General features: G+C 70.6%; 94 protein-coding genes (1 of these 94 running past the window's edge). 45 read left to right on the top strand and 49 right to left on the bottom strand.

What is annotated here, in order from left to right:
• The first annotated feature begins 226 nt into the window (after window positions 1–226).
• From OG413_RS04705 to OG413_RS04640, 14 genes are all read left to right on the top strand, one after another.
• On the top strand, window positions 227–1,093 hold the full coding sequence (locus OG413_RS04705) for a hypothetical protein (RefSeq protein ID WP_266803154.1): 867 nt from the start codon (window positions 227–229) through the stop codon (window positions 1,091–1,093).
• Window positions 1,094–1,562: 469 nt separating this feature from the next.
• Window positions 1,563–2,270 (top strand): Flp pilus assembly protein CpaB, encoded by a 708-nt coding sequence (cpaB, locus tag OG413_RS04700; protein ID WP_266803153.1) that lies wholly within the window; start codon window positions 1,563–1,565, stop codon window positions 2,268–2,270.
• A gap of 7 nt (window positions 2,271–2,277) precedes the next feature.
• Window positions 2,278–3,567, top strand: coding sequence for an AAA family ATPase (locus OG413_RS04695; protein WP_266803152.1), 1,290 nt, complete (start codon window positions 2,278–2,280; stop codon window positions 3,565–3,567).
• A gap of 3 nt (window positions 3,568–3,570) precedes the next feature.
• Window positions 3,571–4,113: a TadE family protein gene (locus OG413_RS04690; protein ID WP_323137808.1), complete on the top strand. Its 543-nt coding sequence runs from the start codon at window positions 3,571–3,573 to the stop codon at window positions 4,111–4,113.
• 3 nt (window positions 4,114–4,116) lie between these two features.
• Window positions 4,117–4,539, top strand: coding sequence for a TadE/TadG family type IV pilus assembly protein (locus tag OG413_RS04685; protein ID WP_266803151.1), 423 nt, complete (start codon window positions 4,117–4,119; stop codon window positions 4,537–4,539).
• A gap of 106 nt (window positions 4,540–4,645) precedes the next feature.
• A complete protein-coding gene (locus OG413_RS04680) occupies window positions 4,646–5,983 on the top strand; it encodes a CpaF family protein (protein ID WP_266803150.1) in 1,338 nt (445 codons plus the stop codon).
• A 10-nt stretch (window positions 5,984–5,993) separates the two neighbouring features.
• Window positions 5,994–6,938 carry a type II secretion system F family protein gene (locus OG413_RS04675; protein WP_266803149.1) on the top strand — a complete coding sequence of 315 codons (945 nt, stop codon included), beginning with the start codon at window positions 5,994–5,996 and terminating at the stop codon, window positions 6,936–6,938.
• A gap of 22 nt (window positions 6,939–6,960) precedes the next feature.
• Window positions 6,961–7,848 carry a DUF5936 domain-containing protein gene (locus tag OG413_RS04670; protein WP_266803148.1) on the top strand — a complete coding sequence of 296 codons (888 nt, stop codon included), beginning with the start codon at window positions 6,961–6,963 and terminating at the stop codon, window positions 7,846–7,848.
• A gap of 49 nt (window positions 7,849–7,897) precedes the next feature.
• Window positions 7,898–9,226, top strand: a complete 1,329-nt coding sequence (locus OG413_RS04665) for a sensor histidine kinase (protein WP_266803147.1) — start codon at window positions 7,898–7,900, stop codon at window positions 9,224–9,226.
• Between the two features lie 21 nt (window positions 9,227–9,247).
• Window positions 9,248–10,312 carry a response regulator transcription factor gene (locus tag OG413_RS04660; RefSeq protein WP_266803146.1) on the top strand — a complete coding sequence of 355 codons (1,065 nt, stop codon included), beginning with the start codon at window positions 9,248–9,250 and terminating at the stop codon, window positions 10,310–10,312.
• A gap of 200 nt (window positions 10,313–10,512) precedes the next feature.
• Window positions 10,513–10,743 (top strand): Flp family type IVb pilin, encoded by a 231-nt coding sequence (locus OG413_RS04655; RefSeq protein ID WP_266803145.1) that lies wholly within the window; start codon window positions 10,513–10,515, stop codon window positions 10,741–10,743.
• Window positions 10,740–11,351, top strand: coding sequence for a pilus assembly protein TadG-related protein (locus OG413_RS04650; RefSeq protein ID WP_266803144.1), 612 nt, complete (start codon window positions 10,740–10,742; stop codon window positions 11,349–11,351). The genes OG413_RS04655 and OG413_RS04650 overlap by 4 nt, the downstream gene beginning before the upstream one ends.
• Window positions 11,352–11,380: 29 nt before the next feature.
• Complete coding sequence (locus tag OG413_RS04645) at window positions 11,381–11,995, top strand: hypothetical protein (protein WP_266803143.1); 615 nt, start codon at window positions 11,381–11,383, stop codon at window positions 11,993–11,995.
• Window positions 11,996–12,003: 8 nt separating this feature from the next.
• The gene (locus OG413_RS04640) at window positions 12,004–12,651 is read left to right on the top strand and encodes an OmpA family protein (RefSeq protein ID WP_266809882.1); all 648 of its coding nucleotides are present in this window, start codon (window positions 12,004–12,006) and stop codon (window positions 12,649–12,651) included.
• A gap of 192 nt (window positions 12,652–12,843) precedes the next feature.
• Here the strand turns inward: OG413_RS04640 and OG413_RS04635 are convergent, their stop codons facing one another.
• From OG413_RS04635 to OG413_RS04625, 3 genes are read right to left on the bottom strand one after another with little or no spacing between them, the layout of a single operon-like run.
• The gene (locus OG413_RS04635; RefSeq protein WP_266803142.1) at window positions 12,844–13,287 is read right to left on the bottom strand and encodes a DUF3592 domain-containing protein; all 444 of its coding nucleotides are present in this window, start codon (window positions 13,285–13,287) and stop codon (window positions 12,844–12,846) included.
• A 20-nt stretch (window positions 13,288–13,307) separates the two neighbouring features.
• Window positions 13,308–13,919, bottom strand: a complete 612-nt coding sequence (locus tag OG413_RS04630) for a hypothetical protein (protein ID WP_266803141.1) — start codon at window positions 13,917–13,919, stop codon at window positions 13,308–13,310.
• Between the two features lie 56 nt (window positions 13,920–13,975).
• On the bottom strand, window positions 13,976–15,994 hold the full coding sequence (locus tag OG413_RS04625) for a hypothetical protein (protein WP_266803140.1): 2,019 nt from the start codon (window positions 15,992–15,994) through the stop codon (window positions 13,976–13,978).
• Between the two features lie 426 nt (window positions 15,995–16,420).
• On the opposite strand from OG413_RS04625, the gene OG413_RS04620 reads away from it, so the two are divergent.
• Window positions 16,421–17,014: a hypothetical protein gene (locus OG413_RS04620; protein WP_266803139.1), complete on the top strand. Its 594-nt coding sequence runs from the start codon at window positions 16,421–16,423 to the stop codon at window positions 17,012–17,014.
• 198 nt (window positions 17,015–17,212) lie between these two features.
• Window positions 17,213–17,608, top strand: coding sequence for a hypothetical protein (locus tag OG413_RS04615; RefSeq protein ID WP_266803138.1), 396 nt, complete (start codon window positions 17,213–17,215; stop codon window positions 17,606–17,608).
• Between the two features lie 112 nt (window positions 17,609–17,720).
• Here the strand turns inward: OG413_RS04615 and OG413_RS04610 are convergent, their stop codons facing one another.
• Window positions 17,721–18,098, bottom strand: a complete 378-nt coding sequence (locus tag OG413_RS04610) for a DUF192 domain-containing protein (protein WP_266803137.1) — start codon at window positions 18,096–18,098, stop codon at window positions 17,721–17,723.
• Window positions 18,099–18,202: 104 nt separating this feature from the next.
• On the opposite strand from OG413_RS04610, the gene OG413_RS04605 reads away from it, so the two are divergent.
• From OG413_RS04605 to OG413_RS04595, 3 genes are all read left to right on the top strand, one after another.
• Window positions 18,203–19,117: an A24 family peptidase gene (locus OG413_RS04605; RefSeq protein WP_266803136.1), complete on the top strand. Its 915-nt coding sequence runs from the start codon at window positions 18,203–18,205 to the stop codon at window positions 19,115–19,117.
• 129 nt (window positions 19,118–19,246) lie between these two features.
• A complete protein-coding gene (locus OG413_RS04600) occupies window positions 19,247–20,050 on the top strand; it encodes a class I SAM-dependent methyltransferase (RefSeq protein WP_266803135.1) in 804 nt (267 codons plus the stop codon).
• Window positions 20,051–20,235: 185 nt separating this feature from the next.
• Window positions 20,236–20,679: a hypothetical protein gene (locus OG413_RS04595; RefSeq protein ID WP_266803134.1), complete on the top strand. Its 444-nt coding sequence runs from the start codon at window positions 20,236–20,238 to the stop codon at window positions 20,677–20,679.
• A gap of 53 nt (window positions 20,680–20,732) precedes the next feature.
• Here the strand turns inward: OG413_RS04595 and OG413_RS04590 are convergent, their stop codons facing one another.
• The gene (locus OG413_RS04590; RefSeq protein WP_266803133.1) at window positions 20,733–21,908 is read right to left on the bottom strand and encodes a winged helix DNA-binding domain-containing protein; all 1,176 of its coding nucleotides are present in this window, start codon (window positions 21,906–21,908) and stop codon (window positions 20,733–20,735) included.
• A gap of 301 nt (window positions 21,909–22,209) precedes the next feature.
• Complete coding sequence (gene mgrA / locus OG413_RS04585) at window positions 22,210–23,247, bottom strand: L-glyceraldehyde 3-phosphate reductase (protein WP_266803132.1); 1,038 nt, start codon at window positions 23,245–23,247, stop codon at window positions 22,210–22,212.
• 222 nt (window positions 23,248–23,469) lie between these two features.
• Between mgrA and OG413_RS04580 the strand changes: the two genes are divergently transcribed.
• From OG413_RS04580 to OG413_RS04565, 4 genes are all read left to right on the top strand, one after another.
• Complete coding sequence (locus OG413_RS04580) at window positions 23,470–24,231, top strand: isoprenyl transferase (protein WP_073718114.1); 762 nt, start codon at window positions 23,470–23,472, stop codon at window positions 24,229–24,231.
• Between the two features lie 432 nt (window positions 24,232–24,663).
• Window positions 24,664–25,986, top strand: coding sequence for a PhoH family protein (locus tag OG413_RS04575; RefSeq protein WP_266803131.1), 1,323 nt, complete (start codon window positions 24,664–24,666; stop codon window positions 25,984–25,986).
• Window positions 25,987–26,375: 389 nt separating this feature from the next.
• Window positions 26,376–27,080: a lytic transglycosylase domain-containing protein gene (locus OG413_RS04570; RefSeq protein WP_266803130.1), complete on the top strand. Its 705-nt coding sequence runs from the start codon at window positions 26,376–26,378 to the stop codon at window positions 27,078–27,080.
• 139 nt (window positions 27,081–27,219) lie between these two features.
• On the top strand, window positions 27,220–28,635 hold the full coding sequence (locus OG413_RS04565) for an AI-2E family transporter (RefSeq protein ID WP_266803129.1): 1,416 nt from the start codon (window positions 27,220–27,222) through the stop codon (window positions 28,633–28,635).
• A gap of 65 nt (window positions 28,636–28,700) precedes the next feature.
• On the opposite strand, the gene OG413_RS04560 is transcribed toward OG413_RS04565, so the two are convergent.
• Entirely contained in the window at window positions 28,701–29,234 is a 534-nt protein-coding gene (locus OG413_RS04560; protein WP_266803128.1) for an alkyl hydroperoxide reductase, read from the bottom strand.
• A 12-nt stretch (window positions 29,235–29,246) separates the two neighbouring features.
• Complete coding sequence (locus OG413_RS04555) at window positions 29,247–29,801, bottom strand: peroxiredoxin (protein ID WP_073718109.1); 555 nt, start codon at window positions 29,799–29,801, stop codon at window positions 29,247–29,249.
• Between the two features lie 132 nt (window positions 29,802–29,933).
• On the opposite strand from OG413_RS04555, the gene OG413_RS04550 reads away from it, so the two are divergent.
• Window positions 29,934–30,899, top strand: a complete 966-nt coding sequence (locus OG413_RS04550) for a hydrogen peroxide-inducible genes activator (RefSeq protein WP_266803127.1) — start codon at window positions 29,934–29,936, stop codon at window positions 30,897–30,899.
• 92 nt (window positions 30,900–30,991) lie between these two features.
• Here the strand turns inward: OG413_RS04550 and OG413_RS04545 are convergent, their stop codons facing one another.
• From OG413_RS04545 to OG413_RS04525, 5 genes are all read right to left on the bottom strand, one after another.
• On the bottom strand, window positions 30,992–33,400 hold the full coding sequence (locus OG413_RS04545; RefSeq protein WP_266803126.1) for an ABC transporter permease: 2,409 nt from the start codon (window positions 33,398–33,400) through the stop codon (window positions 30,992–30,994).
• Window positions 33,397–34,083, bottom strand: a complete 687-nt coding sequence (locus OG413_RS04540) for an ABC transporter ATP-binding protein (protein ID WP_266803125.1) — start codon at window positions 34,081–34,083, stop codon at window positions 33,397–33,399. The genes OG413_RS04545 and OG413_RS04540 overlap by 4 nt, the downstream gene beginning before the upstream one ends.
• Window positions 34,080–34,604, bottom strand: coding sequence for a PadR family transcriptional regulator (locus tag OG413_RS04535; RefSeq protein WP_266803124.1), 525 nt, complete (start codon window positions 34,602–34,604; stop codon window positions 34,080–34,082). The genes OG413_RS04540 and OG413_RS04535 overlap by 4 nt, the downstream gene beginning before the upstream one ends.
• A gap of 112 nt (window positions 34,605–34,716) precedes the next feature.
• Entirely contained in the window at window positions 34,717–35,043 is a 327-nt protein-coding gene (locus tag OG413_RS04530; RefSeq protein WP_266803123.1) for a hypothetical protein, read from the bottom strand.
• Window positions 35,040–36,020, bottom strand: a complete 981-nt coding sequence (locus OG413_RS04525; RefSeq protein ID WP_266803122.1) for an SPFH domain-containing protein — start codon at window positions 36,018–36,020, stop codon at window positions 35,040–35,042. The genes OG413_RS04530 and OG413_RS04525 overlap by 4 nt, the downstream gene beginning before the upstream one ends.
• Before the next feature lie 223 nt (window positions 36,021–36,243).
• Here OG413_RS04525 and OG413_RS04520 point away from each other — a divergent pair, with 223 nt between their 5' ends.
• Complete coding sequence (locus OG413_RS04520) at window positions 36,244–38,481, top strand: transglycosylase domain-containing protein (protein WP_266803121.1); 2,238 nt, start codon at window positions 36,244–36,246, stop codon at window positions 38,479–38,481.
• A 110-nt stretch (window positions 38,482–38,591) separates the two neighbouring features.
• Here OG413_RS04520 and OG413_RS04515 read toward each other — a convergent pair whose 3' ends face one another.
• The 4 genes from OG413_RS04515 to OG413_RS04500 form a co-directional block, all read right to left on the bottom strand.
• Window positions 38,592–40,055: a catalase gene (locus tag OG413_RS04515; RefSeq protein WP_266803120.1), complete on the bottom strand. Its 1,464-nt coding sequence runs from the start codon at window positions 40,053–40,055 to the stop codon at window positions 38,592–38,594.
• Between the two features lie 148 nt (window positions 40,056–40,203).
• Window positions 40,204–42,132, bottom strand: a complete 1,929-nt coding sequence (locus OG413_RS04510) for an ATP-binding SpoIIE family protein phosphatase (RefSeq protein WP_266803119.1) — start codon at window positions 42,130–42,132, stop codon at window positions 40,204–40,206.
• 370 nt (window positions 42,133–42,502) lie between these two features.
• Window positions 42,503–43,189, bottom strand: a complete 687-nt coding sequence (locus OG413_RS04505; RefSeq protein ID WP_266803118.1) for a DUF402 domain-containing protein — start codon at window positions 43,187–43,189, stop codon at window positions 42,503–42,505.
• 276 nt (window positions 43,190–43,465) lie between these two features.
• Window positions 43,466–44,869: an aspartate ammonia-lyase gene (locus OG413_RS04500; protein ID WP_266803117.1), complete on the bottom strand. Its 1,404-nt coding sequence runs from the start codon at window positions 44,867–44,869 to the stop codon at window positions 43,466–43,468.
• 106 nt (window positions 44,870–44,975) lie between these two features.
• Here OG413_RS04500 and OG413_RS04495 point away from each other — a divergent pair, with 106 nt between their 5' ends.
• Window positions 44,976–46,511 carry a ricin-type beta-trefoil lectin domain protein gene (locus tag OG413_RS04495; RefSeq protein ID WP_266803116.1) on the top strand — a complete coding sequence of 512 codons (1,536 nt, stop codon included), beginning with the start codon at window positions 44,976–44,978 and terminating at the stop codon, window positions 46,509–46,511.
• A gap of 103 nt (window positions 46,512–46,614) precedes the next feature.
• Here the strand turns inward: OG413_RS04495 and OG413_RS04490 are convergent, their stop codons facing one another.
• From OG413_RS04490 to OG413_RS04470, 5 genes are all read right to left on the bottom strand, one after another.
• Entirely contained in the window at window positions 46,615–47,334 is a 720-nt protein-coding gene (locus OG413_RS04490) for a thioesterase II family protein (protein ID WP_266803115.1), read from the bottom strand.
• 160 nt (window positions 47,335–47,494) lie between these two features.
• Window positions 47,495–48,793, bottom strand: coding sequence for a M18 family aminopeptidase (locus OG413_RS04485; protein WP_266803114.1), 1,299 nt, complete (start codon window positions 48,791–48,793; stop codon window positions 47,495–47,497).
• Window positions 48,790–54,720: a MupA/Atu3671 family FMN-dependent luciferase-like monooxygenase gene (locus tag OG413_RS04480; RefSeq protein ID WP_266803113.1), complete on the bottom strand. Its 5,931-nt coding sequence runs from the start codon at window positions 54,718–54,720 to the stop codon at window positions 48,790–48,792. Before OG413_RS04480 ends, OG413_RS04485 begins: the two co-directional genes overlap by 4 nt.
• On the bottom strand, window positions 54,717–58,106 hold the full coding sequence (locus OG413_RS04475; RefSeq protein ID WP_266803112.1) for a type I polyketide synthase: 3,390 nt from the start codon (window positions 58,104–58,106) through the stop codon (window positions 54,717–54,719). The genes OG413_RS04480 and OG413_RS04475 overlap by 4 nt, the downstream gene beginning before the upstream one ends.
• Window positions 58,024–59,559: an MFS transporter gene (locus tag OG413_RS04470; RefSeq protein WP_266803111.1), complete on the bottom strand. Its 1,536-nt coding sequence runs from the start codon at window positions 59,557–59,559 to the stop codon at window positions 58,024–58,026. The genes OG413_RS04475 and OG413_RS04470 overlap by 83 nt, the downstream gene beginning before the upstream one ends.
• Before the next feature lie 70 nt (window positions 59,560–59,629).
• On the opposite strand from OG413_RS04470, the gene OG413_RS04465 reads away from it, so the two are divergent.
• Window positions 59,630–60,631 carry a LuxR C-terminal-related transcriptional regulator gene (locus tag OG413_RS04465; protein WP_323137807.1) on the top strand — a complete coding sequence of 334 codons (1,002 nt, stop codon included), beginning with the start codon at window positions 59,630–59,632 and terminating at the stop codon, window positions 60,629–60,631.
• Window positions 60,632–60,789: 158 nt separating this feature from the next.
• Here OG413_RS04465 and OG413_RS04460 read toward each other — a convergent pair whose 3' ends face one another.
• Complete coding sequence (locus tag OG413_RS04460) at window positions 60,790–62,457, bottom strand: fumarate hydratase (protein ID WP_266803109.1); 1,668 nt, start codon at window positions 62,455–62,457, stop codon at window positions 60,790–60,792.
• Between the two features lie 238 nt (window positions 62,458–62,695).
• Between OG413_RS04460 and OG413_RS04455 the strand changes: the two genes are divergently transcribed.
• Together OG413_RS04455 and OG413_RS04450 are read left to right on the top strand one after the other, a co-directional pair.
• Complete coding sequence (locus tag OG413_RS04455) at window positions 62,696–63,370, top strand: DUF1707 domain-containing protein (RefSeq protein WP_266803108.1); 675 nt, start codon at window positions 62,696–62,698, stop codon at window positions 63,368–63,370.
• A 159-nt stretch (window positions 63,371–63,529) separates the two neighbouring features.
• The gene (locus OG413_RS04450; RefSeq protein WP_266803107.1) at window positions 63,530–63,901 is read left to right on the top strand and encodes a WhiB family transcriptional regulator; all 372 of its coding nucleotides are present in this window, start codon (window positions 63,530–63,532) and stop codon (window positions 63,899–63,901) included.
• 103 nt (window positions 63,902–64,004) lie between these two features.
• Here the strand turns inward: OG413_RS04450 and glpX are convergent, their stop codons facing one another.
• Entirely contained in the window at window positions 64,005–65,036 is a 1,032-nt protein-coding gene (gene glpX / locus OG413_RS04445) for a class II fructose-bisphosphatase (protein WP_266803106.1), read from the bottom strand.
• Window positions 65,037–65,180: 144 nt separating this feature from the next.
• Here glpX and OG413_RS04440 point away from each other — a divergent pair, with 144 nt between their 5' ends.
• A complete protein-coding gene (locus OG413_RS04440) occupies window positions 65,181–65,702 on the top strand; it encodes a DUF4245 domain-containing protein (RefSeq protein WP_266803105.1) in 522 nt (173 codons plus the stop codon).
• 211 nt (window positions 65,703–65,913) lie between these two features.
• Here OG413_RS04440 and OG413_RS04435 read toward each other — a convergent pair whose 3' ends face one another.
• From OG413_RS04435 to OG413_RS04420, 4 genes are all read right to left on the bottom strand, one after another.
• Entirely contained in the window at window positions 65,914–66,504 is a 591-nt protein-coding gene (locus OG413_RS04435) for a malonic semialdehyde reductase (protein WP_266803104.1), read from the bottom strand.
• A 180-nt stretch (window positions 66,505–66,684) separates the two neighbouring features.
• Window positions 66,685–66,939, bottom strand: a complete 255-nt coding sequence (locus tag OG413_RS04430) for an exodeoxyribonuclease VII small subunit (protein ID WP_266803103.1) — start codon at window positions 66,937–66,939, stop codon at window positions 66,685–66,687.
• Between the two features lie 123 nt (window positions 66,940–67,062).
• On the bottom strand, window positions 67,063–68,274 hold the full coding sequence (xseA, locus tag OG413_RS04425; protein WP_266803102.1) for an exodeoxyribonuclease VII large subunit: 1,212 nt from the start codon (window positions 68,272–68,274) through the stop codon (window positions 67,063–67,065).
• A gap of 164 nt (window positions 68,275–68,438) precedes the next feature.
• On the bottom strand, window positions 68,439–69,839 hold the full coding sequence (locus OG413_RS04420) for an APC family permease (RefSeq protein ID WP_266803101.1): 1,401 nt from the start codon (window positions 69,837–69,839) through the stop codon (window positions 68,439–68,441).
• An 87-nt stretch (window positions 69,840–69,926) separates the two neighbouring features.
• Between OG413_RS04420 and OG413_RS04415 the strand changes: the two genes are divergently transcribed.
• Entirely contained in the window at window positions 69,927–70,916 is a 990-nt protein-coding gene (locus tag OG413_RS04415) for a 4-hydroxy-3-methylbut-2-enyl diphosphate reductase (RefSeq protein ID WP_266803100.1), read from the top strand.
• Window positions 70,917–70,955: 39 nt separating this feature from the next.
• Complete coding sequence (ppgK, locus tag OG413_RS04410) at window positions 70,956–71,693, top strand: polyphosphate--glucose phosphotransferase (RefSeq protein WP_266803099.1); 738 nt, start codon at window positions 70,956–70,958, stop codon at window positions 71,691–71,693.
• A 22-nt stretch (window positions 71,694–71,715) separates the two neighbouring features.
• Here the strand turns inward: ppgK and OG413_RS04405 are convergent, their stop codons facing one another.
• Window positions 71,716–72,366: a DUF6542 domain-containing protein gene (locus tag OG413_RS04405; RefSeq protein ID WP_266803098.1), complete on the bottom strand. Its 651-nt coding sequence runs from the start codon at window positions 72,364–72,366 to the stop codon at window positions 71,716–71,718.
• 288 nt (window positions 72,367–72,654) lie between these two features.
• Between OG413_RS04405 and ychF the strand changes: the two genes are divergently transcribed.
• On the top strand, window positions 72,655–73,743 hold the full coding sequence (gene ychF / locus OG413_RS04400) for a redox-regulated ATPase YchF (RefSeq protein ID WP_266803097.1): 1,089 nt from the start codon (window positions 72,655–72,657) through the stop codon (window positions 73,741–73,743).
• A 132-nt stretch (window positions 73,744–73,875) separates the two neighbouring features.
• On the opposite strand, the gene OG413_RS04395 is transcribed toward ychF, so the two are convergent.
• From OG413_RS04395 to OG413_RS04370, 6 genes are all read right to left on the bottom strand, one after another.
• A complete protein-coding gene (locus tag OG413_RS04395) occupies window positions 73,876–74,139 on the bottom strand; it encodes a type II toxin-antitoxin system RelE/ParE family toxin (RefSeq protein ID WP_266803096.1) in 264 nt (87 codons plus the stop codon).
• Window positions 74,132–74,398 carry a type II toxin-antitoxin system Phd/YefM family antitoxin gene (locus OG413_RS04390; protein WP_266803095.1) on the bottom strand — a complete coding sequence of 89 codons (267 nt, stop codon included), beginning with the start codon at window positions 74,396–74,398 and terminating at the stop codon, window positions 74,132–74,134. Before OG413_RS04390 ends, OG413_RS04395 begins: the two co-directional genes overlap by 8 nt.
• Window positions 74,399–74,487: 89 nt before the next feature.
• Window positions 74,488–77,055, bottom strand: coding sequence for a class IV lanthionine synthetase LanL (gene lanL, locus OG413_RS04385; RefSeq protein WP_266803094.1), 2,568 nt, complete (start codon window positions 77,053–77,055; stop codon window positions 74,488–74,490).
• 2 nt (window positions 77,056–77,057) lie between these two features.
• A complete protein-coding gene (locus tag OG413_RS04380; protein ID WP_266803093.1) occupies window positions 77,058–77,240 on the bottom strand; it encodes an SflA family class IV lanthipeptide in 183 nt (60 codons plus the stop codon).
• A 375-nt stretch (window positions 77,241–77,615) separates the two neighbouring features.
• Complete coding sequence (locus tag OG413_RS04375; protein WP_266803092.1) at window positions 77,616–80,279, bottom strand: discoidin domain-containing protein; 2,664 nt, start codon at window positions 80,277–80,279, stop codon at window positions 77,616–77,618.
• Window positions 80,280–80,553: 274 nt separating this feature from the next.
• A complete protein-coding gene (locus OG413_RS04370; protein ID WP_266803091.1) occupies window positions 80,554–81,681 on the bottom strand; it encodes a threonine synthase in 1,128 nt (375 codons plus the stop codon).
• Window positions 81,682–81,918: 237 nt separating this feature from the next.
• Between OG413_RS04370 and OG413_RS04365 the strand changes: the two genes are divergently transcribed.
• Window positions 81,919–83,502, top strand: coding sequence for a S8 family peptidase (locus OG413_RS04365; protein WP_266803090.1), 1,584 nt, complete (start codon window positions 81,919–81,921; stop codon window positions 83,500–83,502).
• 120 nt (window positions 83,503–83,622) lie between these two features.
• Here OG413_RS04365 and OG413_RS04360 read toward each other — a convergent pair whose 3' ends face one another.
• A complete protein-coding gene (locus OG413_RS04360) occupies window positions 83,623–85,011 on the bottom strand; it encodes a glycoside hydrolase family 18 protein (RefSeq protein WP_266803089.1) in 1,389 nt (462 codons plus the stop codon).
• 323 nt (window positions 85,012–85,334) lie between these two features.
• Between OG413_RS04360 and OG413_RS04355 the strand changes: the two genes are divergently transcribed.
• The 6 genes from OG413_RS04355 to OG413_RS04330 all read left to right on the top strand — a co-directional run bounded on the left by OG413_RS04355 (window position 85,335) and on the right by OG413_RS04330 (window position 92,406).
• Window positions 85,335–86,087 carry a GntR family transcriptional regulator gene (locus tag OG413_RS04355; protein ID WP_266803088.1) on the top strand — a complete coding sequence of 251 codons (753 nt, stop codon included), beginning with the start codon at window positions 85,335–85,337 and terminating at the stop codon, window positions 86,085–86,087.
• Window positions 86,088–86,336: 249 nt separating this feature from the next.
• The gene (locus OG413_RS04350) at window positions 86,337–88,073 is read left to right on the top strand and encodes a cytosine permease (RefSeq protein WP_266803087.1); all 1,737 of its coding nucleotides are present in this window, start codon (window positions 86,337–86,339) and stop codon (window positions 88,071–88,073) included.
• 184 nt (window positions 88,074–88,257) lie between these two features.
• On the top strand, window positions 88,258–88,458 hold the full coding sequence (locus OG413_RS04345; RefSeq protein ID WP_266803086.1) for an SPOR domain-containing protein: 201 nt from the start codon (window positions 88,258–88,260) through the stop codon (window positions 88,456–88,458).
• 95 nt (window positions 88,459–88,553) lie between these two features.
• A complete protein-coding gene (locus tag OG413_RS04340) occupies window positions 88,554–88,952 on the top strand; it encodes a (deoxy)nucleoside triphosphate pyrophosphohydrolase (protein ID WP_266803085.1) in 399 nt (132 codons plus the stop codon).
• A gap of 205 nt (window positions 88,953–89,157) precedes the next feature.
• Window positions 89,158–89,658 carry an ATP-binding protein gene (locus OG413_RS04335; RefSeq protein WP_266803084.1) on the top strand — a complete coding sequence of 167 codons (501 nt, stop codon included), beginning with the start codon at window positions 89,158–89,160 and terminating at the stop codon, window positions 89,656–89,658.
• A gap of 192 nt (window positions 89,659–89,850) precedes the next feature.
• Window positions 89,851–92,406, top strand: coding sequence for a SpoIIE family protein phosphatase (locus OG413_RS04330; protein WP_266809880.1), 2,556 nt, complete (start codon window positions 89,851–89,853; stop codon window positions 92,404–92,406).
• A 55-nt stretch (window positions 92,407–92,461) separates the two neighbouring features.
• Here OG413_RS04330 and OG413_RS04325 read toward each other — a convergent pair whose 3' ends face one another.
• From OG413_RS04325 to OG413_RS04295, 7 genes are all read right to left on the bottom strand, one after another.
• Window positions 92,462–93,175: a PspA/IM30 family protein gene (locus tag OG413_RS04325; protein ID WP_266803083.1), complete on the bottom strand. Its 714-nt coding sequence runs from the start codon at window positions 93,173–93,175 to the stop codon at window positions 92,462–92,464.
• A 105-nt stretch (window positions 93,176–93,280) separates the two neighbouring features.
• Window positions 93,281–95,395, bottom strand: coding sequence for a TPM domain-containing protein (locus OG413_RS04320; RefSeq protein WP_266809878.1), 2,115 nt, complete (start codon window positions 95,393–95,395; stop codon window positions 93,281–93,283).
• A 181-nt stretch (window positions 95,396–95,576) separates the two neighbouring features.
• Window positions 95,577–97,097 (bottom strand): glucoamylase family protein, encoded by a 1,521-nt coding sequence (locus tag OG413_RS04315; protein ID WP_266803082.1) that lies wholly within the window; start codon window positions 97,095–97,097, stop codon window positions 95,577–95,579.
• Between the two features lie 412 nt (window positions 97,098–97,509).
• Complete coding sequence (locus tag OG413_RS04310; RefSeq protein ID WP_266803081.1) at window positions 97,510–98,712, bottom strand: glycoside hydrolase family 1 protein; 1,203 nt, start codon at window positions 98,710–98,712, stop codon at window positions 97,510–97,512.
• Between the two features lie 107 nt (window positions 98,713–98,819).
• On the bottom strand, window positions 98,820–99,740 hold the full coding sequence (locus OG413_RS04305; protein WP_266803080.1) for a carbohydrate ABC transporter permease: 921 nt from the start codon (window positions 99,738–99,740) through the stop codon (window positions 98,820–98,822).
• A complete protein-coding gene (locus OG413_RS04300) occupies window positions 99,737–100,729 on the bottom strand; it encodes a carbohydrate ABC transporter permease (RefSeq protein WP_266803079.1) in 993 nt (330 codons plus the stop codon). The genes OG413_RS04305 and OG413_RS04300 overlap by 4 nt, the downstream gene beginning before the upstream one ends.
• A 5-nt stretch (window positions 100,730–100,734) precedes the next feature.
• On the bottom strand, window positions 100,735–101,979 hold the full coding sequence (locus OG413_RS04295; RefSeq protein WP_266803078.1) for a sugar ABC transporter substrate-binding protein: 1,245 nt from the start codon (window positions 101,977–101,979) through the stop codon (window positions 100,735–100,737).
• Window positions 101,980–102,215: 236 nt separating this feature from the next.
• On the opposite strand from OG413_RS04295, the gene OG413_RS04290 reads away from it, so the two are divergent.
• On the top strand, window positions 102,216–103,223 hold the full coding sequence (locus OG413_RS04290) for an acetylxylan esterase (protein ID WP_266803077.1): 1,008 nt from the start codon (window positions 102,216–102,218) through the stop codon (window positions 103,221–103,223).
• A gap of 110 nt (window positions 103,224–103,333) precedes the next feature.
• Here the strand turns inward: OG413_RS04290 and OG413_RS04285 are convergent, their stop codons facing one another.
• A complete protein-coding gene (locus tag OG413_RS04285; RefSeq protein ID WP_266803076.1) occupies window positions 103,334–104,428 on the bottom strand; it encodes a LacI family DNA-binding transcriptional regulator in 1,095 nt (364 codons plus the stop codon).
• Window positions 104,429–104,661: 233 nt separating this feature from the next.
• Here OG413_RS04285 and OG413_RS04280 point away from each other — a divergent pair, with 233 nt between their 5' ends.
• Together OG413_RS04280 and OG413_RS04275 are read left to right on the top strand one after the other, a co-directional pair.
• On the top strand, window positions 104,662–105,153 hold the full coding sequence (locus OG413_RS04280; RefSeq protein ID WP_266803075.1) for a MarR family winged helix-turn-helix transcriptional regulator: 492 nt from the start codon (window positions 104,662–104,664) through the stop codon (window positions 105,151–105,153).
• 109 nt (window positions 105,154–105,262) lie between these two features.
• On the top strand, window positions 105,263–105,814 hold the full coding sequence (locus OG413_RS04275; RefSeq protein ID WP_266803074.1) for an isochorismatase family protein: 552 nt from the start codon (window positions 105,263–105,265) through the stop codon (window positions 105,812–105,814).
• Between the two features lie 122 nt (window positions 105,815–105,936).
• Here OG413_RS04275 and OG413_RS04270 read toward each other — a convergent pair whose 3' ends face one another.
• From OG413_RS04270 to OG413_RS04250, 5 genes are all read right to left on the bottom strand, one after another.
• Window positions 105,937–106,731 carry an SDR family NAD(P)-dependent oxidoreductase gene (locus OG413_RS04270; protein WP_266803073.1) on the bottom strand — a complete coding sequence of 265 codons (795 nt, stop codon included), beginning with the start codon at window positions 106,729–106,731 and terminating at the stop codon, window positions 105,937–105,939.
• Window positions 106,732–106,823: 92 nt separating this feature from the next.
• Complete coding sequence (locus OG413_RS04265; RefSeq protein ID WP_266803072.1) at window positions 106,824–107,600, bottom strand: succinate dehydrogenase/fumarate reductase iron-sulfur subunit; 777 nt, start codon at window positions 107,598–107,600, stop codon at window positions 106,824–106,826.
• Complete coding sequence (locus tag OG413_RS04260; protein WP_266803071.1) at window positions 107,597–109,597, bottom strand: fumarate reductase/succinate dehydrogenase flavoprotein subunit; 2,001 nt, start codon at window positions 109,595–109,597, stop codon at window positions 107,597–107,599. Before OG413_RS04260 ends, OG413_RS04265 begins: the two co-directional genes overlap by 4 nt.
• Before the next feature lie 79 nt (window positions 109,598–109,676).
• A complete protein-coding gene (locus OG413_RS04255) occupies window positions 109,677–110,435 on the bottom strand; it encodes a hypothetical protein (RefSeq protein WP_266809876.1) in 759 nt (252 codons plus the stop codon).
• Between the two features lie 162 nt (window positions 110,436–110,597).
• Entirely contained in the window at window positions 110,598–110,834 is a 237-nt protein-coding gene (locus tag OG413_RS04250) for a hypothetical protein (RefSeq protein ID WP_266803070.1), read from the bottom strand.
• Window positions 110,835–111,121: 287 nt separating this feature from the next.
• On the opposite strand from OG413_RS04250, the gene OG413_RS04245 reads away from it, so the two are divergent.
• Both OG413_RS04245 and typA read left to right on the top strand, forming a co-directional pair.
• Entirely contained in the window at window positions 111,122–113,626 is a 2,505-nt protein-coding gene (locus OG413_RS04245; RefSeq protein WP_266803069.1) for an ABC transporter family substrate-binding protein, read from the top strand.
• Window positions 113,627–113,973: 347 nt separating this feature from the next.
• Window positions 113,974–115,343: the 5' portion of a translational GTPase TypA gene (gene typA, locus OG413_RS04240; RefSeq protein ID WP_266803068.1), read on the top strand. The gene runs 505 nt beyond the window's last position; the window shows 1,370 of its 1,875 coding nt (coding positions 1–1,370); it begins with the start codon at window positions 113,974–113,976; the stop codon falls past the right edge of the window.

Genomic DNA, 115,343 nt, shown 5'->3' with positions numbered 1-115,343 from the left:
TCCGCAGTGGTACAGGAGTTAACCAGTCTCGATTTCGTCCTATTTAGTACCCGGGCGTCGGTCGGGCGGTGTTCGCATGTTGTCGTATCGGTCTCCGATAAGTGTTCTCTGCCTGGTAAGACGTGGCTAAAGTGCTGGAGCAGGAGCACCGGGCAGGAGCGATTGCGGCCGACGTGACCACGACGGCCGGAGCTGAACGGGGAAGAGCGTGCCGACCGCAATAGCAGTGACAAGCGCAGATCTGGTGCTGCCGCCCACCGATCAGCAGACACCGACCGCGGCCCTGCTCCAGGCCCCCGAGGCCCAGACCATGGAGCTCGCGATCGGCGACACGCATCTGCTGCTCGAACAGCACGGGTATGTCATCGTGTTGTATCCGTCCAGCATCCAACCCGCCCATGAGCGACGGCTGCACGGCATCCGTTCGATCCTGGAGAGCGACCGGATCGCGCTGGTCAAGGTGGACCTGCCGCCGCTCGGAGTCGCCGTACTGGTACGCCAGTTGCGCCAGCTGTCCGTGAGCGACCTCAGCCCGGGGGTGGTCGCCTCCGCCGCCCGGCTGCTGTCGCACTACATCTACTCGGGTGCGCTGCTGCACTCGGTGGCCAAACTGGACCGGTTCCCCGTCAGCCTGAAGAGTCACGCGAAGTCCTGGGTGCCCGGTTCGCAGTTCGCCGTGCTCGCCGGGCCCGAGTCGCAGCTCATCAAGGTCGGGCCGCAGGCGGAACCTCTGGCCGGACCGGAATTCGGTACGCATCTTTTGGTGGCCAAGGGGCAGTCGCAGTCGGACTGGGTCCAGGAGACCCTGGCGCCCGCCTGGAAGGTCCAGGCCATTCATGAAGCGAGCCTTCCCAGTGAATCCTCCCGCTGGTGGGGTACGGGAAAGCTGGTGGAGTTCGCGGCTTACCTCCCGGACATCTCCGTCCTGTATCAACTGATCTCCTCCGTACGGAGGGAAAAGTGTCACTGGTGCGAAATGGAACTCATCGGCGATCGTTGTGGCTTCTGTTCCTCCCCGCTCGCCGCCTCGGAGAACCGGGCACACTCCACCGGTGTCCCGCACCACGAGGTGGGCGTACCGGCCGTGTCATAGTCCCGCCCGCTGTCCCGCACCACTGAGCTTCGCCCGCACCGCCTGAACTATCCGTACTGACCGCACGATTGAGCACCACTCATACGAATGAGCACCGCCGAGCACGACCCGTATGACTGAGCACCACTGAGCATCACCCGTACGACTGAGCACTACCGATCACCACCCCGTACTGCCGAGCCTCCTCCGGCTCACCTGCTCCACCGAGCCTCCTCCGGCTCACCCAGCTCCACCCGCACCAGTGAGCACTGACCGGCTCACACCGCCCCTTCCCCCGCTCCCGCACCACCCGTCCCCCCGCATCACCGTCATCTTCGCGAGCCCCGCACTTCGCACGCCGAATCACCGCACTACGCGCGTTGTGCTCCCGCTTCACCGCACTTCGCGTCCGTACTCGTCCTTCCGCTTTCCGCGCATCCCTCTCTGTCCGCTGCCCCACGCATCCGATTCGAACGAGGTTGTCCGGCCCATGAACTCCCGCCAGCGCCGCGGCGTGATACTCCTGCTCCTGTCGGTCCTGTGTGCCTTCGGTGCTTTCGCCGGTGTGCTCTCGGTGATCAGCGACGTCAACTCGAAGGTCGGCCCCGAGGTGACCGCCTATCAGCTGAAATCCGACGTGGCCCCCTATACGGCCCTGAACGACGGTCAGTTCGAGAAGATCAAGATGCCCAAGCGCTGGCTCTCGGAGAACGCCGTGACCAACCTGCGGGAAGTCGAATCGAAGATCGCCGTCACCCAGCTCCGCAAGGGCTCGCTGCTCCAGTCGGACATGATGGCCCGCAAGCCCGAACTCCGGTCCGGTGAGCAGGAGATCGCCATCATGATCGACGCCGCGACCGGCGTCGCCGGCAAGATCACACCGGGCGCCACCGTCAACATCTACGCCACGTTCGCCGGTGAGGACCAGGACGACGTCTCCCAGTCCAAGGTGATCGTCTCCAACGCCAAGGTGCTGGACGTGGGCAAGCTGACCGCTCTGGAGCCCCGCGGGGACCAGCGGAGCACCCAGAGCACCGAGGCCGTGCCGATCACCTTCGCCCTGAACACGCTGGACACCCAGCGTGTGGCGTACGCCGAGTCCTTCGCGGAGCACGTGCGGCTCGCCCTCGTCGCGCCCGGCAGCGACGGCACCATCCGCCCGGGGGACCGCACCTACACGCTCGAAAAGGACAAGTGAGGATGGGATGACCACCAGAATCCTCCCGGCCGTCGGTGACCTCGACGCGGCCAGATCGGTCACCACACTGCTCAGCCAGCTGCCCGACGCGGAACCGGCCGCGCCGGTCGCCGACTCGACCCAGCTGATCGACACCCTGGCCAGGCTCGCGGGCGAATCCCTCGACGAGCTGCCCGAGGTCGTGCTGGTCCATGAGCGGATCGGCCCGGTACCGGCCCTGGAGCTCATCCGGGAAGTGTCGATGCGGTTCCCGTCCGTCGGGGTCGTCCTGATCACCGCGGATGCCAACCCCGGCCTGTTCGCCGACGCCATGGACTCCGGCGCCCGCGGGCTCGTCACGCTGCCGCTGAGCTACGAGGAGCTGGCCAACCGGGTCCAGGCCGCGTCCCAGTGGTCGGCCGGCGTACGACGCCACCTCACCGCGAGCAATGACGTGTTCACCGGGCCCGGGGGCATGGTCCTGACCGTCACCGGAGCCAAGGGCGGCGTGGGCGCCACCGTCACGGCGATCCAACTCGCCCTGGCGGCACAGGCGTCCGGCAACACGGTCGCCCTGGTCGACATGGACCTCCAGACCGGCGATGTCGCCTCGTACCTCGATGTGCAGTTCCGGCGCTCGCTCGTCGACCTGGCGCTCATCACGGAGATCTCGCCGCGCGTCCTGGCCGACGCGGTGTTCTCCCACTCGACGGGCCTGGCCCTGCTGCTGGCACCCGGCGAGGGCGAACGGGGCGAGGAGGTCAGCGACCGGTCCGCCCGCCAGATCGTCAGCGCGCTGCGCACCCGGTACGAGATCGTGGTCATCGACTGCGGCGGCCAGATGAACGGGGCCAACGCGGCGGCCATCGAGATGGCGGACGTGGCCCTGCTGGTGACGACCCCGGACGTCATCGCGGTGCGCGGCGCCAAGCGCATCGTACGGATGTGGGAACGGCTCCAGATCCGCAAGGCGGAGGAGACGATCACCCTCGTCAACCGCTTCACCCGCAACACCGAGATCCAGCCGCCCCTGATCCAGAAGATCACCGGAACCCAGGTGGCGAACGCGGCGGTGCCCGCGAACTTCAAGGAACTCCAGGCATCGGTGGACGCCGGTCGCCTGCACGAACTGGATGCCAAGAGCACCGTCAAGCAAGCACTCTGGGGACTCGCCGGAGAACTGGGCATCGTCAAGGTCAGCGCGAGCAAGAAGAAGAGCGGCGTCGCATTCAAAAACGACCGTGGCTCGATCGGACGGCCGCGCCGACGGCGCGACGGGGACGACCAGGGCCACGGGAAGACCGAGGGGACACGTTGACCGATGACTACCAACCGGGCACCGGACACCGAGATACGGGGGAGGCGTGACGCCCACAGCTCCCGGGACGGGCTTACGCGCTCCCCGGAGGGGCTCACTCGCTCACGGATCGGCCTGAGGCGCACGGCCGCCCACCGCTTCCGCGTACGCGGCCGTTTCGTACGGGGCCGTTTCCTGCGCGGCCGTGACCGTGACCGCGGGCAGACCGCGATCGAGTTCCTGGGGATGACGCCTTTCATCATCCTGATCATGCTCGTGCTCTGGGAGTGCGCGCTGATCGGTTACACCTGGAGCCTCGCGGGGAACGCGGCGGACGTGGCCGCGCGCAAGGGCAGCGGCGCGGAGTACGGGCAGAGCAGAGCGTGCAAGGCGGGTGCGAAGAAGGACCTGCCGGATGCCTGGGAGGACGGCGTCAAGATCACCTGCAAGTCCACCCGCGAGCTGTACAGGGCCGACGTCAAGCTCAAGGTCCCTGTCCTGGTCCCGGGTCTGTTCGACCTGGACGTGAAGATCACGGGCCGTGCCGGCTCGCCGCTGGAGGGCTGAGTGATGACCGTAACCGCACGCGTGAAGCACTCCGGTGGCAGGAACACCGACGGCCGTCGTTCCGCCCCCCGCCGTACCGACCGGGGCCAGGTCGCCATCGAGTACCTGGGCTTCCTCCCGCTCCTCCTCCTGGTCGCCCTCCTCGCCATCCAGGTCGGACTCGCCGCGTACACGACCGCTCAGGCCGGCACGGCGGCCCGTGCGGCGGCCAGGACGGCGTCCAAGGACTTCCCCACGGGCAACGCCCACACGGCGGCCAGGGACGCGATGAGCAAGTGGCTCGCGGAGGACGGTTTCTCGTACGACGAGAGCGAAGGCACCGGCGATGTGACGGTCACCATCAAGATCGAGGTCCCCAACGTGGTTCCGGGGATGAAGGGCAAGTGGGGCAAGGCCGAACGGAGTTCCACCATGCCCCGCGGCTAGCGCCCGCGAGCCGGGCCGCCCGCCCGCTCGCCCCCGAGGGAACGACCGCCTGCGGGACCGACCACCCGCAGGTTCGACCGGACAGTGAGACCGAGGAGTTACGCACATGAGCCTGCGGGCACGCATGACCGCCCCGGAGGAGCAAGGCGGGGCACGGGAGGACGGCCACATGGTGGCCACCTACCGGGCCAAGCTGCTGGAGGAGATCGACCTCGCGGAGATGTCCTCGCTGGCCGCCGCCGAGCGGCGGGCCCGCCTGGAGCGCGTCCTCGGGCACATCATCAGCCGCGAGGGTCCGGTCCTTTCGACCATGGAGCGCTCGCAGCTGATCCGCCGCGTGGTCGACGAGGCCCTCGGACTCGGCATCCTGGAACCGCTCCTCGAAGACGCCTCCATCACCGAGATCATGGTGAACGGGCCGGACCAGATCTTCGTGGAGCGCAGCGGCAAGGTCGAACAGCTCCCGATGCGCTTCGGCTCGCACGAGCAGCTGATGCAGACCATCGAGCGCATCGTGTCGACCGTCAACCGCCGGGTGGACGAGTCGAACCCCATGGTCGACGCGCGACTGCCCAGCGGTGAGCGTGTCAACGTGATCATCCCGCCGCTGTCCCTGACCGGCGCGACGCTCACCATCCGGCGGTTCCCGAGGTCCTTCACCCTCCAGGAGATGATCGGCTTCGGCTCGCTGGACGAGCAGATGCTGGTCCTGCTCGCCGGTCTCGTACAGGCCAAGCTCAACATCATCGTCTCCGGCGCCACCGGCACCGGAAAGACGACGCTGCTCAACGCGCTGTCCGGGCTGATTCCCAACAGCGAGCGCATCGTCACGATCGAGGACTCCGCCGAGCTCCAGCTCCAGCAGAGCCATGTGATCCGGCTGGAGTCCCGACCGGCGAACGTGGAGGGCAAGGGCCAGATCACCATCCGCGACCTGGTGCGCAACTCCCTGCGTATGCGCCCCGACCGCATCGTCGTCGGTGAGGTCCGAGGCGGCGAATCGCTTGACATGCTCCAGGCAATGTCTACCGGTCATGACGGATCGCTCGCCACCGTCCACGCCAACAACGCCGAGGACGCGCTGATGCGTCTGCAGACCCTGGCCTCCATGTCGGAGATCAAGATCCCGTTCGAGGCGCTGCACGACCAGATCAACAGCGCCGTCGACGTCATCGTCCAGCTGACCCGGCACGCCGACGGAACGCGAAAGGTCACCGAGATCGCGGCCCTGGACTCGCACGGCCGGGACCCGTACCGCATCGTCACCGTGGCCAAGTTCAACGCCCGGCCGATGGATGCCGACGGGCGGATCCTCGGGGATTTCCAGTACCTCCCCCTGCCCCGACGGATCGCCGACCGCCTCTACATGGCCAGCCAGCCCATCCCCCAGGCGTTCGGGGTCGCCGCATCCTCCGAACAGCTCGCCACCCGAGAGGCCAACTAGGTACCGAGCCATGGACAATGTGAACCTCCCCCTGATCACGATCGGCGTCACCCTGCTGTGCGGCGTGCTCGGCGTCATGGGCCTGCACGCCTACTCCGGCGGCAAGGCCGACCGCGACGCGCTCGTCGACCGGCTCTCCCACGTCGGCCATCTCCCCGAGACGGGCCGTCGTCGCCGGTTCCGCACCCTCGACCGCAGGCTGCGCAAAACCGCTCTGGGCCAGAAGCTGGAACTGAAACTCGGCGCGACCGGCATGGAGCTCACGCCGGGCGAGTTCTTCGTGTACGCGCTCCTGGCGATGGCCGGGCTGTGGATGATCGCCTCCTCGATGCTCGCCGCGTTCTTCGGCCCGGTGGCCGCCCTGATCGGCCTGTGGGGCACCAACGCCTTCCTGAACTGGCAGCGGGTCAAGCGCACCGAACGCTTCATCAACCAGCTCCCCGAGCTGTCCCGCATCCTCGCCAACGCCACCCAGGCGGGCCTGGCCCTGCGGACGGCGCTGTCCATGGCCGCCGACGAGCTGGAGAACCCGGCCGGTGAGGAACTGGCCCGCGTCGCCCGCCGCCTCGCCGTCGGTGAACCCCTGGAGGACGCGCTCAGCGAGGTGACCGACCGGCTGCCCTCACGCGAACTCGTCGTCCTGGTGACCACGCTGGTCCTGTCCAACCGGGCCGGCGGTACGGTCGTCAGCTCCCTGCGCAACCTCACCGAGACCCTGGAGGAACGCAAGGAGACCCGGCGCGAGGTCAAGACCCAGCTGTCCCAGGTCACCGTCACCGCCTACGCCGTACCCGGCTTCGGGATCGGCGCCATGCTGCTGATGAACGCCGTGATGCCCGGCGCCCTCGACCGGATGACCGGAGCCCTCATCGGCCAGATCGCCGTCGTCATCTCCATCGTCCTGTACGCGATCGGATTCATCGTGATCCGCCGTCTGTCCCGCATCGACGTCTGACGGCCTGGGAGAAGAAGCAGACATGGACTTGTTGCTCGCGATCGTCGTCGGACTCGCGGTGTACGGAGCCATCCACGGCATCCGGATGTACCGGGCCGACGCCAAACTGCCCGGCGACCTCGCCATCGCCCTGGAATCCGGCGCCACCCGCACCAGCGCGGTGGGCTCCGGCATCGACCGGCTCGGCATCCGCTGGGCGCCCACGGTGCTGCGGATGATGGGGCCCAAGGCCGTCACGAAGAAGCGCCGTCAGATCGACCTGGCCGGTAACCCCGGCGGCCTCACCATCGACCGGTACGCCGCCCGGCGTGCCGTCTACGGGGTTCTCGGTGCCCTCGGCGCGTTCTCGATGCTCCTGCGGGGACAGTTCTTCCTCGCGATCATCATGATCGCCTTCGGGCTCTTCTGGGTGGAGGCGGGCATCTGGTCCGCCATCCGGGTCCGCCGCGAACACATCGAGCGCACCCTTCCCGACTTCCTCGACGTCCTGGCCGTCGTCGTCTCGGCCGGTCTCGGCTTCCGCCAGGCGCTCGCTCGCGTCGCCGAGAAGTACGAAGGCCCCTGGGCCGACGAACTCCGCATCACCCTGCGCCAGATGGACATGGGTGTCAGCCGTCGCCAGGCATTCGACGAACTGCGCAGGCGCAACGACTCGGAACAGGTCGCGATGTTCGTCACCACGCTCCAGCAGGGCGAGGAGCTCGGTGCCCCGATCGTCGAGACGCTGATCCAGATCGCCAATGACATGCGCCGCACCGACGCCCAGAACGCCCGCCGCAAGGCGGCGAAAGCGGTGCCGAAGGCGACCTTCGCCGTCACCTCCTTCCTCCTGCCCGGCACGCTCCTCCTGCTGACCGTCGGCTTCGTCTACGGCGCCAACGTCGACTTCGGCGCGCTGACGGGCGGCTGACGATGACCGACGACGGCGAGCACGGGGACAGACGGGAGGTGGCAGGCCCATGACGTTTCAGCTCAGTGGCATCCCGCACGGACTCACCGCGGACATGTCCACGGCCACCACCGACCCACAGGCGCGCCCCGCGCTCGCCATCCAGGTCAACGCCCTTCAGGCGATGTGCCGTCAGGTCTTCGGTTTCCGGCTGGCGATGATCGCCATAGCCACCCCGTTCGCCATCAGCCACACCGCGCGCGGCCTCGCCACCTGGTTCATCGGGGCGGCGATCCTCATCACGTTCATGGGCAGCTACCTCCTGTTCCGCGACTGGGAACGCTTCGGCCCGCGCCTCCTGCGCCACCCCTGGCTGCTCGGGATCGACGTGTTCTTCGGCGCACTCCTGCTGATCACCGCCACCCCCGAGTCCACGCTCGCCTACGTCACCGTCTGCACCCCGCTCCTCGCCGGCCTCGTCTACGGCTGGCGGGGAGCAGCGGTCTTCGCCGCCGTCCAGGTCGTCATCGTCTTCGGCGTCTACAACACCGTCCCGAAGCTCGAAGGCGGCGACGCGACCAACCTCCTGCTTCCCGGCTTCTGTGTGATCGCCGGTGCGGTCGGCGTCACCCTGCGCAATCTGCTGCTGCGCTTCGGCACGGCCAGCCAGGCCCTCACCGAGACCCGCGCCCGCCTCGCCGTGAACGAGGCCGTCGAGGGCGAACGCACCCGGCTGGCTCGCGAGATGCACGACTCCGTCGCCAAGACCCTGCACGGTCTCGCCCTGGCCGCCGACGGCCTCGCCGGATCCGCCGACCGGATGGACCCGGTCACCATCAGGCGGCAGGCCGAACTCGTCGCCCGCGCCGCCCGCCGGGCCGCGGCCGAGTCCCGCGAACTGCTCACCGACCTCCGCCGCGAGTCCGGCCTGGACGGCGGCGTGGACGTCGTCGGCGAACTCCGCGCCCGTGCCTCTGACTTCAGCGACCGCCACGGCCTCGCCGCGACCTTCCGCCGGATCCAGGAGCACATCCCCGTACCGCCCGTACCGCAGGCGGTCGCCCGGCAGCTGCTCACGGTCGCCTCCGAAGCGATGGAGAACGCCCATCGCCACGCGGGCCCCACCTACCTGATCGTCCTCGCGGGTGTGAAGGGCGACGTCCTGCGCGTCAGCGTCTACGACGACGGACGCGGCCTGCCCGCGGGCACCACCCTCGACTCCCTCCGCCGGGCCGGACACTTCGGCCTCGTCGGCATGGTCGAACGCGCCGCTTCCATCGGCGCCCGTATACGGATCGGCAAGGGAGAGGCTTCCCGGGGCACCGAGGTGCGCCTGGAAATACCCCTCGCCGCTCTTGGCACCACCGATACCGTCCCTCCATCCACCCCCCACCCGTAGCTCCTGAGAGGAGGTCGCAGAATGCCGGACGACGTCCCCCGCGCGTCGAGTCAGAACTGGGTGGCGCGGAACCACGCCTCCCCGTACGCCTCGCCGCACATCGCACCGCGCACCACGGAACACAGCTCCCCGGGGTTCCCCGTTCCCCAGCAGACCGCGGCACCCGAGGTCCTGCCTGCCCCCTTCCCGACCACACCCGGCCCCCAGGCCCCCACCCAGCTCAGGGTGGTGGTGGCGGACGACAACCCCGTGGTCCGGGCCGGCCTGGGCGTACTGCTCTCCGGCCGCGCCGACATCGAGGTCGTCGCAGAGGCGGCGGACGGCCGCCAGGCCTACGACCTGGCCCTGCGGCACCGCCCGGACGTCGTCCTGCTGGACGTCCGGATGCCCGGGGTCGACGGCATCTCGGCCCTGCCGCACCTGGTACGGATCGCGCCCGTGATGATGCTGACCTACAGCCGTGAGAGCGAGATCGTCCACGAGGCCCTGCGCCTGGGCGCCGGCGGCTACCTGGTGCACGGCGAGTTCACGGCGGACCAGCTGGTCCAGGCGGTACGCGACACGAAGCACGGCCGGGCCAACTTCACGGCCACCGCCGCGAACGCCCTGCTCGCCCATATGCGCAACGGCGTGGACCCCGGGCGCGGAACGCTCCCGGAGGGCCTGGGCACCGCCCTGACGGCGGGGGTGCCGTACCCGCCCCCCGGCTACGAGGCGCAGCCCGGCTTCACACCGTCGCCACCACTCACCGCGGCGCCACGACAGGTCCGACAACAGGAGGGTCTTTCGCAACTGCAACCTGTTGTGGGACAGTCTTCCATGGCCAGGGGGCCCGGCGCGGCTCCCAACAGGCAAGACCACGGGCTGAGTTCGAGGGAGGTGGAGGTCATGGAGCTGATTGCGTCCGGAATGAGCAACCAGCAGATCGCCGCCACCTGCTTCATCAGCGAGAAGACCGTGAAGAACCACATCAACCGTATCTTCACGAAGCTTCACAGCGGCAGCCGCAGCGAGGCGATCGCCCGCTGGCTGGGCACGGCACCCGCGACGGGCACCGGCCCGCGAGGGGCGGGCGGCCATGGCTGAGCGAGGCGGCAACGCGGGGACCCAGAGCGTGCTTTGGGCCCGGGAATGGGCCCTGGGACCCTCTGGTGAGCGGGGCGCCCCCCTCTATGTTTCTCATGTCGCGAGCGGCACCGGCCAGGAGGAAGCCGGAGTCGTTCGCGACATGCCAGAAACGTGCGAGTCGGCCGGCAATCGGTCGGCCGAATCAGGAGGGGAACACCATGTCGGACATCACCCTGAAGACCGCCATCCGCGTCAACGGCTGGGCCAACACCGCCGTCAGCAGCATCCAGAAGCGCTACGCGGCGAAGGACCGGGGCCAGACGGCATTCGAGTACCTGGGCATCATCCTGGTGGTCGTGGCGATCATCGGGGCGATCGCGGCTTCGGGAATCGGCGGGAAGATCTCGTCGCGGATCGACGGGCTGGTCACTTCCATCACCTCGAAGTGATCGGACACCACCGGTCGGACCGAGGGCAGGCCTTCCCCATCTACATTGTGATGGTGGCGGGCCTGCTTTTCCTCGTGTTCGCCTTCTTCGCTGTCGGCAAGGCGTCGGCCTTGCGCAACGGATCCCAGGGCGCGGCGGACTCCGCCGCGCTCGCCGCGGCTCAAGCCGCTCGTGCGGATTTCGAGACGGGGTTCATGGCCTCGCTGCCCGAGAAGATGCTCGACACATTCCTGGCGGCTCCCTTCGTCGTGCCGTGCGGCGCGGCCCAGAGCTTCGCATCGGACAATGACGCGGACGTTGTGAAGTGCGGACCGCCCGAAATCGTCCCCAGGTTCGACAGAATCACCGTTGAGGTCGAGGGCCGCAAAGCGGTGGACTCGTCGGTCATCCCGGGTACGAAGCGCACCTTCGCCAAGGCCGAGGCCACGGCCGTCATCGAGTTCCGCTGTGACTGGCAGTCCTTCGACTTCAACGACGACGGTTCCCAGGATCTGTACGTCTTCTCGTGCGGCAAGGCCGGGGTGGTCAAGATCGAGCCGTTTGGTGTCAACGCGCCCTGGTCCGAGATCAGCAAGGTTCTCTTTGACGTGCGGTTGGTCGACAAGTGACAGCGAACGACGAGTAGAGGAATCGGACCATGAGTATTCGGCATACCACGACGGCCAGAAGGATGATGGCCGCTGTCGCGATGACGGCGACCATCACCCTTGCTCTCACCGGTTGCGGTGAGGACGGCGGTGGGCAGGCGCAGGGCGAAGGCTCTTCGGCGCCCTCCACACCGGCCACTCCCTCCGCGGAGGGCAAGGGGGAGCAGCAGGAGGACACCGCTGCCGGGGAAAACGTGGACCCGAATGCCAAGTTGGCCGAAGTACGAGGGGAAGGCGGGCTCAAACTCGTCGTCCAGCAGGTCAAGCGTGATGCCGGCGGCTTCGTCACCGTACAGGCGGAGATCAGGAACGGCGGCGACGGGACCCGCAACAGCGCAAGCTGGGGCGGGCAGGAGAGTTCGGTCGTCGCGAAGAACCCGAACTCGGTGGCCGGCGCCACCTTGGTCGACAAGGTCGGCAAGAAGCGCTACTACGTTCTCCGGGACACGGACGCGCGGTGCCTGTGCACCACGGCGATCGCCCCGTTGTCACCGGGCGAGTCGGCTCCGATCTTCATGCAGTTCCCGGCTCCCCCGGAGACGACGACCGAGGTGGACTTCTCCCTGCCCACCTTCGCCACCGCGTCGCTGAAGATTTCTGGGTGAGCGCCGACATGACGACCATGCGACGGCCCGCGTCAGGGCGTCACACCGGGCGCGTCCTGGTGGTGGGCCTGCTCCTGGCCGGCACCACGGTGTTCGGTGCCTCGGCCGCGTACAGCGACGACGGTCCCAGTGTGCCGCCGGGGACGGAGGCGACCTCCCAGGCTCCGGTGCAGCTCGACGCCAACGATCCCGACCTCAAGATGCCGGAGGGCGGGACGCTGGCGCCCGGCAAGGTTCTCGACATCGTGCAGGTGGTCGAGGACATGGGCGGCGAGGAGCGTCGCGAGGACAGCAACGCCAACATCAAGTTCGCGCTCCAGGCCGAAGTCCTCTTCGGCAAGGACAGCGCGAAGCTGAGTCCGGCGGCCAACTCGCGTATCGCCGCCATCGCGGCGGAGATCAAGAAGCAGAACGCGACCAAGGTCCGCGTCTTCGGCTTCACCGACAACCTCGGCTCCTCGGCCCACGGCGACGTGCTCTCCAAGCAGCGCGCCGACGCGGTGCACGGGGTCCTCTCGAAGGAGCTCGGGGCCACGATCTCGTTCGAGATCCGTGGATACGGCGAGCAGTACCCGATCGCCAGCAACAGCGACGAAGAGGGCAGGAAGAAGAACCGGCGCGTGGAGGTCTCCTTCCCGCGCGGCAGCGCTTCCTGACACCCACCGCAACGCGCGACGTGCGCGGGGCCCGGCACCGCGACCACTGGAATCCCAGGGTCGCGGTGCCGGGCCCTCGCCGTTTCGGCCGTCCCTTCGGCTCCGTCGCCGTACATGTACCGCGCCCCCGCGGCCATACCCGTACCGGCCGACTCCGCCCCGTACCCGAGGTGCCGGTGCGTGCCGTCAGGTTCATCCGCCCATCGCCGCGAACCCCAGCAGCAGGCCCGCCGCGAACAGGGAGAGTACGAGTGCGAACAGTGCCGGCTTCAGCAGTGGCCACCAGGCTCCCGGGCCCGCCACCGTGGCGCGGCGCGCCGGGTCCGACGGGTCGTAGCGGACCCGGACCGGTGCCCCGGCGCCGAAGCCGGACAGGGTGGGGGAGGCGTCGGTGAACTCGACCTCGCGGCCCTGCGGGGTACGGAAGGCGAACACGTACTCCGTCGCGTAACCGCGCTCCGTGTCCGGGCCGCGGTCGACCGTGCGGCGTCGCGCGCAGCGGCCCTCGGCGAGGACGCCGTGCCGGATCAGGCGGAGCACCCGGGCCGTCCGCAGGGCCGAGCGGGCCGCGAACGCGGCCAGGAACAGGCCGAACAGGAGCAGGTAGGTGGCCGTGCCGCCGGGCAGGAAGTCCATGGAGGGGGAGCCCGGCGGCGCTACTTGACGGTGATGGACTTGACGAACGCGTCCAGGTCTCCGGCGGTCAACTGGTCCTTCACCGCGTTGATCCGGATGGCGAACGGCACACCCTTGGAGTCGACGCCCGCGACCACGACGCCCGTCATCGGGGTCCCGACCGTCGGGGTGTCCTCCTTGCCGTCAGCGGTGAACTCGTAGTCGATCCTGCGGGCCTCACGGGCGCTCTCCGCGCCGACGAGCCGCACGTCCTCGGTCGCCTTGCGGGTGGATCCCAGGCCCAGGCCGGCGCCCGCCGCGGCCGCCGCCTCGCCCGCGGTGCTGACGCCGGTGGCGAAGTCCAGCTGGACCGAGACCATGCCGGTGCGCACCCCGGACTCGTGCTTGAGCGCGACGGCGGCGTTGCTCTTGCTGCGCCGGTCCGCGGGCTGCTCGGCGTACCCCTTGTTCTTGGGGTAGCCGACGGAGAGCGCCTTGGTGTCCAGCGTGCCCCAGCCGTCCGGGACCGAAGCGGCGTCGTCGCCGCCGCAGCCCGTGAGCAGGGTGGTCAGGGCGATGACGGCCGCGGCGGCCGCTGTCGCCGCGCCGAACGGGCGGGACCTCTTCGGCGTGGACGTGTTCGTGGCCGTCATCGGTGGTGTCATCGGGTGTGCCATCGCCTCTTCGTCGTGCGGTCGGTTCGCCGTGCTCACTTCGCGCAGTAGCTGTACGGAAGATACGTGCGATTGTCGCCCTGCGGGGCTCCGAGGAACCGCGCGTCCGTCAGCGTCTCCCTCTTGTGCTCGTCGGAGAGGGAGAAGCCGAGGCTCATCCCGAGGGAGACCTCGAAACCGAACTCCTGGGCGTCCGTCTCGCCGAGGTAGCGCATCGTGCTGGACAGGCCGTCGTCGAACATCATCTGCTCGAAGGGGTCGCTTCCCTCGGGCCGCTTGTCCATGGCGTGGTCGCCGAACATGTACTCGAACGGGGCGGTGTTGTTGCCCGAGCCGTCCAGCCACTGCTCGGCGATGGCCCGCTTGTCCTCGGTGGCCTTGTCGGTGTCCTTGCCGAAGATGATCGAGTTCGTCCGGACATCGATGCCGGAGTCACCGGAGGAGTCGGAGGCGCTGCCCTTGCCGCCGCGCTTGTCCTCGCCCTTCTGGCCGTTGTCGCCGCCGACCTCGACCTTGCCGGACGTGGAGCCCTTGTCCACCGTCTGGGTCATGTCGATCCGGACGATCTTCCCGGTCTTCTGGTCGCGGGTGACGGTGATGGCGCCGGTGTGGTTCTCCTTGCCGCCCAGCGTGCCCTTCAGCGGCCCGGCGTTTCCGCTGACCTTGCCTTCGAGTTCGAGCCTGGCGGTGTACGTGGACGACTCGTTGCCGTTCACGTCGTCCTTGGTGATGGTCACGTCGGGGGAGAACTTGGCCTTGCCGCCCAGCTTGGCGCCGAGCTCGGTCTCGTCGCCCGACTTGATGGAGAGGCCGCCGTCCGCGTACGCGTTGAGTCCGACGGTCGAGTAGGAGATCTTCTTGTCGCCGATCTTCTTCTCGATGTCTTCCTTCTTCTCGGCCCACTTCATGCCGGAGTACCAGCCGCCGCCGTACCCACCGCTGTGCTTGGTGGCGGTCTCCCACATCTTCATTTCCTCGATGTCGTCCCGCATCTTCTGAGCCTCTTCCTCGCTCTTGAAGATCCAGGTGTCACCATTGGTGATCTTGATCCCGCCGCCGATGTCGACGTCCGCCTTGCCGAGGCTGCCGAGCTTGACGCCCGGGGTGCTGGCGGTGACACCCGCCGAGGCCGCGTCGGTGAACGTCATGGAGACCAGCTTGTCGTTCTCGTCGACCTTGCCGTCCCCGTTCACATCGGAGTTGGCCCGCGACACCTTCTGCTGGAAGCCGTACTCCTCGCCCCACTCGAACCAGCCGATCTTGACCTTGCCACCGGCCGTGTCCGAGATGCTGGAGACCTGGCACATCTTGGGCTCGTAGTCGGCGTCGGTCTTCGGCTTCGCCTCGGGCTCCCCGCCGCCCGTGGAGCAGGAGCCGCCGCCACCGGCGAGCGAGCTGATCGCGCACCGGATGCGTTCGCCGATCCTCCCGCCGACCCCGGCCATCGCCATCGCGCCGATCAGTGTGACGACGAGGACGACCACCCCGAGGTACTCCACGGCGGTGGCCCCGCCGTCCCGCCAGTTGTACGAGTACTGCGGCGCGGGAGGGGGCTGGGTGGCGCGCTCCTCCAGCAGCCGGTCGACGGCCACTCCCGCCGCCGCGCCCGTGGCCAGTGAGACGACCGGCATCAGGACACCCTCGACGTCCACGACGTCCCACGAGACGGCGAAGCCGTACACGAGGCCGGCCAGGGGGACCGCCAGGGCGCCGAGGAGATGGACGATCCGGTTCTCGCGGTGCTCGTCGGGGAGGATGCGGGCCGCGGCCAGGACCGTCAGCAGGGTGACGACGAGGCTGGGTACGTGCATGAGGGCGAGGCGCCAGCCGAACGATTCCAGGCGTGCTTCGCTGCCCAGCAACTCCACCAGCACCCGGCTGGTCATGAACCCGGCGGCGATGTAGACCAGCGCGCCCGTGGCCCAGCTCCGCGTCAACGCGAAGAACCAGCCGCTCCGTTCACGCTGATACAGGGTGCCGGACCCGTCCGGACCGCGGTGTCCCGCCGATATGTGGCCCGCGCTCCTGTCCCCCCAGCCGCCGCCACCACTCACGGTTCAACCTCTCTCCGGCACACGTGTGTTGCCTGTTGACCGTGAGCGTACGGCCGGAAATTGGCGGTGGCGCGGGCCCCCGGTCCCAAAGCCGGGCCCAACTCCCCTGCCATGAAGGGTGCGTACCGGGCGGCGGGGCACGCCGGTTTGGCATGACGAGGGCGAAGGTTCCGATTTGGGCCGCTGATGGGCCCGTGGGCCCACGCCGGAACCGTCGCGGCTCAATACGCTCGTACCTGCCGGTTGTCGCCGACCACGACACCGCCGCTGTCCAGCTCTGTGTCCGGATGTCCGCACGACCACGTCCGGGCAGTACCCATAGACAAATCGATCTCCGGTGGTGCTTTTCCCACCAGGCATCGACCCCTACTGTCGAATTTGCGCACGCGAATATTCATGTTCACGCTGTGATGGGGTGAGGCGTCGATGAGTGCCGGCTTCTTCTACTCGTACCACCTGGGCTGGACCCGGCTGGACGCCCAGGCGCTTCTGGGCGACCTCGAAGCGGAAGGGCTGCGCCTGGCCCATCCGGCGACCGGGCGCACCGTCCTGGTCAGCCAGGACACCGTGTCGGCCGGGGCCCGTTCCCCCGTCACCCGGGAGCAGCTGCTGTCCATTGCCGGACTGCAAAGGCTCGATGAGATCGGGTTCCGGCTCTGGGTGGGCGGCTCCACGGACGTTCTCGTACGCATCCGCCGTGCCAGGAGCGGGGCCGTGGTCGTCGAGTTCGGCCTGGGCGAACTGCCGCCGGTCGAGCAGGACAGGGTCGTGAGCGCCATACGGCGGACCATCGGGCGGGCATCCGTCCTGTGCATCGGCTTCGTTGTCGACCGGCGGGGCGCGACGGCCGCCACCGACTGGGACGGCGTCGTCATCGACGGCGCGGCGTATCTCGACGAGTGGCCCGACGTCGTCGCCGTACGCGAGGAAATCGCCGCCGGACACCCGCAGTTGGCGGTCCTGGACTCGGTGGGGCACTCCCCGTGGCGGGTGTTCGGGAACGCGGTGCTCAGCGTCTGACGCGGAGCGGTACCCCCGCTCCCGGAGTCCGGAGTCCGGAGCCCGGAGCCCGGAGCCGGAGCCTGAGCCCGGTGGGTCCTGGGGCCCAAGACGCCCGCGACCTGGGCGGTTAGCGTCACCTTGGTAACGGATCAGGGTCCGGCCCGGCGCTCCCCCATGGTGCCGGGCTGGACAGCTACCAGAAGGTGACGGCACCACGTGCAGACGGCGGAGCAGCTCACGCTGACCGACGAGGAGTCCCAGCTCCTCCAGCAGGGTTTGATCGAATGGGCCGGGCCGGCGCGCTGCACGGAGGAATTCGCCGTCGCCATGGGCTTCGCCGGCGCGGAGGACCTGTACCACCGGGGCATCCGGATCCGCGGCGCGCTGGCCGCGCGGCAGGCCCTGGAGCCGATGGACTGGGCGCGTGCGCTGCTGGCCACCGAACTCGCCTTCGCCAGTGAGGTGGTCGGCTCCGGTTACGGGTGGGCCACGACGACCGGCTGGCCCGACGACATCACCGTGCGCGTCCTGCGTTCCACCCAGCTGAAGCTGATCCGCACCGTCGGCCCGCTGGTCGGCCGCGGGCTCGGCACCCGCCACGCGCGTATCTGACCCAACTCCTTGCGCGAGGCGTTGGCCGTTGACGGCGGCGGCCCTGTCGCGCGGCGACCGCCGCCCCTCGTCACGCCGTGCCCCCTGTGGCTGCCACGATGCGGGTGAGCGGCTACGCGTCGCTCCCGGCCGTGACGCGGACCTCGACCCGTGCGCCCGGCCGCAGCCCCCAGCGCTCCATCGCCCCGGCCTCCGACTCCAGCACGTGCCGGGCGCGCGGGCGCGGCAGCCCGAGCCGGCCGGGCTTCATCGTGCGGACCGCCAGCACGTTGAACTTCCGGTCCAGGTAAGCCACATCGATGGTGAACCGCATCCGGAAGGTGTGCACACTCCCGCACGGCGTGAGCATCAGTGCCCCGTCGATCCCGTCCCGCCCGAGCAGCCCCCGGGTACGGGCCCGGTAGGAGGCCGCTATCCGCAGCGGAACCTCACGCTCCCCGGTGTCCGCGCCGACCGTGAGCACTGCGTCGCCATCGCGCCATTTCCTCATGGGCACCGACCGTAGCCCCCGGCGCCGGATCGTGGGTCCCGAACGGCCACCAGTGGGCCCCAGGGCCCAATCCCCTTGTCGTACCGCCCGATTAAGGTCCTGGTGTGGACGCAACGCTGATCGCCGTCGCCGCCCTGTGGGGCGCCGCCACCGGGCTGCTGATCCCGCGTGCCGCGTACCGGTTCTCCGTCGAGCCGGAGGAACCCTGGCGCGACACCTGCCCCTCCGCGCACCCGCTCACCGGGCCCGCCCGCGGCTGGCTCGGCTCGACGCGGTGCACGGCCTGCGCCGTGGCGGTCGCCCCGGTCTCCCGGCCGTTGGCACCGGGCGACCATGACGGCGACGGTGACGGGGGCCGCGAAGGTGACGGGGGCCGCGAAGGTGACGGAGGCCGCGACGGTGACGGGGGCCGCGACGGTGACCGGAGTCGTGATGGGGCGGCGGAGGCGACCGGCTCCCCGGTTCCGGACACCGGCCGTTACGCCCCCGGCGTCCTCGCCCCTGTCGTCACCGCACTCGCCTGCGCCGCGCTGGCGACCGGCACCGGACTCAGGCCCGAACTCGCGGTCTGGCTGCTGCTCGCCCCGGTCGCCGTGCTCCTCGCCGTCGTCGACCGCCGCGTCCACCGGCTGCCCGACCCGCTGACCCTGCCCCTGGCCGCCGCGGCGGCCCTGCTCCTGGGAACCGTTTCCCTGCTCCCCGAACACGCCGGATCCTGGACCTCCGCGCTGCTCGGCGGCCTCGCCCTCGGCGGCTTCTACTTCCTGCTCTTCCTGATCAACCCCAACGGCATGGGCTTCGGCGACGTGAAGCTCGCCCTCGCCCTCGGCGTCGCACTGGGCTGGTACGGCTGGGCGGTGCTGTTCGTCGGGGGCTTCGCCGGGTTCCTGTTCGGGGCGGCGTACGGGCTCGGGCTCGTGATCCTGCGCCGCGCCGGACGCAGGACAGGCATCCCGTTCGGCCCGTTCATGATCGCGGGCGCGCTCGTCGGTCTGCTGCTGGGCGCCCTGGCCGCCTGAGCGCCTGCCCGGACCACGTCCGCCGCCGCCCGCACCACCCGCCGCGCCCGCAGCCGCCCGGCCCGCACCTGCCGCGCCCGGCACGGAATGCGGTCGCGTACCCCCGCGCACACCTGCCACGATGCGCACATGCCCGATCAATCCACCCCCTCCACCCCTTCCTCCGCAGCCTCCGACGCGCGGTTCGACGCCCTCGTCGCCGAGGCCGACGCCGTCTCCGTGGACGGCTGGGACTTCTCCTGGCTCGACGGCCGGGCCACCGAGCAGCGCCCCTCCTGGGGATACGCCCGCGCCATGGCGGACCGGCTGGCCCGCGCGGAGGCCGCACTCGACATCCAGACCGGCGGCGGCGAGGTCCTGGCCGCCGCGCCGAAGCTCCCGCGGCTGACCGTGGCCACCGAGTCCTGGCCCCCGAACGTCGCCAGGGCCACCGCCCTGCTGCACCCGCGCGGTGCCGTCGTCGTCGTGGACGAGGACGAGCCGCCGCTGCCGTTCGGGGACGCGGCCTTCGACCTGGTGGTCAGCCGGCACCCGGTGACCACCTGGTGGGAGGAGATCGCCAGGGTCCTGACACCGGGCGGCACGTACTTCTCGCAGCAGGTCGGACCGGCGAGCGTCTTCGAACTGGTCGAGTACTTCCTCGGCCCGCAGCCGCCCGAGGTGCGCGGGGCCCGCGACCCGGAGCAGGCGCGTGCCGCCGCCGAAGCGGCCGGTCTCGACGTGGTCGGTCTGCGGCCGGAACGGCTGCGCACCGAGTTCTTCGACATCGGCGCCGTCGTCTACTTCCTGCGCAAGGTGATCTGGATGGTGCCGGGCTTCACGGTCGAGCGGTACCGCCCGCGGCTGGCGGCCCTGCACCGGCAGATCGAGGCCGAGGGCCCGTTCGTCGCCCACACCACCCGCTTCCTGATCGAGGCCCGCAAGCCGCGCTGAGGGCTGTCCCGTAACCCCTGGCGGGCGCGCGACGACAGCTACGGCAGCCGAGCCGGCGACAACACGCTCACCCCGTGCGTCAGTTCATGAGCGCACCGCAGGCAACGGGATGCGCTCCACGGCCGTCCTACCCAAGGGCGGTGCGACCCTGGTGGCGGAGCGCGCAGTGGAGGGGTGGGCAGGTCATGACGGTGGAGAGGGAAGAGCCCGGTGGGTCGGCGGGCCGTCCGCGGTACGGCAGGCCCGAGTGGCTCCGGGGCGCCCGCATCACCGGGGTCCAGGGCGTCTTCTACCGGCCGGAGGGCCGCGCGGGCGAGCCGGAGGCCGTCGAGTTCGTGATCCCGGACGGCCAGTCTGTGCTGCTGACCTGCGCTTCCGACGGGACGCTGCGGGTCACCCCCGGCGCCTGGCCGGAGCTGCCCGAATGGTGCGTACCGGCGAATCAGTGGCAGCACGCCGCCGTGACGAATCTGCCCCCGGTGCCGTACGGGGGAGCGTGGACGGTCATCGGCACGCGGGAGCGCCGGGACGAGAAGGGCGAGGTGCGCGAGGCCGTCATCCGGTGCGAGGACGGGGACTTCGTGGTCGTCGGAGGGGACACGATGGCGGTCCGCTTCGACCGTCACTGAGGCACGGCGTCCCCCCTTCTCCTCCCGCCACCGCCTTTCCCCCCGCCACCGTCCTACGCGTGCGCCCCCACCACCACCTTCCCCACCGCCAGCTCCGCCGTCGCCTCCAGTACCTCGGCCACCCGCTCCACCTGCTCCTCCAGCGCCCGTAGCTGTGCGGGCCTCAGCGGCGCCAGGGTCTCCACCGTCACCGCGATCCGGCGCCCCGCGCGACGCTGGTGCCAGACCCCGGCGACCTCGCCGTCCACCAGCAGCACCGGGTAGTTCCCCGCCTGGCCCCCCGCCAGGGCCCGCTGGTACGCGGCGCCCGGGAACAGCCGCTCGCGGGGCTGGGAGGCGATGGTGAACGCGTCGAAGTAGGGGAGCAGCCGCACCCCGCGTACCGGACCGTCCGGGAACGCGGTGTCGCCCGCCACCACCCAGGCCACTCCGGCGTCCTCGAACGCCACCTCCTCGATCGCCCCGGCCGAGGCCAGGGCGGCGAACAGCTCGTCGGCCCAGCGCTTCGGCGCGGCGAGCCACTTCGCGAAGTGCGCGGGCGTGGCGGGCCCGTACGCGTGCAGATAGCGCTCCACCAGGGCGGCCACCGCCTGCGGGCCGGGCAGCGGAGTGCTGCCCGGGTTGGTGTACGTGGCCTTGCGGCCGCGGTTCGGGGCGTAGCACAGGGCGCCCCGGTGACCCGCCAGGTGCAGCACCTGGCGCCAGCGCGGCCACATCGTCCGGAACGCGGGCATCACCGGGTCCCCGGCCCACGGCCCGGTCCGGGCGACGACCTCGTCGGTGAGCTCGTCGATCGTCAGCTCCCGGCCGGTCAGGGCGTCGGCGACGGCGGCGACGACCGCCGCCACCTGGTCCGGTGTCATCCGGGCGTCCTTGGCGAACGGACTGGTCCCGGTGGGTACGGCGGACAGGGCGCCGGTCCAGAGCGGGAGGTCACCGGCGGGGAGCAGATGGACGGTGCCGCGCGGCCCGAACGTCTTGACCAGGGTGCGGTCGGTCCACAGCGCCGTTCGCACGCCGGTCCGGGTCACCCCGTCGGCGCGCAGCCCCACGGAGAGCTCGGCGGCGGACAGCACCTGGGCGTGCGCTCCGAGCATCGCTCCCACGGCCTCGGGGCCCGAGAGCCCGGCCCCCGAGGGGGCGGCGGCGGGGTACAGGTGCTGGCGGGACAGCCGCCGCGCGTTCGCCTCGGGCCAGGCCACCGTCACGGTGGAGGTTCGTGTCGTCATGCGCCCGAACCTAGGGCCGCAATAGGCCGGAATCTGTCCTCTTCGCGCGAAGGCCCGGCCGTGCGTCAAGCCGACGCCCGCAGCCGTTCGTACGTCCCGAACAGGGGCGTCGAGGGCCCGCGGGACCACCGGTCCCCTGCCCGGAGCGCAGTCCGCCGAATCCGGAGAGTAGTTGTCGAGTGGCGTGGCACGCAGCATCACTTACGAAGGGTTATGGTGGAAACCCCCCCTCGGGCCGGTCCGTATCCCCCCCCACGGACCGGCCCGTTTTTTTGTGGGCCGGTGATGCGACGGCCCGGTGTCAGCTCCGTCCGGCCCAGATGTTGGTCCCCGCGGTGTCCACGGCGAAGGTGTCGATCTCCTTCAACTCCTCGGCGGACAGCGGCGGTCCGGCCAGTGCGGCCACATTTTCCTCCAGCTGCCCCACGCTCGACGCGCCGATCAGGGCGGACGTCATCCGGCTGTCGCGCAGCACCCAGCCGATGGCCAGTTGGGCGAGCGACTGCCCACGGCGCCGGGCGATGTCGTTGAGTCCGTTGAGGCGGCGGAGCACGTCGTCCGAGAGCAGGTCCGGGTCGAGGGACTTGCCCTGCGTGGCGCGCGAGCCGGCCGGGATGCCCGTCAGGTACTTGTTCGTGAGCAGGCCCTGTGCGAGCGGTACGAAGGAGATGCAGCCCATGCCGGCCGTCTCCAGGGTGCCGAGCAGCCCGTCGTCCTCGATCCAGCGGTTGATCATCGAGTACGAGGGCTGGTGGATCAGGGCCGGGACGCCCATCTCCTTGAGCAGCCGGGCCGCCTCGGCGGTCTGCTCCGCGTTGTACGAGGACACCCCCACGTACAACGCCTTGCCCTGGTGCACGGCGGACGCCAGCGCGCCCATCGTCTCCTGGAGCGGGGTGTCCGGGTCGAAGCGGTGCGAATAGAAGATGTCGACGTATTCGAGCCGCATCCGCTTGAGCGAGGCGTCGAGCGAGGACAGCAGGTACTTGCGGGAGCCCCACTCGCCGTACGGGCCGGGGTGCATCTCGTATCCGGCCTTGGTGGAGATGATCAGCTCGTCGCGGTACGGGGCGAAGTCCTGCCGGAACAGTTTGCCGAAGTTGAGCTCGGCGGAGCCGGGCGGCGGGCCGTAGTTATTGGCCAGATCGAAGTGGGTCACGCCGAGGTCGAAGGCGCGGCGGAGGATCGCCCGCTGGGAATCCAGCGCGCGGTCGTCGCCGAAGTTGTGCCAGAGGCCGAGCGAGAGTGCGGGCAGTTTGAGACCGCTGCGGCCGGTGCGGCGGTACTCCATGGCGTCGTAGCGCGAGTCGGCGGCGCGGTAGGGAAGAGAATCAGTCACGTTTGTCTCTTTATCACGGTGTTGTGACAGACCGGGTTGGGCCCCCGTGACCCGCTCGCAGTAATGTGGCGGCTTCGGGGAATGCCGATGTGCGGCGCGGTGAATACCTGCGGACCGTGCGGACCTTGTGGCGATCCCCCCACGGGGGGACGGGCCCCGTACCCCCGGCGACGACGGGGCGGACGGGCCTGCGGCCCGTACGGAACCGAGAGGGTGAACTCAGTGAACTTGCGTGACCTGGTGTACGGGCTCTACGCGCGCCGGGTGGAAGGCCGCCTGGATCACGCCCAGGTACCGAAGCACATCGGGGTCATCCTCGACGGCAACCGGCGATGGGCGAAGGCGTCCGGCGGTTCGGCCGTGCAGGGGCACCAGGCCGGTGCGGACAAGATCTCCGATCTGCTCGGCTGGTGCAGTGAGACCGATGTCGAGGTCGTCACCCTCTGGCTGCTTTCCACGGACAACTTCGACCGGCCCGAGGCCGAGCTGATCCCCCTGCTGGGCATCATCGAGAACACCGTGCGCAACCTCGCGGCGGACGGGCGGTGGCGGGTCCACCACGTCGGCACGCTCGACCTCCTGCCGGCCCGTACGCAGACGGTCCTCAAGGAGGCACAGGAGGCGACGTCCGATATCGACGGAATAATCGTCAATGTCGCAGTCGGCTACGGCGGTCGCCAGGAGATCGCGGACGCGGTCAGGTCGCTCCTGCTGGAGCACTCGGAGAAGGGCACGACGTTCGAGGAGCTGGCGGAGGTCGTCTCCACCGACCTGATCTCCGAGCACCTCTACACCCGGGGGCAGCCGGACCCGGACCTGGTGATCCGTACCAGCGGGGAACAGCGGCTGTCGGGCTTCATGCTCTGGCAGAGCGCGCATTCGGAGTACTACTTCTGCGAGGTCTTCTGGCCGGCCTTCCGCAAGGTCGACTTCCTCCGCGCGCTGCGTGACTACGCGGCACGCGGCAGGCGCTACGGCGCCTGAGCGCACCCCGGCGCCTACCCGTCCCGCACGCCCTCTGCGCCCCCGCGTACCCACTCCTCTATATAGGGGTCCCGCGGGGGTTTCGCAGTGCTGCGCGGAGGCGGCGGAACCGGGCCGTCACCCTACGTCCACCAGGACTGTTCCGCACCGTGTCATATGCGGGGGCATGGCTTCGCGTGTTCGAGGGAATACCCCTGACAGGTCGACGTCCGGTCAGTAACCAGGCGGATGTCGTATCCAAGTGAGCGGCACCCAGCCCGCTCGCCCGGGAGGCCCTTTGCACACGAAGGACCGTACGTATCGTGCGGCCGACGCGGAGGGCCGGCGTTCGGCCCTCGCGCAGGGTCCAGAACCCGGTCCGTCCTCTCCCTTTGGGAAGTTCCGCGACGTCCGTCGCACTCCCCGACCTCGTCCGAGGGGGTACGTCCTTCCGTGGTGACCAGCACTAAGCGCCGCATGCCCGACAGGCGCACCTATGTTCTCGACACCAGCGTCCTGCTGGCCGACCCCAACGCCATGGCCCGCTTCGACGAGCACGAAGTCGTGCTGCCGATCGTGGTGGTCACGGAGTTGGAGGCCAAACGGCACCATCCCGAGCTCGGGTACTTCGCCCGGCAGGCGCTCCGCCTGCTGGACGACTTCCGGGTCCGGTACGGCCGACTGGATGCCCCGATCCCGCTCGGGGATCTGGGCGGGACGCTCCGTGTCGAACTCAACCACTCCGATCCCGGCGTACTGCCCGCCGGCTACCGGTTGGGGGACAACGACTCACGGATTCTCGCGGTCGCGCGCAACCTCCAGGCCGAGGGGTACGACGTCACCGTCGTCTCCAAGGACCTCCCGTTGCGGATCAAGGCGTCCTCGGTCGGCCTCCTCGCCGAGGAGTACCGCGCCGAACTCGCCATCACCGACTCCGGCTGGACCGGCATGGCCGAACTGTCCCTCTCCGGAGAACAGGTGGACCTGCTGTTCGGTGAGGAGACGCTGTACGTCCCGGAGGCGGCCGAGCTGCCCGTGCACACCGGGCTGGTCCTCCAGTCGGAGCGCGGCAAGGCGCTCGGCCGGGTCACGGCCGAGGGCAACGTGCGGCTGGTGCGGGGTGACCGGGAGGCCTTCGGGATCCACGGCCGCAGCGCCGAGCAGCGGATCGCCCTGGATCTGCTCCTCGACCAGGACGTCGGCATCGTGTCGCTGGGCGGCCGGGCGGGCACCGGCAAGTCGGCCCTGGCGCTCTGCGCGGGCTTGGAGGCGGTGCTGGAGCGTCAGCAGCACAAAAAGGTGATGGTCTTCCGTCCGCTCTACGCGGTCGGCGGACAGGAGCTCGGCTATCTCCCCGGCAGCGAGGCCGAGAAGATGAGCCCCTGGGCGCAGGCCGTCTTCGACACGCTCTCGGCGGTCGCCGGGCGCGAGGTGATCGAGGAGGTGCTGGGGCGCGGGATGCTGGAGGTCCTGCCGCTCACCCACATCCGGGGCCGTTCGCTCCATGACGCGTTCGTGATCGTGGACGAGGCGCAGTCGCTCGAACGGAATGTCCTGCTGACCGTGTTGTCACGGATCGGGGCGAATTCCCGCGTGGTGCTCACGCATGACGTGGCGCAGCGGGACAACCTCAGGGTCGGCCGGTACGACGGAGTCGTCGCCGTCGTCGAGAAGCTGAAGGGCCATCCGCTCTTCGCCCATGTCACGTTGACGCGCTCCGAGCGTTCGCAGATCGCCGCGCTGGTGACCGAAATGCTGGAGGAAGGCCAGATCTGACACGGGATGACCCATTGATGCCGCCCGGCGAGCCAAGGAGCTTAGCCGGGCAGCTTCGTGTTGTGCCGTCATTTCCACGAAACTGAGCACCCAAACGGGGTGTGAGCTTTCCCACGCAACACAGAATTGCCTCATGCGTTCCCGTCGGGCAGAGTCTTGCTTCCGTCAGGCCCCGCATACGGCACACAGGCACCCCCAGAGGTGCCACACACCACACAACTCAACAATCGCCGTCCGTATGCCGCCCGCGAGCACCACGCGGCACTCCTCGCAAGGGAGTTGCCCACCGGGCCCGTGCCTCCCGTGACCCAAGCAGTAGGGAGGCCAGTGTCAAGGGCACGATTGCGCCCGCGAGGTCACCTAAGCGGGCGATGCTGGAAGGACACCGTGTGAGCCGGATCTCGGTCCGGGGGTTCGCCGTGGCATCTGCCACCGCGGTCACCACCGTAGGCGCCGTCGTAGGCGTTGCTTCGGGCAGCACTCCCGCTGTCGACGACAACAACTTCGAGACGGCCGCAGCCGACACCACGCTGCTCGCAGACATCCCCGCGGGCCAGCAGGCCCAGGTGCAGACCGCTTCGCTGACGCAGCAGGCCGATGCCCAGGCATCCGCCGCGGACGCCGCCGCGAAGAAGTCCGCCGAGGAGACGGCCCGTATCCAGGCCGCCAAGGACGCCAAGTCGAAGAAGCAGGCGGCCGAGGACAAGCTGGAGGCCGAGCGCCAGAAGAAGAAGGACGACGCGGAGCGGGCGAGCCGTTCGTCCACCCGCGACGCCTCCTCCTTCTCCGCGAAGGGCTCGTACAGCGTGGCCGAAGTCCAGGCGATGGCCCGCCAGATGATCCCCGCGGACCAGTTCCAGTGCTTCAGCAACATCGTGAACCACGAGTCGACCTGGAACTACCGCGCGAGCAACCCGTCCTCCGGGGCGTACGGGCTCGTCCAGGCGCTTCCCGGCTCCAAGATGTCGTCCGCCGGCGCCGACTGGCAGACCAACCCGGCCACCCAGATCAAGTGGGGCCTCAGCTACATGGACGGCCGTTACGGCAGCCCGTGCGGCGCCTGGTCCTTCTGGCAGGCCAACCAATGGTACTAGGACGAGTGGCGGAGCTGTAGGTTCCGCTCTCAACCCCGTGAAGCCCCTCACCGTCCTACGGTGAGGGGCTTCACGCGTGTACGGTCACCATCGGACGTCCCGTGGGAGTGACGGGACGATCGTGGGGGAAGGGACCAGAATGTCGAAATTGCCGAGGTGGCTCGGCCGGGTCGGTGCCGAACTGACCGACTTGGGCACACGCCTGGACGAGCGGCGGGCGCAGGCCGAGTCCGACGACGACGAACGCGTGTCGCGCAAGCAGAGCGAGGCGGCCGGCGGTGAGCCGGAGGCCGGGGCCACCGGCTCGGTGCCCGCACCGCCCTCGTACGCCCCCTCCGTCGCCGCCAGGCCCGATCCGGTCGCGGCGATTCCGTGGGGGATGCGGGTCGCGGCCGAGGCCGGCTGGCGGCTGCTCGTCCTGGCGGGCACGCTCTGGGTGATGATGCGGGTCATCAGCGCCGTACAGCTCGTCGTGCTGGCCTTTGTCGCGGCTCTGCTCGTCACCGCGATGCTCCAGCCGACCGTGGTCCGGCTGCGGCGGCTCGGACTGCCGCGCGGGCTCGCCACCGCCGTCACCGCGGTCCTGGGCTTCGTCATCATGGGGCTGGTCGGCTGGTTCGTGGTGTGGCAGGTGATGGACAACCTCGACACGCTGTCCGACAAGGTCCGCGCAGGCATCGACGAGCTGAAGCAGTGGCTGCTCGACAGCCCCTTCCACGTCACCGAGTCGCAGATCAACGACATCGCGAAGAACCTCAGCGACACCATCGGCACCAACACGGAGGAGATCACCTCCGCCGGGCTCCAGGGCGTCACCGTGATGGTGGAGTTCCTCACCGGGATGCTGCTGGCGATGTTCTCGACGCTCTTCCTCCTGTATGACGGGAAGCGCATCTGGCACTGGGTGCTCAAGCTCGTGCCCGCCCAGGCGCGGCCGGGCGTCGCGGGGGCCGGGCCGCGGGCCTGGCGCACGCTGACCGCCTATGTGCGGGGCACGGTGATAGTCGCGCTGATCGACGCGATCTTCATCGGGCTCGGGATCTACTTCCTCAATGTGCCGATGGCGGTGCCGCTGGCCGTCTTCATCTTCCTGTTCGCCTTCATCCCGCTGGTCGGCGCCGTGGTCTCCGGTGCGCTCGCCGTGGTCGTCGCGCTGGTCACCGAGGGCGTGTTCACCGCGCTGATGGTGCTGGCCGTGGTCCTGGCGGTGCAGCAGATCGAGGGCCACATCCTCCAGCCGTTCATCCTCGGCCGCGCGGTCCGGGTCCATCCGCTGGCCGTGGTGCTCTCCGTCGCCGCGGGCGGCATGATCGCGGGCATCGGCGGTGCGGTGGTCGCCGTACCGCTGGTCGCCGTGACCAATACGGTGGTCGGCTATCTGCGGTCGTACGGGCAGGAGGAGTCCCGGCGCCACTCGCCACCGCCGCACGGGGCATCGGCGCTCGCGGTGGCCCCGACCCCGGCGCCGGGATCGCCCCCGGAGGACCGGGACACGGTTCCCGAGGACGAGGACGAGGGCAAAGACGGCGACGGCGCACCGCAGACGCAGAAGTGAAAAGAAGGGCCCCGAAGACGGTCGGTCGTCCTCGGGGCCCTTCTCGTATCAGGGGTACCGCGGTGTTACTCGGCGAGCACGGCCTCGGCATCGAGGGTCACGCCGACCGCCTGGATCACCGAAGCAATCTTGACGGCTTCCTGAATGGTCTCACGGTCCACGCCGGCCTTGCGCAGCACCTGCTCGTGGGAGTCGAGGCACTGGCCGCAGCCGTTGATCGCGGAGACGGCGAGCGACCACAGCTCGAAGTCGACCTTCTCCACGCCCGGATTGCCGATGACGTTCATCCGCAGGCCCGCACGGAGCGTGCCGTACTCCGGGTCCGACAGCAGGTGCCGGGTCCGGTAGAAGACGTTGTTCATCGCCATGACGGCGGCGGCCGACTTCGCCGCGGTGTAGGCCTCGGCGGAGAGGTTGGCCTTGGCCTCCGGCGCCAGCTCGCGCAGCACCTGCGGCGAGCGCGAGGCGATCGCGCAGGCGAGGACGGTGCCCCAGAGCTGCTGTCGCGGGAGATCGCTGTTGCCGATGACCGAACCGAGGTTCAGCTTCAGGTCCTTGGCGAAGTCCGGAACGGCGGCCTTCAGTTCGTCGAGTGCCATATCGGTGTCAGCTCACTCGCCCGAGAGGAGCGCGACCGGGTCGAGGGTGTTCTCGCCCTTGGTCCAGTTGCAGGGGCACAGCTCGTCGGTCTGCAGGGCGTCGAGGACCCGCAGGACCTCCTTGGGGTTACGGCCCACGGAACCGGCGGTCACCATCGTGAACTGGATCTCGTTGTTCTGGTCGACGATGAAGACGGCGCGCTGCGCGAAGCCGTCCTCGCCCTCGATGCCGAGGTCACGCATGAGCTCGTGCTTCGAGTCGGCCAGCATCGGGAAGGGCAGGTCGGTCAGGTCCGGGTGGTCCTTGCGCCAGGCGTGGTGCACGAACTCGGAGTCACCGGAGAAGCCGAGGATCTGCGCGTCGCGGTCGGCGAACTCCTCGTTCAGCTTGCCGAAGGCGGCGATCTCGGTGGGGCACACGAAGGTGAAGTCCTTCGGCCACGCGAAGACGATCTTCCACTTGCCCTCGTAGGTCTTGTGGTCGATCTGCTCGAACTCCTTGCCGCTCTCCAGCGAAACACAAGCAGTCAGGTCGAACTCGGGGAACTTGTCACCGACAGTGAGCACGCGCTCTCCTTGCAGCGTAGGAATTCCCTTTTTGGGGGACTTCCTGAGGGTTGGACGAGTCCCACCTTGGCACAGAGTGCATTGATCACGGAAATAGCTACACTCGGCCGTGATGATCGGAGGTGCCTATCAGTGGCCCATAGTAAGCAGGGCAACCGGCCCAAACAGCCCAGTCTCTCGCAGCTGCGTGCCTTCACGGCCGTGGCGGAACATCTGCACTTCAGGGACGCGGCGGCAGCAATCGGGATGAGTCAGCCGGCACTCTCCGGAGCCGTATCGGCACTGGAGGAGGCACTGGGTGTCCAGCTCATCGAGCGTACGACGCGCAAAGTACTGCTCTCGCCCGCCGGGGAGCGGCTCGCGGTGCGGGCCAGGGCGGTGCTGGAGGCCGTCGGCGAGCTGATGGAGGAGGCGGAGGCGGTCCGGGCGCCCTTCACCGGAGTGCTCCGGCTCGGCGTGATCCCGACCGTCGCCCCGTATCTCCTGCCGACCGTGCTCCGGCTGGTCCATGAGCGCTACCCGGACCTCGACCTCCAGGTCCACGAGGAGCAGACGTCCTCGCTGCTGGAGGGGCTGGCCGCCGGACGGCTGGACCTGCTGCTGCTCGCCGTGCCGCTGGGAGTGCCCGGTGTGACCGAACTGCCTTTGTTCGACGAGGACTTCGTGCTCGTCATGGAGCAGAAGCACTGGCTGGGCGGCCGGGCCGACATTCCCCGCGAGGCCCTGCGCGAGCTGCCGCTGCTCCTTCTCGACGAGGGGCACTGCCTGCGTGACCAGGCCCTGGACATCTGCCGTGAGGCGGGGCGTACGGAGAGGGCGCCGGTGACCACGACCGCCGCCGGGCTCTCCACCCTGGTGCAGCTGGTCGCGGGCGGGCTCGGGGTCACACTGCTGCCGCGCACCGCGGTGACCGTGGAGACCGCGCGCAACGAGGCGCTGGCGACCGGGTACTTCGCGGACCCGGCGCCCTCGCGGCGGGTGGCGCTGGCGATGCGGAGCGGGACGGCGCGGCACGAGGAGTTCGAGGAGCTCGCCGCCGCGCTGCGGGAGGCGATGGCGGCGCTGCCGGTACGGGTGTCGGCCCCCGGACGCGGCTGAGGGGCGGGCCCATCAGGTGGCCGTACACGGCCGAGGGGCGGCCCGCCCCGTACGCGGTCCGCCCCTCGTTCCCGTCCGGTTGACCGGGCGGGCTACTCCGTACGCAGCCCGTCCGGGCGCATCAGGCGCCACAGCGAGGGCAGCGACAACAGCGTCACCACCAGGATCAGCCCCGCGCCCGCGCCCACCATCGGCAGGAACAGGAACCAGTCGGAGACCGACTTCCCGATCATCCAGGTCAGCGTCGCCCCGAGCGCCAGACCGCCCAGGACCGCGACCGCGAGACCGAGCAGCACCGGCACCGCGGTCTGCCACAGCACCGACCAGCCGAGCGTCGTACGCCGGGTGCCGAAGGCCACCAGGACCGACAGCAGCCGCCTGCGCTCCCGCAGCTGCTCCAGCTGGGAGACCAGCATGGAGGCGGCGATCAGCAGCAGCACCACGCTCGCCCCCACCTGGAGGCCGGTCTGGACGCTGGCGTACTGCCGGTCGCGCTCCACCGAGTCGAGCGTGACGAAGCGCATGCCGGGATCGATCCTGGCCGCCGTGTTGCGTACGTACTCGGCGACGTCCGGCACGCTCTTGTCGACCCGGATCTGGGCGGTGATCGTCGCGCCGGGCAGCTTGCCCGCGTCGATCGCGCCGGTGGTGGCCATGATCCCCCAGTGGGGGGTACCCATCGGGTCGTTGCGCCCCGTCACGGTCCTGGCGTCGGCGGGCAGCGTCCAGCGGATCGGCTTGCCGCCCCCGGAGCCGATCTCGACCACCTTGCCCTTGCGGGCGGTCTCGTCGACCCAGTGGGTCATGTCCTTGTCGCCCGCCGGGTGGGCGACGAACGTGTCGCCGTCCTCGCAGGCGCCGATCCGGGCCAGTTCGCGCAGGGTGTCGCAGGTGCCGATGGTCAGCGAGGTGGTGGGCTGGATCTCGTCCTCGGTGTAGACACCGGGCTTGGACGCGTACGCCTCCACCAAGCCGATGACCACCTCCACGCCCTTGGTGGCGCGGAACTGCTCGATGGTCGAGGTGGCCGCCGCACCCGTGACGTTCCCCGAGTAGGTGGCGAACTGGGCCCGCAAGGGGTCCTGGCCGGTCATCCGGTTGAAGTCGGCGTTCATCGCGGCGAACATCATCTGCAGGGCGATCGCTCCCGCCACCGCCACCGTGACCCCGCTGACCGCGCGGGACGCGGCTCCGCTGCTCAACTGGAGCCTGCGGGTGGCGAGCTGCCAGGGCACCGGGCCGCCGCGCAGCCGGTTCACGCACGCCTCGACCAGCCAGGGCAGCAGCAGGGCGAGCCCGACCAGCACCAGCACGGCGCCGCCCGCGATCGGGAACGGGTTCACCGGCGCGTACTCGTCGATCCGGCCCGTGAATCCGAGCACCGCCAGACCGGCCAGCGGCAGCAGCAGGCGCCACCAGAGCCGTCGGCCCCGCTCACGCCCCCGGCGTACGACGCCGAGCGGCTCGATCACCACGGACCGCATCGCCGCCAGGGTGACGAGCACGGCGGTCAGCGGCACCGCCACCATGATCAGCACGGCCAGCAGGGGATCGGGCACCAGATCGGCCGGGAACGCGCTGACGTCCCAGATCTCCACCGCACCGACCAACTGCCGCCCCACCAGGAAGAACCCCAGGCCGATCAGCAGTCCGAGCAGCGCGCCGAACAGCGCCTCCCCGGCGGCGATGCGCCGGGTCGTCCGGATGTCCGCGCCGACCAGACGCAGCGCGGCCAGCCGTCGGTCACGGCGGTCGCCGCCGAAGCGCACGGCCGTGGCGATGAAGATCGCGACCGGCGCCAGCAGCACGACGCAGACCATGATGACGAGCACGATCAGCAGCGGCGGCAGGGGGTCGCCCTCGCGTTTGTTGCCGTACGCGCTGATCCGGTGGCCGCCGTTGGCCGCCGTCAGGGTGTCGCTGCCCGCGTAGTAGAGGAGTTCACCGGGAGAGCGCAGCCCGGCATCGCCGATCGTGCCGGTGATCCCGTACGGCAGCCGCTCCCGCAGCAGTTCGCTGCCCGGGGCGGCGAGCAGTTCCTTCAGGGCGGGGGAGACGATCATCTCGTCCGGTCCCGGGAAACGGTCGACCCCCGGCGGGCGGACGGGCGTCGAGCCGTCCGCGCGCATCAGATATCCCTCGACGGTCCGGTCGTGGAAGTCGGTGGTCGTGTTGACCCGCAGCACCGAGCTGTCCGACTTCGGGGCCCGCACGTCGGGCGAATCGGAGATCTGCGCCTCGCTGCGGGCCTGATCCCGCGCGGAGCGTTCGTCGAGCAGATGCGGTACGGAGGAGGCGAGCAGCAGCAGCGCGACGCCGAGGCCGACGCCGACGGCGGTCAGCAGCGTACGGGCCCAGCCCTCGCGGCCCCCGGCGGCGGCGAACCGGATGCCGAGGCCGAGATCGCGGAGTATCGCCGCGCCCCGGGAGGGCGGCGCGGGGCGCGCGGGGGGCTGTGGCCGTCCGCCGGGCTGGGCCTTCTTCTCGTCGAGCAAGGTCATGCGGAGTGCTCCAGGTCGCGGGCCCGGCCGTCGCGCACGGTGACGTCACGGTCGGAGTAGGCGGCGACCCGGGCCTCGTGCGTCACCAGGACCACGGCGACGTTGGCGGACCGGGCGGCCTCGGTGAGCAGCTCCATGACCCGCTCGCCGTTCAGGGAGTCCAGCGCGCCGGTCGGCTCGTCCGCGAAGATCACCTTCGGGGAGGCGGCCAGCGCACGGGCCACGGCGACGCGCTGGCCCTGACCGCCGGAGACCTCGCCGGGACGCTTGTCGCCGAGGTCGTCGACCTCCAGGCGCTCCATCCATTCGAGGGCGGTGCGCTCGGCGGCCTTGCGCTTGACGCCGTCGAGCCGGAGCGGCAGGGCGACGTTCTCCACGCAGGTCAGCTCCGGGACGAGCTGGCCGAACTGGAACACGAAGCCGAAATCGCTGCGGCGCAGGGCGCTGCGCTCGGCGTCGGACATCGCCGACAGCTCGCGGCCCGCGTAGGTGATGGTGCCCGAGTCGGGAGTGATGATGCCGGCGAGGCAGTGCAGCAGGGTGGACTTGCCGGAGCCGGAGGGACCCATCACGGCGACGACCTCGCCGGGGTGGATGGAGAACGAGGCGCCGTCCAGGGCGGGCGTCGAACCGTAGGTCTTGCGCAGGTCGTGCGCTGCGAGCAGGGAGCCGTCGGGGGTCACTTGGCCACCACCTCGGCGAGCCGGTCGAGCCGTGCGGTGGTCAGTTCCAGCCAGCGCAGGTCGGCCTCCAGGTGGAACAGTGCGTGGTCACAGATCAGCTGGTCGGCGAGGTCGCCCTGGCGCTTGCGGTCGGTGAGGATGCGCATCAGACGCAGGTGCTCCATACGTTGGGTGTCCAGCAGATCGGCGGCGCTACGGCCGGTCAGGAGCGCCAGGACGACCTTGGTGTACAAGGTCGACTGAAGATAAGGTTCCGGTTTCTCCGGCTGGGCCAGCCAGGCGGAGACGTCCGTGATCCCGGCGTCGGTGATCGCGTACCGCTTGCGCTCGGGACCGCCGTCGCTCTCGACCCCGTCGACCACGACGAGCCCGTTCTTCAGCAGCCGGGACATGGTCGAGTAGACCTGCCCGTAGTGCAGGGGGCGGTCGTGGCCGAACTTCTCGTCGAACGTGCGCTTGAGGTCGTAGCCGTGGCGCGGGCCGGACTCCAGGAGTCCCAGCAGGGTGTGACCGATTGACATGCCGAGCACTCTACATGGCATGTATACCTACGGTGTATACCGGGGTGGCGAGGGCGTCCGCCGCCCCGGAAGCGGGCGGCGGTGCTGCCTCGGTGGAGTTCCGGGGATGCCCTCAGTCGCCGGATGGGCCCGACTTCGGCGGGCCCGGCCGGTCCTGCGCGGCGCCCGGTCTGTCCTGTGTGCCGCCCGGCCGGTCCTGCGGGCCCGACTTCGGCGGGCGGCCCCGCCGGGCGATCGGCGCCGCCGAGCCCGGCAGGCGGCCCGCCTCCGCCAGGGCCCGCCGCAGCAGGAACTCGATCTGCGCGTTCGCGCTGCGCAGCTCGTCGGAGGCCCAGCGGGCCAGCGCGTCATGTACCGCGGGGTCCAGCCGCAGCAGCATCTGCTTGCGCTGCCGCGGCCGGGAAGGCGGTGTGCGCCGGGGAGGCGTCTCGTCGGTCACTGGTAGAGCGTGCCCGTGTTGATGACCGGCTGCGCCGCACGATCACCGCACAGCACCACCATGAGGTTGCTGACCATGGCCGCCTTGCGCTCCGGGTCGAGCTCGACGATGTCCTGCTCGGCGATCCGGGCCAGTGCCATCTCGACCATGCCGACCGCTCCTTCCACGATCTGCTGACGGGCGGCGACGACCGCGCCCGCCTGCTGGCGCTGGAGCATCGCGGACGCGATCTCGGGGGCGTACGCGAGATGGCTGAAGCGCGACTCGATGATCAGCACGCCCGCGGCCCGCACCCGGGCGGTGAGTTCCACGGCCAGCTTCTCGGTGATCTCCTCCGCGTTGCCGCGCAGGGAGAGGGCGGCCTCGTCGTGGGCGTCGTAGGGGTACTCGATCGCGATGTGCCGGACGGCCGCCTCGGTCTGGGTGGCGACGAACTCCAGGAAGTCGTCGACCTCGAAGAGTGCCTGCGCGGTGTCCTCGACCTTCCACACGACGATCGCCGCGAGTTCGATCGGGTTGCCGTAGGCGTCGTTGACCTTGAGGACGGCGGTCTCGTGGTTGCGGACCCGGGTGGAGATCTTCCGGCTGGAGGTCAGCGGGTTGATCCAGCGCAGCCCGTCGGAGCGGATCGTGCCGACGTACCGGCCGAAGAGCTGGATCACGCGGGCCTCGCCAGGAGCGACCATCTTCACACCGCTCATGCAGAAGAAGGAGGCGATGACGAGCAGCAGTCCGAGGATGAAGAGCGGGATTCCGACTCCGTTGTGGCCGTTCGCGCCGAGCACGCCGCCGAGGATCGCGACGCCGACGCCGAGGAACACGCCCAGCACCGTCAGTAGCAGGCCGAGGCCGCCCGGGATGGAGTGCGCCGTGACCTCTCTGACCTGCGGGTTCGGCATGTCCGGGGCGTCCGGCGTGAGGCCGGAAGGGGCGACGGCCGGGGTGGCCGGGCCGGAGTGGTCGTGCTGTTCGGTCATGAGGTCCCCCGTCTCGTGCGGCCGACAGCCGCGCTATCAATGTGATTTCACATTAATGGATTTCGCAACCCTGCGCACCTCTCGTGAGTCGGTTCCTAAGGAAACAGGTGCTGATTGTCACGTCCGGAAAAGGCCGGATCGCTTGCTTTTTGTCCACGCCGACAGTGTTAGCTGGCTGGGCTGAGCGGAGCTGGTCGAGCAGAGAAACAGGAGCAAAACGGCAATGGGTCGAGCGGATGCGCGACGAGCCCGGGCGCGAGGATCGCGCCGGGCTGCGAAGAGCGGCGGCATACGCAGACTCTTCACCTGGAAGAAGCTGCTCGGCACCTTCTTCGGACTGTGCCTGCTGGTCATGGGGGCCTTCGTGGCGCTCTATGTGTACGTGGACGTGCCCGAGGCCAACGCCATGGCCGAGCGGCAGAGCAACGTCTACAAGTACAGCGACGGCTCGCTCCTCGCCCGGGACGGCAAGGGCGTCAACCGCCAGATCGTGGACCTCGCCGTCGTGCCCAAGGAGGTGCAGCACACCTTCGTCGCGGCCGAGAACAAGTCCTTCTACGACGATCAGGGCGTCGACCTGAAGGGCACCGCCCGCGGTCTGCTCAACACCCTCAGTGGCAAGGGCAAGCAGGGTGGCTCGACCATCACCCAGCAGTACGTGAAGAACTACTACCTGACGCAGGACGCGACCGTGAGCCGCAAGCTCAAGGAGCTCGTGATCTCCCTCAAGGTCGACCAGAAGAAGGGCAAGGACTTCATCCTCGCCGGGTACATCAACACCGCGTACTACGGCCGGGGAGCCAGCGGCATCCAGGCCGCCGCACAGGCGTACTACGGCGTCGATGCCAAGGACCTCAACGTCTCCCAGGGCGCCTATCTCGCCTCGCTGCTCCAGGCCCCCAGCCAGTACGACTGGAACGTCGCCAGCAAGACCGGCAAGCGCCTGGTCTCCGAACGCTGGGCGTACACCCTCGACAACATGGTCGAGATGGGCTGGCTCGACCCCGCCGAGCGCGCCAAGCAGGAGTTCCCCGTTCCGCGGAAGCCCAAGCCCGCCCCTGGCATGGAGGGCCAGACCGGCTATCTGGTGGAGGCGGCGAACCAGGAGCTGAGGAAGCAGGGACTCACCGACGAGGCCCGTGAGGCCGGTGGCTGGACCTTCACGCTGAACATCGACAAGAAGCGCCAGAAGCAGCTGGAGAAGTCGGTCGAGGACCAGCTGGAGTCCAAGCTCGACCGCGAGGGGAACAAGGTCGACGCCACCGTCCAGGCCGGCGCCACCTCCGTGAACCCGAAGAACGGCGCCGTGGTCGCGCTGTACGGCGGCGTCGGAGCCACGCAGCACTGGATATCCAACGCCACCCGCCAGGACTACCAGCCCGCGTCCACCTTCAAGCCGCTGGTGCTCGCCTCCGCCCTGGAGAACGAGGCGAAGACCCAGACGGGCGATCTGATCGGGCTGAACACGGTCTACGACGGCACCAGCAAGCGCCCCGTCGTCGGCAGCGACACCCCGTTCAAGCCGCAGAACGAGGACGACCGGTCCTACGGCCCCATCAGCGTCCAGAAGGCGCTGAACAGCTCGGTCAACTCGGTCTTCGCACAGATGGTCGTCGACGTCACCCCCGCCGCGGTGAAGCGGACCGCGCTCGGCCTCGGCGTACCGGACAAGAACTTCCCCGAGCGCCCCGCGATCACGCTGGGCACGATGAACGCCTCGACGTGGGACATGGCGGGCGCGTACGCCACCCTGGACAACCACGGCAAGCAGGTCACCCCGTACATCGTGAAGTCCGCCGAGCACCGCAGCCTCACGGCGAAGACGGTCGACGGCATCGGCAAGCAGGTGATCAGCCGCAAGTCGGCCGACACCGTGACCTCCGGGCTGACCGGGGTCGTCGACGCCGGTTCCGGCCGGGCGGCCAACACCTCCGCGTACGACGCGGCGGGCAAGACGGGTACCTCGGAGAACAACAAGTCGGCCTGGTTCGCCGGCTACACCCCGGAGCTCACCACGGTCGTGGCGCTCTTCGGCGAGTCGGCCAAGGACGGCGGCGGGCAGGTTAGCCTGACGGGTACGGCCAACTCCGGCCGGGCCAACGGCGGCGGCTTCCCGGCGGAGATCTGGGCGGACTACACGCTCGGCGCGCTGGGCGGCGGGTCGAACGCACAGTTCGATCTGGAGGACGTCGAGCGCGGTGAGGTCACGCCGAGCGAGAGCCCCGCCTCGACGCCGTCCGAGTCCGTGACGCCCAGCGAGACCCCGTCCACCCCGTCGCGGACGCCGTCCGAGACGCCCAGCGGCCGGCCCACGGGCGAGAGCTCACCGCCCGTCACGCCGTCCGAGAGCACGCCGGCCACTCCCAGCGAGTCGCCCGACCTGCCGCCGGACCCGGGCGGCGGAGACGGCCAGCCGGGCGAGCGGCCGGGCAACAACAGCGACAGTCTGTTCGGCCGGTGAGGGTACGCCGGTCAGGGCATGACCGGCCGGGAACGTGATGCGGCCGAGCGCGTGACGAGGGGGCGGTGCCGACCGGCACCGCCCCCTCGTCATGTCCTCGGCCGCGGGCCTCAGCCCCCGTTGACCTTCTTCGCGACCCGGTCGCCCAGGTCCTTGTCCACGTTGCGCCAGTACTGGAGCGAACGGTCCAGGACCGGGCGGCTCACGCCGTCCAGCAGATGGCCGGAGATGTTGGAGACCAGCCGCTCGCGCGCCGCGTCGTCCATGACCTGGCGCACCAGCGTGCCCGCCTGGCCCCAGTCGTCGTCCTCGCTGTGCAGCTTGTACGCCTCGTGGACCATCTCGCCCGCCGTGGCCCAGCCCGCCGGGTCGCCGTAGCGCTCGGTGTCCGCCGCCGGACCGCCGTACGAGTTCGGCGCGTACACCGCACCCGTCCGGGACGGCTCGTACCGCATCGCACCGTCCTTCGCGTACGAGTTCCGCCCGAAGCGCGGCCGGTTGGGCGGCAGCTGGGCGTAGTTCGGGCCGATCCGGTACCGGTGGGTGTCCGGGTACGAGAAGAGCCGGCCGAGCAGCATCTTGTCGGGCGACGGACCGATGCCGGGCACCAGGTTCGACGGCTCGAAGGACGCCTGCTCGATATGGACGAAGAAGTCCTCGGGATTCTCGTTCAGCGTCATCCGGCCGACCTCGATCAGCGGATAGTCGCCCTGCGGCCACACCTTGGTGAGATCGAAGGGGTTGAAGCGGTAGTCCGGTGCCGCGTCGAACGGCATGATCTGGACCTTCAGCGTCCAGCTGGGATGGTCACCGCGCTCGATCGACTCGAACAGGTCGCGGCGGTGGACGTCGCCGTCGACGCCCGCCATCTCGTCGGCCTCGTCCTGCGTGAAGAACTCGATGCCCTGGTCGGTCTTGAAGTGGTACTTCACCCAGAACCGCTCGCCGCCCGCGTTCACCCACATATAGGTGTGCGAGCTGTAGCCGTTCATGTTGCGGTACGTCTTCGGGATGCCCCGGTCGCCCATCAGCCAGGTGACCTGGTGCGCGCTCTCCGGCGACAGCGACCAGAAGTCCCACTGCATGTCGTGGTCGCGCACCCCGCTGTCGGGGCGGCGCTTCTGCGAGCGGATGAAGTCCTGGAACTTCATCGGGTCCCGTACGAAGAAGACCGGCGTGTTGTTGCCGACCATGTCGTAGTTGCCGTGCTCGGTATAGAACTTCAGTGCGAAGCCGCGGGGGTCGCGCCAGGTGTCGGGGGAGCCCTGCTCGCCGGCCACCGTGGAGAAGCGGGCCAGCATGTCGGTCCGCTTGCCCGGCTGGAACAGGTCGGCCTTGGTGAACTGGCTGACGTCGTTCGTCACCTTGAACGTGCCGTACGCGCCGGAGCCCTTGGCATGCACCACCCGTTCGGGGACCCGTTCACGGTTGAACTGGGCCATCTTCTCGATGAGGTAGTGGTCCTGGAGCAGGATCGGGCCGTCGGATCCGACGGTGAGCGAATGTTCGTCGCTCTCCACCGGGATCCCGGCGTTGTTCGTGGTGTACGGAAGCTGCGGGGTTTCCTCGGTCACGAGCGTCCTCCCGTCGGTGGGGGGTATTGGTCAGGCCGCTTCGTTCACGAATGCAGTCAACTCCGGCGTTTCGGGGTCGGCAACATTTCGGTCCGGTGCGGTGAACCGGCCACCGTACCGGCCGTCGCACACCGGGCCCACAGGCCGCCTACTGCCCCCGCGTCGCCATCTCGAACCAGACCACCTTGCCCGTCGAGAGCCGGGTCGCCCCCCACCGCCTGGCCAGCCGGTTCACCAGGAACAGCCCGCGGCCGCCCTCGTCCGTCTCGCGGGCGCGGCGCTGCCTCGGCAGCTGCGGCGAGTCGTCGCCGACCTCGCAGCGCAGGATGTCGGTCCGCAGCAGCCGCAGCGTCACCGGCCGCTCCGCGTACCGCACGGCGTTGGTGACGACCTCGCTGACGAGGAGCTCCACCTCGTCCGAGAGGTCGTCCAGACCCCACCGGCTGAGCGCCCGGCGGGCCAGCCTGCGGGCGCGCCCCGGAGCGGCGTCCTCAGGCTCCAGGAACCAGTACGCCACGTCGCTCGGCGCGATCCCGTCGAAGCGGGCGGCGAGCAGCGCGATGTCGTCGTCCCGGTCCCCGGGGCCGAGCATGTCGAGCACGTCGTCGCAGAGCGCCTCCAGCGGCGGCGAGTGGTCCGGGCCGGTCAGCTGGGCGGTGGCGGCGAGCCGCTCCCGCAGCTGCTCGATGCCCGTCCAGACGTCCCGCAGCCGGGACTCCACCAGACCGTCGGTGTACAGCAGCAGCGTGGCGCCGGCGGGCGCGTCCAGCTCGACGGCCTCGAAGTCGACGCCGCCGACCCCGATCGGCGCCCCCGGCGGGACCCGCAGCACCTCGGCGCGCCCGCCCAGGTGCAGCAGGACGGGCGGCGGGTGCCCGGCGTTGGCGATGGTGATCCGGTGCGCGACGGGGTCGTACACCGCGTACAGGCAGGTCGCCATGCGGTCGCTGCCGAGCCGCTGCGCCTGTTCGTCCAGATGGTGCAGCACCTCCTGCGGCGGCAGGTCGAGACCGGCCAGGGTCTGCGCGGTGGTACGGAGCTGGCCCATGATCGCCGCGGAGGTCATGGAGTGGCCCATCACATCGCCGACGACCAGGGCGACCCGGCTTCCGGGCAGCGGGATCGCGTCGTACCAGTCGCCGCCGACCCGGGCCGTCTCGGCGGCCGGGAGGTAGCGGGAGGCGAGGCGGACGCCGGTGGGCTGCGGCAGCGAGTCGGGCAGCATGGTGCGCTGGAGCTCGTCGGCGATGTAGGCCTCGCGCCCGTACAGCACGGCCTTGTCGATGCCGAGCGCGGTGTGGGTCGCGAGCTGGGCAGCGACCAGCAGGTCGTTGGCCTCGAACGGCGGCCGTTCGGTCCCGCGCAGGAAGACGGCGGCACCGATCACCCGTCGCCGGCCGCGCAGCGGGGCGAGGATCGCACGGTGCCCGGTGGGCACGTTGTGACCGGCCCCGAGCAGTTCGGGCAGGGCGGCGCGGGCGGCGGCGGAGTCCCCGAAGACGGGCCGTACGCCCCGCAGCACCTCGGCCAGCGCCCCGCCGGGGCGGACCTCGCACAGCTCGGCCGCGGGCATCAGGCCGGCGTGCGGGTCGGTGACCGGCAGCCGCAGGCGCTCGGTGTCGGAGCCGCTCTCGGTCTCCTCCTCGGCCAGCCGCAGCCGGTCGCTACGGCGCAGCCGCAGGACGAACGGGGTGACGGGCCGCTCGTCCCCGACCGGGAGCGGGTCGCGGAGGTAGACCAGGATCGCGTCGGAGAACGTCGGCACACTGGCCCGGCACAGACCCAGCACGATCTCGTCCAGGTCTATGCCGCGGGCGATGCGCCGGGTGGCCGCGCCGACGAAGCGCAGTCGGTCGCCCTCGCGCCGGGCGGCCGCCTGGTGGTCGGGCGCGGCGACGGGGTTGGGGTTCGCGTTCGCCGCGGTCCGTGGACCCGGGCCGGGCGCGGCGGGGCCGGGGATCGCGGCGGTGGCAGGCGCGGCCGCCGCCGCGGCGTCCTGCTGCCGCGGCCGGGTACGTTCCTGCGACCGGGCCGCGAGGGGCTGCCGGCCTTCGTGGGAGGTGGGGTGCTCCGTCACGCGTGGGATTCCGTCCGTCCGGGCCGGTTGTATGAGGCAGTCACCTCGTGGGGCGCTACTGTGCCCCGGCAAGAGCGGTAAGAACAACGGCTGTCACCGGATGCCCGCATTCGCCGGGCCGAAACCGAGTGTCTGCACGGTGGCCGGTTGACATCGTTTCCGGGGACGGGGCAGCGGACAGTGAGCACGGCTCCACCCCCTCGTAGTGGTTCATGCGGCCGTGCGTACCGTCCGGGTCCGTGCCCCGTGCGGTTCGATCGGCCGGCGCGATGACTTGTGGTCAGGTCCTGTGCCATGCCCGCCGGTTGTGGTGGCGAGCCCCTGAGGGGGACGATCCTACGGTCGGGCTCCCCAGGCTGCTCCAAGGGTCTCACGACGGCATATGGGCGGGGGTGCGGTCCCAGTCATCCGGCAGCGGCGGCACCTGCCACCGCGGATCGGGCCGCCAGTGCTCCCAGCCGTCGCGGAACGGTGCGCCCCACTCCCGGATCACCTCCACGGCCGCACGGCCCGCCTCGCGGACCCGCCCGGCGGTTCTCCTGTCCATCAGGCCGACCCGCTGCGCCTGGGCGAACTCGTCCTCGTCGAGCCACTTCCAGCTCCGGTCGGGGTTCACGGAGATGTCGAGAAAGTGATCCTCGGAGTCGACCCCGCCGGACCAGCGGGTACGCGGCTCCTCAAGGTTCACGTACCAGTTGCGGAAGAGCCAGCCCCGGTCCCAGAACAGCCAGACCGACCACGGTTCGCCGGGCCTGGCGAGCTTCAGCACCCCCGAGCCGAACCAGGTCGAGCGGGCCGTGGTGCGCGGGGCGGTGTAGCGGGTGGCGAGGGGCTCGGCGTGCACCAGGGTGCCGTCGGTGAGAACCGGCCGTACGCATTCGGTCCCGGGAGCCATCCACACGGCGAGCAGTTCGGCGGAGTCCTCGACGACGGTGACCGGGCGGCAGATGTGCACGGGGCGGGCGGTGGAGGCCCCGTGGGCCCGGCCGTTGTCGCGGTAGCGCCAGAGGATCTGGTCCCCCGGCACCCAGCGTGCGCTCTCTCCCGTGTCTGTCATGGAGAGATCTTACGGACGCCGGGGCCGGGACTGCTGCGATACGCGTCACGCAGCAGTCATACGTGACACGTATCGGACACGCCGCGCGCGACGCGTCGCGGAGGGGGCGTGCGCGGCGAAGGAGAGGCACGTCGTGCGCCCAACGCCGTGGACGGGGCGTGCGCGGCGCGCGAGAGGCAGGAGCGGCTCAGGGGTGCCTCGTGCGTCATGCGTCGCGCGCCGTACGTCACGGCCGGGTCATGCGCCGTACGTCACGGCAGGGTCGCGCGCTGCACCTCACGGCCGGGTCATGCGCAGCACGTCCAGTGCTTCGTCCAGCTGCTCCAGGGTGAGGTCGCCGCGCTCGACATAGCCCGAGGCCAGCACCGTCTCGCGGATCGTCGTGCCGTCCCCGAGGGACTTCTTGGCGACCTTCGCCGCCTCCTCGTAGCCGATGTACTTGTTCAGCGGGGTCACCACGGACGGCGAGGACTCCGCGTACGCGCGGGCCCGCTCCACATGGGCGGTGATGCCGTCCACCGTGCGGTCGGCGAGCAGCCGGGAGGCGGTCGAGAGCAGCCGCACGGACTCCAGCAGGTTCTTCGCGATCACCGGCAGCATCACGTTCAGCTCGAAGTTGCCCGCGGCGCCCGCGACGGCGACCGTCGCGTCGTTCCCCGTCACCTGGGCGGCCACCATCAGCACGGCCTCCGGGATGACCGGATTCACCTTGCCCGGCATGATCGACGAGCCCGGCTGGAGGTCGGGCAGGCTGATTTCGGCCAGTCCGGTGCGCGGGCCCGAGGCCATCCAGCGCAGATCGTTGGAGATCTTGGTCAGGGACACGGCGATCGTCCGCAGCTGACCGGAGGTCTCGACGAGCCCGTCCCGGGCGCCCTGTGCCTCGAAGTGGTCGCGGGCCTCGGTCAGTGGCAGCCCGGTGGCCCCGGCGACCTCCGCGATCACGGCGGCGGAGAAACCGGGCGGGGTGTTGATCCCGGTGCCCACCGCCGTACCGCCCAGCGGCAGCTCGGCGAGGCGGGGGAGCGAGGCGCGCAACCGCTCGACGCCGTACCGGATCTGGGCCGCGTAGCCGCCGAACTCCTGGCCCAGGGTCACGGGGGTGGCGTCCATCAGATGCGTACGCCCCGACTTCACGACCTCCGAGAATTCGGCCGATTTCCGCTCCAGGGCGGCCGCCAGATGGTCCAGCGCCGGGATCAGGTCCGCGGTGACGGCGGCGGTCGCGGCGATGTGGATGGAGGACGGGAACACGTCGTTGGACGACTGCGAGGCGTTGACGTGGTCGTTGGGGTGGACCGCACGGCCCAGGCGCTCGGTGGCGAGGGTGGCGAGGACCTCGTTGGTGTTCATGTTGGACGAGGTGCCGGACCCGGTCTGGAACACATCGACGGGGAAGTGCTCGTCCCACCGGCCCGCGGCGACCTCCGCCGCCGCGTCCCCGATCGCGGCGGCGATGTCCGGATCGAGCACCCCCAGCTCCGCGTTGACCTTCGCGGCGGCGGCCTTGATCCGGGCCAGGGCCTCGATGTGCGCGCGCTCCAGACGCTGGCCGGAGATGGGGAAGTTCTCCACGGCCCGCTGGGTCTGGGCCCGCCACTTGGCGTGCGCGGGGACTCTCACCTCACCCATCGAATCGTGCTCGATGCGGTACTCCGTGGCGCCCGACGAATCGTCCATGGTGTTTAAACCTCCTGAAAAAGTTGAGCACTTGTCTTGTTCTACGTATTCCCTTGGCGCCTACCGACCAGTAAATACCGTGGGTAACAACTCACCAGGAGGCGCAATGAGGCGCACCAGGCTCAGACTTCGCGGGCTTCGCTGTACGGTCGCGGCCGTCGCGGCCCTCGCGGCGGCCGTCGGCGGCATGGCTGCCGCCGGACCGGCAGGCGCGACCGAGTCCCGTACCACCACTACCGCATCCACCCCGCTCCCGCCCGAACTGGAAGCCGTCCGGGCAGCCGAGGCCACCCAGTTGTACGGCAGCCCCGCCGAGCGGCCGCTCGCCGACCGCAAGACCGGGCTGATCTCGCTGGGCGACAGCGAGATCTCCGGGGAGGGCGTCGGCACGTACGAGCCCGGCACCAACGGCCCGGACAACTGGTGCCACCGGTCACCCGACGCCGCCATCCACCGCACGGGCATCGCGGCGGACGTCACGTACAACGTCTCGTGCTCCGGTGCCTATACCGGAAACATCAAGATCGGCGGATCCAAGCAGTACGCCGACGAGCTGGTCCAGAGCGACAGCCTCGCCGTGAAGGCCCGCAACACCCGTATCAAGATGATCGTGCTGGTGGCCGGGGCCAACGACGACCTCCAGTTCGGTCCGGTCATGACCGACTGCGTGGTGCGCTACATCAGCCTCCAGGGCCCCTGCGAGCCCAAGTACGCCAGTGGCTGGCAGGCCCGGGTCGACGCGCTCGTCCCCAAGGTCGAGCAGACGGTCCGTGACCTGCGCACCGTCATGACGGGCGCGGGCTACACAAACAGCGACTACAAGCTGGTCGTCATGGGCTACCCGAGCCCGATCGGCCCCGACTTCCGCGACAACCCGGACTTCCCCGGGAAGCTCGTCTGCGGCGGACTCGGCTACGACTCCGACACCGTCTGGGGCCGCAACACCGCCGTCCCCGCCTTCGAGGTCGGCATGCGCAAGGCCGCCGCCTCGACGGGAGCCGTCTTCCTCGACAACTCCCGGCTCTTCCACGGCCATGAGGTCTGCACCCAGCAGACCTGGGCGCGCGGACTCTACATCGACCTCTCCAAGCCGGGCCTGCCGGACGCCAACTCGGTGCGGCAGTCCTTCCACCCCAACGCGGCGGGCCACCGCGCCTTCGCCTCCTGCCTCACCCAGATCTACAACTCCTCGCTGCGCGAGGCGGGCTGCGCCGACCCGGGCAGCACGGGCAGTCCGGTGCTCCAGGCCGCCGCCTGGGACGACGTCTTCAAGCCCCTGAAGAACGAGGCCACCGGCAGCTGCGTGGACGTCCCCGCGTCGGAGACCCGTAACGGCACCGCGATCGGCGGCTGGGACTGCCACGACGGCCGGAACCAGGGCTGGTGGTACGACTCCACCGCGAAGACCGTCCGCACGGAACTCAGCCACGACCGGTGCCTCGACGTGCCGGGCGCGAAGTACGACGCCGGCGCCACGCTCGTCCTGTGGGACTGCTCGGGCGCGGCCAACCAGAAGTTCGTGCAGCAGGCGGGCACGGTCCGCCCCGCCGCCGCCACCGGGCTGTGCCTGACGCTGGCGGGGGCCAAGGACCCGCTGAAGCTCCAGGCGTGCGACGGCAGCGCGAAGCAGCGGTTCGTGTAGGGGAGACCCACGGGGCCGAAGCACGGAGGAAGGGGAGGGGGGCGGCCGCGGTGTCGCGGTCACCCCCCTCCCCTCTTTGACTCCACCGGAGCGCCGCGCTCGGTCAGCGGCCCCGGCCGACGCCCTCGGCCACCAGCTCCAGCAGCGCTTCCGGCCGCTCGGCCAGATACATATGGCCGCCGTCCAGCTCGGCCACGGTCAGCTTCCCCGTGGTCGCCCGGCTCCACTGCGCCGCGTCGGCCGCCCCGACCAGGGTGTCCGTCCGGCCCCTGACCGAGGTGACGGGCACCGACAGCGGACGGTCCGACGAGGGCACGTACGTCTCGTGGAGCCGGACGTCGGCCCGGAGCGACGGCAGCAGCAGCTCCCGCATCTCCGGGTCCTCCAGCGCCGGATGGGCATACCCGGCGAAGGTCCGCACGCGCGCCACGAACTCCTCGTCCGGCAGCCCGCCCGCCCGGCCGGTCCTGACCGTCCACGGTCCGGGCGAACCGCTGACGACGAGGGCGTCGAGCCGGAGCCCCGCAGCGCCGGGCGCCCGCTCGATCCGGTGCGCCAGCTCGTACGCCAGCACCGCGCCCATGCTGTGACCGAACAGCACCACCCGGCTCCCGCCTGTCCCGAGCGCGGCGGTGACCTGCGCGTACGCGTCGTCGACGGCGGGGGTGGCCGAGGTGTACGCGGGCTCGACGAACCGTTTCTCACGGCCCGGCAGCTGCACCGGCAGCACCCGCAGACCTGCCGGGGCCAGTGCCTGCCACGGAGTGAAGAACGAGGGACCGGCCCCGGCGAAGGGCAGGCAGATCAGGACGGTCTCTTCCACGGTCTCGCGGTCCTTCTTCCGGTACGGAGCTATGAGCGGGGCGGTGCGATTGCGCGGTGCGGTGCGGCGCGGCGTGGTTGTGCGGGGCGGGGCGGTGGGCGTGGGGGCGAGGGGCCATCCGGCGCCGGGAGGCGTGGGCCGGCCCCTCCTGGGGCAGCCCTCAGCCGGCCATGATGGCGCCCAGGATGGCCGCCAGATACGCCGGGTCGTCCGCACCGCACAGTTCGCGCGCCGAATGCATGGACAGCCCCGGCACCCCCACGTCGACCGTCGTGACGCCCAGCCGGGCCGCGGTGAGCGGACCGATCGAGGTGCCGCACGGCATCGCGTTGTTGGAGACGAACGGCTGCCACGGGGCGCCCGCCCGCTCGCACGCCGCCGTGAACACCGCGATGCCGGTGCTGTCGGTGGCGTACCGCTGGTTGACGTTGACCTTGACCGTCGGGCCGCCGTTGGGCAGCGGCCGGTGGTCCGGGTCGTGCCGTTCCGCGTAGTTGGGGTGCACCGCGTGCGCCATGTCGGCGGAGACGCAGAACGCCCCGGACAGGGCCCGCGACCAGTCCTCGCCGCTGCCGCCCCGCGCGGAGACGGAACGCGACAGGACCCGCTCCAGCAGCGGGCTCTGTGCCCCGGTCTCCGAGCCGCTGCCGACCTCCTCGTGGTCGAAGGCGGCCAGCACCGGGATGTACCGGGGCTCCTCGACCCCCGTCGCCGCCTCGACCAGCGCCGTGACCCCCGCGTGCACCGAGATCTGGTTGTCCAGCCGGGACGACACCACGAACTCCCGGTCGACGCCCAGGTATCCGGGCGGCTGGATGTCGTGCAGCATCAGGTCCCAGCCCAGCACATCGGCCGGGTCCTCCTCGGCCGCCGCCGCCACCCGGCGCAGCAGCGCGCCCTCCTGCGGATCGCCGAGGGCCCAGATCGGGGCGATGTGCCGCTGCCGGTCGAGTGCCACGCCCTCGTTGACCGTGCGGTCCAGGTGAATGGCCAACTGGGGCACCCGCAGCAGGGGTTCGTCGATCTGGACGAGCCGGTTGCGGGGGGTGCCGTCCGGGCCGCGCAGGGCGAGCCGGCCGGAGATGCCCAGGTCGCGGTCGAGCCAGGTGTTGAGCGGGACCCCGCCGTAGATCTCCACGCCGATCTGGCGCCAGCCCGCCGTCCCGGTGTCGGGCGACGGCTTGATCCGCAGGTTCGGCGAGTCGGTGTGGGTGCCGACGATCCGGAAGGGGGTGTGGGTGGGGGCGCCCTCGGGGACGTACCAGGCGATCAGCGCACCGGCGCGGGTGACGAAACAGCCGCCGGTCGCCCCGGTCCAGTCGTCCGTACCGCGCAGCTCGCGGAAGCCGGCCTTCTCCAGGCGCTGGGCGGCGCTCGCCACCACGTGGTAGGGCGAGGGGCTGGCCGCGATGAAGGAGAGCAGGTCGTCGGTGTGGCTGCGGTGGGGGGCCGGCGTCATACGGCGTCCGCCTTTCCGGTGTTCGGCTGTGACTGCGAGGGTGAGGACACTGGTGACTCTTCGGGCGTTTCCAGGAGTTCGCGGACCGGCCGGTCGGGCTGGGCACAGAACTCGGCGAGCAGTTCGGTGTACGAGGACAGCAGGTTCTCGGCGGTTTCCCGGTTCCAGAGGTCCGAGGAGAACTCCAGGAACGTCCGATAACCCTTCGCAGGGTCCCGTCGCGGCGCAAGCCCGAAGCACAGCTCGCTGCGGGAAAGCGGCGGTGCCAGATCGGCCACCTCGACCTGGAGACCGGGGATCTCGATGTCCGTGTCGACGGAATTCTGGAACGCCAGGACATGCGGTACCCGGTCGGGGACACTGTCCGCGCCCGCATCCCGCATCGCCCGCATGATCCGCGCGGTCGGCAGGACGTGCGCCATGGCGCCCATCGCGCCCACCCCGGTGCGTACCGCGAACTCCGCGCAGCTCTCCGCGAGATTGGCTGAATCCTGTCGTACGCGCACCATCACCGCGGTTGATGTCATCGCGACGAGCGACTCGGACTCGGTGCCCTCACGGTTGGCGTACGGAACGCTCAGCAGGATGTCCGGCTCCCCGGAGAGCCGGGTCAGGAACACCCCTAGGGCCGCCGCCGCGACCGCGAACGGGGTGGTGTGCCGGGCGCTCGCGAACTCCTCCACCGCCGCCCGCACCTCGCCCGACGCGACGCCGCGGATCGTGTCGCCGCGCCCGCTCAGCCGCTCCGGGCGCGGACGGTCGGTGGGTACGGGGACGGCGGACGGCACCCCGTCCAGGTACGCGGCGCAGTAGGCGGCCCTGGCCGTCTCGGTCCCCGGATCGTGGTGCGCGCGCTGCCGGCGGGCGTACTCCGGAGCCTGCATGGCCGGTGCCGGGAGCGCGTGCCTCATGCCCGCTGCCGCCGCGGTGTACAGCTCGGCGATTTCCGCGAGCAGCAGCGACAGGGACCAGCCGTCGACGGTGATGTGGTGCAGCACGAACATCAGCGCCCAGCGGTCCTCCTCGACGCGCAGCAGCCGCAGTTTGGGCAGGGCGGGCCGGCTCAGATCGAAGCGGCTCGCGGCCGTCTCCCGGCACAACGCGTCGGCGCGCGGCGCCCGTTCGCCGGGCGGCAGTCCGGTGAGATCCTCGACGGGCAGGACGAGCGGAGCGGGGGCGATGACCTCCTGCCACCAGTCTCCGCCCGCCGCACCTTCCGGCTGCTGCGGTACGGACTTCTCGGGTACGGACTTCTCGGGTACGGACTCCTCGGGTACGAGCTCCTCCTCGCCGGACTCCTGTACGAAGCGGGTTCGCAGCGAGTCGTGCCGGGCGATCACCTCGGCGACGGCGGACCGCAGCGCCTCGGGGTCCAGGAGCCCGGTGAACGTGATCCGGGTCGGTACGTTCCACACCTCGGCCCGCGGGACGGCGTGGTGACCGGCGATCATCCGCGCCTGCTGAGCGCTGACGGGGGCGCGGTCCAGGACGGTCTCCGGTACGTCTTCCGGTACGCCCTCCGGGATTCCGCCCGTGAGCTGTTCCGGCGCTCTTCCACCGAGCTGTTCCGTCATCGCCCGCAGCGTGGCCTCGGCGAAGAAGTCCGCCAGCGGGTAGTCGACGCCGAGAGTGTCGCGGACCCGGTTCACCAGCCGGATCGCGGCGATGGAGTTGCCGCCGAGGTCGAAGAAATTGGCTTCGGCGGGGAAGCCGCGCACATCGAGGACGGCCTCCCAGACCTCCCGCAGGACGGCCGCCGTCCCGTCACCGGCCGATCCGCCCCGGTCCTCGCCCCTGGACCCTTCCTCCCGTTCCTGGCCTTCCTCCCGTTCCTCGCCGTCCTCGGTCATCGACCGCAGCGTGTCGTCCAGTTCGGTGAGATACCCGCGAGCCGTCCCGGCGTCGAACAGATCCGCGTCGTAACGCAGCCGCAGCCGTAGTCCGCCCGCTGCCGTGCGGGTGGCCATCAGGGCCAGCTCCAGTGGGGCCGACTCCGTCCCCGCCGCCACCTCCTCGGCGCGCAGGCCGGGCAGTTCGATTCCGGCCAGTGGCGCGCTGTCGAGGTCGATCGACACGGTGATCAGCGGTCGCGGACTGCCCGGGTCCGGGTGGACCGCGGCGAGCAGGGCGTCGAGGTCCACCCGGCTGTGCTCCTCCGCGTCGAACAGGGCGCGCCCCGTGGCCCGTACGGCCTCCGGAACCGGCGTCGTGTCGGTCGCCGTCAGCCGCAACGGCAGGAGCGCCACATGGAATCCGACCGTGTCCAGGGTCTCCGGCAGGCGCCGCCCGAAGGTCGTGCCGAGCAGGAACTCGTCCTGGCCGGAGCGCCGCCGCAGCACCAGCTGCCAGGCCGTGCAGAGCGTGGCGAACAGGGTGACGCCCCGCTCCCCGCTCCACTCCCGGAGCAGATCCGTCCGCTCCCGGTCCAGCGTGCGGGCCTCCGCACCGCCGCGCCCCGCCACCCGGCGCCCGCGCGGCCGGTCCGTGGGCAGCCCCAGGACGGGTGGCTTCTCGCCGAGACACTCGCGCCACCAGGTGAGGTCGGCCTCGGTGCGGGGTGGCTCGGCGGCCCCGACGGTCGTCCCCGCGGGCCGTTCGAACACGGGCGGGCGACCGGCGGCAGCCGCCCGGTACAGCTCCTGGAGGTCGGCCGCGATCAGTCCGGCCGAGTGGGCGTCCGTGATGATGTGGTGCAGGCCGAACACCAATGCGTGGTCGTCCTGCGCCAGTCGGACCAGCCGGGGAGTGAAGAGCGGCCCCGCCGCCAGATCGTACGTACGGGTGCTCTCCTCCGAGAGCACTGCTCCGATCGCCGTGTCGGGCCGCTGCCCCCGGGCATCGGTGACCCGCAGCGGAACGCGCTGCCCGGACCGGACGACCTGCATCACGGTCTCGTCGCCCCGGCCGTCGCCCCGGCCGTCGCACCGCCCGGCCCGGAACACGGTCCGCAGTCCGGCATGGCGTTCCACCAGCCCGTCCACGGCGGTACGGAGCGCGGCCTCGTCCAGCGGCCCGCGCAGCCGTACGGCCTGGGTCTCGTTGTACGCGGCGGAGTCGCCGAGCAGCTGGGAGGCCAGCCAGAGCCGCCGCTGCGCGGAGGTGGCGGGCGCGACCGTCTCCCGCAACCGCTCCCGGGTGCGGCGGCGCAGCACGTCCAGCTGAACGAGCCCCGAGCGCAGCTGCTCCCGCCCCACCCCGAAGTCGACGAGCGCGGCGATCTCGTCCACGCCCGCCCGGTGCAGCGCGTCGACGAACGGCGCGACGCTCTCCGGCGTACCGATCAGGGCCCGCTGGTCGCAGTACCGGTCGTAGGCCCGCCGGAACAGATAGTCGAGGTCCTCCTCGCTCGACTCCGCGACGTCCTGTGGGCTCCGGCCGAGCGCGGTGGCGGCCGACCGCATCAGCAGCGAGGACCGCAGATAGCGGCTCATCGGCTCCAGCGCCTCGGCCCGCGCGGTGTCGTGGTCCGTACCGAGGTACGTGTGCACCAGGACGGTCACCCGGCCGGCCTCCGGGTCCAGCCCGCGGTCCGCGCGGACCTGCCGGTAGTGCGCGATGTTCGCGGTCAGCTCGGCCACGGTCTGGCTCATCAGGTTGGTGACGACGCCGAGCCCGCGCCGGGCCGCCTCCCCGTACGAGTCGCGCTGCCCGGAGGTGGCGAGGAACAGCGGCGGTTCCTCCTGGACCGGCCGGGGATGGATGCGCACCTCGGTCTCGGCGCCCTCGCCCGTGAGCCGCCGGACGGCCTCGCCCCGCCACAGCCTGCGGACCTCGTCCAGGTGCGCGAACGCGATCTCACGACGGTCGGCGAACCGGTCGGGGTGCAGCGCGAAGTCCTGGGCGTGCCAGCCGGTGGCGCATCCGATGCCGACCCGGCCGCCGGAGAGGTTGTCGACGACCGACCACTCCTCCGCGACCCGCACCGGATCGTGCAGCGGCAGGACGACGGAGCCCGCGTTGATCCGGATGCGGCCGGTCTCGCGGGCCAGGGCGGAGGCCAGGACGGCGGGGTTCGGGAAGAGGCCGCCGAAGGAGTGGAAGTGCCGCTCGGGCAGCCAGAGGGAGGAGAAGCCGTGCTCGTCGGCGAAGCGCGCGGTCTCGAAGACCGTGTCGTACGCCTCGGGGGTGCTCCTGGCGTACGCGGCGGTGTCGCCGTCCGCCGGGGACGCGTCGCCGCCCTCCGGATGGTCGCCGAAGAAGTACACCCCGAAGTCGAGGGCGGGGCGCACCGGTCGCACCGGCCGCTTCGCGGGCCTCGCCGCCGGTTCCGTACGAGGGAAGAAACCGCCGTCGCGCAGTTCGCGCAGTGATCCCTTCACCGCGTCCGCGACCGCCGCCACGTCCTCTTCGGTGTGCGCGGTGGAGAGGTAGAAGCTGCGCCATTCCCACACGTACACGCCGCGCAGCTGGAGGTGGTGGTAGAGCAGCTCCATGTCGGCGCGGTGGGTGAAGCGGAACATCGAGCCGAAGTGGGCCAGTTCCAGGGGGAATTCCTCGTCCCGGAAGAAGTCGTTGAGCTGCCCGGCGAGCGCCCCGGTGCGGGCGTTCAGCCGCTCCTGGAGCCCCGGCCCCTGTTCCTTGAGATGGGTGAGCACCGCCTTCGTCGCCGCCATGGAGAGCGGGTGCTGCATGTACGTGCCGCCGATGAACGTGGTCTCCTTCGGAGGGCGGCTGTCGTCCCCGTAGCTCCAGAAGCCCCCGTCGACCCCGTCGAGCAGATCGGCCCGCCCGGCCACGGCCCCGACCGGGAAGCCGCTGCCGAGCGCCTTGCCGTAGGTGGCGAGGTCGGGCACGACCCCGAAGTGGTCCTGGGCGCCGCGCGGATGCGGGCGCAGTCCGGTCAGCATCTCGTCGAAGAGCAGCACGATGCCCCGGCGCGCGGTCAGTTCGCGCAGGGAGCGCAGGAATTCCACCGGGCGCAGGGCGGGATTGCGGCACTGGACCGGCTCCACCAGGACGGCGGCGATGCGGTCGCCCAGCGCGTCGATGGTGTCGAGTGCTTCCTGACCGCCGTACTCCAGCACGATCAGGTCGGCGACGGCGCTTGCCGGGATGCCGCGCGAGACGGGGACGGCGTGGTGGTCCGGACCGCCGGGGCGGCCGAGCACGGAGTCGATGTGCCCGTGGTACGAGCCGCGGAACATGACAACCTTGTCGCGGCCCGTGGCGGCGCGGGCCAGCCGCACGGCCGCCGAGTTCGCCTCCGTACCGGAAGCGGCGAAGGCCACCCGGTCCAGCCCAGTCAGCTCGGCGAGCAGCGCCGCGGCCTCGCCGGTGTCGGGGGAGCGGGGGCCGAGGCGCAGGCCCCGGGAGAGGTGGCGCCGGACGGCCTCGGTGACGAACTCCGGTTCGTGGCCGAAGAGCAGGGAGCCGAAGCCCATGGTGATGTCGGTGTAGTCGTTGCCGTCGACGTCGGTGATCCGGGAGCCGTGCGCCGAACGGGCGGCGATCGGGTACAGCATCTCCTTGGTGGCGTCGCGGAACCCGACGACGGCCCGGCTGTCGGCGAGCACCCGGCGGTGCTGCTGGGCGAGGCGCTTGGACGTGCGGGTCCGTTCGGTGAACCGGTCGACGAGGGAAGCGGTGTGGGCGCGCTGCGCGGCGTCGGCCCGCGACCCGGCCATCCCGCCCGCCGCTTCCACGACGAGGCGGGGGCCGTGGGAGGCGGCCGGGGGAGTGCCCGGGGGAGCGCCCGGCACCGGGTTCGGTGGCGCGGGGGCGTTGGGTGGGGTGGGCGACGGCGGCTGAGGTGCCGTTCGCCGCGTACGGTCCCGTTCGGCGGAGGCGGAGGCGGAGGCGGAGGCGGACGCGGTGGCGGTGGCGGCGGTGGCGGCGGTGAGCTGCTGGGTCAGCTGCCGGGAGAGCGTCGCCGCCCTGGCCACCGCCTCGGCCGTGGCGTTCCGGTCCTCGCCGTACGCCGTGCTCATCGGTCCGCCGCCTCGGTACGGTCGGTCAGCAGGGCGACCGCGGCGGAGAGCTGGGTCAGCATCGCGGCCTGGGTCTCCGCCAACTGGCCTATCTGGCGGGACAGTTCCTCGACCTCGGCGCGGGTGGCGTATACGGGCCCGTCGGGCTCGCCGGGCGCTTCGGGCTGCCGCTCGGGCTCCGGCGCCTGCCGCTGCATCGGCACCTGCTCGGGCGCCCGCTCGCGTCCTTGAGCCCGCCGGCGCTCCTGAGCCCGCGCACGACCTTCAGCCTGTGCGCGGCCCGGCCCCTGTGCCGTCCGGCCCGCTATGAGCCCGGCCGTCAGTCTCGGCGTCCCCGCCTCCTCCAGGATCTCCCGCATGGCTATCTCCGTACCGAACTCCGCCTCCAACTGCCGTATCATGCCGATCAGTTGCAGCGAGTCCGCGCCCATCGCCACGAACGACCGGTCGGCGCCGACCTCCGAGGGCCGATGGCCCAGATGGCGGGCTGCCAGTTCCAGCACCCGTTCCAGTACGGCCTGTTCGGTCATGCCATCCTCCGTCGAGCGTGTGGATATGTGCGGGATCGCGGCGGCCCGTACCGGGGCCGGGCCGGACCAGTACGACTGATGCCGGAACGGGTACGTCGGCAGCGGCACCCGCCGCCCGCCGCACCCGGCGAGCAGCGCGGACCAGTCGACACCCGTCCCCGCGCAGTGCAGCCGGGCCACCGCCCGCTCCCACTGCCGGGTCGGTACGCAGACGGCGTCCGGCAGGACCCGGCGGGCCATCCCGGCCAGCACGGCGGACGGCCCGAGCTCCAGCAGGACGGGGGCATCGCCCAGGGTGTCCAGTACGGCGGCGAAGTCGGCTGTGCGGCGCGCCTGTCGGACCAGGTGGTCGGCGTCGGGCAGCCATCCGACGGGCCGCACGGCGCCGTCCAGACCGCTGACGAACTCCGTGCGCAGCGGCCGGAGTTCCGTCCTCTCGGCGAGGATCCGCAGATCGTCGAGAATCGGGTCGAGCAGCGCGGTGTGGAAGGCCCGGTCCAGGTCGAGCGGCTCGTACGCCTCGCCCCGGTCCGCCAGCAGGGACCGTGCCGCCGCGACCGCCGCCGGGGGCCCGGCGAGGACATGCGCGGCGGTGCCGTTGACCGCGGCGAGCTCCAGACCGTGGACCCCGGCCAGCAGGTCCCGTACCCGATCCCGTGTCACGAAGGCGGCGAGCATGGCTCCGGGCGCCACGTCCCGCCGCATCAACTGCCCGCGTCGGCAGACCAGTCGCATCGCGTTCTCGACGTCCATCGCCCCGGCCACGCACAGCGCCGCGTACTCGCCGACGCTGTGTCCGGCGACCCGCCCCGGCGTGACACCGAGCTGTTCCCACAGCCGGGCCTGGGCGATCTGGAGGGCGAAAAGCGCGGGCTGGGCGAAGGCCGTGTCCCACCGGGCCGGCCCCCGCCCCTCCACGACCCGGGCCAGGAAGTCGCGGTGGCCGGTCTCCTCCTCGTACAGCCGGGCACAGAGGGCGAGTGTCCCGGCCACCACCGGGAAGCGCCCCGACAGCTCGGCGCACATGCCGGGGCGCGGGCCGCCCTGCCCGCTGAACAGGAAGACCGGGCCGACCGCACCCTCCCCGTCCACCACCCCCGTCACGTACGCCTCACCGGACGCACGGTCCGCCACCGCGCCCGAGGCCCCGCCCGCCGCCTCGCCAGCCGCCTTGCCCGCCGCCTCGTCCCGCAGGAAGGCATCGAGCCCGGCGACCGGGTCGGCGGACGTGACGACCAGCCGGTGGGGGAGCAGGCGCCGTCCCAGCGCGGTGGTGACCAGGAGGTCGGCGGGGGCCGTTTCCGGGTGGCGTACGAGATGGTCACGTACCGAGCGGGCGTACGCCACCAGCGCGTCCCCGCTCGCGGCGGACAGCGGAAGCAGCGCCGGAACCGGCACACCGTCCGCGCCGGGCCCGTGTTCCGCGCGCGGGGGCGCGCCGACTGTCCGCCCCGCGCGCGGTGACGCGCCGAGCACCTCTTCCGCGCGCGGTGACGCGCCGGGGACCCGTTCCGTACGCGGGGGCGCCTGTTCCAAGATCACGTGCGCATTGGTACCGCCCATGCCGATGGAGTGCACACCGGCGCGCCGTACCCCGCTCACCGGCCAGTCCCGCTCCTGGGCCGGCAGTACGAAGGGGCTGTCGTCGACCGCGAGCGCCGGGTTGGGCCGGGAGAAGTTCACCAGCGGGGGGACGATTCCGTGCCGCAGCACCTCGATCGCCTTGATCAGCCCGGCCAGCCCGGCCGCGCTGTCCAGATGGCCGATGGCGGGTTTCGTGGAGCCGAGGGCGCAGAAACCGGTCCGGCCGGTGTGCCGGCGGAACGCCTCCGTCAGGGCGGCGAACTCGATCGGATCCCCCTTGAGCGTGCCCGTACCGTGCGCCTCCAGATAGCCGATCGACTCCGCGGAGACCCCGGCCGCGCGCAGCGCCCCGAGCACGGCGTCGCGCTGCCCGGCGACCCCCGGCGCGGCGAACCCCGCCTTGTCCGCCCCGTCGTTGGTGACGGCCGAGCCCAGGATCACGGCACGCACGGTGTCCCCGTCGGCGACCGCCCGGTCCAGCGGCTTCAGCAGGACGGCGGCGACCCCGTTGCCCCCGACGGTGCCGTCCGCGTCCGCGTCGAACGCCCGGACCGTGCCGGTGGGGGAGAGCGTGGACCCCTTCACCGGCCGGTGCCCGGTGATCTGCGGCAGATGCAGGGCGGAGGAGGCCACCAGCATCAGATCCGCGTCCCCGGCCCACAGCGCCTGGCACGCCAGATGTACGGAGACCAGCGCGCTCGAACAGGCCGTCGCCACGTTCACCGCGGGACCGGTCAGGCCGAGCCGGTACGCGGCCCGGTTGGCCGTGAAGTCCGGGTAGGTGCCGACCTGTACCTGCTTGGCCGTCATCCAGTCGCCGGACCGGGACTCCGCGGCGAGATTCTCCGCGAGATAGCTGTGCAGCGAGTACAGGCGGTAGCCGGAGCTCCCGTACACCCCGATCCGTACCGCTTCGTCCGGCCGTGCGTACCCGCCGTCCTCCAGCGCGTGGAAGCAGCATTCCAGGAACAGCCGCTGCTGCGGATCGGTGAGGGCCGCCTCCCGCCCGCTCATCCCGAAGAACGCGGCGTCGAAACCGTCCACGGAATCCAGCAGCGCGCTCGCCCCGACGTACCCCGGGGCGCGGTACTCCGACTCCGGCACCCCGGCCGCCGCGAACTCGGCGTCGGTGAAGCGGCGTACACGGCTGACACCGGCACGGATGTCGCGCCAGTACTCCTCGGTGCTGTCAGCTCCGGGAAACCTCAGCGCCGTCCCGATCACCGCGATGCGACGGTCCTTCACCGCTGTGGGACGGTCCTTCACCGCCATGCGGTTGTCCTTCAACTGCCTCTCCCCTCCGCAGCCCCGCCACCCGCAGCAGGAATGCCAGCGCGACCACGATGGCAGCCCCATGGGACCACGCGACCACGGTGAAGGAGGTGTACCGGTCGAGAGCGGCGGCCACGAGGATCATGCCGACCCCGAAGCCGAGGTTCTCGAACGTTGCGGAGAGCCCGAAGGCATGGCCGCGCAAGTCGGCCGGAAGAGTCTGGAGATGCGAGGTGTACGACACCTCGGTGAGGCCGTCCGCGGCGCCCGCGACCAGCGCGATCACCGCCGTCACGGGCAACGGGAAACCGGCGAAGGCCAGGATGAACGCCGCCGACATCACGACGGTCCCGTAACCGAAGCCCAGCGCGCCCACCGACCGCCCGGTGCGCTTCGCGTACCGCTGGATCACCTGCTGCGCACCGATGTTGCCCAGCGCCCACACGCACCAGAAGGCGGACACGAACACCGCGGGGTTCGACGCGTCCAGCTCGGTGGAGTAGATCGGCAGCGCCGCGTTGTGGGAGGACGAACCGAACGCGTCCACCCCGCGCAGCGCCACCATCAGGCCCATGCCGGGCGCTGCGGCCAGTGCCAGGAACGCGACGGGCCTCCGCCGCCGCCCTGCCAGGAAGGCGAAGGCTCCCCGCCGCCCCGTCCCCTTCGCCGCCGCGCCCCCGACCGGCTCCGGTGCCGTCGCTTCCCCCGTGCGCCCGCCGGAGTCCCCCTCCGAGTCCGGCGCGGCGCCCGCATCCGGCGCGGTGCCCGCGCCCCTGCCGCCCCCGGCGATCGGCAGGAGGGCCACCGTCACCGCGCAGGCCGCGAAGGTCGCCATGTCGACGGCGAACGCCGCGGTGTACCCGACCAGGGACACCACCACACCCGCCGAGGCGAAGCCCGCCACCATCGCCAGTGAACGTCCCGTGATCGACAGGGAGTTCGCCCAGGCCCGGCGGTCCTCACCGACCATCTCCGGGATCGAACTGCGCAACGACACCATGAACAGCGTTCCGCACGCCCCGATCACCAGCGAGACGGCCATCAGCGCCGCCGTCCGCAGACCGTCCGGCGCCAGAATGAGCAGCAGCATCACCGCCGCCTGCGCGACATTCACCCACAGCATGATGCTTTTCGCCGTGAAGCGGGCGAGCAGCCCGCCCGCCATCAGTCCGGCGACAAATCCGGAAGCCAGCCGCACGGCCATGAACAGGCCCATGGCGAGCGCTCGGCCCGTCGTCTCATAGACGAACAGATTGAGCGCCACCATATTCAGGAACGTGCCGTACGAAGAGACGGCGTATCCCGCGACGAGGAATCGATAACGCCGCTCGGAACGCGCCGTGTTGACAGAGCTCACCGCTCCGTTCTCCGTTTCTCTATCTGTTTCGCTGTCCGCTTCGTTCGGTGTTGTGCTGTTCGATTGGCTATCGGTGCCGTTGATACCGGGTTTCACCCGCACATACTCGTCCAGCCGGAGCACTCACCGATGTCGTCCCGTTTGCACAAAGGTAATCTGCATACTTGTGCAGGACGATCAATCCCTCCCACCGGTATGTGATTGCCGCGAATCGACGCCGGACCGCCCGATGCCGGAGCGGCCCTGCGAGACGGCACTCACGACCTACCGGCGCGCGCTCCTGGAGGGCAGCCTTCCGCAGGGCGAGGTGGCCGCCTGCCTGCGCGCCCTGCATCTGATGGTGGCCGACCGGGAATCACCGGGCTTCATGATCCCCGTGCCGCCGGAGACCGCGTCGTTCGCCGCGCTCGCCCCCATGGAGGAGGCGATCCTCGAACAGCGCCGCACCCTGCGCTCGGCGCGCGCCGCCCTCGCCGCCTTCGAGGGCCTGTACGCCGATGTGCACCGGCTCCAACAGCCCGCCCTCACCCGGCTCTCCGGACACGCCGTCATCAGCAAGGCCCTCGAAGCGGGAGTCGGCGGCTGCCGCGAGGAGGTGCGCACCGCGCACCCGGGCGGCGGCCGTCCCGCGCACCTCCTGCGGGAGTCGCTGCCCCGGGACCTGAACAGCCTGCGGCGCGGCATCCGGCAGCACACGATCTACCAGCACACCGTCCGCTCGGACCGCACGACGCTCGCGTACATCGAGCAGGTGACAGCGGCGGGCGCGGAGGTCAGGACGCTCGCCGAGGTCGTCGACCGGATCATCGTGTTCGACCGGGACCTCGCGTTCATCCCGTTCTCCGACGAACCGCACAACGCCCTGCGCATCCAGCACCCGTCCCTGGTCCGCCTCCTGATCCGGCACTTCGACGAGGCGTGGGCCCGCTCGGTCCCCGTCCGCCCGGAACGCGCACTGCTGCGCACCCCCGTCATCACCTCCGACCTCCAGCGCGCGATCCTGCAGGCGGTCGTCAACGGCGAGACGGACGCGGCGATCGCCCGGCGCATCGGCATGAGCAGGCGCAGCGTCGCCGAGCACATGCGCAAGGTCTCCGAGCAACTGGGCAGCAACAGCCGCGCCCAGCTCGGCTATCTGGTGGCGACCTCGGGCCTGCTGGACGGCTGAGCGGCGTACAGCGGGGGCCGCTGGGGCTACTGGGGCCACTGGGAACGCGGCGGCGCGGTGGCTGGAAACGCACGGTGGGGGCGCTCCGTCCGGAACGCCCCCACCCACCGCTTGCCTGTACGCCGGTCAGCCGACAGGCCCGTACGCCGGCCGGCCGGTCAGCCGAGACCAGGCCCCCGTACCGGAATGCTGGTGAACGTCGGCGCGGGGGCGGGCTCGGTGAAGAAGTCGTTGCCCTTGTCGTCGACCACGACGAACGCGGGGAAGTCCTCGACCTCGATCTTCCAGACCGCCTCCATGCCGAGCTCCTCGTACTCGATGACCTCGACCTTCTTGATGCAGTCCTGCGCGAGGCGCGCGGCCGGGCCGCCGATGGAGCCGAGGTAGAAGCCGCCGTGCGCGTCGCACGCGTCGGTGACCTGCCGGGACCGGTTGCCCTTGGCCAGCATCACCTTGGAGCCGCCCGCCGCCTGGAACTGCGCGACGTAGCTGTCCATGCGGCCGGCCGTCGTCGGGCCGAAGGAGCCGGACGCGTACCCCTCGGGCGTCTTGGCCGGGCCCGCGTAGTACACCGGGTGGTCCTTCAGGTACTGCGGCATCTCCTCGCCCGCGTCCAGCCGCTCCTTGATCTTGGCGTGCGCGATGTCGCGCGCCACGACCAGCGGGCCGGTCAGCGAGAGCCGGGTCTTGACCGGGTACTTGGTCAGCTCGGCGAGGATGTCGTCCATCGGCCGGTTCAGGTCGATCCGCACGACATCCGCGGCCTCGTCCAGGTGGTCGTCGGTGGTGTCCGGCAGGAAGCGCGCCGGGTCCCTCTCCAGCTGCTCCAGGAAGACACCCTCGGCGGTGATCTTCGCGGTGGCCTGGCGGTCCGCCGAGCAGGACACGGCGATGGCGACGGGCAGCGAGGCGCCGTGCCGGGGGAGCCGGACGACGCGTACGTCGTGGCAGAAGTACTTGCCGCCGAACTGCGCGCCGATCCCGATCTTCTGCGTCAGCTCGAAGACCTTCTCCTCCAGGTCCTTGTCCCGGAAGCCGTGCCCGGTGGGGGAGCCCTCGGCGGGCAGCTCGTCCAGGTAGTGCGCGGAGGCGTACTTCGCGGTCTTCAGCGCGAACTCGGCCGACGTACCGCCGACGACGATCGCCAGGTGGTACGGCGGGCAGGCCGCGGTGCCCAGCGAACGGATCTTCTCCTCCAGGAACTTCATCATGGAGGTCTCGTTGAGGACCGCCTTGGTCTCCTGGTAGAGGAACGACTTGTTGGCGGAGCCGCCGCCCTTCGCCATGAAGAGGAACTTGTACGCGCCGCCGTCGGTGGCGTACAGCTCGATCTGCGCCGGGAGGTTCGAGCCGGTGTTCTTCTCGTCCCACATGGTCAGCGGGGCCATCTGCGAGTAGCGCAGGTTGAGCTTGGTGTACGCGTCGAAGACGCCGTGCGACAGGGCCTCCTCGTCACCGCCCGACGTCAGCACGTTCTGGCCGCGCTTGCCCATGACGATCGCCGTACCGGTGTCCTGGCACATCGGCAGGACACCCGCGGCGGCGATGTTCGCGTTCTTCAGGAGGTCGAGCGCGACGAACTTGTCGTTGGACGAGGCATCGGGGTCGTCCACGATCCGGCGCAGCTGCGCGAGGTGCGCGGGGCGCAGGAAGTGCGAGATGTCGTGCATGGCCTCGGCGGCGAGCGTGCGCAGGGCCTCCGGCTCGACCTTGAGGAACGTACGACCGTCGGCCTCGAAGGTGGAGACGCCCTCGGCGGTCACCAGACGATAGGGCGTGGTGTCCTCTCCCAGGGGGAGCAGATCGGAGTACGCAAACTCTGGCATTACGGCCATTCCTCACTCGGCGACAGCGGCTGACCTCCCTTGGGCAGCGCATCCACCAGCGTAGAGCGCCGTGGGTCACCCGATCCTGTGAGGTAAGGCTCACCTGGAACCAGGAGGCGGCGCCCCTGATTCCGGGCCGGGCCGGGCGTGGCGGACCGGGCGGTGAGCGCCCAGGATTTGGCCGGATCGCCCGGACTGCCCCTAGTCGCGATCTATCGCGTTTGGGTACGCTGGATCGGTGGACCTCGAAAAGCAGCCCCAGCAGCCCGTCGCCCCGGCTGAACCCCCACCGGCCGGTATCCGAGCCTCCGACGCCGACCGCGACCGGATCGCGGACATCCTGCGGGACGCCATGGCCGAGGGCCGGCTGACCGCCGAGGAGCACGCCGAGCGGATCGACCTGGTCTACCGCGCCAAGACCCTCGGTGAACTCGAACCGCTGGTCCGCGACCTGCCCGCGCCCGGCGCCACCGCCCCGCAGACCGGTGCGCGGCCCTACGCCTACGGCCCCGAGGGTCCGGCCGGGCCGGCGGACAACCTCGTGGCGATCTTCAGCAGCTCGACCAGGAAAGGGCGTTGGCGGGTCGGTGGCCGTACCAACGCCTTCTCGCTGTTCGGTTCCGTGGAGATCGATCTGACGGAGGCTCTTTTCGGCCAACGGCTCACCGTCATCAACGCGACGTCCATCTTCGGCAGTGTCGAGATCAAGGTGCCGCAGAACATCTCGCTGCGCGGCAGCGGGACGGGTGTTTTCGGTAATTTCGAAGTGATGACACTGGAATCCGCGGACCCGGAAGCACCGGTCGTCGTGGTGAACGGCTATTCCGTCTTCGGAAGCGTGGAGGCAAAGCCCAAGCGGGGCAAGTTCATTGCCGACCTCCACGACCAACTGCGCAAACACCTCGGCCGCTGAGCGGGCGGTGGTGGACAGCCTTCGGGATCCGGCCAAAGTGCGCCGCGGGTGCAATTGCGCGCCCCGGAAGCCTGTGCCACGCAGCGCTTAGGCACGCGCACAGCGGGTAGGGAATGCTGCATCGTCTCTCGCTCGCGAAGCCGTCGTCAGGAGTAGACCGTGCTGCAACCGCCGCATCAGACTCTGCAGGTCGTCGCCGTTCCTCCCCAGCGCACTCCCGCTCGGGAAGACCAGGCGGGACCCTGGCATTCGGAGGCGGTGTGCCGCCGGGACGAAGCCGGGTTGTTCTTCGCCCCGTCGAAGGAGCCGACTGCTGCCCGACTGTCCCGCGAGGAGGCCGCCAAACGCGTATGCGCCCGCTGTCCGGTGATGGTGGCGTGCCAGGAGCACGCCTTGATGCAACCCGAGCCGTACGGGGTGTGGGGCGGCCTGACCGCCGCGGAACGCCGCGTGGTGCTCGCCCGGCGCCGTAGGCGCGAGATCGAGCTCACGTCGGCGGCGCAGACGGAGCAGATAGCCGCGGCGGGCTGAGGAACACGGGTGAGGGGGCTGCCCGTCGGCAGCCCCCTCACCCGTGTCCCTGTTTCCGCCGCTTCTCCGCGCGGGCGGCCGGACCTGCTCGGCGCGGTCGGACCTACTTCGCGCGGTCGAAGTCGATCGCGCTGTAGGCGCGCAGCTTCGACAGCCGGTGGGTCGAGTCGATCTTCCGGATCGTGCCCGACTTCGAACGCATGACGATCGACTCGGTGGTCGCCGTCTCCGCGCGGTACCGCACACCGCGCATCAGTTCACCGTCGGTGATACCGGTCGCCACGAAGAACACGTTGTCGCCGCTGACCAGGTCGTCGGTCGACAGCACCCGGTCCAGGTCGTGCCCGGCGTCCAGCGCGCGCTGACGCTCGGCCTCGTCCTTGGGCCACAGCTTGCCCTGGATGACACCGCCGAGGCACTTTATGGCGCACGCCGAGATGATGCCCTCGGGGGTGCCGCCGATGCCCATCAGCAGATCGACGCCGGTGCCCTCGCGGGCCGCCATGATCGAGCCCGCGACATCGCCGTCGGAGATGAACTTGATCCGGGCGCCCGTCTCCCGGATCTCCTTGACGATGCCCTCGTGGCGGGGGCGGTCGAGGATGACGACGGTGACGTCCTCGGGCGTCGAGTTCTTCGCCCTCGCGACACGCCGGATGTTCACCGACACGGGTGCGTTGATGTCGACGAAGTCCGCGGCCTCGGGGCCCGTGACCAGCTTGTCCATGTAGAAGACGGCGGACGGGTCGAACATGGCGCCGCGGTCGGCGGCGGCCAGCACGGCGATCGCGTTCGGCATGCCCTTGGCGTTCAGCGTGGTGCCGTCGATCGGGTCGACGGCGATGTCGACCTCGGGGCCGGTTCCGTCGCCCACGCGCTCGCCGTTGAACAGCATGGGCGCTTCGTCCTTCTCGCCCTCACCGATGACGACGACGCCGTTCATCGAGACGGTGGAGACGAGGGTCCGCATGGCCTTCACGGCGGCGCCGTCGGCGCCGATCTTGTCGCCGCGGCCGACCCAGCGCCCGGCTGCCATGGCGGCGGCCTCGGTGACCCGGACCAGCTCCAGGGCCAGGTTGCGGTCGGGGGCCTCCGGGGAGACCTCTAGCTGGGACGGCAGATGATGCTCGGACATCGGAGCGCACCTTTCTGTACGGCGACGACCGGAAAAGAGGGTGCTGCGACTCTATCGGTAGGTCGATAAAATGAGCAGAGCGGGTCACGTATGAGCAGCCTCCCCGTGGCCGGGCGGGAAGAGGCACATGCCACCATTGACCCCGTGGCGAGCAAGCGAGGCAAACAGACGGTCCGGGACATGTTCCTGTCGATGATGGTGATCACCGCCGCCGCGGGGGTCATCTACGTGTTCATCCCGCATGACGACAAGGCCGATCCCATCAAGGCCGTCGACTTCAGGGTGGAACTCGTCACGGCGAGGCGGGCGGCGCCGTATCCGGTGGCCGCGCCGGAGGGCCTGGCGAAGGGCTGGAAGCCGACCTCCGTCTCGTACACGAGCAAGGCGGGGGACAGCTGGCACCTCGGCTTCCTCGACCCGGACAGCAGGTACGTCGCGGTCGAGCAGTCCACGAACCCGGCCAAGAAGTACATCCCCGAGGTCAGCCGGGACGCCAGGAACACCGGGCGCACCGAGGATGTCGCGGGGCGCGCGTGGGAGCACTGGGAGGGGCCGAAGTACGACGCCCTCGTCCTGCGGGAGAAGGGCTCGACCACCGTGGTCACGGGCTCGGCACCCAAGGGGCGGCTCGTGGAGATGGCCGCCGCGCTGAAGACCACCCCCTGACCCGACAGCATCCTCCGCATCCTCCGCACCTTCCGCACCTTCCGCACCTCCACGAGGCGGCCTCGTCGTCCGGCTGAGGGCGCACGCGCAGAGGGCACACGCACAGCGCCCGGCCGGGAAACCCTGGCCGGGCGCATGTACAAGCGGCTTCCCGCGAAGCGATCGCCGCGATCGGATCGCCGTGATCGCCGCAATCGCGGGAATCGCGGAATCAGACGGTCGTGACGACCTCGTCGTACGACAGGCGCGGCGAACGCGGGAACCAGGCGTCCTCGCCCGGCTTGCCGATGTTGACGACCATCAGCGGGATGTGGTCGTCGTCCAGGAACTCCTTCTGGATGCCCGCGGCGTCGTAACCGGTCATCGGGCCTGCGGCCAGACCGGCGGCGCGGACACCGATGATGAAGTACGCGGACTGCAGCGCGGCGTTGAGAAGGGCGGCCGACTCGCGGACCGGGCGCTCGGAGAAGAACGCGTCCTTGGCCTGCGGGAAGTGCGGCAGCAGGGCCGGCAGCTCCTCGTGGAACTCGTTGTCGGCGACGAGGATCGCGACGAGCGGGGCGACGGCGGTCTTCGGGCGGTTGCCCTCGGCCATGTGCTGGACGAGGCGCTCGCGGCCCTCGGCGGAGCGGACCAGGACGACGCGCAGCGGCGACTGGTTGAAGGCCGTGGGGCCGTACTTGACCAGGTCGTAGATCGCCTGGACCTGCTCATCGGTCACCGGCTCGTCGGTGAACGTGTTGGCGGTGCGGGCCTCACGGAAGAGGAGGTCCTGGGCGGCGGGGTCAAGAACGAGGGACATCTTGCGAATACCTTCCGGACGAACAGGGGGGATCAAGCGATGAGATCACCGTAACGGAGAGGTAGGTTAACTTTCAACTAAAATCGGGCGGGAGTGAGCCACCCCACAACAGGGCCACCCCCCTGGCGCCGGAGCCGATCGGCCGACGGGCCTGCCCGCGTACGGCACCCGGTGGACGCCTCAGTCGTCGGCGCCCGAGTCCCGCGCGGGCTCCTCCGGGCGGGCCAGAGCCGCGTCCAGACGGGCGCGGGCACCTTCCAGCCAGCGCCGGCACACCTGCGCCAGCTCCTCGCCCCGCTCCCACAGGGCCAACGACTCCTCCAGCGTCGTGCCGCCCGCCTCCAGGCGGCGCACGACCTCGATCAGCTCGTCCCGCGCCTGCTCGTACCCGAGCGTGCCTGTCGCGGCAGCCGTCGCCGTCCCGTCGTCCGTCATGTGATCCACCCTATTCGTGAGCCGAGAAAACACCGTGAGCGGACCCCGCGGGCCCCTTACTGACCGGACCGTGCGCGGCGTGACCCGTACCTGCGAGGCATGGCACGGCGCGACCCGTACAGGTCACCCCTCCACCCGTACGGTGAACTCGCCCTCCGACACCCGCGCCCGCAGCGGCTCGCCGGGCGCACCGGCGTCGGCGGGGGAGCGCACCACATGGCCGTCGGGCCGCTGGAGCACCGCGTAACCCCGCTCCAGCGTGGCGGCGGGTGACAGCGAGACCACCCGGGCCCGGGTGTGCGCGAGCTCCGAATCGGCCCGGTCCAGCAGATGCCCGAGCACCCGGCGGCTCCGCCCGGCCAACGCGTCCACCTCGGCGGCCCGCTCGTCCACCAGCCGCTGGGGGCGCTCCATCGACGGGCGGCCCAGCGCGTGCGCCAGCCCCCGTTCCTCCCGGTCGAGCATGCCCCGTACGGTGCGCAGCGCCCGGTCCCGCAACTGCTGCACCCGGTCCAGCTCCTCGCCCACGTCCGGTACGACCTTCTTCGCCGCGTCCGTGGGCGTCGACGCCCGCAGGTCCGCCACCAGGTCGAGCAGCGGGGAGTCGGGCTCGTGCCCGATCGCGGAGACCACCGGCGTACGGCACGCGGCCACCGCCCGGATCAACTGCTCGTCGGAGAACGGCAGCAGGTCCTCCACGCTGCCGCCGCCCCGGGCGACGACGATCACATCGACCTCGTCCAGGGCATCCAGCTCCTCGACGGCCTTGACCACCTGATTCACCGCGTGCACGCCCTGCACCGCGGTGTTGCGCACCTCGAACCGCACCGCGGGCCAGCGGCGCCGGGCGTTCTCCAGGACATCGCGCTCGGCCGCCGAGGCCCGCCCGCAGACCAGACCGATCAGCTGCGGCAGGAACGGCAACGGCTTCTTGCGGTCCAGCGCGAAGAGCCCCTCCGAGGCGAGCGACTTCTTCAGCTGCTCCAGCCGGACCAGCAGCTCCCCGATGCCCACCGGCCGTATCTCCGTGGCCCGCAGGGACAGCTGGCCCCGGGGCGCGTACCACTCGGGCCTGGCCAGGACGACGACCCGCGCACCCTCCGTCACGACATCCGCGATGCGGTCGAAGACCTGCCGGTAGCAGGTGACGCTCACGGAGATGTCGTGCGACGGATCGCGCAGGGTCAGAAAGACGACTCCGGCACCGGGCCGCCGCGACAGCTGGGTGATCTGCCCCTCGACCCAGATCGCCCCGAGCCGGTCGATCCACCCCCCGATGAGCCGTGACACCTCACCGACGGGCAGCGGCGCTTCCGCGGATGTGTTGAGAGCCATGCGGACGAGCGTATCGGCAGGCGCCGACAGGAGGGGCGGGCAGCAGGACAAGAGGTCCCCGGTCCAGCGGGCCGGTCACCTGCGCCCGCCCCCACCGCAGGGCGCCCAGCCCCACCGCACCCACGCCTCCCCCACTCAACCGGCGCCCCCCACACCCGCCCCCCTCACCCGGCCCCCCGGCCGCCCGACTCCGCCTCCATCGGATCCGCCCCACCGGCCCCCGGGCGCCGCCGCCCCCACTGCACCGCGAGCACCACGAGCCCCACCGCCAGCCAGCACAGCCCGACCACCTGCGCGCTCGTCGTCGCCTCCACGATCACCGCGATCAGCACCGCCGCACCGACCACCGGGACCAGGACATGGCGCCACCAGCTGGGCTCACCCTCCATCCGGCGTACGGCGAACCAGCCGACCACCGACGCGTGCAGCAGCACGAACGCCGTCAGCGCGCCCACGTCCACGACCGACACCAGATGGTCCAGGCCGTCGTCGCGCCGGGCCGCCCACACCGCGGCCACCAGCGTCACGATCGCCGCGCCCAGGATCGCGACCCGCGGCACCCCGGACTTCGCGTCGACCCTCGCCAGGAACGGCGGCAGCCGCCGCTCCCGCGCCATCGCGAACACCAGCCGCCCCGCGGCCGCCTGCCCCGCCAGCGCGGCGAACGCGGCGCCGATCGCCTTGCTGGCCGCCACCAGATCGTGCAGCCAGCTCCCGACGGAGGCATCCACCGCGTCGTAGAACGCGGACCCCTGCTTCGCCGGATCGGCCGCCAGCTCCGCCGAGCTGACCGGCTCCAGCAGCGCGGCGAGATAGGACTGGGCGATGAACAGCACGCCCGCGAGGATCAGGCAGAACAGCACCGCACGCGCCACCTTCGCCGAGCCGCCGGTCACCTCCTCGGCGAACGAGGCGATGGCGTCGAAGCCCAGATAGGAGAGCACGGCCACGGACACGGCGCCCATCACCATGGTCATCGAGAACCCGGAATCGCCGGTGAGCGGCGACAGCCAGCCGCGCTGCGCGCCGTCGCGCACGAGCACCACCACCGCCGACACCAGGAACACCAGCAGCACCACGATCTCCATGGCCAGCACGGCGAAGCCGACCCGGGCGGCGGCCCGTACGCCCCACAGGTTCAGGAGCGTGGTCACCACGACCGCGATCGTCGTCCACACCCACCGCGACACCTCGGGGACCAGCGCGTTCATCGCGATCCCGGAGAAGAGATAGGCGACCGCCGGAATCAGCAGATAGTCGAGCATCGCCATCCACCCGGCGATGAACCCGGGCCCTTCCCCGAGCCCCTTGCGGGCATACGCGAAGACCGAACCCGCCAGTGGAGCGACCCGCACCATCTGGGCGTAACTGAAGGCGGTGAACGCCATGACGACGGTCGCCACCACGTAGACCAGGGCGACCGCACCGCCCGACTTCGCGTCGAGTGTGCCGAACACGCCGACCGGCGCCATGGGGGCGATGAACAGCAGGCCGTAGACCACCAGGTCCCGGAAGCCGAGCGTGCGCCGCAATGTGGGCCGTTCCCTGCTGCTGCTCCCCGACATCCGACCTCCATCGCCGTCCGTGCACATCCACGTCGCCAACAGTCTCCCGACCCGGCCGGACCGGCGCCTGTTCGGTACGGCCTTACGATGGGACGCATGACTGCAACTCCTGCCCGCCGTGTCCTGCTCGCCGCTCCCCGTGGCTACTGCGCGGGCGTGGACCGTGCCGTGATCGCCGTCGAGAAGGCTCTGGAGCAGTACGGGGCCCCGATCTACGTGCGCCACGAGATCGTGCACAACAAGTACGTCGTGCAGACCCTGGAGAAGAAGGGTGCGATCTTCGTCGACATCACCGCGGAGGTCCCCGAGGGCTCCATCGTGATGTTCTCCGCGCACGGCGTCGCGCCGACCGTCCACGCCGAGGCCGCCGAGCGCAAGCTCGCCACGATCGACGCCACGTGCCCCCTGGTCACCAAGGTCCACAAGGAAGCCGTCCGGTACGCCAAGGAGGACTACGACATCCTCCTGATCGGCCACGAGGGCCACGAGGAAGTCATCGGCACGAGCGGCGAGGCGCCGGACCACATCACGCTGGTCGACGGCCCCGAGGACGTGGCGAACGTGGAGGTCCGCGACGAGTCGAAGGTCGTCTGGCTCTCGCAGACCACTCTCTCGGTCGACGAGACGATGGAGACGGTCAACGCCATCAAGGAGAAGTTCCCCAACCTCCTCTCGCCGCCCAGCGACGACATCTGCTACGCCACGCAGAACCGCCAGATCGCGGTGAAGAAGCTGGCCGAGGACGCCGAGCTGGTCATCGTCGTCGGCTCCAAGAACTCCTCGAACTCGATCCGCATGGTGGAGGTCGCCCTCGACGCGGGCGCCCCCGCGGCGCATCTGGTGGACTTCGCCGACGAGATCGACGAGGCCTGGCTGGAGGGCGTCACCACGGTCGGCCTCACCTCGGGCGCCTCGGTCCCCGACGTGCTGGTCGACGGTGTACTGGAGTGGCTCGGCGAGCGGGGTTACGGCGATGTCGAGACGGTGAAGACGGCGGACGAGTCGATCACGTTCTCGCTGCCCAAGGAGCTCCGCCGCGACCTGCGGGCCGAGGCGGCCGCCCTTTCCGCCGAGTAGCTCGGGCGAGGTGCCCGAGCTGCCCGTACGGTGGTTGCCATGCAGATCTTCGGCGTGGACATCGGCGGATCCGGGATCAAGGGCGCTCCCGTGGACCTGGACCGCGGAGACCTGGCGCAGGAGCGCCACAAAGTACTGACACCGCACCCGGCCACGCCCAAGGGCGTGGCCGACTGCGTGGCCGAGGTCGTCGGCCACTTCGACTGGTCGGGACCGGTCGGCATCACCTACCCGGGCGTCGTCACCGACGGCATCACCCGCACCGCGGCCAATGTCGACAAGAGCTGGATCGACACGGACGCCGGAACCCTGCTCGGCGAGCGGATCGGGCAGCCCGTCACGATCCTCAACGACGCCGACGCGGCGGGCATCGCCGAGATGTCATTCGGCGCGGGCCGCGGCCGCAAGGGCACGGTCATCATGCTGACCTTCGGTACGGGTATCGGCAGCGCGGTCTTCACGGACGGCCGGCTCGTCCCCAACACCGAGCTGGGCCATCTGGAGCTGCACGGCCACGACGCGGAGAAGCACGCCTCGACGAAGGCCAAGGAGGACGAGGACCTCAGCTGGCAGCACTGGGCGCACCGGGTGCAGAAGTACCTGGCCCATGTGGAGATGCTGTTCTCGCCCGAGCTGTTCATCATCGGCGGCGGGGTCAGCCGCAAGTCGGACAAGTTCCTGCCGCTGATCGAGCACGTACGGGCCGAGATGGTCCCGGCGGAGCTGCAGAACAACGCGGGGATCGTGGGCGCGGCGATGGCGGCGGCGGGCAGATAATCGGCCCGCCGCGACTCCGGACCTACGGGCGCCGGGGGCGGCGCGCTCCGCCCGCGACGGCCTTTCCGCCACGGGCGGTCACGGCCTGGGCGGCCTGGGCGGCCTGGGCGGGCTGGGCGGCCTGCGCCAGGTGACGCCGTCGCGCCCGCATGTGCCGGACCTTACGGACGCTCGCGATGCTCCCGGCGATGAGGGTGCCGCCGTACAGCCAGCCCGCATGGACGGCGAGCGCGGTGACGACGGCCATCGTCTGCCCGCCCAGACCGCCGGTGCCCCCGGAGATCGGGATGACGCCGACGGCGAAGGCGATCGGCACGCTGATCGGCGCGGTGACGAGGTCCGCGGGCCGCACCCAGAGCGCGGTGAGCGCGCTGACCGGCAGGAACAGCAGCCCGTACACGACTTCCGAGCTGTCCAGGAGCAGCCAGTCGACGCAGGCCAGCACGAACATGGTGAGGGCGGCGAAGAGGCCCGCCCCGATGCCCGTCAGCCGGGGATTGGGGAACCTGCGCAGGGCGAGCACCGCGGGGGGCAGGGTGCGCGCCCGGACTCCGGGCGCGCCCATCACCCGGTAGACGGCGGCACTCTCGCCGGGAGCGCCCTGCGGGGACGGGGCCGGCGGAGCCTGCTGGGGCTGCCTGCGCTGCGGGGTACGTGTCCTGTGCTGCTCCACGTGCACAACGTAGGTCGCGAGGCGGGAAGAAGCAGGCGTTGGACACGCGCTTTGGCCGACCTTGGGGTTGAGTTCGATGTCACACGGCCGAATCCCGCCCTGTTCGACCCGTCCGGCCACCGACCGGGGACGACCCACGACGTACCCACGACCGAGGCGGGTCGGACGCACGACGGACCCGTGACGGGCCGCCCGCCGCCGCCCGTAAACTGGAGAATCGGTCCGCTCCGAGGCCCGGCCCGAACAGCACGACCCCTCCTCACCTCCTCACTCCAGGAAGTCGCCAAAGTGTCGCTCACGATCGGAATCGTCGGTCTGCCGAATGTCGGCAAGTCGACCCTGTTCAACGCCCTGACCAAGAACGACGTGCTGGCGGCCAACTACCCGTTCGCCACGATCGAGCCGAACGTCGGTGTGGTCGGCGTCCCGGACCCGCGCCTGAACAAGCTCGCGGAGATCTTCAACTCGCAGAAGCTCCTCCCGGCCACCGTCGACTTCGTGGACATCGCGGGCATCGTGCGCGGCGCGAGCGAGGGCGAGGGCCTGGGCAACAAGTTCCTCGCGAACATCCGCGAGTCCGACGCGATCTGCCAGGTCATCCGCGCGTTCAAGGACGAGAACGTCGTCCACGTCGACGGCAAGGTCTCGCCCAAGGACGACATCGAGACGATCAACACCGAGCTGATCCTGGCCGACCTCCAGTCCGTCGAGAAGGCCGTCCCACGCCTGACGAAGGAGTCCCGCCTCCAGAAGGAGAAGGTGGCGGTACTCGCCGCCGTCGAGGAGGCCCAGAAGATCCTGGAGTCCGGCGAGACCCTCTTCTCCGCGGGCATCACGGCGGGCACCGAGAAGGGCCGGCTCCTCCACGAGCTGCACCTCCTCACCACCAAGCCCTTCCTGTACGTCTTCAACGTCGACGAGGACGAACTGGTCGACGAGGACTTCAAGAACGAACAGCGCGCCCTGGTCGCCCCCGCCGAGGCGATCTTCCTGAACGCCAAGATCGAGTCCGAGCTGATCGAGCTGGACGACGACGAGGCCCTGGAGCTCCTCCAGTCCATGGGCCAGGAAGAGCCCGGCCTGGCCACCCTCGGCCGCGTCGGCTTCGACACCCTGGGCCTCCAGACCTACCTCACGGCAGGCCCGAAGGAAGCCCGCGCCTGGACGATCAAGAAGGGCGCCACGGCCCCCGAGGCGGCCGGTGTGATCCACACCGACTTCCAGAAGGGCTTCATCAAGGCCGAGATCATCTCCTTCGAGGACCTGGTCGAGACAGGCTCGGTCGCCGAGGCCCGCGCCAAGGGCAAGGCCCGCATGGAGGGCAAGGAATACGTCATGCAGGACGGCGACGTGGTGGAGTTCCGCTTCAACGTGTGAGCGGGCGGCTCGGCGCCTCGTTGGCGTCCGGGTGAGCGTGCGGTTCAGATGGGGTCGGCTCCTCCGGGAGTCGGCCCCTCGCTTTCTCCCGAGCTGGTTTGGTGCTGGATATTCTGACTGAGTGCCGGAGGTTCAGGTGTCGTAAACCGTGGAGCGATGTCCGACGTGGACAACCCACACCACCAGCTCCCCGTTGTCGATTGTGTAGACGATGCGGTAGTCGCCGACTCGTAGACGACGGCGCTCCGGCTGGGACACGAGTGCGGTGGTGTGGAAACCGAGGGGGTCGCTCTCCAGCTCCGTCAGCTTGGCCAGGATGCGCAGTGCCATGCCGCGCGGAATCTTGCGGAGTTCTGCCTGCGCCTCGGGCCGGAAGACGGTGCGGTACTCACTCACTGCGCGCCAGCGTCTCCTTCATGATGTCCTCGATCGGGATTCCGTCCGAGCGGTTCGCCATGCGCTCGTCGATGATGCGATTGATCTCGCGCTCTTCCCACTGCTGGTACTTGCGCAGGACGTCGATCGACACGACGGCGGCGACCTCTTTCCCGCGTCGCGTGATGACGGTCGGCTGATCGTCGCGGTCGGCGCGCTCAACCACCTCGGCCAAGTGTGCGCGGACGTCGCGGATGGACTCTATGGGCATCTGTGTCATGCACTCAAAGGTACCGGATGTTCCATGTGTACACAACGGTCGGCGGTGTCGGTCCAGGGCGTGGATGCTCTGGTTCGACGTGTGGCCGGTCAGTCGAGCAGGCCGAGGCGGGGGCCGCCCCCGTCGTGCAGGCGTCTGAAGAAGCCGAGGACTCCGGCGGAGCCGCCGGCCCAGGTGGCGCTCGGGCCGGTCAGGCCGGTGTCCGGGAATACGGGGTGGGGCCAGGTGCCGCCGCTGCGGCTCAGGACGATCATCGCGACGGTTTCGGCGGCGTTCCGGAACTCCTCGGATGCGGATGGGGACGCTTTCGCCATGTCCACCAGAAAGTCGCCGACTCCCGACAGTCCGCAGCACTGCGTGACCAGCGGCATGCGCCGGGCCAGTGCGGCGCAGGTGCGGGCGGCCTGTTCCGCGAGGGTGAGGTGACCGGGTTCGGCGAGGCGGTCGGCGGACCGGACGAGTACGGCTCCGATCCCGGCGAGACCACGGCACCACGAGCCGTAACGGCGTGTCGCCCGTGGCTCGTTCGCCGCCGCGATGATGCCGGGTGTGACCGAGGCGAGGCGCGCGCAGGCCTCCCTGGACCTGGTGACGGCGGCCGGGTCCCCCGTCGCGCTGCCGTATTCGAGCAGGAAGTACGCGACGCCCGCCTCCCCGTGCGCGAAGCCTTCGCGGAGTGCGGCGGCGCCGGGCTTGCCGGAGGCGGTGGGGGTCAGCCGGGCTTCGCCGGACTTCCACATCCGGGCGCATTCGGTGGCGATGGCGAGGTGCCGGTCGGCGGCGTCGCGGTCGCCTGCCGCGAGGGCGTGCCGGGCGAGCCGGAGCCGGCCGAGGCCGATTCCGGCGGCTCCCTCGATCAGGTCCGCTTCCGGCAGTCCGCCGTCCGGCGTCCGGGGCGGCAGAGCGGGGTGGGCGAGGTGGGTGGGGTGGCGGACGTACGGCGCTGTCGTATCCGTAGCCGTATGTGCCTCCGCGAGGAATACGTCGACTCCTGTGCGACCCGAGTAGAAGCCCGGTGACATGGTCCTGGACTGTTCCGCCGTCCACCGCGCCAGTGCGTCGACGGTCTCGCGCACCCGGGGGCGGTGGAGGTGGTGGAGCAGTTCCAGTCCCAGCCCCGAGCTACCGCCGTAGACATCGATCGGCGTCGGGATGTTCGAGCGGGCGGCCAGTACCGGGTCCGTGATCCTGGCTGCCTCGTCGGCGCAGAACGCGGTCGTGTGCTCGACGATCTCCTGGAGCAGGCCGTCGTCGAGCCGGGGCCGCCGGGGCCGACGGGATGGTCCGGACGCGCGGGGCGCCCCGGTGCGGAGCCGGTCGGCGCTCGTGGTGCGTACGGCCGCGTCCAAGCTCATCAACCCGGCGATCGATGCCCGGATCTCCCGGTGGCCGTGGCCGGGCAGCGCCCATGCCAGGCCGTCGAGGGTCCGCTCCCGGTTCACCCCGGCGTCGGGGTCCACGATCACCGGGTCCATGCCGGTGGCGGCGAAGAACAGCGTCGCGCCCAGCGCGTAGTAGTCGTCGGCGGGCTCGGCCGGTCCCGCTTCACGCAGAACCGGTGCGCTGTAGCCGGGGGTCGCGCCGCTCGGGCCGACGCCCGCCAGCTCGCTGATCCCGAAGTCGATCACGTGGCAGCGCCCCGCGTCGTCGAGGACCACGTTGTTGGGCTTGAGATCGCGGATGACCACGCCCCGGCCGTGGATGTCGTCCACTATGCGCAGGAGCCGGGTGGCGAGACCGGAAAGAGTGCGCGACGCATGAGCGTCGTCGTCCCGGTAGGGGCCGTTCTCCTGGACCGCCCGGCGCAGGTCCCGCTCGCCGCAGCTGCTCATCACCAGGTACTCGTCCGTGCGATGCCGGAAATAGTCCAGGGCGCGCGGCACACCGGCTACGGAACCCAGTGCCTCAAGGACCGTGCGTTCATTGCGCAGCCGGTCACGGGTGTCCGTACCGGACTCGTCCTCGGCCACGAAGGCCCTCGCCTGCTTGACCACCACCGACCGCCCGGAATGCGTGTCGACGGCGCGGTAGACGTTCCCCTGCGGTTTGCGCACGATGCCGACGGTCACCGCGTAGCGTCCGCCGCCGAATCCGCGCGAGTGCCGTTTGCCGTCGCGCCCGGATTCGCTCGCGAAGGGGTCCTCGGCCCAGGGCGGGCAGCGGTACGAACCGTCGGCCAGTCCGTCGAAGACCTGCCCGTCCGGTCCGGCCATGACCGACTCCAGCCGCCCGCTCCGGCCGGTCCGGTAGTCGCCCGTGAAGGGCCCGTAGCGGTAGTAGACGGGGGCCTGCGGATCAACACGCCGGTCGCTGACGACCTGCGGACCCTCCCGGCCGCGCAGTACGGCGACGAGTTCCCCGGCGATCTCGGCAATGGTGCCGGGCAGCGGGTAGACCGTGATCGCCTTGCCGACGACGCCCGCGCTCGACACCCCGGAATTGATGGCCCGCAGCGTCTCCGTATCTCTGGCGAACTTCGCGTGACAGACATGCCGCCGCAGCACCGGCAGTACGAGAGCGGTCACGTCCTCCAGATCGCCGGGACGGGCCGAGATGTGCAGCTTCCAGCCGTGGTCCATCGCCGGCATCCGTGGATCGTTCAGGTACGACCATGTGTCGTCCGACCGTCCGCCGGGGCCGGCGATGGACTCGGCCACCGCTAGGAGTTCTTGTCGCAGCTGAAGCGGGTGGTGGCGGTGACCCAGGGATCGGAGAGACACGCCGTGTGCTCGCGGTCGCTTCGGTCGTCATCCTCGAACACGATGGCCTCGTCATCGAGTTCCAGCGGTCCTGCGTCGCGGAATTCGTCGACCTTCGGGAGTTCCAGCATGGCTACGGGCATGTGACGCCTCCGTGTCTTGTCGAGCATGTGCTGATGGTGCGGGTCGTGACCGGTCGAGACCGGCGGGCCCGCTGAGTCAAGGTGCTGGTCCACGAAGGTAGGCAGAAACGATCTGGGTGACAAGGGGTCAGATACGGCTGGTTTCGTATGCCCGGTCATGGGGGTCGAAGGCTGGTCCTCCGTGGCAGGGGGCATGAGGGGCCGCCCGTCGTCCGGCGGTCGGTGGCCAGCTGCCTTCGGGTATACCCGAGAAGCTCTCTGATGTGTCAGTAACCACCCTTACATGATGGGTACTTGATGGACCTCGGGCAGCGATCCGGCCCGTTCGCCGTTCCTTCCGGCACCTCGGCGCGCCCGCGCCCGCCGCGTCCGTGGTCAGCGCGTCGTGCCGATCCGTAGTTCGGCGATCCCCGCGGGCTTGTCCGCGTCGTCCGAGGTGACCGTCACCCGTACCTTCCGGGCGTTGTCCCCGGCCAGGTACGGCCGCCAGAACCGGCCGTCGAGCGAGGTCTCCAGGCGGTGCGAGACGGGCGGTACGTCACTCCAGTCCGGTACGACGGAGGTGACCCGGTGCTCCCGCCCCAGGTCCACCGTCAGGGAGCCCGTCGCCCCGGCCGGGGACCAGAACGTCGCCGGGCTGCCGTCCACCGCCGCCTCCGCGTACAGGCCGGGGCTTTCGGAGGTGGCCGTCGCCGGGCGGCAGCGTGCCGCGTCGGCCGTCGGGGTCAGGTCGGGGCGGCGGGTCGGCAGGGTGAGGGTGGTGGACAGCCGCTGCGGGCCCGTCGGGGTGTGGACGGTGAACGGGGCGCCGGACGTCAGCCGCACCGTGCTCGTCCGGGCGCCGATGGCCACGTCGTACGTACGGCCCTGATAGCGCAGGCCCGTCAGCGTGACGCCCTCGCGCAGCTGCGGCGGCAGCATCGGGTCGAGCCGCACCCCGTCCTCCCGCAGCCGGAGCCCGGTCAGCCCGTGCGTGAACACCTGGAGGAAGCCGCCCTTGCCGGTGAGGAAATCCTCGGCGGGGAAGCCCGAAAGAGGGTCCTGTGCACCGGACTTCTCGCCGCGCGCCTCGGAGAACAGGGAGTACGGCCCGCGGACGAAGGGGCGCACGGCGCGCTGGAGATACGTGTACGTCGCGCAGCCCGCGGCCCCGATCGCGGCGGCGTCGATCGCGTGCACCGAGTCGGTCATCGCGGGGCCGTCCGGATCGGTCCGGGCGGCGTAGTAGTCGAGCGTGGCGGCGGCCGCGCCCGGCTCCATCGGCCACTCCAGCGGATAGATCAGCAGCACCGTGTCGGCCTGCTTGATGGTCGAGCCGTGGTAGCCCGTGTACTGGAGGAAGATCTTCCGCTCGGCGTCGTACGGGATACGGAGTCCGTCCGCGACCCGCGTCCAGGCAGCGGGCGCCGGGTGGCCGAGGAGTTCGGCGGCACGGGTCGCGTGGCGCAGGGCGGTGACGGCGACCGCGTTGGTGAAGACCCCGTCGGTGATCCCGTTGCTGTACTCGTCCGGGCCCGCCACATTCCGCACGGAGTAGCTGCCGTCGCTGTTCTCGGTGGCACGCGACCGCCAGAAGTCGGCGATGCCCTTGAGCAGCGGCCAGCCGCGCGTCGCGAGCCAGTCGCGGTCGCCGGTGGCCAGGTAGTACTGCCAGACGGCCAGCGCGATATCGCCCTGGAGGTGGTTCTGGGTCAGGCAGTGCGGTGGGTCCCAGCTCTGGCATTCGGAGTCGAGTCGGCCCTTGCTCGCGCTGGTCCAGGGGTAGAACAGGCCGTCGTAACCGAGCTTCTTCGCGTTCGCGCCGGCGGCGTCGCGCGTGCGGTAGCGGTACTCGACGACGGAACGGGCGAGCTCGGGGCGGGTGGCCAGCAGCCCGGGGTACATCCAGGTCTCGGCGTCCCAGAACACCATGCCCGCGTAGTTGTCGCTGGTCAGACCGGCCGGGGCGATGCTGTCCGAGGAGCCGGTACGGGTGCTCGCGAGCAGCCCGTACTGCGCGGACCGCAGCCAGCCCTGGAGCGCGGGGTGGCCCGGCACGCTCACATCAAAGGCCCAGGCCCGCCGCCACGCCGCGGCGTTCTCCGCGAGGACGCCCGCCCAGCCGCGCCGGGCCGCGCGGTGCGCGGCGTCGCGGGCGGACGCCAGCGGGGTGCGGGAGGTGAGCGCGGTGTCGACGCCGACGTACTTCTCGAAGGTGTACGTGGTGCCGTCCCGTACCGGAGTGGGCCGCGGGAGCTTCCCGGACTCCGGCCGCAGCGTTTCCACGACGCCCGCGCCGCGCCGCATGGTCTGGGCGATCGCCCCCTCCGTCCCGGTGCCCAGGGTGCGGAACGTGCCGTCCCCGGCGACCGTGACCCGGCGTGCGCCCCGCTCGTCCAGACGTCCGGTGACGGTCGCCGTGCCGCTCCAGTGCGGGGTCATGCGCAGGCGTACGGCGCCGGTGTGCACGTCGGAGCGGTCGGCCAGCACCTCGTACGTCAGGTCGGTCGCCCGGCCGTCGGCGGTGGTCCAGCGCAGCGAGGTGCGGACCAGCCCGCAGGCCAGGAACACGGTCTGGCGGTAGTCCGAGATCCGGCCCGCCGGTGTGGCGGTGCCGTAGGTCTCCTCGCCGACGCGCACGTCGAGGGTCGTCCAGCTCGGCAGCGCGGCGATGACCTCGCGGCCCTCGGCGGTGCCCTTCTCCCTGGCGTACAGCCCGGAGACGAAGGCGCCGTCGTAGCGGGGGGTGTACAGGGGCCAGCCGGTCTTCTCGCCTTGTGCGTCGTATCCGGTGCCGGTCGCGGGCACCCGGTGTCCGAGATAGCCGTTGCCGACGTAGGGGTCGTAGCCCTCGGCCTCACCGAAGCGGGTGGACGTCGGTGCCCAGGAGGCGTCCTGGCCGTCCTGATCGTCCTGGCCGTCCGTCCGGCCGCAGACCGGGGAGACCGGGGGCGGGGCGGCGCCGTGCGGGAGGTCCGCCGCGTACGAGAGGGGCGGCAGCGGCGCGATCAGGGCGGCCGCGGCCAAGGACGCGAGGAGAGGGATGCGCGAGAGGCTCACCGTACGAAGGTAGGGAAGGCGGCGTCGCGGGCGGGTGCGCGGCGCGCGCGATCGGCTCGCGGCCGCACGACGAAGCGCCGGATGGAGCAGAGGAGCGGGGAGCGGAGAGGAGCGGAGGGGGCGGGGAGGAGCGGAGGGGGCGGGGAGGGGCTCCATCGGCCACGACGTGTACGGGGCGCGTACGAGGATGCGTATTTTGGCGGGGCGCGTACGGGACGCGTGCGGGCGGGTCGCGTACTGGACGGGCTGACCGGCCAGCACTCCGCGCACCCCTTCACTCGCGCGGTGCTGCCAGGCCCGTCTTGAGGCCCGCGCCGCACAGCGGTACGACGACGCTGCGGTCCGTCCAGCCGCCCACCGCCGCCCAGCAGGCGACCCCGGTCGTCTCCACGTAGAACCCCCGTGCCGCCAGGTCCAGTTGGGCTTCTCGGATCCGGTCCTCCGACACGGTGAGGAAGGTTCCGCCCGACGCGCGGACGGCCGCGAGGATCTGACGGGCGCGCGGCGGGCGGGGGATGGCGATGCCCTCCGCGAGGGTGAGGGCCGCGTCCGTGGGGGCCGTGTCGGTGGAGGCGGCGGGCAGCTCCCGCGCGCCCGCGTGGAACGCAGAGGCCAGCGGGGAGACCGCCTCCGCCTGAACGGCGATCAGGGCCGGGCGCCGCTCGATGAGGCCCAGGGCGTGGAGTTCGGCGGTGGCGAGGGCCGCGCCGAGGAGCAGGGTGCCATTGCCGACGGGGACGGCGATCGCGTCCGGCAGCCGTCCGCCGAGGTCCTCCCACAGCTCGTACACATACGTCTTCGTGCCGTGCAGGAAGTACGGGTTGAAGACGTGCGAGGCGTAGAAGGTGCCGGGTTCGTCGGCGACGGCGCGGGCCGCCAGCGCCGCGGCCTCCCGGTCGCCGGGGACGGTCTTCAGCCGGGCGCCGTGGGCCCGGATCTGTTCGGTCTTCTTCGCGGAGGTCCCTTCGGGGACGTACACCGTGCAGGGCAGGGAGGCCCGCGCGCAGTACGCGGCGACGGCCGTGCCCGCGTTTCCGCTGCTGTCCGCGACGACGCGGGCGGGGTTCAGCCGACGGGCGAGTTCCGCGAGCATCACCGCGCCGCGGTCCTTGAACGAGAGCGTCGGCATCAGGAAGTCGAGTTTGGCCGAGACGGTGTCCGTGAGCGGGACGAGCGGGGTGCGCCCCTCGCCGAGGGAGACCGCGGGGGAGGAGAGGGGCAGTACCTCTTCGTAACGCCACAGTGAATTAACGCGCCCGGTAAGTGAGTTGAGGGAGAGCCCGGCCGGGGACCGCCGGGGCTCGAAGTCGAGGTCCCAGGGGCCGCGGCAGACCGGGCAGCACCAGGTCAGATCGGTGATGGCGGCGCGGGTCCCGTCCTGCGGGCAGAGATACATGGGCATGTCCGCCAGCATGTCAGGCGGATGGCAGGTGAATGTCGGATGCATTGCGCGCCCCAAGGCACCCTTGTGGGTTTGCCATGAATCGGTCAAAGTTTCGCCTGGCAGCACGGCAGGCCGATCGCGGGTGGCGCAGAGAACGAGGCGCCCCGCTGTCTGGTTTGTCATGCACCTGACTTGAATTGCTGCCCGGCTCCAGTGCCCCCACCAGCACACCCGCCCATGAGGAGGACCCCTCACATGTCAGTCATGCGTCACACCCCCCAGGCACGTCGAAGACTCGCCGCGGCGAGCGTGATAGCCGGTGCCGCCCTCGCTCTCTCCACCGCGGCGGCCTTCCCGGCCACCGCGACCGAGCGCGCGGCGGAAGGCGTGATCGAGAACGCGGGCGCCCCGGGCGCGATCAGCGGCAGCTACATCGTCACCTTCGATGAATCTGCCGCCGACGCCGGCTCCGCACGCGGCAAGGCGCTGGCCAAGAAGTACGGCGCCGAGATCAAGAAGACCTATCGCTCGGCACTCAACGGCTACGCGGTCGAGCTCTCGGCCGCCGAGGCGAGGAAGTTCGCCGCCGACCCGGCCGTCGCGTCCGTCGTGCAGAACCGGACCTTCACGGTCTCCGGCACCCAGCCCTCGCCGCCCTCCTGGGGTCTGGACCGGATCGACCAGAAGACCCTCCCGCTGAACCAGAGTTACACCTACCCCGACAAGGCGGGCGAGGGCGTCACCGCGTACATCATCGACACCGGTGTACGGATCAGCCACAGCGACTTCGGCGGCCGGGCCGCGAACGGCTACGACGCCATCGACAACGACAACACCGCGCAGGACGGGCACGGCCACGGCACGCACGTGGCGGGCACCGTCGCCGGGACGGCGCACGGCGTCGCCAAGAAGGCGAAGATCGTCGGCGTCCGCGTGCTCAACAACAGCGGCTCCGGCACCACCGCGCAGGTCGTCGCGGGCATCGACTGGGTGACGGCCAACGCCGTCAAGCCGGCCGTCGCCAACATGAGCCTCGGCGGCGGAGCGGACTCCGTGCTCGACACCGCCGTGCGCAACTCCATCGCGTCCGGCATCACCTACGCCGTCGCGGCGGGCAACGAGTCGACCGACGCCTCCACCAAGTCCCCGGCGCGCGTCGGCGAGGCCATCACGGTCGGCTCCACCACCAACACCGACGCCCGCTCCAGCTTCTCCAACTACGGCAGCATCGTGGACATCTTCGCGCCGGGCTCCTCGATCACCTCGTCGTGGAACACCAACGACTCCGCCACCAACACCATCTCCGGTACGTCGATGGCGAGCCCGCACGTGGCCGGTGCGGCAGCCCTCTACCTCGCCGACCATCCGGGCGAGACCCCGGCGCAGGTCTCCGCCGGTCTGGTCGCGGCGGCGAGCACCGGAGTGGTGACGAACCCGGGCACCGGCTCCCCCAACCGGCTGCTGAACGTCGGCACCGGTACCACCACGCCGCCCGGCAAGAAGTTCGAGAACACCACCGGCTACGCGATCGCCGACAACGCCACCGTCGAGGCGCCGGTCACCGTCACGGGCATCAGTGGCAACGCCCCCGCCGCGCTGAGCGTGCCGGTCAACATCACGCACACCTACTCCGGCGACCTGAAGATCGACCTGGTCGCGCCCGACGGTTCGGTCTACAACCTGAAGGCGTACGGGACGGGCGGCAGCACCGACAACGTGAACACCACCTACTCGGTGAACGCGTCCTCCGTGGTGGCCAACGGCGTCTGGAAGCTGCGGGTCAGCGACAACGCGTCCGCGGACACCGGGCGGATCAACACCTGGGCGCTCCAGTTCTGACGAGCGTCCGAGCCGCGGTGGAAGCGGAAACCGTGAGTGAGTGAATGAGTGAGTGAATGACGAGTGCGGGGCGGTCGCCACACGCGACCGCCCCGCACCCTTGCCCGTCCCGATCGGCCCTTAGCGGCGGTTGAGGCCGCGGTCGACTGCGGTGATCAGCTCACCGTTCTCCGTGTCCCCGTCCAGTGACCAGAACATCGCGCCACCGAGACCGCGGTCCCGTACGTACGCGGCCTTCGTGCGCAGCACCCGGGGGTCGTCGTACGTCCACAGAGTGGTGCCGTCGAACAGCCACGCGTGGCCGTTGCGGGTGTCCCGATGGAGCGCGTACGTTCCCGATTCGGCCAGCTTCTTGAGGGCCTTGTAGTCCTCGTAACCGGCGGCGTACGTGGCGGGCGCCGGTGCCGCCGCCGGCCGGCCGAGGCCGTCGCCGCCGCCCGTCACTCCGGTCCAGCCCTGGCCGTAGAACGGCATGCCCACGACGAGCTTGCGGGCCGGGGCGCCGCGCCTGATCCAGTCGCGCACGGTCTGGTCGACGCTGTGGTCGCCCTTCGCGTACAGCGCGGACTGCTGGGCGGTGGTCTTCTCGCCGGAGACGTGGAAGTCGTAACCCTGAAGGTTCACGAAGTCGAAGTCCCGCATGACGCGGGGGACGTCGAAGCCCGCGTCGATCTTGGCGGGGGAGGTGGGGACGAAGGCCGACAGCTCGTAGTGCCGGGGCCGGGACGTGTGGCCGTGACCGTTGCCCTTGCCCTCGGTGGCCCTCGCGGCCGTCGCGGAAGTCTTGGCGTAGGCGTCGAGCTGCTTGCGGAACTCGTGCACCAGCGCGGTGAAGTTCTTCTTGTCCTCGGGGCGGAAGACCGTGCCGGTGTTGCCCTCGGAGCCGGGCCACTCCCAGTCGATGTCGATGCCGTCGAAGAGACCGGCCGCGGCCCCGTCGCCGCCGCGAGCCCCGTCCACCGGCAGATTGCCCTTGATGTACAGGTCGACGCAGGACGAGACGAGCGCCTTGCGGGAGGCCGCGGTGCGGGCCGCGTCGGAGAAGTGGGTGGACCAGCTCCAGCCGCCCAGCGAGATCATCGCCTTGAGGCCGGGGTGCTTGGCCTTGAGCTCGCGCAGCTGGTTGAAGTTGCCCGCCAGGGGCTGGGTGTCGGTGTCGGCGACGCCGTCCACCGATCCCGCCGCGTCCAGCGGACGGGCGTAGTCCGCCCAGGCGTCGGACTGGCCCGGCACATTGCCGGTGAAGCACTTTCCGTCGGCGCTGACGTTGCCGAAGGCGTAGTTGACATGGGTGAGCTTGGCCGCGGTGCCGCTCGTGTCCAGGTCCTTGACCTGGAAGTCGCGTCCGTAGACGCCCCACTGGGTGAAGTAGCCGACGCTCTTGTACGCGGGGCGGTGGTGCTCCTCGGGGCGGTCACCGCCGCTGGCCGTGGCCGCGGGCGCGATGCCTGCCAGCAGTGCGAGAGCGCAGGCGGCAACGGACGTTCTGGACAAGGTTCTTCGACGCATGAGGCTCGTTCCTGTGCGTGAACTGGAGCTGGGGATGCGGCTGGAGAGTGCGGGAGCCGTGCGGTGCGGTGCCGTGCCGTGCACAGGAAGTTATTGGTCTGGACCAAAACCGGTCAAGGGTTTGGTGCTTACTGATCGCCCGGATCGTGTCGCAGGGGGGAATCGAGGGCAGAGAAAGGCCGAGACCCCTGTGGCGCTCATGTTCGAAATATGCACCGAGTGGCGCGCAATCATCACTTCGAGTGAAACTTTGGCCATTGCTTGCGGTCCACAACCCACGGTTGCCAGTCTGTTGCAGACTGTCAACCTGTTGGGAGTGGCCTGTGACTTTCGGTGAGCAGCCCGCCTATCTGCGCGTGGCGAGCGATCTCAGAGAGAAGATCGTCAACGGCGCGCTGCCGCCCCATACGCGCCTGCCGTCGCAGGCCCGTATCCGCGAGGAGTACGGGGTATCGGACACCGTCGCCCTGGAGGCGCGGAAGGTGCTCATGGCCGAGGGGCTGGTCGAGGGGCGCTCCGGTTCCGGCACGTATGTGCGCGAGCGTCCGGTGCCGCGCCGGATCGCCCGCTCCGGCTACCGGCCGGGCACCGGGGCCAGCCCGTTCCGCCAGGAACAGACGGCGGACGGGGTGCGCGGGACCTGGGAGTCGCGCAGTGAGCAGGAGGAGGCGAGCGCGGAGATCGCCGAACGGCTCGGCATCGAGCCGGGCGACCGGGTGATGCGTACGCACTACGTCTTCCGCGAGGCGGGTGAGCCGATGATGCTCTCCACCTCCTGGGAGCCGCTCGCCGTCACCGGGCGTACGCCGGTGATGCTGCCGGAGGAGGGCCCGTTGGGCGGCTGCGGGGTCGTCGACCGGATGGCGGCGATCGATGTCGTCGTGGACAACGTGGCCGAAGAGGTCGGCGCGCGCCCCGGGCTGGCGGAGGAACTCCTGGCGCTCGGCGGCGTACCGGGCCATGTGGTCATGGTGATCGGGCGGACGTACTACGCGTCGGGGCGCGCCGTCGAGACGGCGGACGTCGTGATTCCGGCCGACCGCTACCGAGTTGCGTACCATCTGCCGGTCAAATGAGCCGTCGGCACCCGCGCCGGGCGACGCCGGAGCGCTGCGGAAGCGCCGCCTGAACGGCGTTCCCGCCGGGTGACCGATCTGTCGGGTGACCGATATCAGGACGGCCTGTCCGCCACCCGTGATGCCGAGTTAACGCCCCCTCGGGTCCCGTAACCCCCGGGCAATCGCCGACACCAGCGACTTGTCATGTCCGGCTCCTACCTTCCCGTTCGTTACCCGCACACCGGACTGACGAACGGGAAGTCACCGATGACGGACACCGCCACCCCCACGACGGCCGACGCGCCGGAAGCGGGGCCCGAGGACGGCCCCGGCGCACCCGCGCGCAGTTACGCGAGGCTCGCGGCGGACGAGAGCCGTGAGGACTACTCGCTCCGCTACGCCCCGCACTCCTTCCGGCGCTGGTCGCCCGCCACGGTCGCGGGCACCGCGCTCGGCGGGATCGCGTATCTCGCCGACTTCGCGATCGGCGCCTCGATCGTCTTCACCTACGGATTCACCAGTGGACTCGCGTCGATCCTGGCCGCCGCGGCGATCATCTTCCTCACCGGCATACCGATCGCCCGAGCCTGCGCGAAGTACGGCCTGGACATGGACCTGGTCACCCGCGGTGCGGGCTTCGGCTACTTCGGTTCGACACTGACCTCGCTGATCTACGCGTCGTTCACCTTCATCTTCTTCGCGCTCGAAGGCTCGATCATGGCCCAGGCCATGCACCAGGCCATCGGGCTCCCCGTGGAGTTCGGCTATCTCCTCACCACGCTGATCGTCATCCCGATCGTCTTCCGGGGCATGGGCGCACTGGCCAAGGTGCAGGCGTGGACGCAGCCGGTCTGGATCATCGGCATGGTGCTGCCGTTCGTGGTGCTCGCCTTCGAGGCCCCGGGCGCCTGGGGCGCCTTCGGCTCCTTCGGCGGCACGGAAGGGGCCGGTCCGGGCTTCTCCTGGGTCGCCTTCGGGCTCGGTACGGGCGTCGCGCTCTCGCTCATCGCCCAGATCGGCGAGCAGGCCGACTACCTGCGCTTCATGCCGGCCAGGACGGAGGCCAACAAGCGGCGGTGGAACCTCGCCGTGCTCGCGGCCGGGCCCGGCTGGGTGATCATCGGCGCCGCCAAGCAGCTCGGCGGCGCGCTGCTCGCCTTCGTCGCGCTGGAGGCGGTCGGCAAGACGCACGCCCTGGAGCCGATCGCCCCGCAGATCGAGGCGCTGAAGCCGTGGCTGGGCTCGTTCGCGCTGCCCGCCGCCGCGCTCTTCGTGATCGTGTCCCAGATCAAGATCAATGTGACCAACGCCTACAGCGGCTCGCTGTCCTGGTCGAACTTCTTCTCCCGGATCACGCACAAGCACCCCGGCCGGGTCTGGTACATCTTTCTCAACCTCGCCATCGCGCTCACGCTGATGGAGATGAACATGTTCGCGGCCCTGAACAAGCTGCTGGGCTTCTACTCCAACGTGGGCATCGCCTGGATCGTGGCCGTCGCCGCCGACCTGGTCATCAACAAGAGCATCGGCCTCAGCCCCCGGTACATCGAGTTCAAGCGGGCGTATCTGTATCCGGTGAATCCGGCCGGGTTCGGTGCGATGGTGATCGCCTCGACCGTCTCCATCCTGGCGTTCTTCGGGCTGTTCGGCACCTACGCGGAGGCGTTCTCGACGTTCATCGCGGCCGGACTGTCGCTGGTCCTGTGCCCGTTGATCGCCTGGGCGACGAAGGGGAAGTACTACCTCGCCCGCCCGAACCCGGTGAACGGACCCGGCGTCGAGGTCCCCGACATCACCGCCACCCACACCTGCGCGGTCTGCGAGACCGCCTACGAGCTGCCGGACATCGCCGACTGCCCGGTGCGGTCGGGGCCGATCTGCTCCCTGTGCTGCTCGCTGGACGACGGGTGCGGTGACGTCTGCCGCAAGGAACCGGCGGCCGGTCCGGTCCTGATGCCGATGCCGACCGTGCGCGGGAAGACCGTGCGCGGGACGTCCGGCTGACACGGCCGAACCTCGCGAAGGGGGCGCATCCGAGAGGGTGCGCCCCCTTCGCGCGACCGGGTGTGTATCTCTTTGTGTAAACACGCCTCCGCAGCGTGAAGGTCAGGCGTAGGCTCGGGCATATGCGTACTGCGGTTTCCTGGGGATCCTTAGAGACGTGCACGCCGGTGGGGAGAGGGGCGAAATGCGGGGGAGCGACACGATGAGCGACAGCGGTGCCGTGCTGGCGTGGCTGGTGATACGGCAGGACGACAACGGCAATCGCTACCGCGTCGGCAGGTACGCCACGCAGGACGAGGCCCAGAAGATAGCGGACGGCCTCGACACCCGAGGACACAAGCAGCTGTACTGGGTGGAGCGTATGGACCGGCGCGCGCGGCCGTAGCGGCCCCGACCTGGACCGACCGGATCGGCTCGGATCGGCCTGGATCGGACCGGGGCGGCCCGGGGTGTGGACGGCGGGCGACTACGCTCCGCCGTATGAACAGTTCTGTGGTGGTGGCCGGAGCCGTCTGTGACCAGGGACGGCTGCTGGCCGCCCGCCGCAGCGCACCGCCCGAGCTGGCCGGCCGCTGGGAGCTCCCGGGCGGCAAGGTGGAGCCGGGCGAGACCGGCGAGCAGGCGCTCGTACGGGAACTCCGCGAGGAGCTCGGTGTGGAGACGGAGGCGCTGGAGCGCATCCCGGGCGCCTGGCCGCTGAAGGCCGGATACGTGCTCCATGTCTGGACCGTGCGCCTGCTGTCCGGTGTGCCCCAGCCGCTTGAGGACCACGACGAGCTGCGCTGGCTCGCGCCCGACGAGGTGGACCAGGTCGACTGGCTGGACCAGGACCGGCCCGCCGTCGCGGAAGTCGTACGCCGCATTCCCGCGCGCCCGTGACGCCGCGCCCGTGACGCCGCGCCCGGATTCCCGCGCGCCCGTGACGAGGGCAGCCGTCTGCCTTCGGTGATGCGCCCGTACGACCCAGGTGATGCACCCGTACGACCCATATCTCACGATGCGGGATAGTGCGGACCGTGTATCGGGTATGTGCCGGTTAGCCCCCTTCTGCGTGGGGGTGCGCCCCCGTTCCTGGTCTTGGGAAGTGATCGGCGTGATCGATACCGAAGGCGACTGCGCCGAGTGGGCCTTTCCGGCGGCGCCGGGGTCCGTGCGCGGCGCCCGGCACGCGGTCCGCGACGCGTTGCGAGGCTGGGGGCTCGACGAGGTGTTCGGTGATGTGACCGCTCTGCTCGTCAGTGAGCTGGTGACCAATTCCCTGCGGTACGCCTCCGGTCCCATCGGCGTACGCCTGGTGCGGCCGAGCCCTGACGGGGCGTACGACGGGGCGCCCGGCGGAACCGGTGGCTCCGGCGGCTCCGGCGGGAACGGTTCCGCGAGCGTCAACGGTTCCCCGTCCGACCACCACGGACTCCTGGTGGAAGTCTCCGATCCGCTTCCGGATCCACCCACCGAACGCAGTGCGGGACCCGACGACGAAGGGGGCAGGGGACTGCAGCTCGTGGCTTGTTCCGCACGTCGCTGGGGGACCCGGCGCGGAAAGAGTGGCAAGACGGTGTGGTTCGAGCTGGCTCTGCCTGGTTAGGAGTGGGGAGACGCGCAACGATCACCGGAGGTCGGGCAGAACCCTGGCTGAAAGGGACCGAGACCTTGCTGTGATCGTGAACGCCGTGTCGGTCGGGGCCGTAGTACTGAATACTGCGTGCAGGACCGGTCCGGTGTGTGAGCTGGAGGGGACGGTCGCGTGAGCGAAATACCTGGGACAGCGGGCGACATCGTGTGGCAGAGCAGCCCGCCTGGCTCGATCTACGACTACATCAGGGTCGCCTCTTTCTCGATCGGGCCCGACGGGTTGATCGAGCAGTGGAGCCGGCGGGCCGCCGGTCTGTTCGGCATGGCCTCGCACGAGGCGGTAGGCCGGGACCCGGTCGACGCGTTCATGCCCGCCGAGCTGCGCCCGGAGGGGCATCGGAGGGTCGGCGAGATCCTCGACGGCAAGGAGTGGACGGGACTCGTCCCGTTCCGGATGCCGGGTGAGGGCGGTGCGCACGGGCTGGCGGAGATCTATGTCATGCCGAGTCTGACGGCAGCGGGTGAACGGGCCGCGCTCTGTATCGTCGTGGACGTCCGGGCGCTGCGCCGCATCGAGACGGACCTCGCCGCCTCGCAGGCGATTTTCGGTCAATCTCCTTTCGGCTTCGTGCTGTTCGGCACGGACTTCACCGTCGTGCGGGCCAACCAGCGCTTCGCGACGGTCTTCGGCGGAGCCGCCGACGACCATCGGGGCCGTACGGTCGACGACTATCTCGCCCGGCCCGAGGCCGAGCGGCTCTCCGCCACCCTGAAGCGGGTCCTGGAGACCGGCGAATCCGTGACCGACCTCCAGCTGAACGGCACCGCACCGGGCGACACCGGCCGCCGCCACTGGTCCATGAACCTGTACCGGGTGCACAGCGGGTCGGGCCGGCCCGTCGGTATCGCCGGGCTGGCCACCGATGTCACCCGCCGCCAGATCGCCGCCCGCGAGGCGGCCAGCGCCCGCCGCAATCTCGCCCTCCTGAACGAGGCGGGCGCCCGTATCGGCACCTCCCTCGACCTGGAGACCACCGCTCGCGAGCTGCTCGACGTCGCCGTCCCCGGCTTCTGCGACCTCGCCTCCGTCGACCTGTACCAAGGGCTGCTCACCGGTGACGAGGCCCCGCCCGGCAGTGGAGGCGCACCGCACGGCGAGTCCGGCGGCGGCTCCGCGGAACTGCGCAGGGTGGCCCACGCCAGCGCCGTCGCCGACGCGATGCCGGCCGCCGCGTCCGGCACCGCCGCCCCCGGGACGGCCGACAAGTCTCCCGCACTCGGCTCGGTGCACCGCTTCCCCTATGGTTCCCCGTGCGCCGTCGCCCTGCGCACCGGCCACGTCGAGGACGTTCCCGGCGACGGCCTCGGCTTCGTGCAGTCCACGCTCGCCGTGCCGATGGTCGCCCACGACACCGTCGTGGGTCTCGTCCAGTTCTCCCGTACGAAGGGCAGCGAACCGTTCGGGGAGCGGGACCGGGCGCTGGCCACCGAACTCGCCGCCCGCGCCGCCGTCTGCATCGACAACGCCCGCCTCTACCGCCGCGAACACGAGCGCGCGCTGATACTCCAGCGCAGCCTCCTCCCGCCCGGCGACCCCGAGGCCGCGGGCCTGGACATCGCCTGCCGCTATCTGCCCGGCAACACCGCCACCGAGGTCGGCGGCGACTGGTTCGACGTGATCGAACTGCCCGGACACCGCACGGCCCTGGTCGTCGGTGACGTCATGGGCCGCGGGCTGCGGGCCGCCGTCGCCATGGGCGAACTGCGCACCGCGGTACGGACCCTGGCCCTCCTCGACCTGGAACCCGCCGAGGTGCTCTCCGCGCTCGACGAGGTCGCCCGGGGACTCGGCACCCCCGGCGGCGGGGGCTTTGGCGGGGGCGGCGGAGCCCAGTGGCCCTCCCGCGTCGCGCACAAGTCCCGCGAGGCGGACCTGCCCGAGGTCTATCTGGCCACCTGTATCTACGCCGTCTACGACCCGGTCACCCGGCGCTGCACCTTCGCCAACGCCGGTCACCTCCCCCCGCTCGTGGCCGAGCCGGGACAGCCGGCCCAACTCCTCGACGTACCACCGGGGATGCCGCTCGGTGTCGGCGGCGAGCCCTTCGAGGAGGTCGAGGTGGAGCTGAAGGAAGGCGCCCTCCTCGCCCTCTACACGGACGGCCTCGTCGAGTCCCGCGACCACCCGCTCGACGAGGGACTCCAGTCGTTCCGCGCGGCACTGACCGCACCCGAGCAGCCCCTGGAGAACGTCTGCGACCACGTCCTGAGCACCCTGGACACCCGGCACGGGGAGGACGACATCGCCCTGCTGATGGCCCGTGTCCAGGGGCTGGCGGTGGACGCGGTCGGCGACTGGCGGCTGCCGCCCGAGCCCCGTTCCGTGGGCCGCGCCCGTGAACTGGCCCGCTCCCAGCTGCTCGCCTGGGACCTCGACGACCTGGTGGACACCACCGAACTCCTCGTCAGCGAACTGGTCACCAACGCCCTGCGGTACGGCGAGGGCGAGATCCGGCTCCGGCTGCTGCGCGACCGTACGCTCGTGTGCGAGGTCTGGGACGCGGGGCTCGTCCAGCCCCGGCGGCGCCGGGCCCGCGACACCGACGAGGGCGGGCGCGGGCTGCAACTGGTCGGACTGCTGAGCGCGGGCTGGGGATCCAGGCGGACACCGCGCGGCAAGACCGTCTGGTTCGAACTGGCCCTGCCCGACGGCGACCCGGCCGGTGAGCTCTCGGTGGAGCAGCTGCTGAGCATGTACTGAGCCGGGGGAGGGGAGGGCGGCCCGTCGGTCGGACGCCTCGGTTCGTGCCCTCGCGTTACGAGCCCGCCTTCAGGGCCGCGAGCCGCGCCGCCACCTCCGCGCTCTCGCCCAGGCTGTCCAGCTGCTCGAACTGGGCGTCCAGCGACGACGCGGCGAGTTCCTGCTTGCCCAGCGCCCTCGCCTCCTCGCGCCGGACCTTTTCCTCGAAGCGGCCCAGCTCGCTCGTCGGGTCGAGCACGTCGATGTTCTTGACGGCGTCCATCATCTGGTTCTGCGCCTGCGCGGACTTGGCGCGCGCGACCAGCTCGTCGCGCTTGGACGTCAGCTCCGTCAGCTTGCCCTTCATCTGCTCCAGGCCCGACTTGAGCTTGTCCACCACCTCCGTCTGCGAGGCGATGGTCGGCTCCGCCGTCCTCGCCTCCTGCTCCGACCGGAGCTGGCGGCCCAGGGCGACCTTGGCCAGGTTGTCGAACGTGTCCGCCTCGGCCGCCGAGCCCGCCGCGCGCAGCTCGTCGGCCTTCCGGCTGGCCGCGAGCGCCTTCCCGCCCCACTCGGCCGCCGCGTCGACGTCCTCCCGGTGGTCCTCCTCCATCAGCCGGAGGTTGCCGATGGTGGCGGCCACCGCCTGCTCGGCCTCCGCGATGTTGTTCGTGTAGTCCCGGATCAGCTGATCCAGCATCTTCTGCGGGTCCTCCGCCTGGTCGATCAGGGCGTTGATGTTGGCCTTCGCCAGCTGAGTGACGCGGCCGAGAATGGTCTGCTTGGTCATGGCGCTGCTCCTTCGACGACGAACAGAGGACAGTAAGAGGTACGAGAACGAGAGGGGCGGAGGGGGAGGCGGCGGGGAGCGGCAGGGGGTGGGGAGCGGAAGGCGTCAGAAGCGGCCTCCGCCGCCCCGTCGGCCACGGGTGCCCCCGCCGCCGAAACTGCCCGGCCCACCGAGGGAACCGCCCCCGAAGCCCCCGCCCATGCCACCTCCCATGCCTCCGCCCCGGCCGCCCCCGCCGAGCAGTCCGCCGAGGATGATGCCGCCGAGCACCGCCCCGCCCATGCCGCCACCCCCTCCGCGCATACCGCCGCCCGGACCCTGCTGGTTACCGAAGCCGCGTACGTCCTGTTCGGCCAGGCTCCGCGCCTGTCCGGCCAGCGCGTCCGCCTGCTGCGCCTCGGCCAGCGCGCCCTGCGCGTCGTCCGTCCCCGCCAGTTCCCCGGCCCGCTCCCAGCGCCGCTGCGCCTCCGCGAGACGGGTGCGGGCCTGGCTGCCGACCGCGCCCCGGTTCGTGGTGATGTAGTCGGCCGCCGCCGCGATCGAGGAACGGGCGGTGAGCATCGCCTGATCGAGGAGCGACCGCGCCCGACGGTGGCCCTGCTCCCGCTCGCGGGCCCCGGCCAGCGCCTCGTCCAGCGCGGTGTCCGCCTCCTCCACCCTGCGCAGCGCGTCGATGGGGTCGTGACGACCGGCCGCCACCTCACCGCGCACATCGGTGAGCACCGACTCGGCGCGGGCGATCCGGCCGCGCAGATCCGCGGTCGAGACCCCCTCCGCGGTGCCTTCCAGCAGACCGGCCGCGTCGGCCAGGTCCGTATCGGTCTCGGTGAGCGCCGCCGGGAGCTTGTCCGCCGCCTCGCCGAGTTCCGCGGCCCGCCGGTCCACGGCGTCGGCCAGGGTGGCCGCCTGCCCGACCGCGCCCTCGGCGGCCCGGACGTACACCGCGGCCTTGGAGTTGTCCCCGTCGTCCACCGCCTGGCGGGCCTGGTTGAGGCTCGCCGTCGCGAAGACGAGCCGGTCCTTGGCCTGTTCGACGCCGTCCGCCACGGGAGCCACGGCCGAATCCGCGTACCGGCCGCGCATTCCGGTCAGGGTCGCCTCGGCGGCCGTGATCCGCCCGGTGAGCTCGCGGAACGTGGTCTCGACGGTGGCCAGGGCCTGCGGAGCGGTACGTTCCAGGGCGCGCAGCCGGTCGAAGTCCTCGGACACCGTGTCGAGCCGTTCATTGGCGTCCGTGCAGCGGCTGATGATCTCGTCGAGCATCCGGCGGCGCGTCGCGTCGTCCTCGGGGAAGGCGTCGTCCAGCTGCTGGCGCAGCCGGAAGGCGGCGGTCAGCTCGGTCTTCGCCCGGGTGACGGCCTCGGTGAAGGGCGCGGCGGCCTCCTCGCCGAACTGGGCCGTGGCGAAGCCGAGTTCCTCCTCGCTGGTGCGCACCGCGTCATCGGTGTCCACCAGCACTCCCTTCGCCTGTGCGTCGAGTTCGGGCAGGGGCGTCAGCGGCTCCGGCGCACTGCCCCCGCCGCCCCACCCGCTCGCGGCGGGGGTCGTACGGCCCGTCATGCGCCGTTTGCGCCGGGTGTACGCGTAGACGGCGACCGCGCCCGCGCCGACGACGAGGGCCACCGGCAGGACCAGATCCCCGGCGCTCGTGGAGTTGGAGGCGCCCGTTCCGGGGTCGGCGGGGCCCGGTGTGAGGGTGGGGGCCGGTACCGGCTGCCCGGCCAGCACGGCGGAGTAGCCGTTGGCCGCCCCGATCGCGGCACCGGCCCAGTCGTTCTCCCGGAGGGCGGGTTCGATCGCGGTCGCCGCCACGTCATGGAGCTGGGAGTCGGTGAGCCGGGAGCCCGCGTCGACGGAGTAGGCGTACTGCCGGTCGTGGGTGGCGACGGAGAGCAGCACGTCGTCCTGGCCCAGACCGTTGCGGTTCGCGGTCTCATCGGCCCAGGTCTGCGCGGACCGGCCGGAGAAGTCGCGTACGTACACCACGAAGAGCTGGACGCGGCGGTCCGCGTAGAGCTGGTCGAGGGCCGCCGCGACCTGCGCCTCACGGTCACCGAGCGCCCCCACCTTGTCGGTGATCTGCCCGTCGCGGGACAGCGTGGCAGGGCCGTCGGCCCGTGCGGTCACGGCGGCGGGCAGAGCGAGCCAGCACACCGCCAGCAAGGCGGTGAGCAGGGCCCTGCCGGGTATCGGACTCCGGATACGGATCACAGGCGGCATCACATTTGTGAGGCTATGTCCACCCTCGGTGACCCGCTACCCGGAGGCCCCGTCGCTCCCGGAGGCCCCTGTCACTCCCGGAGCCGACCGACAGTCCGACCGGCCGGCCGGGTATCGAGGTCCGGGCCGACCGGGTAGCGCGAGGGCCCGTACGGACGCGGCCCTCGCGCTACCCGCGCCCTCAGATGGAGAAACGCTCCTCGGCGAGCAGCGGGCGCACCCGGGAGCGGAAACCGCCGGTCCGGAACGGTGCCTGCAGCAGACCGGGGCGGATCGCCTGGGCCAGCGCCGCCGCGATCATGCCCTGGTCGAGGGCGAGCATGAAGTCGCTGACCCGGCCGGTGCCGACGTTCACGGAGTCCCGGAAGCCGTAACCGTCGTGGTACGCGCCGAAGTCCCGGTCCAGCGCACGCAGGTTGGCGACCGCCTCCTGGGGGGCGTACGGCAGGGCGAGGAACGAGGCGTGCGGGGTGACCACTCCATTGGTGAACGCGGACGCGGGCGGCAGCGGCTCGCCGTCGGTGGTGTACGTCCGGTCGGTGTTGGAGGCGTAGCCGTCCACCTGCATGCCGAGCGCGTCGACGCCGTACTCCTGGTAGCCGCCCTCGGGGATGTTCGAGGGGGAGAAGCCCCAGTACCCGTACTCCGCCTCCCGCATGCCGTGCTCGATCTGGCTCCGGACGTAGCGCTGGTGGTTACGGCCCCAGGACCGCGGCGACCACTCCGGCTCCGGCACGAACAGCGGCACCATCAGCGCCTCGAACATCGAACCGCCCCAGGTGGGGACGATCTTCCGGCCGCGGTGGGTGTAGTGCCCCTGCCATACGCGTACGCCGTCCATGGCGACGTAACCGCCCTGCGGATACTGCTCCTGCCCGTGCTCGGGAAGCATCGTGCGCAGAAGGTGCCAGTAGTGGTCACCGGGCAGCGAGCCGTCCGCGATGCCCAGGTAACTGGCCATCCGGGGCTCGGTGTTGAGCGCCCCGTAGTGGTGGCCGGTGGGCTCCTCGGTGTCGGTCCAGAACCCGCCGCGCAGCTGGCCGGGGCCCGCGACCGGGTCGGCCGGGTCGAAGGGCGTGTAGTAGTACGACCAGTCGGCGTCCGCGAGGACGCGGGCGATGCGCGGGCGCAGCGACGGCGCGGCGTCGGCGGCGATCCGCAGCCCGGTGACCAGCCAGGCGTTGTCGACCGAGGAGAGGAACGGGCGGACGGGGTCGCCGGTGCCGGGCCACTGGGTCAGTACCGAACCGTCGTGCGCGTCGTACCAGTTGAGCCAGAAGCCGTGGTGGCGCTCCAGCTTCTCGACGGCCGAGACGGTGCGCTCCAGCTTGCGGAGCATCGCGCCCTCGCCGATCACCCCGAGCCCGGCGGCGGCGACGGTCGACCACAGACCGCAGCCGATGTTGGTGGGCGAGGTCTGGCGGGACTGCACGGGAGCGCCGGAACCGCTGACGTCGATCTTGTCGGTGGCGAGACCGAAGTCGGTCGTCATCGCCTCCATCGAACGGTAGGTGTCGCGGAACCAGCGCAGCAGCTGCTTGCTGTCGACGGAGTGCGCGGAATGAGCGCCGCGGCCCGCTCCGGCCGCGGACCCGGCGGTGCGGGCGGGCGACGGTGCGGCGGTGGCGGGTGCGGCTACGGCCCCGAGGGAGAGGGCCGCGGCCCCGGTCCCTGTGGCGGCGAGAAACGTGCGACGGTCCATGAAGGTCCAGCTCCCTGTGGCAGAAGGGGGAAGGGGGAATTTCGTGGCGTGCTCGGCGGCGGCCGCGCAACGGCGGCGGCCGCGTGTGTGACAGGGCGGGGCGTGACGCGGGGGTCGTGCGGGGGTGGTTCGGGGGTGTGACACGGCGGGGTGCGGCCCGGCGGGCGGCGGAGCCCCGGATGTGCGCGGGCGGCCGGAGCTGTGGGGCTCCGGCCGCACCGGACGGCAGGCGGTGGCATCGGCCGAAAGCGCTGATGACACCGAAAGCGCTGACGATGCCGAAGCGCTGACGACACCGAAAGCGCTGACGACGCCGGAAGCCGGGGAGGTACGGAAGCCGGCGGCCGTCAGGTGCGCCGGCTCCCGTACCGAAGGGAGCCGTCAGGTGGCTCCCGGTCTGTGGGTGGTCCGGTCAGCCGGTGATGCGCGGCAGCGTGCGGCTGCGGCCCATCTCGCCCAGCCAGACGGCGGACGGCTTCGGCAGCCGCTCGAACGTCTCCGGGTTCCAGCCGATCAGACCGAAGGTGGGCTTGTAGGAGCCCCACTCGTAGTTGTCCAGGGCGCTCCATGCCAGGTAGCCCTGGATGTTGAGGCCGTCCTCCAGCGCGGAGACGACCTCGCTCAGCGCACCGGTGTAATAGTCGACGCGGCGCGTGTCGACATCGGTGGCGATGCCGTTCTCCGTGACGATCAGCGGAACGTCGTTGCCGAGGATCTCGGCGGTGTGGCGCAGGGCGTGGCCGACGGCGGAGGGGTAGTACTCCCACTGCGTCAGCGTGCGCTCGACGTCGTCCGCGGTCGGGATCGGGCCCTCGGCGCCGATCCTGGTGCGGGTGTAGGACTGGACACCGATCCAGTCGTCGCCGCGGGACGCCTCGATGAAGATGTCCTCGCGCGGGTGGCGGTAGGCCGCGGTGACGTCCTCGGCACCCGGGAGCGCCTGGTAGACCTGGTTGGCGATGGTCCAGCCGACCTGGATGCCGGCGTCGAGTGCCCGGACCTCCCTGACGGCCGCGTGGTGGGCGGCGATGACGGCCTGGGTCGTCTCGTCGTCCGGGGTCGGCAGACCTGCGGGCGGGAAGCCGATGTCACCCCGCTTGGCCTGGCCGGCCATCACGGCGATCATGTTCGGCTCGTTGATCGTGCAGACGTGGCTGACGCCCTCGGAGATCACCGGTGCGCAGGCCGCGACGTAGCGGGCGAAGAGCTCGACGGCGCCGTCGGCGGTCCAGCCGCCGCGCGCCTCGAACCACTGCGGCACGGTGAAGTGGTGGAGGGTGATCATCGGGCGCAGGCCGCGCTCGATGGCACCGTCGACCATGCGCCGGTAGTGGGCGAGCTCGGCCCGGGAGAACTGGCCCTCGGCGGGCTCGATCCGCGCCCACTCGATGGAGAACCGGTAGTCCGTGAAGCCGAGACCGGCCAGGACGTCCATGTCCTCGTTCCAGCGGTGGTAGCTGTCACAGGCGTCCAGGCTGGGCTCCTGGATGTGCGTGCCGGTGGAGTGTTCCTTGACCCACCAGTCGCTGTTGGTGTTGTTGCCCTCGATCTGGTGGGCGGCCGTGGAGGCACCCCACAGGAAGCCTTCGGGGAACGGGACCGTGGTGTAAGTCATCGCGAAATGTCTTTCTGCTGCGTGAAGGGGTGTGGCCGCCGCCGGGGTGTGGGCACGGCCTCGTACATGTCCGGGGTGTTCCGGAGCGGGCGGTCGGGTCGGGCGGGCTACTTCATGCCCGCCGTGGCGATGCCCTGGGTGAAGTGCCGCTGCAGTGCGATGAAGAGGATCAGCACCGGCAGCACGACCAGGAACGCTCCGGCCATCAGCATGCCGTTGGAGCCACCGGCCTTGTTGGGGTCCGTGGCGAACGTCGCGAGAGCGACCGGGAGCGTGTACTTGTCGGGATCGTTGGTCGCGATCAGCGGCCAGACGAAGTTGTTCCAGGAGCCGAGGAAGGTGAAGATCGAGAGCGTCGCGAGAGCGGGCTTCACCAGCGGCATCACGATCCGCCAGAAGATGTACCACTCACTGGCGCCGTCCATCCGCGCCGCTTCCAGCAGCTCGTCCGGGATCGACTGCATGAACTGCCGCATCAGGAAGACCCCGAAGGCTCCGGCGGCGAACGGCAGCACCAGACCCGCGTACGAGTCGATCAGCTGGAGCTTGCTCATCAGCACGAAGAGCGGCAGCAGCATCAGGTTGCCGGGGACCATCAGAGCGCCGAGAACGAGACCGAAGATCTTGTTCTTGCCGACGAAGTTCAGCTTGGCCAGCGCGTACCCGAGCATCGAGCAGAACACCAGGTTCGAGACGGTGACCAGCACCGCGACGATCACGGAGTTCATGAAGTACAGCGGCAGATCCAGCTTGTCGAGCAGCTGCCGGAAGTTCTCCAGAGTCCACTCGGTGGGAATCCACACCGGCGGGCTGGCCGACAGTTCGCTGGTCGTCTTGAAGGCGGAGAGACCCATCCAGAGGAAGGGCGCCGACATGATCAGCAGGCCGAACGAGAGCAGGACGTAGACGAGCGGACGCCTCAGATTCCGCTTCTTCTTCGGTACGGACGACTGCTCGGGCTTCGAGGACTGCTCGGGCTTCTTCGACGGCGCCGTCCGCACGGCACCGGGTGCATTGCTGGCGCTCATTTGGTGTTGTCCTTCAGCAGTCGGAGCTGGAGCACCGTGATGCCCATGATCACTACGAAGAGGACATACGCCATGGCGCTCGCATAGCCCATGTGGAAGAAGTTGAAGCCTTCGCGGTACATGTTCAGCGAGACGGTGAGGGTGGAGTCGGAGGGGCCGCCCTGGGTCATCACGAACGGCTCCTCGAACACATTGAGGTAGCCGATGGTGGTGATCACCGTGGCGTACAGGAGCGTGGGCCGCAGCAGGGGCACCGTGATGCCCCTGAACTCCGCCCAGAGCCCGGCGCCGTCGAGCTTGGCGGCTTCCCGGACCTCGGTGGGAATGGCCTGCAGACCCGCGATGAAGAGCACCATGACCGTGCCGACGTTGCGCCAGACCGCCATCGCGATCATCGAGGGCATCGCGAGCGTCTCGGAACCGAGGAAGTCAGGCGAGGTGAGGCCGAACTCGGCGAAGAGGCCGGAGATCAGCCCGTCGCTCGGGTCGAGCACGAACCGCCAGACCACGGCGACCGCGACGATGGTGGTGACCACAGGGGCGTAGAAACCGACGCGGAAGAAGGTCCGCGCCCGGTCGATGCCGTTGTTCAGCAGTACCGCGACGACGAGCCCGAAACCGATCGTCAGCGGGACTCCGATGACGACGAAGTACGCCGTGTTGAACAGCGACTTGAGGAACTTCTCGTCGCCGAACAGCTTGACGTAGTTCTCGAAGCCGATGAAGTTCGCTTCCCACGGGCGCGTGACATTGCGCAGCCCGAAGTCCGTGAAGCTCATCACCAGCGTGGCGAGGATCGGGAACGCCATGAAGACGGTGAAGAGGACGATGAAGGGGGTGGAGAACAGCCAGCCGGCCGCGTTCTGCACACCCATCGTCGCCTTCTTGCGACCCCGGCGATCCTTCGGCCCGGCGGCCGGGGACTGTGCGGTCCCCGGCCCGGCCGACACCTTGGCCGGCTGCGCGGCCTTTCCGGTCGTGGTGCTCATGGCTCCTACTTCACGAGGCCTTCGATCTCGGACTGCGCGGTCTTCAGCGCGTCCTCGGCGGAAGCCTTGCCCTGGGTCACCTTCGCGATGGCCTGGTCGACCTTGTCGGTGATCTCCGTCCACTTGGCCATGGACGGCGAGGACTTGGCGGTGTCCATCTGCTTCTTGAAGATCTGGAGGTTGGTGTCGTCGGCGAGCGTGCCGGAGGTCCAGGCCGAGGTGTTGGCCGGGAGGTCCTTGGTGCGCTCGTACCAGTCGGCCTGGCCCTTGGTGTCGGTCAGGTACTTGATGAACTCCGTGGCGGCGGCCTTGTGCTCGCTGTCCTTGGAGATCACCAGGGAGGAGCCGCCGGCCATGGAGACGGAGGACTTGTCCGTCGGGACGTTGGCCACGGCCCACTTGCCCTTGATCTGGGGCTGGCCCTCGTTCAGGAGCGTCACGTGCCAGGGGCCGCCGAAGAACATCGGGACGCGGCCGTTGCCGAAGTCCTTCACGACGTCGTAGCCGGGCTGGACGGACTTGTTGGAGAGGCCCTTGTCGAAGTACGAGCCGTACTCCTTCAGCGCCTTGACCGCCTCGGGGCTGTCGATGACGGCTTCGCCCTTGTCATTGACGATCTCGCCGCCCGCCGAGTACAGGAAGGAGTAGAAGTTCTGCACCGTGTCCAGGCCGCTGGGCTGGATGGACAGGCCCCACTTGGTACCGGCCTTCTTCTGGTACGCGGTCGCGAGGTCCTGCATCTCCTTCCAGTTGGTCGGAGCCTTGTCGATGCCCGCCTTCTCGGCGAGGTCGGTGCGGTAGTAGAGGACGCGGGTGTCGACGTACCACGGCACGCCGTAGGCGGTGCCGTCCACCTCGCCCTGGTTCCAGCCCGACTCGAAGAAGTCCTTCTTGTCGAAGGTCTTGGTGTCGACCGGCTCCAGCACACCGAGCTCGGAGAACTCGCCCATGTAGCTGCCGCCCATCTGCGCCACGTCCGGCATGGTGCCGGCGGCGGCGGCGGAGACCAGCTTCTGGTGGGCGACGTCCCAGCCCACCGGGGTCACCTTGACGGTGATGTTCGGGTTGGCCTTCTCGTAGACCTTGGCCACATCCGCGAGCTTCTCGCCCTCGGCCCCCATGGCCCAGACGGTGAGCGTCTGCTTCTTGTCCGCGGCGACGTCGTCGCCACCGGAGCTGCCGCAAGCGGTGATGCCGAAGGCGAGCGCGACTGCGATGCCGATGGAGGCGTTTCTGGCGGTGCGGGACATGGAGGGCTCCTCCTTGAGCAATCCGGATGTATGCGCTGCCTGTAAGCGCATACATCACTCTGCGGCAGACGATCGGGAATCCGCAAGAGGGTGCTAGGTCACACTCGCGCAACGTGCTCGACATCTGGGCGTCCCGTAGTTGAACGGTAAACGCGCGGTTTGCGAAAAAACAGTAGATGTGACCGATTCCGCTCCCTTATGGAAGGCGCCGGAGCGGCCGGACTATTGTCGTGATCATGGCTTCGTACGCACATGGCGTCCCCTCGTACGCACACGACTTCCCGTTCGACCCGGCCTACGGGCACACGCTCGACGACCTGCTGGGCGTCCCCGCGCCGCCCGCCCCCGACGACTTCGAGGACTTCTGGAGGGCCCGCCACGCGGCGGCCCGCGAGGTCGCCACGGAGCCGGAGCTCGGCCCGGTCGAGGAGGAACGTGACGGTGTACGGATCCACGGTGTGACCTACACCTCCGTGGGGGGAGTGCGGCTGGGCGGCTGGCTCGCCCTGCCCGCCGAGGGGCCCGCCGGGCACGGCTTCGTGATCGGACACGGATACGGCGGACGCCAGGAGCCCGGCCCCGATGTGCCGCCGCCCCTGCCGGGGTCCGCCGCGATCCTGCCGTGCGTACGGGGGATGGGCAGCCGCGGACTGTGGGCGGGAATCCCGGACGAGGCCGCCGCGCACGTCCTGCACGGCATCGTGTCCCGCGACACGTACGTCATCGGCGACTGCGTGGCCGACCTCTGGTGCGCGGCCTCGGCCCTGCGGGAGCTGGTGCCGGAGCTCGCGGAGGAGGGCGCGCCGCGCCTCGGCCTTCTGGGGGAGAGCTTCGGGGGCGGGCTGGGGGCCCTCGCGCTGCCGTGGGACGACCGCTTCGGTGCGGCGCAGCTCACCGTGCCGACGTTCGGCAACCACCCGCTGCGGCTCACGCTGCCGTGTGCGGGCAGCGGGGAATCGGTACGGGCCTACCGCCGCGAGCACCCCGAAGTCACCGGCGTACTGCGGTACTTCGACGCGGCGACGGCGGCGGCGCGGGTGGAGCTGCCGACGCTCGTGGCGGCCGCGCGCTTCGACCCTTCGGTGCCGCCGCCGGGCCAGTTCGCCGTGTACAACGCGCTGGGCGGCGTGCGGGAGCTCCAGGTGCTGAGCGCGGGGCATTTCGCGTACGACGGTCTGGCGGAGGAGAAGGAGGAGCTGCGCGCGAACCGGACGCGGTTCTTCGGGGAGCATCTGGGGCGGTAGGCGCCCTGGGGAGGTGTTCCGGGGGTGCGGGCGCTTCCGGAACGCAGCGGGGGAGAGGCGCGGCGCGGCGGGGCGGGCGGTGTGATCCGGACCCGCGCCCCCGGCCGCTCTCAGCCGCAGCCGCAGCTGGCCCGGCGGACCATGGAGACCGGGAGTTCCAGGGACACCGGAGGGCGGTCCCGGTCGGCGAGGCGCTGTACGAGCAGCTCCACCGCCTGTTCGCCCAGCTGCCGTATGGGCTGCCGCACGGTCGTCAGGGGCGGGCGGACGATCCGGCTGAGCGGAATCCCGTCGAAGCCGGTCACGGCGATGTCGCGCGGCACCCGTACCCCGCGCCGTTCCAGCGCCTGGAGCGCGCCCACGGCCATCTGGTCGTTGGCGAACAGCATCGCCTCCGGGCGGGGCAGGCCCGCCGCGTCCGCCCGGTCCAGCAGGGCTTGCGCGGTCCGGGCGCCCTCCGCCTGCGTCATCATCGCGGCCCGCAGCTCCGGCTGCTCCGGCACCGTCAGTCCGGCCTCCCGGCAGGCCTCCCGGAAGCCGTGGAACCGCGCGTCGGCGTCCGGCGACTTCACCTCGCCGCCGATGAACGCGAGCCTGCGCAGCCCGTGGTCCTCGATCAGGTGGCGGGCCAGCTCGCGTTCCCCGTCGGCGTTGGCGACCACGATGTGATCCAGGTGGTCGATCTCGCGCGGCCCGGCCAGCATCACCACGGGCAGCCGGCGCGATATCACTTCCAGGTCCTCGGTCGGCACCGTCTGCGCCAGTACGGCGAAGCCGTCGACCCGCCCCGCGACCTTCGCGACCAGGCTCTCGGGCCCGCCGTCCAGCGAAGCGGCGATCAGCAGCGCGTAACCGTGCCGCCGGGACGCCCGCTCCATGCCGCGGATGATCTGGTCGGAGTAGAGCATGACGGCCTGGTCGTCGTCGGCGTCGCTCATCGCCGCGGCGGTCTCGGCGTCCGGGTCGGCGTAGTCGGGAAAGCACAGACCCAGCACGCCGGTGGTGCGGCTGGCCAGGCCCCGGGCGCTGCCGCTCGGAACGTAACCGAGCTCGCGGGCCGCCTCCAGGACCCGCTCACGGGTCTGGAGGCGTACGGAATCCGGGTTGCGGTAGACCCGCGAAACCGTGGCGATGGAGACGCCCGATCGCTCGGCGACGTCGTACACCGTGGGGGCGCTCACTCGACCGACCGTCCGCTTCTTCATTCGTAGCGACGCGCCTGATGCGTGTGCTGTTGCGTGTGCTGATTCGCGTGCTGATTCGTGCTGACTTGTCCGTATGGTGCAGTTCGCTCTGACGTTTTGAAAGCGCATTCACCCTAGATCGTGCGCTGTCGCGCGGGCAAGACCAGCCGGTATGGCGTGCACCGGATCACGCCACCGGCGGATATTGACAGGTAACCTTGCAAGGTGTCCTGTGCATCTTTTATGGTGGCAGTATGTCCGAACCTCCTGGGACCCCGCAGCCCCCACCGTCCGGGCCCCCCGGCTCCCCGGACCCAGGCGACCCGACGCCCCAGCAGGTGGCCACCGACCTCGCCGCTGTCGTCGGCCGGCTGCTGCGGCGTCTGCGCACCACCTCGTCCGACAGCCTGCTCTCGCCCTCCCAGCGTTCGGTGCTGGCCAGGCTGGAGAGCGAAGGCCCGGCCACCACGGCGGCGCTGGCCCGCGTCGAACTCGTCCGGCCGCAGTCCATGCGGCTGACGCTGGGGGCGCTGGAGAGCCGGGGACTGGTCGGGCGGGCGCCCGATCCGTCGGACGGCCGGAAGTCGGTCATGTCCCTCACGGACCTGGGCCGCGCCACGCTCGCCGGGGTCCGGGCCGCCAAGCACGACTGGCTCGCCGAGGCCATCGCCGCGGAACTGGACGGCGCCGAGCGCCGCGCCGTCGCCGAGGCCGTGGTGTTCATCGGCCGCCTGGTCGAGAAGTGACCGGCGGGCCCGCCGCCCGCACCTTCCCGCCCCACGTTCTCCCGCCCCGCGTGTGCGCGACCGCCGCCGACGCGGGTGCTCCACCGAACCGCCGACAAGGAGCTTCACCGTGACCGCCACCACCCTGGACCCGAAGACCGCACTCGTCGTCGTCGACCTCCAGAAGGGCATCGTCGCCCTGCCCACCGCCCACCCCGCCACCGGCATCGTCGCGAACGCGGCGGCCCTCGCCGACGCCTTCCGCGCCAAGGGCCTTCCGGTCTTCCTCGTCCGCGTCACCGGCGGTGCCCCCGGCCGCACCGACACGGCCGCGCCGTCCGGGCGGCCCGCCGCCGACTGGGCCGAGATCGTCCCGGAACTGGGTCCCGAGGAGGGCGACACCGTCGTCACCAAGCAGCAGTGGGGCGCCTTCCACGGCACCGACCTCGACCTTCACCTGCGCCGCCGGGGCATCACCCAGGTCGTGGTGGCGGGCATCGCGACCAGCATCGGTGTCGAGTCCACCGCCCGCGCCGCCCACGAGCACGGCTACCACGTCACGGTCGTCACCGACGCGGTGACGGACCTCAACGCCGACGCCCACCGCAACAGCGTCGGGAACATCTTCCCGAGGCTCGGCGAGACCGACACCACCGAGGCCGTCATCGCGCTGCTGACCTGAGAGACGCGCCGCGGGGGCGGGGGCAGGGGCAGGGGCAGGGGCAGGGGCCCCGGGACCCGACCACCCGGTGGCGCCTCGCCTTCCACGCCCCCCACACATCCCTCGCCTCCCACGCATCACCGCTACGGCACCCGTGCGATGCCCCCGTCGACCCGGAGGTCGATCCCGTTGATGTAGCCCGCCAGCGGGCTGGCCAGGAACGCCACCGCGGCCGCGATATCGGCGCCGGTGCCCAGGCGGCCGCTGGGGTTCGGGGCGTACTCGGCCGCCACCCGGGGCTCCAGCTCCGGCCAGGACTCGGTGCTGCCCGCCGCGGCGGCCCGGTCCTCGAACATCTGCCGCAGGCCCGCCGTGGCGATCACTCCGGGGCTTACCGTGTTCGCCGTCACCCCGGTCCCGGCCAGATGCTGCGCCAGGCTCGTGGTCATGTTGACCACGGCCGCCTTCGCCGCCGAGTACTCGACCATGTGGGGCAGCGGAGTCGTCGCCGCGCGGCTGCCCACATGGATGATCCGGCCCCAGCCGCGCTCGCGCATCGACGGCACGAGGGCCTGGACGAGGCGCGCGGCGGAGACCACGTTCCCGTTCATCGCCTCCATCCACGCGGCCGGGGTCACGGTGTCCCAGTCGTGCTCGGCGTACGGACCGGCGTTGTTGACCAGGACCTCCGTCCCCCACGCGAGCGCCCGGTCGGCCACCTCGTCGGCCGCCGTCCCGTCCGCGAGATCGCCGAGCACCACCTGTGCCGTCCCGCCCGCGGCCCGCAGCTCTTCCGCGACCCGGTTCGCGCGTTCCGCGTCGCGGCCGTGCACCAGCACCGCGCACCCCTCCGCGGCCAGCCGTCCGGCCACCGCCGCTCCGATACCCGCACTGCTCGCCGACACGAACGCGCGTCGTCCCGCCAGTTCAAGATCCATGCGGTCGAGGCTAAGTGCTGTCCCGCAATCCCTGGATTACGGGACAGCCCTGAGGACCGGCCGGTCAGGGACCGGCCACTGACAGCCGGGAATCAGCCACCCTCCCGGCGGCGGCCGATCTTGTTGCCCAGCCACACCAGCGGGTCGTACTTGCGGTCCACCACTCGTTCCTTCAGCGGGATCAGCGCGTTGTCGGTGATCCTGATGTGCTCGGGGCACACCTCCGTACAGCACTTGGTGATGTTGCAGTAGCCGAGGCCGTGCTCCTCCTGGGCCATGGCCTTCCGGTCCAGGCCCGCCTCGGCGGCGGCGTCCAGGGGGTGCATGTCCAGCTCGGCGACCCGCATCAGGAAGCGCGGCCCGGCGAAGGCCGCCTTGTTCTCCTCGTGGTCGCGCACCACATGGCAGGTGTCCTGACACAGGAAGCACTCGATGCACTTGCGGAACTCCTGCGACCGGTCCACATCGACCTGCCGCATCCGGTAGTCGCCCGCCTTCACACCCTCGGGCGGCACGAAGGCGGGCACCTCGCGCGCCTTCGTGTAGTTGAAGGTCACGTCCGTCACCAGGTCACGGACGACGGGGAAGGCCCGCAGCGGGGTGACCGTGATCGTCTCCTGCCGGCTGAACACCGACATCCGGGTCATGCACAGCAGCCGCGGCCGTCCATTGATCTCCGCGCTGCACGAACCGCATTTGCCCGCCTTGCAGTTCCAGCGCACCGCGAGATCGCCCGCCTGGGTGGCCTGGATCCGGTGGATGATGTCGAGGACGACCTCGCCCTCGTTCACCTCGACCGTGAAGTCCGCCAGATCACCGCCCTCGGTGTCGCCGCGCCACACCCTGAACCGGGCCTCGTAGCCGCTCATTCGTACAGCTCCTCTTCGGCGAGGTACTTGACCAGCTCCTCCTTCTCGAACAGGGAGAGCAGGTCCGGACGGATGGGTTCGGTCGTTCTCCGTACGAGCTCGATGCGGCCGGCCGGCGATGCGGCGTGGCCGACCGGGGACACGACGTGGCTGGCCGGGGATACGGTGCGGCCGACCGGGGACACGGCGTGGGCGGCAGGCGATGCGGCGGTCTCGTCGGCGATCCGGCACAGCAGATTGACCGGGCGCCAGGCGCTCTCCATCACCGGGTGGTCCTCGCGGGTGTGACCGCCGCGGCTCTCGGTGCGCTCCAGCGCGGCCCGTGCGACGCACTCGCTGACCAGCAGCATGTTGCGCAGGTCCAGGGCGAGGTGCCAGCCCGGGTTGAACTGCCGGTGGCCCTCGACCCCGGCGCGTCGCGCCCGTACGCGCAGCGCGGCCAGCTTCTCCAGGGCCTCGGCCATCTCGGGCTCGCGGCGGATGATGCCGACCAGGTCGTTCATCGTCTGCTGGAGTTCCTGGTGCAGGGTGTACGGATTCTCCATGGGCTCACCGGCCGCTCCGGGGTCCTCCGCGCTGAACGGGCGCAGCGCCTCCGCCGCCGCCGCGTCGATCTGCTCCTCCTCCACCGCGGGGAGGCCGGCGAGCCCCGCCGCGTACTCCGCGGCGTGCAGGCCCGCCCGTCGGCCGAAGACCAGCAGGTCGGAGAGGGAGTTGCCGCCGAGCCGGTTGGAGCCGTGCATGCCGCCCGCCACCTCGCCCGCCGCGTACAGACCGGGCACGGCGAGGGCGGCGGCGGTGTCGGATTCCACGGCGATGCCGCCCATCACGTAGTGACAGGTCGGGCCCACCTCCATCGCCTCGGCCGTGATGTCGACATCGGCCAGTTCCTTGAACTGGTGGTACATCGACGGCAGCCTCCGCCGGATCGTCTCCGCGGGCATCCGGGTCGACACATCCAGGAACACCCCGCCGTGCGGTGAGCCGCGACCCGCCTTGACCTCGGAGTTGATGGCGCGGGCGACCTCGTCGCGCGGCAGCAGCTCGGGCGGGCGCCGGTTGTGGTCCGGGTCCTCGTACCAGCGGTCGCCCTCGGCCTCCGACTGCGCGTACTTCTCCTTGAACACATCGGGGACGTAGTCGAACATGAACCGCTTGCCCTCGGAGTTGCGCAGCACCCCGCCGTCGCCCCGCACCGACTCGGTGACCAGGATGCCCTTCACCGAGGGCGGCCAGACCATGCCGGTCGGATGGAACTGCACGAACTCCATGTTCAGCAGGGGAGCGCCCGCCAGCAGGGCCAGCGCGTGGCCGTCGCCCGTGTACTCCCAGGAGTTCGACGTCACCTTGAAGGACTTGCCGATACCGCCGGTCGCGAGGACCACGGCGGGGGCTTCGAGGACGAAGAAGCGGCCGGACTCCCGTGTGTAGCAGAAGGTGCCGGAGACCCGCTCGCCGTCCTTGAGGATCCGGGTGACCGTGCACTCCTGGAACACCTTCAGCCGGGCTTCGTAGTCGCCCGTCTCCCGGAAGTCCTCCTGCTGGAGCGCCACGATCCTCTGCTGGAGCGTGCGGATCAGTTCGAGGCCGGTACGGTCCCCGACGTGCGCGAGCCGGGGGTACTCGTGGCCGCCGAAGTTGCGCTGGGAGATCTTCCCGTCCGGCGTACGGTCGAAGAGCGCGCCCCAGGTCTCCAGCTCCCAGACCCGGTCGGGCGCCTCTTTGGCGTGCAGCTCGGCCATCCGCCACTGATTGAGGAACTTGCCGCCGCGCATGGTGTCGCGGAAGTGCACCTGCCAGTTGTCCCCGGCGTTCACATTGCCCATGGAGGCGGCGATTCCGCCCTCCGCCATGACGGTGTGGGCCTTGCCGAAGAGCGACTTGCAGATGACCGCCGTACGGGCGCCGCGTTCCCGGGCCTCGATCGCGGCGCGCAGCCCGGCGCCTCCGGCACCGACCACGACGACGTCCCACTGCTGCCGTTCGAGCTGAGTCACAGGAAGAACCTCACGGTCACGGGAAACACCTCACGGTCAGGGGAGGAAGCGCGCGGTCACGGGAAGAAGCGCGCGGTCGCTAGAAGAACCTCGGGTCGTCGAAGGCCCCGGACGCGACCAGATAGACGTAGAAGTCGGCCACCGCCACGCTGATCAGGGAGGCCCAGGCGAGCTGCATGTGCCGGGCGTTCAGCTTCCCGGCCCACCCCCACAGCCGGTAGCGCACGGGGTGCCGGGAGAAGTGCCGCAGACGGCCGCCGATGACGTGCCGGCATGAGTGGCACGAGACGGTGTACGCCCAGATCAGCGCGATGTTGACCAGGAAGATCAGCGAGCCGAGCCCCATGTGGCCCCAGGCGTAGTGCTCGTCGCGGAAGGACAGCACGGTGTCGTACGTGAGGATTCCGGCGACCGGAACCGCGGCGTAGAAGAAGTACCGGTGCATGTTCTGCATGACGAGCGGGAAGCGGGTCTCGCCGCTGTACGCGGTGTGCGGCTCGGCGACCGCGCAGGCCGGGGGCGACGCCCAGAAGCCCCGGTAGTAGGCCTTGCGGTAGTAGTAGCAGGTCAGCCGGAAGCCCAGCGGGAAGATCAGGATCAGCAGGGCGGGGGAGAGGCCCCACCAGCTGCCGAAGATCTCCCAGTTCGGTCCCGACCGCATGGGGGCGCAGTTCTCCGCCAGGCACGGCGAGTAGAACGGCGATACATAGGGGGCGGCGTAGTAGTCGGCGTTGGCGAAGGCCCGCCAGGTCGAGTAGACGATGAAGGCCAGGAGGCCCGCGGCGGTCACGGCGGGCGCCGACCACCAGCGGTCGGTCCGCAGGTGGCGGGCGGGGATGGCGGCGCGGGAGGCGTGCCGGACGCCTCCCGCGAGGCGTCCGGCCGGGTCGGTCCGGGCGGTTCTGACCGCCGGTCCCGCGCCTGGTTCCGGGCCTCGCTCCGCACCCGGTCCTGTGCCTGGTTCCGTTCCTGAATCCGTGCCGGTGGCCAAGGAACTCTCCTAGGGGGCGTGCCGGCCGCGGACGCCCAGACCCTCGTCGTCCGAGTCCGTCCACAGCGTGGCGTCGTACGGCGCTTCGGTGATGGTGACCATGCCGGCGCGCTGGTCCGGCGCCGGTGAGCGGTCCGTGGCATCGGCCTCGCGCAGCTGCGCGAGGCTCCGTTCCAGTCGTCCGACGGTGCGGGCCAGATCGTCGAGGCAGCGCTGAACTGCCGTCAATTCCTCGTGCAGGGACATGACTTGCCCTCACTTCCGCGGGGGGCGGGTGGCAATGCTCATGCGCATGCGAGTGTCGCGCGTCACATCCCCTTTGTGAAGGGAGTGGGGCGTGCTGTCTTGCCGAAACGTTCCTCCGCTCGGGTGAGGTTGCGGGTCCCGTCCGCCGTGTCTGCGCCGCCTCCCGCGCGGGTGCGCCTTCAGTGGACGGACGGAACCAGTGTGATCAACTGCAAATGCCACCAAGAACGCATAATCCGGTCCATTCCGGTACGGGGTGGTCCGGGCCGGCCCCGGAGGTATCAGCCATGTCCCACGTCGGCGTCCCGCGCGGGACGGCCCGCAAGCGCCGTTCACTCGCGCTCCTCACGACGGGTGTGCTCACGATCCCGGTGCTGGCCGGCTGCAGCTCGGGCGCCGACGACGGCGCGCGGCCCTTCCCGCAGGACATCGCCCGGGCCGACCGCGACCAGGTCGCCGACGGCTCATCGGTGAGCTGGGCGATCGACACGGTGCCCGCCACCTTCAACGCCTTCCAGGCGGATGCCGACAGCTCCACCGCACGCGTCACCGGAGCCGTGCTGCCCACCCTCTTCCCGCTGGACGCGAACGGGCAGCCGCGGCTCAACCCGGACTTCCTGGAGTCCGCGAAGGTCATCGAGCGCGAACCCAAGCAGGTCGTGCTCTACAAGCTCAACCAGCGGGCCGTGTGGAGCAACGGACGGGAGATCGGAGCTCCCGACTTCGTCGCCCAGTGGCGTGCGCTGAGCGGCAAGGACTCGGCGTTCTGGACCGCCCGCAACGCCGGCTACGAGCGGATCGAGAAGATCGAGCGCGGCTCCGACGACCTTCAGGTCCGGGTCACCTTCTCCAAGCCGTACGGGGACTGGCGCGCGCTCTTCTCGCCGCTGTACCCGAAGGAGGTCACCGGTTCCCCGGACGCCTTCAACGACGGCGCGCGCACCGCGCTCAAGACCTCGGCGGGACCGTTCCGCCTGCGCGGCGTGAGCAAGGACGAGGGCACCGTCACCCTCGCGCGCGACCCCCGCTGGTGGGGCGACGAAGCCAAGCTCGAAACGCTCGTCTTCCACGCGGTCAAGCCCCAGGACCGCGCCAAAGCCCTCGCCGCGGGCACTGTCGACATCGCCGACGTCGACGCGTCCGCGGCGAACCGCATCGCCCTGGCCGCGCGCGACAAGGGCGCGGCCGGACAGCCGCTCGCCCACGGCCCGGGATCCGACATCACGCCCGCCTCCGCCCTGCGCTCCTGGGCGCTGGCCCACGGCTCGGACGAGGACGAGGCGGAGATCGCCCAGGCGGCCCGCGAAAAGAACGCGGCGGCCACCGCGACGTACGGCGCCGAGCAGAAGGCCCTGCGCGGCTTCGCCGTACGCAAGTCCCTGGAGCCCGCCTACACCCAGCTCGCGCTGAACGGGGAGTCCGGGCCGCTCTCGGACGACCGGGTACGCCGGGCGGTGGCCCGCGCCCTGGACCGCCAGGAACTCGCCGACACCGTACTCAGGCCGCTGGGGCTTCCCGCGACTCCGCTCGGCAGCCACCTGACCCTCGCCGGGCAGCCGGGATACAAGGACGGCAGCGGCGCGCTCGGCGACCAGAACGCCAAGGAGGCCCAGGCGCTGCTCGCCGACGCGGGCTGGACGAGGGGCGGCGCGGCCCAGAAGCCCAAGGACACCAAGGCGGGCAGCGAGGCGGAGAAGGCGGCGGAGAAGAAGGCGGCGGGGGACAGTTCGGCCGCCGAGGAGGGTGCCGACGCCGGAAAGGCGGAGGAGAGGACGGCGGAGAAGGAAAAGGCGGCCGCGGAGAAGGACGACGCGGCGAAGAAGGCCGACGGGGAGAAGGCTGACGCGGAGAAGGCCGACGCCGCGAAGAAGGACGAGAAGAAGGCCGACGACGGCACGTACATCGTCGGTGAGGACAACAAGCCGGGCGAGCGGCCCGGCCAGGCCCGCGCCCTGAACGACGGCCCCCTCCTCACCGACGGCACCACCGCCGTCCACGTCCTCGCCCCCGCCCCGGCAGCCGCCGCCCAGAGCGCCGCCCTGCGGCGCCAGGCCGGTGCGCTCGCGGACGCGAAGCCCGTGACCGGCGCGGAGGCCAAGGCCGACAGCGCCACCGACGAGACGCCCACCAAGGTCAGCGCGCAGGACAAGCAGCCCGGCGGCGCCGCGGGCGCGTACGCCCCCGCGGGCACCGCCGCACCGGCCCCCGCCTCGGTGCGCGGACCGCTCGGCAAGGAGGGCAAGCCGCTGACCCTGCGCTTCGTCCTCCCGTCGGGACCCGGCTCCCAGTCGCTGCGCACCGTCGGCGACAAGATCGCGGCGATGCTGGAGTCCATCGGCATCGGCACGGAGATCACGAAGGTCGCCGACGACAGCTACTTCAAGGACCACATCGCCTCCGGTGACTACGACCTGGCGCTGTACTCCTGGCCCGCCACCGCCTACCCGGCGACCGACGGACGCCCGATCTACGCCAAGCCGGAGCCGGCCTCCGACGGATCGCTCCTCGTCGAGCAGAACTACACCCGGGTCGGCACCGACCACATCGACCAGCTCTTCGACCAGGCGGCCTCGGAGCTGGACGAGGGCGCCGCCCGGGACCTGATGAAGCAGGCCGACGCCCGGATCTGGGCGGCCGCCGGATCCATTCCCCTCTATCAGCGCCCGCAGCTCGTGGCGGTCGGCAAGAAGCTCGCGAACGTCGGCGCCTTCGGCTTCGCCGCTCCCCGCTACCAGGACATCGGATTCAAGAAGCCGCAAGCGGCAGGTTCCCCCGCGAATCGTAAGAAGTAGCAGGTCAAGCCCGCTGCCAAAGCTCAGAAGCAGCTCAATTCCCTTGCCCGCCGGATGCCCGGCGGGCAAGGTGGTTCACGCCCCGACCCGGGCTGTTCGATTCCCCCCACACCCCCGGATTTCCCTCTGTCACCCGGCTGCCGAGCAGCTGGTCGGTGACGTAATACGGGCTGAATATCGGCTGAATCCCAGCGGAAGAACGGTCTCGCGGATCGGCCCGGGAAGCCCGGGACGCGCCGGGCCCGTACCATTGGACGAGCCGTGGCGTGTTTGCCCGGCGGGCGTACGAGGACTCGAGACCGACTGAGACGCCTGATCCCACGATCCGAGAGAAGCGCAAGCCACCCATGCCCACGCGCCACGACATCCGTAACGTAGCCATCGTCGCCCACGTCGACCACGGCAAGACCACGCTGGTCGACGCCATGCTCAAGCAGGCCGGCGCGTTCGCCGCGCACGCCGCCGAGCACCTCGACGATCGCATGATGGACTCGAACGACCTGGAGCGTGAGAAGGGCATCACGATCCTCGCCAAGAACACGGCGGTGAAGTATCACCCCAAGTCCGGCGGGGACCCGATCACGATCAACATCATCGACACCCCCGGCCACGCCGACTTCGGCGGCGAGGTCGAGCGCGGTCTGTCGATGGTCGACGCGGTCGTGCTGCTCGTCGATGCCTCCGAGGGCCCGCTCCCGCAGACCCGGTTCGTGCTGCGCAAGGCGCTGACCGCCAAGCTGCCGGTCATCCTCTGCATCAACAAGACCGACCGTCCGGACTCCCGGATCGCCGAGGTCATCGACGAGACGTACGACCTCTTCCTGGACCTGGACGCCGACGAGGACCAGATCGAGTTCCCGATCGTCTACGCCTGCGCCCGTGACGGCGTCGCCTCGCTGACCAAGCCGGAGGACGGCACCGTCCCGGCGGACAGCGAGAACCTGGAGCCGTTCTTCAACACGATCCTCTCCACGGTCCCGGCTCCGGAGTTCGACGCGGACGCCCCGCTGCAGGCCCACGTCACCAACCTGGACGCCGACAACTTCCTCGGCCGTATCGCGCTCTGCCGCGTCGAGCAGGGCGAGCTGCGCAAGGGCCAGACGGTCACCTGGATCAAGCGCGACGGCACGATGTCCAACGTGCGTATCACCGAGCTGCTGATGACCGAGGCGCTCACCCGCAAGCCGGCCGAGATGGCGGGCCCGGGCGACATCTGCGCCATCGCCGGTATCCCGGACATCATGATCGGCGAGACCCTGGCCGACCCCGAGAATCCGATCGCGCTGCCGCTGATCACGGTCGACGAGCCGGCCATCTCGATGACCATCGGTGCGAACACCTCGCCGCTGGTCGGCAAGGGCGGCAAGGGCCACAAGGTCACGGCCCGCCAGATCAAGGACCGCCTGGACCGCGAGCTGGTCGGTAACGTCTCGCTGCGTGTCCTGGACACCGAGCGCCCCGACGCCTGGGAGGTCCAGGGCCGCGGTGAGCTCGCGCTGGCGATCCTCGTCGAGCAGATGCGCCGCGAGGGCTTCGAGCTGACGGTCGGCAAGCCCGAGGTCGTCACCAAGCAGATCGACGGCAAGACCCACGAGCCGATCGAGCGCATGACGATCGACTCGCCCGAGGAGCACCTCGGCGCCATCACGCAGCTGATGGCGACCCGCAAGGGCCGCATGGAGACCATGACGAACCACGGTTCGGGCTGGGTCCGCAT

It is taken from the genome of Streptomyces sp. NBC_01433 (assembly GCF_026340105.1).
GTDB lineage: Bacteria > Actinomycetota > Actinomycetes > Streptomycetales > Streptomycetaceae > Streptomyces.
This window is presented reverse-complemented; position numbering and strand designations above follow the sequence as displayed.

Excerpts from the sequence above, each read along its gene's own strand:
- OG413_RS04420 (WP_266803101.1), bottom strand. The coding sequence starts at position 69,839 with ATGTCGGGGAGCAGCAGCAGGGAACGGCCCACATTGCGGCGCACGCTC.
- OG413_RS04480 (WP_266803113.1), bottom strand. The coding sequence starts at position 54,720 with ATGAGCACGGCGTACGGCGAGGACCGGAACGCCACGGCCGAGGCGGTG.
- OG413_RS04265 (WP_266803072.1), bottom strand. The coding sequence starts at position 107,600 with ATGAGCGGCTACGAGGCCCGGTTCAGGGTGTGGCGCGGCGACACCGAG.
- OG413_RS04545 (WP_266803126.1), bottom strand. The coding sequence starts at position 33,400 with ATGACCTTGCTCGACGAGAAGAAGGCCCAGCCCGGCGGACGGCCACAG.
- OG413_RS04270 (WP_266803073.1), bottom strand. The coding sequence starts at position 106,731 with ATGGATCTTGAACTGGCGGGACGACGCGCGTTCGTGTCGGCGAGCAGT.
- OG413_RS04610 (WP_266803137.1), bottom strand. The coding sequence starts at position 18,098 with ATGAGGAAATGGCGCGATGGCGACGCAGTGCTCACGGTCGGCGCGGAC.
- OG413_RS04310 (WP_266803081.1), bottom strand. The coding sequence starts at position 98,712 with ATGACTTACACCACGGTCCCGTTCCCCGAAGGCTTCCTGTGGGGTGCC.
- OG413_RS04590 (WP_266803133.1), bottom strand. The coding sequence starts at position 21,908 with ATGACGACACGAACCTCCACCGTGACGGTGGCCTGGCCCGAGGCGAAC.
- OG413_RS04325 (WP_266803083.1), bottom strand. The coding sequence starts at position 93,175 with ATGACCAAGCAGACCATTCTCGGCCGCGTCACTCAGCTGGCGAAGGCC.
- OG413_RS04460 (WP_266803109.1), bottom strand. The coding sequence starts at position 62,457 with ATGCCAGAGTTTGCGTACTCCGATCTGCTCCCCCTGGGAGAGGACACC.
- OG413_RS04415 (WP_266803100.1), top strand. The coding sequence starts at position 69,927 with ATGGGACGCATGACTGCAACTCCTGCCCGCCGTGTCCTGCTCGCCGCT.
- OG413_RS04315 (WP_266803082.1), bottom strand. The coding sequence starts at position 97,097 with ATGGACCGTCGCACGTTTCTCGCCGCCACAGGGACCGGGGCCGCGGCC.
- OG413_RS04525 (WP_266803122.1), bottom strand. The coding sequence starts at position 36,020 with ATGACCGAACAGCACGACCACTCCGGCCCGGCCACCCCGGCCGTCGCC.
- OG413_RS04340 (WP_266803085.1), top strand. The coding sequence starts at position 88,554 with ATGAACAGTTCTGTGGTGGTGGCCGGAGCCGTCTGTGACCAGGGACGG.
- OG413_RS04345 (WP_266803086.1), top strand. The coding sequence starts at position 88,258 with ATGCGGGGGAGCGACACGATGAGCGACAGCGGTGCCGTGCTGGCGTGG.
- OG413_RS04485 (WP_266803114.1), bottom strand. The coding sequence starts at position 48,793 with ATGACGCCGGCCCCCCACCGCAGCCACACCGACGACCTGCTCTCCTTC.
- OG413_RS04595 (WP_266803134.1), top strand. The coding sequence starts at position 20,236 with ATGACGGTGGAGAGGGAAGAGCCCGGTGGGTCGGCGGGCCGTCCGCGG.
- OG413_RS04380 (WP_266803093.1), bottom strand. The coding sequence starts at position 77,240 with ATGCCCGTAGCCATGCTGGAACTCCCGAAGGTCGACGAATTCCGCGAC.
- OG413_RS04320 (WP_266809878.1), bottom strand. The coding sequence starts at position 95,395 with ATGCCGCCTGTGATCCGTATCCGGAGTCCGATACCCGGCAGGGCCCTG.
- OG413_RS04365 (WP_266803090.1), top strand. The coding sequence starts at position 81,919 with ATGTCAGTCATGCGTCACACCCCCCAGGCACGTCGAAGACTCGCCGCG.
- OG413_RS04280 (WP_266803075.1), top strand. The coding sequence starts at position 104,662 with ATGTCCGAACCTCCTGGGACCCCGCAGCCCCCACCGTCCGGGCCCCCC.
- OG413_RS04565 (WP_266803129.1), top strand. The coding sequence starts at position 27,220 with ATGTCGAAATTGCCGAGGTGGCTCGGCCGGGTCGGTGCCGAACTGACC.
- OG413_RS04600 (WP_266803135.1), top strand. The coding sequence starts at position 19,247 with ATGCCCGATCAATCCACCCCCTCCACCCCTTCCTCCGCAGCCTCCGAC.
- OG413_RS04695 (WP_266803152.1), top strand. The coding sequence starts at position 2,278 with ATGACCACCAGAATCCTCCCGGCCGTCGGTGACCTCGACGCGGCCAGA.
- OG413_RS04675 (WP_266803149.1), top strand. The coding sequence starts at position 5,994 with ATGGACAATGTGAACCTCCCCCTGATCACGATCGGCGTCACCCTGCTG.
- OG413_RS04475 (WP_266803112.1), bottom strand. The coding sequence starts at position 58,106 with ATGGCGGTGAAGGACCGTCCCACAGCGGTGAAGGACCGTCGCATCGCG.
- OG413_RS04245 (WP_266803069.1), top strand. The coding sequence starts at position 111,122 with ATGTCCCACGTCGGCGTCCCGCGCGGGACGGCCCGCAAGCGCCGTTCA.
- OG413_RS04295 (WP_266803078.1), bottom strand. The coding sequence starts at position 101,979 with ATGTCCCGCACCGCCAGAAACGCCTCCATCGGCATCGCAGTCGCGCTC.
- OG413_RS04655 (WP_266803145.1), top strand. The coding sequence starts at position 10,513 with ATGTCGGACATCACCCTGAAGACCGCCATCCGCGTCAACGGCTGGGCC.
- OG413_RS04635 (WP_266803142.1), bottom strand. The coding sequence starts at position 13,287 with ATGGACTTCCTGCCCGGCGGCACGGCCACCTACCTGCTCCTGTTCGGC.
- OG413_RS04350 (WP_266803087.1), top strand. The coding sequence starts at position 86,337 with ATGACGGACACCGCCACCCCCACGACGGCCGACGCGCCGGAAGCGGGG.
- OG413_RS04660 (WP_266803146.1), top strand. The coding sequence starts at position 9,248 with ATGCCGGACGACGTCCCCCGCGCGTCGAGTCAGAACTGGGTGGCGCGG.
- OG413_RS04285 (WP_266803076.1), bottom strand. The coding sequence starts at position 104,428 with ATGAAGAAGCGGACGGTCGGTCGAGTGAGCGCCCCCACGGTGTACGAC.
- OG413_RS04390 (WP_266803095.1), bottom strand. The coding sequence starts at position 74,398 with ATGACACAGATGCCCATAGAGTCCATCCGCGACGTCCGCGCACACTTG.
- OG413_RS04290 (WP_266803077.1), top strand. The coding sequence starts at position 102,216 with ATGGCTTCGTACGCACATGGCGTCCCCTCGTACGCACACGACTTCCCG.
- OG413_RS04535 (WP_266803124.1), bottom strand. The coding sequence starts at position 34,604 with ATGTCAATCGGTCACACCCTGCTGGGACTCCTGGAGTCCGGCCCGCGC.
- cpaB (WP_266803153.1), top strand. The coding sequence starts at position 1,563 with ATGAACTCCCGCCAGCGCCGCGGCGTGATACTCCTGCTCCTGTCGGTC.
- OG413_RS04370 (WP_266803091.1), bottom strand. The coding sequence starts at position 81,681 with ATGCCCATGTATCTCTGCCCGCAGGACGGGACCCGCGCCGCCATCACC.
- glpX (WP_266803106.1), bottom strand. The coding sequence starts at position 65,036 with ATGTCCGAGCATCATCTGCCGTCCCAGCTAGAGGTCTCCCCGGAGGCC.
- OG413_RS04690 (WP_323137808.1), top strand. The coding sequence starts at position 3,571 with ATGACTACCAACCGGGCACCGGACACCGAGATACGGGGGAGGCGTGAC.
- xseA (WP_266803102.1), bottom strand. The coding sequence starts at position 68,274 with ATGGCTCTCAACACATCCGCGGAAGCGCCGCTGCCCGTCGGTGAGGTG.
- OG413_RS04250 (WP_266803070.1), bottom strand. The coding sequence starts at position 110,834 with ATGTCCCTGCACGAGGAATTGACGGCAGTTCAGCGCTGCCTCGACGAT.
- OG413_RS04680 (WP_266803150.1), top strand. The coding sequence starts at position 4,646 with ATGAGCCTGCGGGCACGCATGACCGCCCCGGAGGAGCAAGGCGGGGCA.
- OG413_RS04305 (WP_266803080.1), bottom strand. The coding sequence starts at position 99,740 with ATGAGCGCCAGCAATGCACCCGGTGCCGTGCGGACGGCGCCGTCGAAG.
- OG413_RS04665 (WP_266803147.1), top strand. The coding sequence starts at position 7,898 with ATGACGTTTCAGCTCAGTGGCATCCCGCACGGACTCACCGCGGACATG.
- ppgK (WP_266803099.1), top strand. The coding sequence starts at position 70,956 with ATGCAGATCTTCGGCGTGGACATCGGCGGATCCGGGATCAAGGGCGCT.
- OG413_RS04640 (WP_266809882.1), top strand. The coding sequence starts at position 12,004 with ATGACGACCATGCGACGGCCCGCGTCAGGGCGTCACACCGGGCGCGTC.
- OG413_RS04360 (WP_266803089.1), bottom strand. The coding sequence starts at position 85,011 with ATGCGTCGAAGAACCTTGTCCAGAACGTCCGTTGCCGCCTGCGCTCTC.
- OG413_RS04430 (WP_266803103.1), bottom strand. The coding sequence starts at position 66,939 with ATGACGGACGACGGGACGGCGACGGCTGCCGCGACAGGCACGCTCGGG.
- OG413_RS04495 (WP_266803116.1), top strand. The coding sequence starts at position 44,976 with ATGAGGCGCACCAGGCTCAGACTTCGCGGGCTTCGCTGTACGGTCGCG.
- OG413_RS04300 (WP_266803079.1), bottom strand. The coding sequence starts at position 100,729 with ATGAGCACCACGACCGGAAAGGCCGCGCAGCCGGCCAAGGTGTCGGCC.
- OG413_RS04670 (WP_266803148.1), top strand. The coding sequence starts at position 6,961 with ATGGACTTGTTGCTCGCGATCGTCGTCGGACTCGCGGTGTACGGAGCC.
- OG413_RS04685 (WP_266803151.1), top strand. The coding sequence starts at position 4,117 with ATGACCGTAACCGCACGCGTGAAGCACTCCGGTGGCAGGAACACCGAC.
- OG413_RS04630 (WP_266803141.1), bottom strand. The coding sequence starts at position 13,919 with ATGACGGCCACGAACACGTCCACGCCGAAGAGGTCCCGCCCGTTCGGC.
- OG413_RS04435 (WP_266803104.1), bottom strand. The coding sequence starts at position 66,504 with ATGTCCCTCGTTCTTGACCCCGCCGCCCAGGACCTCCTCTTCCGTGAG.
- OG413_RS04500 (WP_266803117.1), bottom strand. The coding sequence starts at position 44,869 with ATGGACGATTCGTCGGGCGCCACGGAGTACCGCATCGAGCACGATTCG.
- OG413_RS04520 (WP_266803121.1), top strand. The coding sequence starts at position 36,244 with ATGGGTCGAGCGGATGCGCGACGAGCCCGGGCGCGAGGATCGCGCCGG.
- OG413_RS04645 (WP_266803143.1), top strand. The coding sequence starts at position 11,381 with ATGAGTATTCGGCATACCACGACGGCCAGAAGGATGATGGCCGCTGTC.
- OG413_RS04620 (WP_266803139.1), top strand. The coding sequence starts at position 16,421 with ATGAGTGCCGGCTTCTTCTACTCGTACCACCTGGGCTGGACCCGGCTG.
- OG413_RS04560 (WP_266803128.1), bottom strand. The coding sequence starts at position 29,234 with ATGGCACTCGACGAACTGAAGGCCGCCGTTCCGGACTTCGCCAAGGAC.
- OG413_RS04505 (WP_266803118.1), bottom strand. The coding sequence starts at position 43,189 with ATGACAGACACGGGAGAGAGCGCACGCTGGGTGCCGGGGGACCAGATC.